The sequence below is a fragment of the Streptomyces sp. NPDC015346 genome (assembly GCF_043078785.1).
Classification (GTDB): domain Bacteria; phylum Actinomycetota; class Actinomycetes; order Streptomycetales; family Streptomycetaceae; genus Streptomyces.
This window is the reverse complement of the sequence record NZ_JBIBTW010000001.1, coordinates 794225-907505: the sequence shown is the minus strand read 5'-3', so window position 1 is coordinate 907505 and position 113281 is coordinate 794225. Positions and strand designations below refer to the sequence as shown.

Genomic DNA, 113281 nt, shown 5'->3' with positions numbered 1-113281 from the left:
TGCGGCCCGTGCCGACCTGGAAGTCCACGGCGGCAGAGCCGACGCCGACCAGGGACGGGCCGTCAGAGGTGCCCTGACCGCCGGTTCCGTGGCAGCTGGCGCAGCCGACGGAGTACAGCTTCTGGCCCTCCTCGATGGCGAGGGACTGGGCGGTTTCATCGGCCTTCGCCGTGCCCGCGGGCGCGAACGCGGCGTACAGCCCCCCAGTGGCCGCCAGCGCGAGAAGGAGGACGACGACCGCCGCCAGCGGATGGCGTCGTCGTGCGGAGAGCTTTTTCACGGATTACCCCGGTGTCAGGATCTTCTGCGTCGATGCTTGCTGGATGTCTCAGTTCGCCAGGATGGCGCCCCGATTACTTGATCATGTAGATCGTGGCGAAGAGGCCGATCCAGACGACATCGACGAAGTGCCAGTAGTAGGACACGACGATGGCGGCGGTTGCCTGCTCGTGAGTGAATCTCTTGGCGGCGTACGTCCGGCCCAGGACCAGCAGGAAGGCGATGAGACCGCCCGTCACGTGCAGGCCGTGGAAGCCGGTGGTCAGGTAGAACACAGAGCCGTACGGGTCCGACGAGAGCGAGAGGCCCTCGTGCTTGACCAGCTCGGTGTACTCGAAGACCTGGCCGCCGATGAAGATCGCACCCATCACGAACGTGATGATGAACCACGTCCGGAGCTTCTTCACATCGCCCCGCTCCGCGGCGAAGACGCCGAGCTGGCAGGTGAGGGAGGAGAGCACCAGGATCGTGGTGTTGGTCGCCGAGAACGGGAAGTTCAAGGCCGAGGCCTTTTCCGTCCAGAACTCGGCACCCGTCACCGATCGCAGGGTGAAGTACATCGCGAAGAGGGCCGCGAAGAACATCAGCTCGGAACTCAACCAGATGATGGTTCCGACGCTGGTGAGGTTCGGTCGATTGACCGACGGGTGCGCGTGCCCTGTTTCTACTGTCGTTACTGTCGCCACGACCGACATTATGTCGGTCGCTTATCCCGCCCTCACTCCGGGGGGTGCCGTTCGGAGTGTCCGGGGCCCGCGTCCAGCCCGAACGGCCCATCGAAACGGCCTCCCCGGCGGCGTACGACCGGTGTTGACGCGGGGTGGGACGGAGTAGCATCCGGCGCATCGGTTGATGACCTTCACGGAGGAACGATGCAGTCGAGCGCCACGGTCCTGGTCTACAGCGACGACGCGAAAACGCGGGAACAGGTGCGGCTGGCTGCGGGACGCAGGCCCGCGGCCGACGTTCCCCCGGTCGAGTTCGTCGAGTGCGCGACGCTCCCCGCGGTGCTGAAGCGCCTGGAGGAGGGCGGTGTCGACGTCTGCGTGCTGGACGGCGAGGCCGTGCCGGCCGGCGGGATGGGCGTCTGCCGCCAGATCAAGGACGAGGTCTTCCGCTGCCCGCCGGTGCTGCTCCTGATCGGCCGCCCGCAGGACGCCTGGCTGGCCACCTGGAGCCGCGCGGACGCCGCGGTGACCCTCCCGGTCGAACCGGTGGATTTCGCGGCGTCCCTGGCGTCCCTGCTGCGTACCCGCCTCTGCATCGACGTCTGAACGGCTGACGCCCGAACGGCTGATGTCTAGATCGACGGCCTCAGTCGGGTGGGGTCGGGCGGGTTGGCGGCGTTCTGGTTCGGTTCGACCAGGGCGCTGCCCTTGCGCCACTTGTCCCAGGGCAGGTTCCAGTCGCCGAAGCCGTTGCCGAAGGTGTCCATCGTGTCGCCGTAGCTGTTGATCGTCTTCACGATGTCGCCGGGCCGGACGGTCTCGTAGAACCAGGCCGCGTTCCCCGTCGACATGCCGACACAGCCGTGGCTGACGTTGGCGACTCCGTGCGAGCCGACGGACCAGGGCGCCGCGTGGACGTACTCGCCGCTCCAGGTGACCCGGGTCGCGTAGTAGACGGGCAGGTCGTACGACTCGGAGGTGCCCTCCGCGATGCCGACGCTGGTACCGCGCATCCGTACGAAGTACTCCTTGCCGAGCACCACCTTGATGCCGTTACGGGTGGAGAAGCCCGGCTTGCCGGTGGTCACCGGAATGGTGTTGATCACTTCTCCGTTGCGCCGCACGGTCATGTAGTGCGAGCCCGCGTCCGCGATCGCCTCGATCCGGTCGCCGATCGTGAGCTTCAGCGGCTTGGACTCGCCGCCGTAGAGCTTGTCGCCCACCTTGACGCCGGCCAGGTTGGCGGTGGCGGTGATCACCGCGCCCGTGGGCCAGTACTCCTTGGGACGGTAGTGCAGCTTCTCGTCGTCCACCCAGTGCCAGGAGCCCTCCACCGAGGGCGTGGAGCGCACCTTCAGGGCCCGTTCCACGACCGCCCGGGACTTCCTGTCCTTGACGGGGAGGCTGAGGTCGGCCGTGATGGGCTGCCCGACGCCGTATTTGCCCGCCTCCGGGCCGAACTCCACCGTGAGGGACCGCTTCGCCGGGGCCGTCTCGAAGGTGAACGTACGGGTGCCGGGAGCGCCCTCCTGGTCCTCCGTGGAGACCTTGACGGTGTAGCGGGCTCCGGCCGTCAGTGAGCCGGTGGAGCGCCAGAGCTGCCCGTCTGCGGTGAGCTCGCCCGCGAGGTGGTGGCCGGTGGCGTCGACGGCCGTCACATCGGTGATGCGGCCTTCGCCGCCCTTGGCGGTGATCTCCAGCGCCTTGTCGGGGTCGGCCTTCTTGCCGTCCGCCGGGGCGTTGAAGGAGACGTGCCGCGCCGCGTCGTACGGACGGGTCGACAGCGGGTGGCCCTCGGAGCCCGCGCAGGCGGTGGCGCCGGCGGTGACGGTGACAGCCAGGAAGGTGCAGCTCACAACAGTCCGAATGCGCGGCGTGTCGTTCATGAGATCACCGTAAGAACATTCCCGCGAGCCAGCGCGCCGGGTGCTCCGAAAGAGGGGCCCGGCCACTTCGGTGACGAAGTGGCCGGGCCCCTCGGGGTGCTGCGGGTGCTGCGGGTGGCGCTACTGGTTCTGGTTCTCGCCGCGGTAGAACTCGAACACCCAGCCGAACAGGCCGACCAGGATCAGCGGAGCCGAGAAGTACAGCAGCCACCAGCCCATCGCGATGCCGAGGAAGGCGAGCGCGCCGCCGATGCCGAGCGAGAGCGGCTGCCAGCTGTGCGGGGCGAAGAAGCCCACTTCACCGGCCTCGTCCGCGACGTCGGCCTCCTTGTCGTCCTGCGCCATCGCGTCGACCCGCCGGGCCGTGAAGGCCAGGTAGTAGCCGATCATGATGGCCAGGCCGAAGGCCAGGAAGAGCGCCGTGGTGCCGACCGGCTCCTTCGACCACACGCCGTAGATGACGGCCATGGCGAGGATGAAGACGCTCAGCCAGATGAACATCTTGCCCTGGATCTTCACTTGCCGGCCTCCTTGCCGCCAGTGAGAGCCGCGGCCTCGTGCGGCTTGTTCTCGAGCTGGTCGATCGCCGCGATCTCAGGGTGGTGCAGGTCGAACGCCGGGGATTCGGAACGGATCCGCGGCAGGGTGAGGAAGTTGTGCCGCGGGGGCGGGCAGGAGGTGGCCCACTCCAGCGAACGGCCGTAGCCCCACGGGTCGTCGACCTCGATCTTCTTGCCGTACTTGGCGGTCTTCCACACGTTGTAGAAGAACGGCAGGATCGACAGACCGAGCAGGAACGAGGAGATCGTCGAGATCGTGTTCAGCGCGGTGAAGCCGTCGGCGTCGAGGTAGTCCGCGTAACGACGCGGCATGCCCTCGGCGCCCAGCCAGTGCTGCACCAGGAACGTGCCGTGGAAGCCGATGAACAGCGTCCAGAACGTCATCTTGCCGAGCCGCTCGTCCAGCATCTTGCCGGTGAACTTCGGCCACCAGAAGTGGAAGCCGGCGAACATCGCGAAGACCACGGTGCCGAAGACGACGTAGTGGAAGTGCGCGACGACGAAGTACGAGTCGGAGACGTGGAAGTCCATCGGCGGCGAGGCCAGGATGACGCCGGTCAGACCACCGAAGGTGAAGGTGACCAGGAAGCCGATCGTCCAGAGCATCGGTGTCTCGAAGGACAACGAGCCCTTCCACATCGTTCCGATCCAGTTGAAGAACTTCACGCCGGTCGGTACGGCGATGAGGAACGTCATGAAGGAGAAGAACGGCAGCAGCACACCACCGGTGACGTACATGTGGTGGGCCCACACGGTCACCGAGAGACCGGCGATCGCGATGGTCGCGGCCACCAGACCGATGTAGCCGAACATCGGCTTGCGGCTGAAGACCGGGATCACTTCGGAGACGATGCCGAAGAACGGCAGGGCGATGATGTACACCTCGGGGTGTCCGAAGAACCAGAAGAGGTGCTGCCACAGCAGCGAGCCGCCGTTGGCGGCGTCGAAGATGTGGGCCCCGAACTTGCGGTCCGCCTCCAGGGCGAACAGCGCGGCCGCGAGGACCGGGAAGGCGAGCAGGACCAGCACACCGGTCAGCAGCACGTTCCAGGTGAAGATCGGCATCCGGAACATCGTCATGCCCGGAGCGCGCATGCAGATGATCGTGGTGATGAAGTTGACCGAGCCGAGGATCGTGCCGAAGCCGGAGAAGGCCAGACCCATGATCCACATGTCGGCGCCGACACCCGGCGAGCGGACGGCGTCCGACAGCGGGGCGTAGGCGAACCAGCCGAAGTCGGCCGCGCCCTGCGGGGTGAGGAAGCCGGCCACCGCGATGAGCGAGCCGAAGAGGTACAGCCAGTACGCGAACATGTTCAGCCGCGGGAACGCCACGTCGGGCGCGCCGATCTGCAGCGGCATGATCCAGTTCGCGAATCCGGCGAACAGCGGCGTCGCGAACATCAGCAGCATGATCGTGCCGTGCATCGTGAACGCCTGGTTGAACTGCTCGTTCGACATGATCTGCGTGCCCGGACGGGCCAGCTCGGCGCGCATGAAGAGCGCCATGAGTCCGCCGACGCAGAAGAAGATGAACGACGTGACCAGGTAGAGGGTGCCGATCGTCTTGTGGTCGGTGGTGGTGAGCCACTTGACCACGACATTGCCGGGCTGCTTGCGGCGTACCGGGACCTCGTTCTCGTACGAGTCCTCAGCCGCGGCCGCACCCTGGGGTTCGTTGAGGATGCTCACAGTTGCTTCTTCTCCGCGTTCCTGGCCGGGTCCGTCTGCTCGATGCCCGACGGGATGTAGCCGGTCTGCCCCTTCTCCGCCAGCTCCTTCAGGTGCTGCTGGTAACGCTCCGGGGAGACCACCTTGACGTTGAAGAGCATCCGGGAGTGGTCGACACCGCAGAGCTCGGCACACTTGCCCATGAAGGTGCCCTCACGCGTCGGGGTCACCTCGAAGGCGTTGGGGTGGCCGGGGATGACGTCCTGCTTCATCAGGAAGGGGACCACCCAGAAGGAGTGGATGACGTCACGGGAGGTCAGGACGAACCGGACCTTCTCGCCCTTGGGCAGCCACAGGGTCGGGCCCGGGTTGCCGTTCTGCGGGTTCCGGTCCCCCGGGATGCCGGCGTCGTAGACGCCGCCGGCGTTGGCCGGGAACTGGTTCTTGTACCTGTCGGGCACGCCCGCCAGGTTCTTGTCCGTCTTGGCGTCGCCGGTGACACCCGGCACGTTCTCGATGTAGTTGAAGCCCCAGCTCCACTGGTAGCCGACCACGTTGATGGTGTGGGTGGGCTTCGGGCTGAGCTGGAGGAGCTTCGACTCGTCGCGCGCCGTGAAGTAGAAGAGCACGGAGACGATGATGAGCGGGGTGACCGTGTACAGCGCCTCGATGGGCATGTTGTACCGCGTCTGCGGAGGTACCTCGACCTTGGTGCGGCTGCGCCGGTGGAAGATGACCGACCACAGGATCAGACCCCAGACAAGGACGCCCGTGGCGAGCGCAGCCGCCCACGAGCCCTGCCAGAGGGAGAGGATCCGCGGCGCCTCTTCCGTTACCGGGGTGGGCATACCAAGGCGGGGGAAGTCTTCCCAGTTGTACGAGCAGCCGGTGGCTGTCGCCAGGATCAGGCCCGCAGTCAGCACCTGCGGCAGCTTCCGCCGCATCGGGCGCCGAGACGTGGGGGTACCACCCGCGCCTTGGCTGCGGGGGAGGTCGGAGCCGTTGGGACTCACGTAGCGCCTTCCCGAGAGTCTCGGCCCGCGCTGGTCGGCTACGGCCGTCTTCCGGGTCGGTCGCCGCCCCGGCCGCGGGCAGGGGTTTGGATGTTTATGCGGACCAAACCCTACTGGACGCTATTTGGGGTCGCGCGGGGAGGGTGCCCAACGCGCCGCCCGACACCCCGAAGGGGTGGACGTGATCATTCCGCGGGCGGGTCCGCGGCCGCCGCCGGGGGGTCGGCCGAAGGCCGGCGCGTGGAGCGATGGGCGGCGCGGACCGGGCATATGACGGGGGCTTACGGAGCGGGGAGGCGGGAGGGCCTACCGTGTTTATGTGCCCTACTTCGACGCCGCTTCCTCCGCCCCGCTGCACCCCGTGGCCCGCCAGGCGCTGCTCGCCTCCCTGGACGAGGGGTGGGCCGACCCGGCCCGGCTCTACCGCGAGGGGCGGCGGGCGCGCCTGCTCCTGGACGCGGCGCGGGAGGCCGCGGCGGAGGCGGTGGGCTGCCGCCCCGACGAGCTGGTGTTCACCCCTTCGGGGACGCGCGCGGTTCACTCGGGAATTTCCGGGGCGCTCGCGGGCCGTCGGCGTGTCGGGACCCGGCTCGTGGTGTCGGCGGTCGAACACTCCTCCGTGCTGCACGCGGCCGAGGCGCACGCGGCGGCGGGCGGCTCGCTGACCGAGGTGCCGGTGGGCCGGTCGGGCGCGGTGGAGACGGCGGCCTTCGCGGCGGCGCTGGACGAGGGGACGGCGCTGGCCTGCCTGCAGTCCGCCAACCACGAGGTGGGGACGGTGCAGCCGGTGGCGGAGGTCGCGGAGGCGTGCCGGGCGGCGGGGGTCCCGCTCCTGGTGGACGCGGCGCAGTCGCTGGGCTGGGGGCCGGTCGAGGGCGGCTGGTCGCTGCTCGCGGCGAGCGCGCACAAGTGGGGCGGCCCGGCGGGGGTCGGGCTGCTCGCCGTACGGAAGGGGGTGCGGTTCGCGCCCCAAGGTCCCGCGGACGAGCGGGAGTCGGGGCGGGCGGCGGGGTTCGAGAACCTGCCGGCGATCGTCGCCGCGGCGGCGTCGCTGCGGGCGGTGCGCGCGGAGGCGGAGGCCGAGGGGGCGCGGCTGCGGGGTCTGGTGGACCGGATCAGGGGCCGGGTTCCGGAGCTGGTGCCGGATGTGGAGGTGGTGGGCGATCCGGTGCGCCGGCTGCCCCATCTCGTGACGTTCTCCTGTCTCTATGTCGACGGGGAGACGCTGTTGCACGAGCTGGACCGGGAGGGTTTCTCCGTTTCGTCCGGTTCGTCGTGTACGAGTTCGACGTTGACGCCCAGCCATGTGCTGCGGGCGATGGGGGTGCTGAGCGAGGGGAACGTCCGGGTGTCCCTGCCGGCGGGGACGCCCGAGGAGGACGTCGAACGCTTCCTCGACGTGCTGCCCGGGGTGGTGGCGGGGGTACGGGAGCGGCTCGGCGCACCGGAGCCGGCGACCGGGGCGGCGGCGGCCGACTCGGGTTCGCTCGTGGTGGACGCCCTCGGCAGGCGCTGCCCGATCCCGGTCATCGAACTGGCGAAGGTGATCGGCGAGGTCCCGCTGGGCGGCACGGTCACCGTCCTGGCCGACGACGAGGCGGCCCGCCTGGACATCCCGGCCTGGTGCGAGATGCGCGGCCAGCAGTACGTGGGCGAGGAGCCCTCCCCGAAGGGCGGCACGGCCTACGTGGTCCGCCGGATGGCGTAGACACCGGGGCCTCGCCCGCACCACCAGCGCGGCGCACGCGTGGTGGTGCGGGCCGGGGCCCCCGCGGTCAGGGCAGGTAGGTCTGGACCTCGCTCGCGGCGTCGTCGCCGTACGCCTTGGTGAAGCGCTCCATGAAGTGGGCGCGGGCCAGGGTGTACTCCTGGGTGCCCAGGGTCTCGATCACCAGCGTCGCGAGCATGCAGCCGACCTGCGCCGCGCGCTCCAGGCCGACGCCCCAGGAAAGACCCGTGAGGAAGCCGGCGCGGAAGGCGTCGCCCACGCCGGTCGGGTCGACCTTCGCCTCCTCCTCCGGGCAGCCGACCTCGATCGCCGGCTCGCCCGCGCACTCGATGCGGACGCCGCGCGAGCCGAGGGTGGTGACCCGGTGGCCGACCCTGGCGAGGATCTCCTCGTCGGTCCAGCCCGTCTTGGACTCGATGAGCCCCTTCTCGTACTCGTTGGAGAAAAGGTAGGTCGCGCCGTCCAGGAGGGTGCGGATCTCCTCGCCGTCCATCCGCGCGATCTGCTGCGAGAAGTCGGCGGCGAAGGGGATCCCCCGCGTCTTGCACTCCTCGGTGTGGCGCAGCATCGCCTCGGGGTCGTCGGCGCCGATCAGCACCAGGTCGAGACCGCCCACGCGGTCGGCGACCGACTTGAGCTCGATCTGCCGGGCCTCGCTCATCGCGCCCGTGTAGAAGGAGCCGATCTGGTTGTGGTCCTTGTCCGTGGTGCAGACGAAGCGGGCGGTGTGCAGGACCTCGGAGATCCGGACGGAACCGGTGTCGACGCCGTGGCGGTCGAGCCAGGCGCGGTACTCGTCGAAGTCGTAGCCGGCCGCTCCGACGAGGATCGGGTTGCCGCCGAGCTGGCCCATGCCGAAGCAGATGTTCGGGCCGACGCCTCCCCGCCGGATGTCGAGGTTGTCGACGAGGAAGGAGAGGGAGACCGTGTGGAGCTGGTCCGCGACGAGCTGGTCCGCGAACCGGCCGGGGAAGGTCATGAGGTGGTCGGTGGCGATGGAGCCGGTGACTGCGATACGCACGGCTGGGCGCTCCTGCGGGTACGGAAAGGGGTTGACAGTTCACGCTACCGGGTGGGGAACGCCCTGCCGACCAGTGGAAACTACCCCAGAGTAGGCCTTTTCCCCGATGCGGTGCCGTGCGTACGGTGCGCCTATGTCCATGTACCCCGCTCCTCGCGAGCACCAGGAGCCCGAGCTCAGCCTGGCCCAGCTGCGCGGCGACAGCGCGCGGATGGCCCCGCACTGGGTGGTCCCCGCGACCGCCGCGGCCGCTCCGGTCTCCCCCGCCCTGATCCACGGCGTCGTCGTCCCGCCCGCCTCGGCGCGGCTGATCGACGCCACCTCCGAATACGGCGCCTGAGGACGGAAAGGGGAACCGCCCGCTCACCTTTTCCGTCCCATCGGTGACTTCCCGCTGGGGGATCTCCCCCACGTCTGAAGGAGCGATGCGGTGAGCGGTTCGGAGAGCCGGCGACACAGGCGCGGTCCGGTGCTGGTCGCATCGGTGGCCGCGGGCGTCCTGCTGGCCGGCGGCGGCGGTGTGTACCTGGCGACCACGGCGGACGGCGGTGGGACGAGCGGCGGCGCCGCGGCGCCACCCCCACCCCTGCGCCTGGACGCGAAGGCCGGCGACGACGGCGGACCCGGCATCGCCCCGGGAGAGCCCGACCCGGGCGGTGGCGCCGTCTACAAGGCGAAGGGCCCCCTCCCCGAGGGGCCCTCCTCGGCCCCGGTCCACCGGCCCGAGGGCCGGGTCACCTCGGCCGAGGTGAGCCGGCTGGCGAAGGCCCTCGGCATCGCGGGCGCGCCGAGGCTGGAGGGCGAGGTCTGGAAGATCGCCCCGGAGAAGGACGGCTCGGGTCTGCGGCTCGACGTGTCGGCCGAGGCGCCGGGCAGCTGGACGTTCTCGCGGTACGACGGAGGGCCGGCCGGTGACACCTGCCTCAAGGGCAGGGCGTGCCCGCCCCCGGGCGAGCCGAAGCCTCCACGCGGCGGGCCGGTGGGCGAGGCGGCGGCGCGGGCCGCGGCGGCGCCCGTGCTGAAGGCGATCGGCCAGGACGACGCGAAGCTGGACGCGAGCCAGGTGATGGGCGGCACCGTACGGGTGGTCAACGCCGACCCGGTCGTGGGCGGGCTGCCGACGTACGGCTGGTCGACCGGGATCCATGTCGGGCCGGGCGGTGAGCTGGTCGCGGGCAGCGGGCAGCTGAAGGACCCGGCGAAGGGTGCCGAGTATCCGGTGATCGGGGCCGAGAAGGCTCTCGAGGAGCTGAACAAGGCGGCGAGCGGGCCGGGCACGATCGGCATCGGGGGCTGCGCCACCGATCCGCCGGCGGCGGAGGCCCCCGCGCCGCCCGGGTCCCCCGTGCCTCCGGCGGCGACGTGCAAGCCTGACGTACCGCCGAAGGAGCTGGCGGTCACGGGCGCGGTCTTCGGTCTCGCCGCGCAGTTCGTGGACGGCGAGCGGGCGCTCGTACCGTCGTGGCTGTTCACGGTGGAGGGGGAGGCGGGCGCGCGGCCGTCCACGGTCGTCCGGACGGCGGTGGCCCCGGAGCATCTGGCGCCCCCGGCGAAGCCGAGCCCGAGCCCGACCCCCACGCCGGGGACGGAGGAGGGCGCCGAGCCCGTGCGGCGCGTCGAGTCGTACCGGATCGACGGCACCGGCACGAAGCTGTCCGTCACCTTCTGGGGAGGGGTGTGCAGCGAGTACACGGCGACGGCGGAGGAGGGCCCCGGCAAGGTCACCGTGCGGGTGACGGAGCGGCCGACCGACCCCGGCCGCGCGTGCATCGCCATCGCGGTGGAGGTGACGCGGACGGTGGACCTCAAGCAGCCGCTGGCCGCCCGGACCGTGCTGGACGCGGCGAGCGGGGAGCCCGTACCGCGCGGGTGAGCACGGCACGACGAAGGCGGCGGCCCGGGATTTCCCGGGCCGCCGCCTTCGTCGTGCCGTTCGGCCGAAGTGCTTAGCTGAACGAGTCGCCGCAGGCGCAGGAGCCCGTGGCGTTCGGGTTGTCGATCGTGAAGCCCTGCTTCTCGATGGTGTCGACGAAGTCGATGGAGGCACCGCCGAGGTACGGGGCGCTCATGCGGTCGGTGACGACCTTGACGCCGTCGAAGTCCTTGACGACGTCGCCGTCGAGCGAACGCTCGTCGAAGAAGAGCTGGTAACGCAGGCCGGAGCAGCCACCGGGCTGAACGGCGACGCGCAGCGCGAGGTCGTCGCGGCCTTCCTGGTCGAGCAGGGCCTTGACCTTGGCCGCGGCGGCGTCAGACAGGAGGATGCCGTCGCTGACAGTGGTCTTCTCGTCCGATACGGACATCTGCTTCTCTCCCGGGTTGTACGGAGACTGCTTGCCGACGGTTGCAACCGGCGGGGCCCGGGTTTCATTCCGGGCGGAGGCCGCGTCTTCACGTCTTGTCCCTTTCATGCTCGCACACCCGCTCGCGAGCAAGCACCGCCGCGTGGTGCCCGAATTCGTCACATCGACACTATGGACATCGTCAAACTGACACGAAGCGGTTATGATAGATAGCGTCATTTCGACGAAAAGCCTGACGAAGAAGCCTCCGGTGCAAACACCGGCTCCGCTGGAGCGGCTCTGCCGCACTGAATTGGAAAAGAAAGGGTGCGTGACGTGACCACCGCCCAGCCCCTGGACGTTCAGCCGACGCCGCTCGCCCTGCTGCTGCTCGGCCGCGAGGCCGACCCGAAGAGCGAGCGCGGCGTGGAGTGCCCCGGCGACCTGCCGTCGCCCTCCGACCCGGACCTGGTGGAGCGCGCCAGGGCGGCCAAGGAGAAGCTCGGGGACAAGGTCTTCGTCCTCGGCCACCACTACCAGCGCGACGAGGTCATCCAGTTCGCCGACGTGACCGGTGACTCCTTCAAGCTCGCCCGCGACGCCGCGGCGCGCCCGGAGGCCGAGTACATCGTCTTCTGCGGCGTGCACTTCATGGCCGAGTCGGCCGACATCCTCACCACCGACGACCAGAAGGTCGTCCTGCCGGACCTGGCGGCCGGCTGCTCGATGGCCGACATGGCCACCGCCGAGCAGGTCGCCGAGTGCTGGGACGTGCTGACCGAGGCCGGCATCGCCGAGCAGGTCGTACCCGTCTCGTACATGAACTCCTCGGCCGACATCAAGGCCTTCACCGGCAAGCACGGGGGCACGATCTGCACCTCGTCGAACGCCAAGCGCGCCCTGGACTGGGCCTTCGAGCAGGGCGAGAAGGTGCTCTTCCTGCCCGACCAGCACCTGGGCCGGAACACCGCGGTGCGCGAGATGGGGATGACGCTGGAGGACTGCGTCCTCTACAACCCGCACAAGCCGAACGGCGGCCTGACCGTCGAGGAGCTGCGGGCCGCGAAGATGATCCTGTGGCGGGGTCACTGCTCGGTGCACGGCCGGTTCTCGCTGGACTCGGTCAACGACGTGCGGGAGCGGATCCCGGGCGTGAACGTGCTCGTGCACCCGGAGTGCAAGCACGAGGTCGTGGCGGCGGCGGACTACGTCGGCTCGACCGAGTACATCATCAAGACGCTGGAGGCGGCCCCGGCCGGCTCGAAGTGGGCGATCGGCACGGAGCTGAACCTGGTCCGGCGCGTGGCCGACGCGCACCCGGACAAGGAGGTCGTCTTCCTCGACAAGACGGTCTGCTTCTGCTCGACGATGAACCGGATCGACCTGCCGCACCTGGTGTGGGCGCTGGAGTCGCTGGCCGAGGGCAACCTGGTCAACCGGATCGAGGTCGACAAGGAGACGGAGAGCTTCGCGAAGCTGGCACTGGAGCGGATGCTCGCCCTGCCGTAACTCCGGCCGCACCGCGCGAAGGGCGCCCCGCATGGTCGCGGGGCGCCCTTCGGCGTGCGTGGCGTCAGATGTCCAGCGCGTCCAGCCTGTCCAGCAGGGTCGCGTCCGCGGGGGTCACGTCCGGCTGGTCGGGGTTGTCGAGGGAGCCGTCACGCTTCGCCTTCCTCGCCCCCTTCTTCGCCGCCTTCTTCTCGGCCCGGCGCTCCTTGCGCAGTTCGACCATCGCGTACAGCGTCGGGACGAGCAGCAGGGTCAGCAGCGTCGAGGTGATCAGGCCGCCGATCACCACCACCGCCAGCGGCTTGGCGATGAAACCGCCCTCGCCGGTGATGCCGAGCGCCATCGGCAGCAGCGCGAAGATCGTCGCCAGCGCCGTCATCAGGATCGGGCGCAAGCGGTGCCGGCCGCCCTCGACGACCGCCTCGACGACGCCCAGTCCCTGGGCCCGGTACTGGTTGATCAGGTCGATCAGGACGATCGCGTTGGTCACCACGATGCCGATCAGCATCAGCATGCCGATCATCGCCGGGACACCCATCGCCGTGCCGGTCAGGAGCAGCAGGCCGATCGCGCCGGTCGCCGCGAACGGGATCGAGACGAGCAGGATCAGCGGCTGGACCAGCGACCTGAAGGTCGCCACGAGCAGCATGAAGACGATCGCGATCGCCGCGAGCATCGCCAGACCCAGGTTGACGAACGCCTCGGACTGGTCCTCGGAGACACCGCCGATGGACGCGGTCGCGCCCTGCGGCAGCTCGAGTGCGTCGATCTTCGACTGGAGGGCGGCGCTGACCGCGCCGGTGTTGTCACCGGTCGGCTTGGCCGTGATCGTCGCCGCGCGCGAGCCGTCGATCCGGGTCATCGAGACCGGGCCGGGGACCAGCTTCACCTCGGCGATGTCGCCGAGCCTGACCGGCCCGAGCGGCAGCGCCTTCAGTTCGGCCATCGTCGTGGCCGGCTTCGCCGAGGTCAGGACGATGTTCCGCTCGGTGTCGTCGAGGAGCGCCTTGCCCGCGGGGGTGCCGCGCACCGCCTGGGCGACGGCCATGCCGAGGGTGGTGTCGTCGAAGCCGGCGTCCGCCGCCCTGGCGGTGGCCTTGACGGAGATCCGCGGCACCGACTGGGAGAGGTCGCTCTGGACGTCGGTGACGTCGTCGAGCTTCGCGACCTCGGCCTTGACCGCCTCGGACGCCTTCTTCAGGGTGTCCGCGTCGGCCGCCTTGACGACCACGCTCAGGTCCTGGCTGCCGAAGCCGTCGCCCGCCGCGATCGTGGTGTCGCCGATGCCGTCGAGCCTGGCGAGCGCCTCGTCGATGGCGTCGCGGGTGCTGTCGGCGGAGGCCGCGTCCTCCAGCGTCACTTGGTACGAGGCCTGGTTGGCGCCCGTGCCGCCGCCGAAGGCGGCCATGAAGCCCGAGGAGCCGACCGTGACCTGGTAGTCCTTCACGCCGTCGGTCGTGGCGAGGACCCGCTCGACCTTCTTCGCGGCCTCGTCGGAGGCGGCGAGGCTGGTGCCGGGGGCCAGCTCCTGCTTGATGGAGAGGACCTCCTGCTCGCCCTGGTCGAAGAAGTTGGTCTTCAGGAGCGGGGCCATGCCGAAGGTGCCGGCCAGGACGACGACCGCGATCGCCACGCTGGTGAGGCGGCGCCGGGTCGCGAAGCGCAGGACGGGGACGTACAGGCGCTGGAGCCGGCTCTTGTTCTCCTTCTCCTCGGCCACCCGGCGGGCCTCCTCCGGGTCCGGCGAGGTGCCCTTGGGGGCGCGCAGGAACCAGTACGAGAGAACCGGGACGACGGTGAGCGAGACGAGGAGGGAGGCGAGCAGGGCGGCCGTGACCGTCAGGCTGAACGAGCCGAACAGCTCGCCCACCATGCCGCCGACGAGCCCGATCGGCAGGAAGACGGCGACCGTCGTGAGGGTGGAGGAGGTGACGGCGCCCGCCACTTCCCGTACGGCCGTGAGGATCGCCGCCTGGCGCTCCTCGCCGTAGCCGAGGTGCCGCTTGATGTTCTCCAGGACCACGATCGAGTCGTCGACGACCCGGCCGATGGCGATGGTGAGGGCACCGAGCGTCAGCATGTTGAGCGAGAGGTCGCGGGTCCAGAGCACGATCAGGGCCAGGACCACCGAGAGCGGGATGGAGACCGCGGTGACCAGGGTCGAGCGGATCGAGGCCAGGAAGACCAGGATCACCAGGACGGCCATGACGAGGCCGAGCGCGCCCTCGGTGGTGAGACCGGAGATCGACTTGGAGACGGCCGGTCCCTGGTCGGAGACGACGGTGAGCTCGGCGCCCGCGCCCAGGTCCTCGCGGAGGCCGGGCAGCTTCTCCTTGACCGCGTCGGAGATGGCGACGGCGCTGCCGTCGTTGTCCATGGTGGCCATGACGGCGAGGCTGGGCTTGCCGTTGGTACGGGTGAGGGAGACCCGGGAGGACTCCTCCTGCTTCACGGCCGCCACGTCGCCGAGGCGGACCGCCCTGCCCTTCGCCGACGGGATCCGCAGGTCCTGGATCTGCTGGAGCGAGGTGAAGCCGCCGCCGACCTGGACCGTACGGCTCTTGCCGGCCTCGGAGAAGGAGCCGGCCGGCATCGTGCCGCCGCCGGCCCGGATCGCCTCGGCGAGCTTCATGGTGCTGAGGCCGGCCGCGGCGAGCTTCCGGTCGTCGGGGGTCACGGAGACCTGGAGGTCCTGCACGCCGTCGACGGAGACCTGCCCGACGCCGTCGATGTCCTCCAGGGCCGGGACGACGGTCCGCTCCAACTGGTCGGCGAGGGCCTGCTGGTGCTTGTCGGAGGTGACGGCGAGGACGACGGTCGGGATGTCGTCGGTGGAGCCGGCGACGACCTGCGGGTCGACGTCGTCGGGGAGCGTGGCGCGCGCCCGGTTCACGGCCTGCTGGACATCGGCGACGAGCTGCTTGGTGCCCTCGTCGCCGTAGTCGAAGGTGGCCATGATGACGGCGCTGCCCTCGGAGGCGGTGGAGGTGACGCCCTTGATGCCGTCGACGGCCTTGAGGGTGCTCTCGAGCGGCTCGACGACCTGCTTCTCGACCACATCGGGGGACGCGCCCTGGTACTGCGCGAGCACCGACACCATCGGGAGCTCGATCGAGGGCAGCAACTGCTGCTTCAGCTGCGGTATCGCGATCGCCCCGAAGACGATGGCGACGATGGACATCAGCCCGATCAGGGCCCGTTGCGCGAGGCTGAATCTGGACAGCCAGGACATGGGGTCTCTCTTCTGTGGCGTGCTCGGCAGGCGGGCGCTGAGGAAGGCCCGTTCATACGATCAGCCATGCGAAGGGCCGTATCTTCGCCCCCCGGTCCCAATCCCTATGCCGCGCATACCGCGTCTGGAGTACGCCGGAGGCGCCCCTCACTCCACCCTTGGGCGTACCAGTCCCGACTCGTAGGCCGTGACGACCAGCTGGGCGCGGTCGCGGGCGCCGAGCTTGGCCATGGTCCGGTTGACGTGGGTCTTGACGGTGAGCGGGCTGACTTCGAGGCGTTCGGCGATCTCGTCGTTGGAGAGGCCGCCGCCGACGAGGACCAGCACCTCGCGTTCGCGGGTGGTGAGGGCGCCGAGCCGCTCGGAGTACGCCGGGGCGTCCTGGCCGTCCTCGGTGTCCGAACGCCCGCCCTGGGCGAGGAACTTGGCGATCAGGCCTTTCGTCGCCACGGGCGAGAGCAGCGCCTCCCCGGCAGCGGCGATCCGGATGGCGTTGAGCAGCTCCTCCGGTTCCGCGCCTTTTCCGAGAAAGCCGGAGGCACCGGCGCGGAGCGACCGCACGACGTACTCGTCCACCTCGAAGGTGGTCAGCATGACGATCCGTACGGCCGAGAGCTCCGGGTCCGCGGTGATCATGCGGGTGGCGGCGAGCCCGTCCGTACCGGGCATCCGGATGTCCATGAGGACGACGTCGGCGCGCTCGGAGCGGGCGAGGGCGACGGCCTCGGCACCGTCGGCGGCCTCCGCGACGACCTCCATGTCGGGTTCGGAGTTCACGAGCACCTTGAAGGCGCTGCGGAGCAGGGCCTGGTCGTCGGCGAGCAGCACCCGGATGGTCATGTGTCCTCCCCCGTACGGGCCGTTGCGGGCAGTATCGCCTGGACGCGGAAGCCGCCGCCGTAGCGGGGTGCCGCGGTGAGGCTGCCGCCGAGGGCGATGACGCGCTCGCGCATGCCGATCAGCCCGTGACCGCCGTGGCCGTCCCCGCCGCCGCCGTCGTCGTCGCCGCCGTCCTCGGTGGCGACGGCGGCACGGGGCGTGCCGTTGTCGAGGACGGTGATCTCGACCGTCCGGCCGACGCGGACGACGCTCACCTCCGCCTTGGCGTCCGGCCCCGCGTGCTTGCGCACGTTGGTGAGCGCCTCCTGGATGATCCGGTACGCGGCGAGGTCGACGGCCGCGGGCAGCCCGGCGTCGTCGGCGGCGCGGGCCAGCTCCACCGGGAGGCCCGCGTGGCGGAAGGTGGCGAGCAGCTCGTCGAGGACGGCGAGGCCGGGGGCCGGCTCGGTGGGCGCCTCGGGGTCGCCGGACTGGCGGAGCAGGCCGACGGTGGCCCGCAGTTCGTTGAGGGCGGAGCGGCTGGCCTCCCGGACGTGCGCGAGCGCCTCCTTGGCCTGGTCGGGCCGCTTGTCCATGACGTGGGCGGCGACCCCGGCCTGCACGTTGACCAGCGCGATGTGGTGGGCGACGACGTCGTGCAGGTCGCGGGCGATGCGGAGGCGTTCCTCGGCGACCCGGCGCCGGGCCTCCTCCTCCCGGGTCCGCTCGGCCCGCTCGGCCCGCTCCCGGATGGCGTCGACGAAGGCGCGGCGGCTGCGGACGGCGTCACCGGCGGCCGCGGCCATGCCGGTCCAGGCGAAGACGCCCAGGTTCTCCTGCGCGTACCAGGGCGTCGGCCCGAAGAGCATCGCGCCGGCGGTCAGGAGGGCCATGGTGGCGAGGCCGACGCGCCAGGTGGTGGGCCGGTCGGTGCGGGAGGCGACGGTGTAGAGCGCGACGACGGCGCTCATGGCGACGGGGGCGGGGGTCTCGTCGGCGATCAGCTCGGCGAGGGTGACCGCTCCGGTGAGGCCGAGGACGGCGAGGGGTTCGCGGCGGCGCAGGACGAGGGCGGCGGCGCCGAGGACCATGAGGAGCACGCTGGTGGCGTCGGGGGTGCGGTCGCCGAAGGTGGGGCCGGTGCGGCTGCCGTGCGGGTCGGCGAAGGACCCGGTGACCATGCAGGCCAGTACGGCGAGGGCGAGCCCGGCGTCGAAGGCGAGGGGGTGCGTCCGCAGCCAGCTCCGGCCCCGGCGACACCCGCTGTCGAGGGAGGTCACGTCCGGCAACGGTACGGGGTGGAACGCGCCGGTGCCCCGCCCACCGGGAAGGGAGCGGGGCACCGGCGGTGCCGTGTCGAGTCGGTGTGCGAGGTCAGCCCGGGATCAGGCCGTCGCCGGAGAGCATCTCGCGGACCTCTTCCAGGGTCGCCTCCGGGGCGGGGAGGATCAGCTCCGAAGGCTCCAGGGCGTCGTCCGGGAGGGGTTCGCCGAGGGTGCGGACCGCGTCCAGGAGGGCCGAGAGGGTGCGGCGGAAACCCGTGCCGTCACCCGACTCCATCTCGGCCAGCAGCTCGTCGTCGAGCTTGTTCAGCTCGGCGAAGTGACTGTCCGCCAGCTTCCACTGGCCCTCCCCCATGATCCGTACGATCATGACGCGCCGTCCTTACCGCTTGTCGGTGCCTGTCACTGCTTGTCGAACCTGGGCTGCGAGGACTGCTGGGGCTGGTCCTGCGGGGTACCCGTGCCGCCCTCGATCGCCTGCTTCGACGCCGAGGGGCCTCCCGCCAGCTCCGCCTTCATCCGCTGGAGCTCCAGCTCGACGTCCGTACCGCCGGACAGCCGGTCCAGCTCCGCCTGGATGTCGTCCTTCGCCAGACCCGACTGGTCGTCGAGCGCGCCCGAGGCGAGGAGCTCGTCGATCGCGCCGGCCCGGGCCTGCAGCTGGGCCGTCTTGTCCTCCGCGCGCTGGATCGCCACGCCGACGTCGCTCATCTCCTCCGAGATGCCCGAGAAGGACTCGGCGATGCGGGTCTGCGCCTGCGCCGCCGTGTACGTCGCCTTGATCGTCTCCTTCTTCGTGCGGAAGGCGTCGACCTTGGCCTGGAGCCGCTGCGAGGCCAGCGTGAGCTTCTCCTCCTCGCCCTGCAGCGTCTGGTGCTGCACCTCGAGGTCGCTCACCTGCTGCTGCAGCGCCGCCCGCCGGGAGAGCGCCTCGCGGGCCAGGTCCTCGCGGCCGAGCGCCAGCGCCTTGCGGCCCTGGTCCTCCAGCTTCGAGGACTGGCTCTGGAGCTGGTTCAGCTGCAGTTCGAGCCGCTTGCGCGAGGTCGCCACGTCTGCGACGCCCCGCCGGACCTTCTGCAGGAGCTCCAGCTGCTTCTGGTAGGAGTAATCGAGGGTCTCGCGCGGATCCTCGGCCCGGTCAAGGGCCTTGTTTGCCTTCGCGCGGAAGATCATCCCCATACGCTTCATGACACCGCTCATGGGCTTCGCGCGCCCCCTTCTGACGGACTCGGCTCAAGCACTCCAACAGGATCCACAGTACGGGCCCTGTCTCCATTACCGCACTGTTCGGAGCCGGATGTGCTCCTCCCCAAGGACGACTGCGGACGGCCCTCCTCAGGCCCAGGGAGTAGACGGATCCCGGGGAAGCCGTGCGTGTCGTCCGTGCGTACCTCCTTCAGGACGCCGTCCGTTAGCGGATCGTTCCCGGCCGGACTGGGGTCCATGCGCCCCACCACGTACCCTTGGGTTTTGTGTTCCGTAGCCGTTCGAATGAAGAGAAGGCCCCCACCGACAAGGTGACGGCGGACCTCTCCAAGCAGCCCCGCGACCCCGAGGCCCCCAAGGGCCGCCCGACCCCGAAGCGGAGTGAGGCCCAGACCCAGCGTCGCCGTGCCGCCACGGTTCCCGCCGACCGCAAGGAGGCCGCCAAGCGTCAGCGCGAGGCGCGCCGCGCGGACCTGGCCCGTCAGCGCGAGGCCCTGGCCAGCGGTGACGAGCGTTATCTGCCGGCCCGTGACAAGGGACCGGTCCGCCGCTTCGTGCGCGACTTCGTCGACTCGCGCTTCGCCATCGCGGAGTTCTTCCTGCCGATGGCCGTGCTGATCCTCGTGCTGTCGATGATCCGGGTTCCCGCGCTGCAGAACATCTCGCTGCTGCTCTGGCTCGGTGTGATCGTGATGATCGTCATCGACTCGATCGGCATCTGGCTCCGGCTGAAGAAGCAGCTGAACGAGCGCTTCCCGAACGAGCCGAAGCGGGGCGCCGTGGCCTACGGCCTGATGCGTACGCTCCAGATGCGCCGACTGCGGCTGCCGAAGCCCCAGGTCAAGCGCGGAGAGCGGCCCTGAGCGCGGACACCTCCGGCTCCGCCGCCCGCGGCGGTCCGCTGCTGCCCGCCGTCTCTCCGTGGCCGAGCGGGCACAGCGGTGTGCGCGAGACCGTCCGCCAGGAGCTGATCGCGCGCCAGCTGGACGAGCAGATAGCCGGCCGCTACCCGGTGGGGCAGCGGCTGCGGATCCTCGACGCCGGCATGGGCCAGGGCACCCAGGCGCTGCGGCTCGCGAGGGCCGGGCACACGGTGACCGGCCTGGAGGCCGATCCGGAGTTGCTCAAGGCCGCCCGTGAGTCGCTGGCGACCGAGCCGGCCGGGATCCGCGAGCGGGTCCGGCTCGTCGAGGGCGACGGCCGCGAGACGGGCGTCCACTTCCTGCCGGGCAGCTTCGACGTGGTGCTCTGCCACGGGGTGCTGATGTACGCGGACGAGCCGGACGCGCTGCTCGCGGGCCTGGCCCGGATGCTGGCGCCCGGCGGTCTGCTGTCCCTGGTCGTACGGAACGCCGAGGCGCTGGCCATGCGGCCGGGGCTCGCCGGGGACTGGACGGGGGCGCTGGCCGCCTTCGAGTCGGACACATACACGGACGCGGCCGGGTTCAAGGTGCGCGCGGACCGGCTGGACGCGCTGGCGTCCACGCTGGCGGGGATCGCGGCGCCGCTGCACGCCTGGTACGGCGTGCGGGTCTTCACCGACGGTCTGCCCGGCGACCTGGGGCTGCCGGCCGCCGAGGAGCTGGACCGCCTGCTCGCCGCCGAGGACCGCGCGGGCCGCACCGACCCGTACCGCCGGATCGCCGCGCTTCTCCACCTCTGCGGCGTCCGGGGCTGATCGCGGGCGGGCGCGGCCACCCCTGATCGGGGTTGACTCCCGCCGGGCGCGGCCACCTTCTTCGGGGCGACCCCCGCCGGGGCCACTCGTGCAGGGCTGACTCCCGCCGGGTCGCGGCCACTCATGCAGGGCTGACTCCCGCCGGGTCGCGGCCACCCTGTTCGGGTGTCTTCACCGGGCCGGGGGGTCACGGCGGGCCGATACTCCGGACATGGACGCATCTCGACGCCTTCTCCTGCCCCTGGCCGCCGGGGCCTGTGTCGTCATCGCCCTGGCCGGCGGCTGCACGCCCGGGGTGGCCGGGCAGGTGGAGCGTCCCACCCAGGCCGCGGCACCGCTCGCCGCCAACGAGCTCCAGGACGACTACCAGGCGGTGATCCGGGACGTCCTGCCGTCCGTCGTCCAGATCGAGGCGGGAGAGAGCCTCGGCTCCGGCGTGGTCTACGACGACCGGGGTCACATCGTCACCAACGCGCATGTGGTCGGCAGGCAGGAGGCCTTCAGGGTCACGACGGCCACGGGCCAGCAGGCGCTCGCGGCGAAGCTGGTGGCGGCCTACCCCGAGCAGGACCTCGCCGTGATCCGGCTCGACGCGCCGCCGGACGGGCTGAAGCCCGCCCGGTTCGGCGACTCCGCCAAGGTCGACATGGGCCAGATCGTCCTCGCGATGGGGTCGCCCCTCGGCCTGTCCGGCAGCGTCACCCAGGGCATCGTCTCGGCGACCGGCCGCACGGTCAGTGAGCCCCGCACCGGGGGTGGTACGGGCGCGACCCTCGGGAACATGGTCCAGACGTCGGCCCCGATCAACCCGGGCAACAGCGGGGGCGCGCTGGTCAACCTGGACAGCGAGGTCATCGGCATCCCCACGCTGGCGGCCACCAACCCGGAGCTGGGCGGCGGCTCCGCGCCGGGGATCGGCTTCGCGATCCCCGCGTCGATGGTGCGGACCGTCGCGGACCAGATCATCCGCCACGGCAGGGTCACCGACTCGGGCCGGGCGGCCCTGGACATCGTCGGCCGGACCGTCCTCGACGAGAACTACGAGCCGGCGGGGGTCGCGGTGGTCGAGGCGCAGCCGGACGGGGCCGCGGCGAGGGCGGGGCTCCGCCCGGGCGACGTGATCACCCGTCTCGCCGACACCCCCGTCACGACGATCACCTCCCTGGCGGAGGCCCTCGCCTCACGCGCCCCCGGGGACAGGGTGACGGTGGTGTACGAACGGGGCGGCCGGGAGGCCAGGACGGACGTGACCCTGGGCGAGATGTGAACGTGGCCGGGGGCGCGCCTCGGGCAGACGTGGCCCCGGGCCCCGGACCCGGGCGTGACCCCGTGGCGCGAGGTGCTCCCGGGCGCCCCCGGTGGCCGGGGCAGGCATTCCGCCGAGCGGGACGGGCCCTCCGGTGGGGCGTGTAACTGCCGTTCCGCCGAGGGGGACGCGCAGCGCCGGTGGGCGGGCAGGCGTTCCGCCGAACGGGACAGGCCCCCCTTGGGCTGGGGGGGCTGCCGTTCCGCCGTGCGGGACGGCAACCCCTGGCCAGGCCCGTGGGCCGGGCCTGGTCGGCGGGATCGCCGCGCTGGTGGGCCTACGCCTCCGCGTTCAAAGGCATCGGGCCGTAGATCTTCGTGCCGTCCTCCGACAGGACGACCTGGTCCGCGCCTCCCTCCAGGAGGTCCTTCCAGTACTCGCCGATCCAGGATTCGGCGTCACCCTGGGTCGGGAACTCCTCCGGCACCACCGCCGGCTGGACCTCCGTGCCGTCGGACTTCTCGAACCGCCACGTCCATGCCATGACCGCCTCCTGAGGGCTCACCGGATGATCGGTTTCCTGCCCGCAGCGTAGCCGGGCGCGCACCCCTCGCGGTGACGCGGGAGGATCGGTGCGTGGAACTGACTCTGCTCGGCACCGGCGCCCCCCTCGGGCTCCCCCGCCCCGACTGCCCCTGCGCCGTGTGCGCGACCGCCCGCGGCACCCGGGCACGGGCCGCCACCGCGCTGCTCGTGGACGGGGCGCTGCTGCTCGACCTGACCCCGGGCGCCGCGCTGGCCGCCGCCCGGTCGGGGCACTCGCTCGTGGGCGTACGGCAGGTGCTGCTCACCCACCCGCACGACGGGCCGGCCGTCGAGGTGCCGGCCGGGCTGCCGGCCGCGGGGCGGGTGCCGGACGGCCGGGAGTTGACGCTGATCAGCGGTCACCGGGTGCGGGCGGTGTCGATGGACTCCCCCGGTACGGGGTACGAGGTGACGTCCTTGGACGGTGAGCGTCTCCTCTATCTGCCGCCCGGCGGCGCCGTCGCCGGTCTGCCCGAGGAGCACCTCCGTCCGTACGACATGGTGGTCGCGGATGTGACGGCCCGCCCCGACGGGCTGGCCCGGCTGCGGGCGACCGGGGCGGTCGGGGCGACCACCGATGTGATCGCCGTCCATCTGGACCACGACGTGCCGAACGGGCGCGAGCTGGACCGGCGGCTCGCGGCCGCCGGGGCGCGCGCGGTGCCGGACGGCACGACCCTGTACGTCGGCGAGTACCACGAGGTGCCCGACGTGCCGCGCCGCACGCTGGTGACGGGCGGCGCCCGCTCGGGCAAGTCGGTGGAGGCCGAGCGGCGCCTGGAGGCCTTCCCCGAGGTGCTGTACGTGGCGACGGGCGGGAACCGGGAGGGCGATCGGGAGTGGTCGGACCGGGTGCGCCTGCACCGGGAGCGGCGGCCCGGCTCCTGGCGTACGGCCGAGACCTGCGATCTCGTACCCCTGCTCCGGCAGGACGGCCCCGCGCTGCTGATCGACTGTCTGTCGCTGTGGCTGACGGACGCGATGGACCGGGCCGGGGCCTGGGACGACGAGCGGTGGGCGAACGGCGGCCAGGAGGCGCTCCGCGAGCGGACCGCCGAGCTGGTGGCGGCGGTCCGGGCCACGCCCCGGACGGTCGTCGCCGTCACCAACGAGGTCGGCTCGGGGGTCGTGCCGGCGACCGCGTCCGGGCGGCGCTTCCGGGACGAGCTGGGGCGGCTGAACTCGGCGTTCGGGGACGAGTGCGAGCAGGTGCTGCTCGTGGTGGCCGGGCAGGCTCTGGTCCTTCGGTGAGCGGCGGGGGCGGGCGGTACTGTTCGAGACCACGTGGGTGACACGGCTCGCGCGGCCCGCGCGGTCCTCGTGCCCGCACCCGGACGACCACCGATGACGTCACGAGGCGGACCCTTGAACCTGGACGACTTCTCCGATCTGATCGAGCGCCCCGACGGCGGGGTACGGCGTGACGCCGAGGAACGCCGGGAGCGGCTGATCGTTCCGCCCGGCGCGCTGGGACGGCTCGACGAGCTGGGCGAGTGGCTGTCGGCCGCGCAGGGTTCGGTGAAGGTCCACGCGATCGAACAGCCGCGGGTGGTGCTCTTCGCCGGCGACCACGGGGTGGCCTCGCTCGGGGTGTCCGGCCGCCCGGCGGGAACCGCGTACGAGCTGGTCCGCGCGGTGCTCGACGGGGCGAGCCCGGTGGCGGTGCTCGCCCGCGCCGCGAACGTACCGGTGCGGGTGGTGGACGCGGGCCTGGACTGCGACCCGGAGCTGCTGCCCGCCGAGGTGGTCCGGCACCGGGTGCGGCGCGGCAGCGGCCGGATCGACCTCGAGAACGCCCTGAGCACCGAGGAGACCGAGGCGGCGATCCGGCTCGGTATGGCGATCGCCGACGAGGAGGCCGACTCGGGGACCGATCTGGTCGTCCTGGGCGATCTGAGCGTCGGCGGCACGACCCCGGCGTGCACGCTGATCGCCGCGCTGTGCGGGACGGACGCCTCGGTGGTGACCGGCCGCGGCGGGGCGGGGATCGACGATCTGGCGTGGATGCGCAAGTGCGCGGCGGTCCGGGACGCGCTGCGGCGTGCCCGGCCGGTCCTGGGCGACCAGGTGGAGCTGCTGGCGGCGGTCGGCGGGGCGGATCTGGCGGCGATGACCGGGTTCCTGCTGCAGAGCGCGGTGCGGCGGACGCCGGTGATCCTGGACGGTGTGGTGGGGGCGGCCTGCGCGCTCGTGGCGCAGCGGGCGGCGTTCCGGGCGCCGGACTGGTGGTTGGCGGGGCAGGTGAGCGGCGAGCCGGCGCAGGCGAAGGCGCTGGACCGGATGGCGCTCAACCCGCTGCTCGATCACGGCGTCACTGTGGGGGAGGGCACCGGGGCGTTGCTCGCGCTGCCCCTCGTCCAGGCCGCGGCCGCACTGGCCGCGGAGCTGCCGGAACGGCCGGAGCAGTCGGAACGGCCGGAACAGCCGGAGCCGGCTCAGCTGCCCGAGCAGCCGACCGTTTCGGAGAGCTCCCCGGACGAGGTGGGCTGAGAGGGATCACGGCGCCGGACGCGGCCTCCGTCACGCGCGGGTGGTCGTCTCCGGCGCTCCGCCGCGAGAAGCGATGCCTCATATGCCCCCATATGATCGCTTTTCATGGGAGAAGTCCGTTTGTCCACCGAAGGAGCGCCCGGGGGCACCGTCCGCTCGCGGCGCGGCGCGGCGTTCGCCGTCTGGTACCTGCGCGCCGTCACGTTCCTCAATTTCCTGGGCGCCGTCTGGGTCTCGTTCGGCCAGGACCTCCGCCGGCACAACACGGACGACTACTTCACTCCGTACCTGCTGACCGCCGGGTTCGCCTCGGGCGCCTTCACGCTCTTCCTGGCGATCACGATGCGCCGTCGCAAGCGGGCCGCGTGGATCCTCAACATGGTGCTGAGCGGGCTCTTCCTCCTGCTCCTCGCCTTCGCGATGGTCTTCCCGGAGATCCGCCGGCACGCCCAGAACTGGGTCTCCCTCGGCCTGACCGCCGCGTTCGTCCTCGCGCTGCTGCTCGGCCGCAGGGAGTTCTACGCGAAGGGCGACCGCTCCAACCCGCTGCTCGCCACCGTGGTCGCCGTCGGCGGACTCCTCGTCACCTCACTGCTCGCCGCCGGCCTGGTCACCGTCACCGACACCTCCCCCGGCACCTCCACCTTCCTGGAGCGCTGGAGGTACGGCGTGATGCGGCTGGTCACGCTGGCCTCCGACGGCTCCGGTTTCGACGGCATCGCGCCGCCCGGCTGGGTCGACGTCACCATCAACGTCCTGTCGACCCTCCTGCTGATCGCCGTGCTCTACGCCGCCTTCCGCTCCCGCCGGGCCGTCGACCCGCTGACCGAGGAGGACGAGGACAAGCTGCGGACGCTGCTCGACAAGTACGGCGACCGCGACTCGCTCGGCTACTTCGCGCTGCGCCGTGAGAAGAGCGTGGTGTGGTCCCCGAGCGGGAAGGCCGCCGTCGCCTACCGGGTCGTGGGCGGGGTCTCGCTCGCCTCCGGCGACCCGATCGGCGACCCGGAGGCCTGGCCCGGGGCGATCGAGCCGTGGCTGGCCGAGGCCCGCGAACACGGCTGGATCCCGGCCGTGATGGGCGCGAGCGAGGAGGCCGGCATGATCTACGCCCGGCACGGCCTGGACGCCCTGGAGCTGGGCGACGAGGCGATCGTGGAGACCGCCGACTTCTCGCTGGAGGGCCGCGCCATGCGCACGGTCCGGCAGGCGTACAACCGGGTCAGGCGGGCCGGGTACGAGGTGCGGATCCGGCGCCACGCGGACATCCCGGCCGAGGAGATGGACGAACTGCTCCGCAAGGCCGACGACTGGCGCGACGGGGCCACCGAGCGGGGCTTCTCGATGGCGCTCGGGCGGCTCGGCGACCCCCGCGACGGCCGCTGCGTGATGCTGGAGTGCAGGGACGGCGGCGACGGGGAAGGGACCGGGGAACTGCGGGCGCTGCTCTCCTTCGTCCCCTGGGGCCCGAAGGGGCTCTCGCTGGACCTGATGCGCCGTGACCGGGACGCCGAGAACGGCCTGACGGAGTTCATGGTCATCGAACTCCTCCAGCGCGCCGAGGAGATCGGCGTCACGCGGGTCTCACTGAACTTCGCGATGTTCCGCTCCGTCTTCGAGCGTGGCTCGAAGCTCGGGGCGGGACCGGTGCTGCGCATGTGGCGTTCACTGCTCGGCTTCTTCTCCCGCTGGTGGCAGATCGAGTCGCTGTACCGCGCCAACGCCAAGTACCGACCGATCTGGGAGCCCCGTTTCATGCTCTTCGAGAAGAGCGCCGATCTGTTGCGCATCGGCCTCGCCGCGGGCCGCGCCGAGGGCTTCCTGGAAGCCCCGGGGCTGCCGAAGTGGCTGCACCGCAAGCATCTGGAGGGCAGGCGGTGAGCTCCTCCGTCCGGGCGTTCGCCCGCCGCGAGTGGGGGTCGCTGTACGCCGCCGTACGGACGGCGCTCGCCGCCAGGGGGTGGCGGGCGGTCCCGATGACGCTGACCGCCGTCTGTCTCACCTCGCTCTTCCAGATCACGCAGAACCAGGACTGGGGCTATCAGCCCGTGCAGAACCTCGGCTCCGTACGGGCCGAGGACCCGCTGTGGCTCGCGCTGCTGCGGACCCCGCTCTCGCTCTTCGTACCGGCCCTCGATCTGCCGGTGTGGGGCGCGCTGGCGCAGATCCTGCTGGTGTTCGGGATCGCCGAGATCTGTCTGGGGCGGTGGCGGACGCTCGCCCTCGCCTATCTGGCGACGCTCGCGGGGACGCTGTACGCGCGCGTCGGCATCGCGCTCGGGCCGGACGGCCCGCTCGGGCTCCCGGCCTCGGACGCCCGGGTCGTCGACACCGGCCCCTCGGCGGCGGTGGTCGGTCTCGCGGTCTACGTCTGCTGGCGGCACCGGGCCTGGTGGACCGGGTCGCTCGTGGTCGTCGCGATGGTCGTGGAGGTGATGGTCAAGAACAACCTGGCCGGCAAGGAGCATCTGGCGGCGATCGCGGCCGTGCTGGTGCTCGTCGCGGCCGTCGCGTGGCGGGAGCGCCGTCAGGAAGGGTCGGAGCCGCGGCCCGGGACCCGCTCCTGGAAGCCGCCGATCAGATCCTGAATCCGGCGGCGGACCCGGTCCCAGCGGCGGTCGTGCCGGTAGGTCCGCAGCCGGGACCGGGCACGGGCCCTCGGGCGCCGGGCGTAGGCGTGGCGGGACCACCAGGATCCGGGGCGGGCCAGCCGCAGCGCGCCGACGATCGCCACGAAGGGCACGAGCGTGCCGATGACGGCCAGCCGGTACTTCCCCTTCACCAGCGTGACGAGGACGAAGAGGAAGTTGACCACGAGGGTGACGATGAAGGCGGCGCGGTCCTGGCGCTCCTCGTCGGTGACGTCGTCGACGCCGAGGGGCGAGAAGCCGCCGAGGACGAGCATCACCAGGGCGGCGGTCAGGACGACCACCTCGACGCTCTTGCGCCCCTGATCGCTCCAGTACACGTCGTCGAGGTGGAGGATCAGCGCGAACTCGTCGAGGACGAGCCCCGCCCCGATGCCGAAGAGCACCGCGAAGACCACGGCGGCGGCGCCGTACCGGCCGGCGGCGACGGCGCCGAAACCGCCGAGGACGGCCAGGACGACGCCGGGGACCACGTGGTGGATGTGGAGGCCCCCGGGGGAGACGTTGCCGAACGGCCCTTTACCGGCCCGGATCAGACGGGTGATCACCCGCGTGACCAGGAAGGTCACCACGAAGGAGGCGAGTGCGACGAGCAGCGGGAGCTTCCCGGGCTCGACGATGTTGCGGGCGAACCAGTGACCCATGCCACCTGCTTCCGATATGCGCGTTATGCGCGACAAGGGCAATTTACAAGAATGGGCTCTGCCTTACCCTGCCCGGATGGACGGCCTGCGTTTCGCCTTCGGCACCCTCACCGTGCTTCCCGCCCGCATCACCCGCTGGGACCGGGACGCGGCGCGCGCGGGCATGCTCTGGGCCCCGCTCGCGGGTCTCGTCGTGGGCCTCTTCTCGGCCGCGCTCGGCGGGGTCCTGCTGCTCCTCGGCTCGGGGCCGCTGCTCGCGGCGGTGGCCACGGCGGCGGTTCCGGCGCTGATGACCCGCGGCCTGCACCTGGACGGGCTCGCGGACACGGCGGACGGCCTCGGCAGCGCGAAGCCCGCGGCGGACGCGCTGCGGATCATGAAGCAGTCGGACATCGGCCCGTTCGGTGTCATCGTGCTGCTCTTCGTCCTGCTCGCGCAGGTCGCGGCCCTCCACCGGCTGTACGGGGAGGGCTGGGCGCACGGCGCGGTCGCCGCCGCCCTCGCCGCGACCGTCGCACGCCTCGCCCTGACCCACGCCTCCCGCCACGGCGTCCCGGCGGCCCGCCCGGAGGGTCTCGGCGCGATGGTCGCCTCGACGGTCCCGCCCCGCTCGGCGGCGCTGGTGACCGGGAGCGTCCTGCTCCTGTGCGCGGTCGCGGGCGCCCTCTTCTCCCCGTACGACGCGATCCGTCACGTCCTGGCGGCGGTGGCCGCCCTCGGCGTGGCGGCGCTGCTGCTGCGGCGCTGCGTGCGGAGGTTCGGCGGGGTGACGGGGGACGTCTTCGGGGCGGTGGAGGAAGTGGCGGGAACGGTGGCGCTGGTGGCCCTGACCCTGGGCTGACCCCTCAGCAGGGCACGCGCCAGGCGTCCAGTTCGTACTTCTTCCGCATCGAACTGAGGCCCAGCTTCCGCGCCCGCGGGCAGAACTCCCGTACGTCCAGCTCGTACTCGACGTGGAAGACCGCCTTGTCCGCCCGCACGAACGGGGTCAGAAGCTCGCACTCGTCGTACTGGGCGCACTGCTCGTTGACCGCGAAGTCGAAGTCGTCGACGAGCTGCGGGATTTGGTCCAGGTTGTTCTTCAGGCCGACCGCGAGGCCGCGGTCGTGGGCCAGGGTCGCGATCAGGCGGTTGTAGCGGAGCTGGTCGGCGGCGGTGAGGGGGAAGCCGGTGCGGTTGCGGTAGCCGTCCATGTTGTCGGGTTCGACGGCGTCGAAGCCCTTGGCGCGGCACATGTCGAGGCGGGCCGCCATCAGGGGGCCGAGGACGTCGGTGCGGCGGATGTCGAGCCAGCGTTCGCCCTCCCAGCCGTTGCCCTCGCCGAGCAGGGCGCGGGGGAACTCGGCCGCGTCGGGGCGGAAGTCCTCCCAGGCGCCGGTGGAGAGGTAGCAGATCACCTTGCGGCCGCGCGCGTGCAGGGCCTCCACGGTGGAGGCCGGGTGGTCGAAGCCGTCGATGTCGTAGACGGGGACGTCAAGGGAGGGGTCGAGGCGCCCGCTGAGCTGCCACTGCCAGGTGAGGCCGGGCTTCGGCTGCCAGCGGGCGGCCGAGCGGTCGTCGCGCGGCGGCGCGGTCGTGCACCCCGCGAGCAGCAGCAGGAACAGGAGCAGGGTCAGGGGGGCGAGGGGGGCGAGGGGGCGTCTCATCGGGCGGGCTCCAGGGTGTGCGGGAGCGTGCCCCACGGGTGGGCACCGGTGCCGGGGACGGCGCAGTGGACGCGGGTGGCCGGGCGGGCGTCGGGCGGGGCGGCGTAGACGAGGTGGCAGTAGTGGTCGGCGACGGGCAGGTCGAGGGTGCGGTAGGAGTCCCAGGGGCCCTCGAAGGTGACCAGCAGGTCGGCGAGCGGGGCGTAGCCGGGGTCGGGGTGGGCGCCGTGGTTGAGGACCACCGTACGGGCCCCGGCGGCGCGGGCGGCGACGCCGATACGGCGATAGTGGGCGAGGGCGTCGGGCGCGGTCGCCACCTGGTCGAGGAAGGCCCCGTCGGCCCCGTACCAGTCGCGGTGGCGGAGCAGGTCGGCGACGACCTCCGCCTGCGGGCGGCGGCCGTAGGCGGTGTCGGTGTAGCCGAGGACGCGCACGCCCGCGGCCCTGAGCCGCTCGGCGACGGCGGCGAAGGCGGGATCGGGGCGCTCCCCGGCGCCGTTGGCGGGGTTGAGCACGACTCCGTAGAGGGAGGGCGCGGCCCCGATGACCGCCGCCCAGTCCTCGGGCCGGTCGGCCGGGTGCTCGTAGAAGGGGACCAGCAGGCAGGGGTTCACGGTTCCGGTCCTCAGGCTCTGTGGGCGGTCGGTCGTACGAGAAGGGCGCAGGTGAGGACGGCGAGGACGGCCGCCGCTCCCCCGGCGGCGGCGGAGCCCGCCGTCGGGGCCAGGATCTGGGCCGCGGCGGCGAGCACGCACACCGGGGCGGCGACGCGGACCGCGCCGAAGGCCTGGAGGAGCAGGCCGAGCCAGAGCACGACGCCGACGAGGAGGAGGGACACGAGCCGTTCGCCGCTCGGCCGGGGGGCTTCCGGCCACAGCAGGGTGCCGGTCGTGGCCAGCGCGAGCAGGATCGCGAGGTAGCCGCCGAGGCAGAGGGCGAGGGTCCAGGCGGTCGCGCGGGCGAACGCGCGGGACGTGGTCAGGGTGCGCAGTCCGGCCAGGCTCTCGCTCCGGAAGCAGTGGAGCAGCCACTCGGCCGGTCCCATGGAGAGGGTCAGCGCGACCACGGACCCGGCGCCGGTGGCCAGGACGTCGCCCCCGCCCGCGTACAGCACGAGCAGTCCGGTGCCGAGGCCGAACAGGCCGTACGGGAGTGAGGAGACGAGCCGTGGTCCCGACCGGCCCCGGGCGGACCGGGGCCGGGGCGCGAGTCCCGGCCGCAGGACGACCGCCGCGAAGGCGACGCTCGCGGTGAGCGAGGTGAGCAGCAGCGTGACGCGCAGCGCGTCGGGCAGGTCGTACCGGAAGGCGGGTACGGCGCCGGCCAGCGGGAGCAGCGCGCCGAGCAGGGCCCGTTCGCGGCCGAGGACGAGCAGGACGGTCGCGGCGGCGAGGTAGAGCGACTGCCCGGCGGCGAAGGCGGCGGCCGTCCGCTGGCCGGGGGTGACGGCGACGCAGGCGACGGCGGCGACCGTCGCGCCTGCCAGGGCGCCCGCCGGTGCTCCGACGAGCAGCGCGCGGGCGGCGGCGCGCCGGTCGCCGAGGCCGAGCCAGGAGTACGCGCGGTGGGCGAGGGCCTGGTTCCACACCCAGCCGGTGACGGCGCCGGCGAGCAGCGGGACCGTTCCGGCGGGCAGCCCGTGCGGGCCGGGCGGGCCGGACAGGAGCGGTGCCCCGAGCACGTAGGCGAACCCGGGCAGGGCGAAGACGAGGCCGCGCAGCAGACAGCCGGCGAGGCCGGTGTGCCAGGGCCCGGCGGGCGGGGCCTGCGGCGCGGGGTGGCGGCGCTCCACGCGCGCGTAGAGGTCTTCGGCGAGGGCGAAGGAGTCGTCGCGCCCGTAGGTGAGGCGGATGTGGTCGTCGGTCATGCCGTCGGACTCGAGTATCGCGGCTATCTCGTCGGGGTGGACGGCGACGGCCGCCAACGCGTCGAGCCGGTCGGCGAGTTCGTCGAGCGGGTCGGCGGCGAGGCGGTCGGTGGGGAGCGGGTCGGCGGCAGGCGGTCCAGAAGCGAGCGGGTCGGCGGCGAGGCGGTCCGTGGCGGACGATCCGGAGGCGGACGGTCCGGCGGGGAGTGGTCCGGAGGTGGGGAGGCCGCTCTCCCGTGGCGGGCTTCCGTCACCCGCCCGGCCGCCGTCCCTCGGGCGCGGGACAGCCGGGAGTGTGTCCCGCAGGGTGGAGCCGGCGGGGGCGTTCTTCAGCCAGAGGGAGCCGCTCACGACAGGGAACCCCCTCCGACGAGTTCCTGGCGCCAGGGGTCGGTGAGGCGGACGGTCCAGTCCTCCGGTTCCGGGGCCGGAGCGACCGGCCGGCCGGCCAGTTCGCGGTAGATCCGCCGGAAGCCGTCCACCGAGCGGTGGAGGGTGAACCGGTCGACGACCCGCTGCCGGGCCCTGCGGCCCAGCTCCGCCCGCCGTTCCCCGTCGCGGAGCAGTTCGGTCACGGCCGCCGCCATCACGGCGGGTTCGCGGGGCGGGACGACCAGGCCGGTGTCGCCGACGGCCTCCCGTACCCCGCCCACGTCGGTGGACACGGTCGCCCGGCCGCAGGACATGGCTTCGATCAGGGAGAAGGGGAACCCCTCGCTGATCGAGGAGAGGACCACGACGTTCCCCGCCGCGTACGCGCGGGAGACGTCGGAGACCCGGCCCTCGAAGGTGACGCCGTCGGTGACGCCCAGTTCGGCCGCGAGCTTCTCCAATCGCGTGCGGTAGTCCTCGTTGCCGGCCGGGACCGGCCCGAACAGCCGCAGCCGCAGCTCGGGGAGTTCGGCGCGGGAGACGGCGTACGCGCGGATCAGGGTCTCCAGGTCCTTGATGGGGTCGATCCGACCGGCCCAGCTGAGGGTGGGGACGTCGGGTTCGGCCTCGGTGTAGGGGAAGGCGCGCGGGTCGACGCCGTTGTAGACGGTGCGGATGCGGTCGACCGGTGCGCCGCCGCGCTCCTCCCAGCGCCGGTTGTACTGGTTGCAGGGCGTGATCAGGTCGGCCTTGCGGTAGCCGAGCGAGTTGAGTTCGCGGTAGAAGCCGAGCATCAGGGCCTTGACCGGCCAGCGTTGGGCCTCCGTGCGGTAGCCGAGGTAGCGCTCCCGCAGGTAGATGCCGTGTTCGGTGAGCAGGAAGGGCGCCCCTTCGAAGTGCTGGGCGGCGAGGGCCGGCAGGGTGGCGAGTCCGCTGGAGACGGCGTGCGCGACGCTGTCCTCGGCGATCCGGGCCGCGAGCGGGCGCAGGGCGTGTTCCAGCAGGTCGGTGGCGGTCAGCGCGTCGTGGACGGTGGGCCGGGCCGCCGCCGTCGGCAGGTGGGGCATGGTCCATATCCACATCAGGGAGCGCAGCGCGCGCTCGGAGCGCAGGGCGGCGGTGAGCCGTCCGCGGCGGGCGAGTTCGGCCAGCGCGTAGAGCCCCTCGCCGAAGTCTTGGCCCGCCTCGGGGTCGAGTATCGCGAGCAGGAAACGCTCGTACGTGTCGAGGAAGCGGCGCCGCTCACGGCCCCGCGCGGGCCGGCGGGCGGCCGGTCCGCGCGGGGCGCCCCAGAGCGGGAACGAGGTGTGGCGGTAGACGTTGGGCGGCAGCTCCCAGGTGACCGGTTCGCGCCCGCTGCCGGTGAGCGCGAGGACGGCGAAGTCGACCTCCGGCATCCCGCGGACGAGCTGGTCGCACCAGGTGCTCACGCCCCCGTGGACGTGTGGATAGGTGCCCTCGGTGAGCATGGTGACGTGACGGCCACCGCTCCCCCTGCTGGTCGGCATGTGCGTTCCCCCGTGGACGTACGGTCAGGTGGTCGGGGCGGTCGGGAGCGTGAGCGTGACGCTGGTCTGGAGTGCCTCCGGCGCGGTCCAGGCGGAGCGTGCGCCCGCGTACGGCGTCCCGAAGGCCGCCGTCCCGAGGAGGAGTCGCTTGCGGGTGCCCTCGGGGGCGGTGATGGGCACGGTCACGCCGGAGGGGGCGGTGACGGTGACGGTGGTGCCGACGCGGTAGGCGGTGACCCGGCCGGCCGCGAGGGCCTGGTCCCAGGCGGTACGGCGGTTCAGCTCCGTGCCGACATCGCGCTGGCGCGGGTTGACCAGCGGCGTGTTGTCGGCGAAGAGGGCGCGGTAGTCGGCGAGGACCTGGTCGAGGACGGGATAGAGCAGCCGCTCCTCGGCGAGGTTGGACTGGTGGACGTAGTGCGGACGCGGGTCGTTGGCCACGACGTGGGAGAGGGCCGTGCGGGCCTCACGCGGCGCGATGTGGGAGGCGTAGCCGGTGGCGGGGTCGAGGGGGGCGGGCAGGCAGGTGGAGGTGGGGTCGGTCTCGCAGATCCCGCTGCCGCCGTCGGCACGCGAGGTGTAGATCCAGTTGTACTCGTCGGTCATCTCGGCCGCCGTGCCGACGTTGTAGTACACGTTCATGGGGTGGCGCGGGACGGTCCTCGCGGCGCCGACGGAACGTTGCTGCGGCTCGCGGGAGTTGTCGCTCGCCACCCATGTCACTCCGTTGTCGGAGAGCGCGCCGGCGAGGTTCGGGTTGTCGGTGGGCTGCTGCGGCAGGGTCTTCAGGCCGGAGTGCTCACCGGTGACGAGTTCGGTCCGGTCGACGGAGAGGCCCTTGCCGACGGCCCAGTTGTGGTTGTTCCTGATCTGCGCGGAGATCTCGCTCCGGCTCATCCACAGGGTGGTCCCGGCGGCGTTCTTCGCGCACCGCCAGGGGACGGTGGTGGTGTCCTGGACGCAGCCGAGGAAGGGGTGGGTGTAGGTGTGGTTCACCCAGCGGTACTGCGCGCGGTCGGCGATCAGCTGGGCGGCGAGCGGGTCGGTGCCGCCGTGTTCGGTCTTCCACTGCTCGCCCTGGCCGCCGTTGTAGACCATGTCGAGGGTGAAGCCGGCGGCCTTCTGCCAGGCGGCGGCGTACCTGGCGTCGGCGGCGGTCATCCGGATCGGGTTGTCCCCCTCGCCGTTGCCCCCCTCGCCGTCGCCACCCGCGCAGTCGAAGTCGCCGGGGGTGCAGTTGCGCACGGTGTCCCAGCGGGCGTCCGGCGCGAAGACGTCGTCGACGTGCACGGAGAGATAGTTGCGGCTCCGGCCGAGGTGGACGCCCTGGGTGAGCCATTCGACGATGCCGCGGGCCAGTACCCGGAACTGCCGCTGGTACTGGTTGTAGGCGAAGGTGACGACCAGTTCGCGGCGCCCGTCGTGGGCGTACTCGCCGATCAGGCTGGCCCGTCCGCCGTCCGCGGCGGGCACGTCGAGGTAGCTGGTGAAGCCTTCCCGTGGGCGCCCCGCGTAGCCGTAACTCTCCGAGATCGCCGGGTCGTTGTCCTCGAAGGTCACCGGCCCGTCGAGGTGGCGGAAGGGGCCCGCCCGGCCGGCGGCGGTGACGGAGGCGGCGGCTCCGTCGAGGGGGCCCGCGTAGCCGCCGTCACGGGTGTGGTCGAGGCCGACGCCGGGGTGGGCCCAGGTGTACGCGTCGACCTGCGGGATCCCGAAGGCCTTCTCGTACGCGACGAGCGCGGCCTGTTCGGCCGAGTCGGGGCCGAAGGCGCTCTCGTGGGGCAGCACGACGCCCTGGTACTTGGCCCGGGGGCGGCCGGTCGCGCTGTCGGAGGAGTCGGCGAGGAAGGCGGCGTCGATGACCGGGCGCCGGGAGTCGTTCAGGTCGACGCGGCGGTACGGCACACCCGTGGAGCGCAGTTCGGAGGTGATCGCCTCGACCGCGCTGCCGCCGTCGTCGAGGACGAGGACGGTCAGATCGATCCGCGGGACGGGCTCGGCGCCGCTCGCCACGGCCGACGGGACCACCGTGGCCAGGAGCGCGGCGGCGGCGAGGGCCGCGGTGCGGGCGGCCGCGGGCATGCGGGATCCGGCAGAGTCCATCGAGTGGTGTCCCCCTCGGCAGGCCGCCCCGGACAGGGACGACCGGTGGAGATGATGCGACGGCACGAGTGCCTCGCCTGCGTGAATGAGGCGAGTGTGGACGAGCACCGCCAGCCTGCGCGGTAAACATGAAAAAGACACCACGGATGAGTGAATCACCGTCGCCGTGAGCGAGCGGGAAGAGCGAGCGTAGGCTCGTTCTCGGCGCACTCCGGGCCGAAATACGATGCGGCGGGCATGGTCGGCCCATCCCTCGACCGCCACAGAACTCAACGGAAGCGAGATTTCACCACCGTGACTGCTCTCACTCTCAGCACCGCCGGCGCCGCGACGCTGCGCGCCGACGCCCTCGTCGTCGGCGTCGCGAAGTCCGGCAAGGGCATCGTCGTCGCTCCGGGCGCCGAGGCCGTGGACACGGCGTTCGACGGGAAGCTCGCCGCCGTCCTGGAGACCCTGGGCGCCTCGGGTGCCGAGGGTGAGGCGACGAAGCTGCCCGCCCCCGCCGGCCTGAAGGCGCCCCTCGTCCTCGCCGTCGGCCTGGGCGCCGCCCCCGAGGACGGCGAGGAGTACGGCACCGAGGCGCTGCGCCGTGCCGCCGGTACCGCCGCCCGCGCCCTGCACGGCACGAAGAAGGCCGGGTTCGCCCTGCCGGTCGCCGCCGTCGAGGACGCCGAGGCGATCGCGGAGGGCGCGCTGCTCGGCGCGTACGCCTTCACCGCGTACCAGGAAAGCAAGAACGGCAAGGACGCGAAGAAGCCGCTGGCCGAGGTGGCCCTGCTCGGCGCCAAGCCGCGCGACAAGGCGTACAAGGCCGGCGCCGAGCGCGCCCAGGCGCTCGCCGAGGAGATCAACCGCGCCCGCGACCTGATCAACATGCCGCCGAACGACCTCACCCCGGCCGCCTTCGCCGCCGAGACGCAGGCGGCGGCCAAGGCGCACGGCCTCAAGGTGCAGGTCCTCGACGAGAAGGCGCTGGCCAAGGGCGGCTACGGCGGCATCCTCGGCGTCGGCGCCGGTTCCGAGAACCCGCCGCGCCTGGTCCGTATCGCGTACACCCACCCCAAGGCGGAGAAGACGCTCGCCCTGGTCGGCAAGGGCATCACCTACGACTCGGGCGGCATCTCCCTGAAGCCGGCCGGCCACAACGAGACGATGAAGTGCGACATGAGCGGCGCCGCCGCCGTGTTCGCGGCCGTCGTCGCCGCCGCCCGGACCGGGGTCGCCGTCAACGTCACCGGCTGGCTGGCGCTCGCCGAGAACATGCCGTCCGGCTCCGCCGTCCGCCCGGGCGACGTGCTGCGGATGTACAGCGGCAAGACCGTCGAGGTCCTGAACACCGACGCCGAGGGCCGGCTCGTCCTCGCCGACGCGCTGACCCGGGCCTCGGAGGAGCACCCGGACGCGATCGTCGACGTGGCGACGCTGACCGGCGCGATGGTCCTGGCGCTCGGCAACCGGACCTTCGGGATCATGGCCAACGACGACGCCTTCCGGACCGCGATCCACGAGATCGCCGAGGAGGTCGGCGAGCAGTCCTGGCCGATGCCGCTCCCGCCGGAGCTGCGCAAGGGCATGGAGTCGCCGACCGCCGACATGGCCAACATGGGCGAGCGCATGGGCGGCGGCCTGGTCGCCGGCCTGTTCCTGAAGGAGTTCGTCGGCGAGGGCATCACCTGGGCCCACCTGGACATCGCGGGCCCGGCCTTCAACGAGGGCGGCCCGTTCGGCTACACCCCCAAGGGCGGCACGGGCTCCTCGATCCGCACCCTCCTGAAGCTGGCGGAGCGCACCGCCGACGGCGAGCTGTGACCCTTTCCTAGGGCTCGCGTACGTACCGGCCCCGGGTCCTCGGACCCGGGGCCGTTGCGCCCTCAACGAAATCCGTACGTTCGTACGGGCTGGTCACCTGTCCGTACGGGCGATCAGCTGGTCTCACTGACCGGCCCCGCGTCCCGCCTTCCGGCAACAAGTGCGAAGATGGGTTCTCGGCAGGACAGGGCCCCCACCACAGGGCCGAAATAAAAGCGGCCGAACACCAGCCGCCGCCCGGTCATGGACCGGCGACCGGCGCACATGCATGGAGGACGTGACGTGGCGAACGACGCCAGCACCGTTTTCGACCTAGTGATCCTCGGCGGCGGTAGCGGCGGTTACGCCGCGGCCCTGCGCGGAGCGCAGCTGGGCCTGGACGTCGCACTGATCGAGAAGAACAAGCTCGGCGGCACCTGCCTGCACAACGGCTGCATCCCCACCAAGGCCCTGCTCCACGCCGGCGAGGTCGCCGACCAGGCCCGCGAGGCGGAGCAGTTCGGTGTCAAGGCCTCCTTCGAGGGCATCGACATCAAGGCCGTCCACAAGTACAAGGACGATGTGATCTCGGGCCTCTACAAGGGCCTGCAGGGTCTGGTCGCCTCCCGCAAGGTGACGTACATCGAGGGCCACGGCCACCTCTCCTCCCCGACCTCCGTCGACGTGGACGGCCGTCGCGTCGAGGGTCGTCACGTCCTCCTCGCCACCGGTTCGGTGCCGAAGTCGCTGCCGGGCCTGGAGATCGACGGCAACCGGATCATCTCCTCGGACCACGCGCTGACCCTGGACCGCGTCCCGGAGTCGGCGATCATCCTCGGCGGCGGTGTCATCGGCGTCGAGTTCGCCTCCGCGTGGAAGTCCTTCGGTACGGACGTCACCGTCGTCGAGGGCCTGAAGCACCTGGTCCCGGCCGAGGACGAGAACAGCTCCAAGCTTCTTGAGCGCGCCTTCCGCAAGCGCGGCATCAAGTTCAACCTGGGCACCTTCTTCCAGTCGGCCGAGTACACCGAGAACGGCGTCAAGGTCACGCTGGCCGACGGCAAGACCTTCGAGGCCGAGGTGCTGCTCGTCGCCATCGGCCGCGGCCCGGTCTCGGCCGGTCTCGGCTACGAGGAGCAGGGCGTCGCGATGGACCGCGGCTACGTCCTCGTCGACGAGTACATGCGCACCAACGTTCCGACGATCTCCGCGGTCGGCGACCTCGTCCCGACCCTGCAGCTCGCGCACGTCGGCTTCGCCGAGGGCATCCTGGTGGCGGAGCGGCTGGCCGGTCTGAAGACCGTTCCGATCGACTACGACGGCGTGCCCCGGGTGACGTACTGCCACCCCGAGGTCGCCTCCGTCGGCATCTCCGAGGCGAAGGCCAAGGAGATCTACGGCGCGGACAAGGTCGTCGCCCTGAAGTACAACCTCGCGGGCAACGGCAAGAGCAAGATCCTCAAGACCGCGGGCGAGATCAAGCTCGTCCAGGTCAAGGACGGTGCCGTGGTCGGCGTCCACATGGTCGGTGACCGCATGGGCGAGCAGGTCGGCGAAGCGCAGCTGATCTACAACTGGGAGGCGCTGCCGGCCGAGGTCGCGCAGCTCATCCACGCCCACCCGACGCAGAACGAGGCGCTCGGCGAGGCTCACCTGGCTCTGGCCGGCAAGCCCCTCCACTCCCACGACTGACGCTCACGTCATCAACGGGCGCGACGACCACTTTCCGCAATTCGTTAGGAGCAACTGAAACCATGTCGGTTTCCGTAACCCTGCCGGCGCTCGGCGAGAGCGTCACCGAGGGCACCGTCACCCGCTGGCTCAAGGCCGAGGGCGAGCGCGTCGAGGCCGACGAGCCGCTGCTCGAGGTCTCGACCGACAAGGTCGACACCGAGATCCCCGCCCCCGCCTCGGGCGTCCTGTCGTCCATCAAGGTCGCCGAGGACGAGACCGTCGAGGTCGGCGCCGAGCTGGCGGTCATCGACGACGGCAGCGGCGCCCCCGCGGCCGCTCCGGCCCCGGCCGCCGCCGAGGCTCAGGCCCCGGCCGCCGAGGCCCCCCAGCAGGAGGCCCCGCAGCAGGAGGCCCCGGCCCCCGCGCCGCAGGCCGCCCCCTCCGCCGAGGCCGAGGCCCCGGCTCCCGCCCCGACGGCCGAGGCCGCCGCGGGCGGCGGTTCCGCCGAGGGCACCGACGTCGTCCTGCCGGCGCTCGGGGAGTCCGTCACCGAGGGCACCGTCACCCGCTGGCTGAAGTCGGTCGGCGAGAGCGTCGAGGCCGACGAGCCGCTGCTCGAGGTCTCCACGGACAAGGTCGACACCGAGATCCCGGCCCCGGCTTCGGGCGTCCTGCTCGAGATCGTCGTCGGCGAGGACGAGACCGCCGAGGTCGGCGCCAAGCTGGCCGTCATCGGCGCCGCGGGTGCCGCTCCGGCCGCCGCGCCCGCCCCGGCGGCTCCGGCTCCGGCCGCCGCCCCGGCTCCCGCCCCCGCTGCCCCGGCCGCTCCGGCTGCGGCTCCGGCGCCCGCCCCGGCGGCCCCGGCTCCGGCTCCGGCCGCGCCCGCCGCCCAGGCGCCCGCAGCGCCCGCCCCGGCCGCTCCGGCTCCGGTCACCCCGGCGCCGGCCGCGCCCGCCCCCGCCGCCGCACAGCCGGCGGACGACGGCGCCTACGTGACCCCGCTGGTCCGCAAGCTCGCCTCGGAGAACGGCATCGACCTGGCGTCCGTCAAGGGCACCGGCGTCGGCGGCCGTATCCGCAAGCAGGACGTGCTGGCGGCCGCCGAGGCCAAGAAGGCCGCCCCGGCTCCGGCCGCCGCTGCCGCCCCGGCTCCCGCCGCGAAGGCCCCGGCCCTGGAGGTCTCCCCCCTCCGCGGCCAGACGGTCAAGATGACCCGCATGCGCAAGGTCATCGGCGACAACATGATGAAGGCGCTGCACACGCAGGCCCAGCTGACCTCGGTCGTCGAGGTCGACATCACCAAGCTGATGAGGCTGCGCGCCGCCGCGAAGGACTCCTTCGCGGCCCGTGAGGGCGTCAAGCTGTCCCCGATGCCGTTCTTCGTGAAGGCGGCGGCCCAGGCGCTGAAGGCCCACCCGGTCATCAACGCCCGGATCAACGAGGCCGAGGGCACCATCACCTACTTCGACACCGAGAACATCGGTATCGCGGTGGACTCCGAGAAGGGTCTGATGACCCCGGTCATCAAGGGTGCGGGCGACCTGAACATCGCCGGTATCGCCAAGAAGACCGCGGAGCTCGCGGGCGCCGTGCGCGCCAGCAAGATCACGCCGGACGACCTCGCCGGTGCGACCTTCACGATCTCCAACACCGGCTCGCGCGGTGCGCTGTTCGACACGATCATCGTGCCGCCGAACCAGGTCGCCATCCTGGGCATCGGTGCCACGGTCCGCCGTCCGGTCGTCGTCAACCACCCGGACCTGGGTGAGACGATCGCGATCCGCGACATGACGTACGTCGCGCTCTCCTACGACCACCGTCTGGTGGACGGCGCGGACGCCGCCCGCTACCTGACGGCCGTCAAGGCGATCCTCGAGGCCGGCGAGTTCGAGGTGGAGCTCGGCCTGTAAGGCAAGCTACCGAGCTGTAACAAGCCTCACCAGCGGCGCCCCTGCCTGGGAGTACTCCAGGCAGGGGCGCCGCCGTATTGTCTTGAGTGTCAACGCGTCCCTAAGGAGCGGCTTCATGAGCGTGCCCGTCGTCCACTCGCTGCGCGAACAGATCCGCGAGCACATCGTGGAGGGCATCGTCAGCGGCCGCTGGAAGCCGGGCGAGCGGATCGTGGAGCGTCGGATCGCCACCGAGCTGGAGGTCAGCCAGACGCCGGTGCGCGAGGCGCTGCGCGAACTGGAGTCGCTGCGGCTGATCGAGTCGTCCCCGAACAAGGGCGTACGGGTACGGAACCTCACCGCGGCCGACCTGGAGGAGAGTTACCCCGTCCGGGCCGGTCTGGAGCAGATCGCGGCCGAGCTGGCGGCGAGCCGTCTCGCGGCCGACTGCTCGACCCTGGAGCCGCATGTGACGGCCCTTTACGAGGCGGACCGGACGGCCGACGGCACGGCGCAGGTGCGGCACACGGTGGCCTTCCACCGGGAGCTGGTGAAGGCGGCCGGGAACAGCGTGCTGCTGCACACCTGGGAGGGCCTGGGCATCGAGGTCTTCACGGCGCTGTCGATCCGCTGGCTCGGCACGGTCCAGAAGTCGTACGCGGAGGAGCACCAGGAGCTCGTGGAGGCCTTCCGCAGGGCGGACCCGAACATCGGCTCCCTCGTGAAGGCCCACGTGCTGGGCTGCGCGCCGAGAGCCTGACACCTCCCCCGCTTTCCCTCGCGAGACCTGATGAGCGGACCGCCTCGGCGGTCCGCTCATTCGTGCGACCGCCCTCTCAAACGGCTCCCTCTCACCTCCCCCACCTGCGAAAACAAGGCACCGGGTGCCCACTTTCACGGCACCCTGTGCCGACTTTCTCGATTCGAAGAGGTTTTCCCCTTCAACCCTTTGATCGATCATCGATCGGCGGCTTACAGTCTTCGGCGGGCCGCACCCCGGCCCTCGCCCTGTCCTGCCAGACACGGCACCCCTTCTCCACCCCCATCCTGTCCGGAAGGCGGCGATCATGACCGATCCCGTAGGCAAGATTCCGAGCGAGCTCGACCAGCTCCCGGACCGTGACACCGAGGAGACCGCCGAGTGGGCGGCCTCCCTCGACGCCGTCACCAAGGCCGCCGGCCCCCATCGGGCCGCCTACCTGATGCGCCGCACCCTCCAGCACGCCGAGGGCGCGGGCCTGGCCCTGCCCAAGCTGCTGGAGACGGACTACGTCAACACCATCCCCACCTCCGCGGAGCCCGTCGTCGACGGCGACGAGGAGCTGGAGCGGAAGATCACCGCCTGGAACCGCTGGAACGCGGCCGCGATGGTCACCCGCGGCGCCAAGCACGGCGTCGGCGGCCACATCGCCACCTTCGCCTCGGCGGCCTGGCTGTACGAGACCGGCTTCAACCACTTCTTCAAGGGCAAGGAGGGGGACGGCTCCGGCGACCAGCTCTACATCCAGGGCCACGCCTCCCCCGGCATCTACGCCCGCGCCTTCCTCGACGGCCGCCTGAACGAGACACACCTCGACAACTTCCGGCAGGAGTCGGCGGGCCAGGGCCTGCCCTCCTACCCGCACCCGCGCCGGCTGCCCTGGCTGTGGGAGTTCCCGACCGTCTCCATGGGTCTGGGCCCGCTCTCCGCCATCTACCAGGCGCGCTTCAACCGCTACCTCACCAACCGCTCCATCAAGGACGTCTCCGCGTCCCACGTGTGGGCGTTCCTCGGTGACGGCGAGATGGACGAGCCCGAGTCGACCGCGGCCCTGGCGCTCGCCGCCCGCGAGGGTCTGGACAACCTGACCTTCGTCATCAACTGCAACCTGCAGCGCCTCGACGGCCCGGTCCGCGCCAACTTCAAGATCGTGCAGGAGCTGGAGGCCCAGTTCCGCGGTGCCGGCTGGAACGTCGTGAAGTCGCTGTGGGGCGGTGCCTGGGACGAGCTGTTCGCGCTCGACACCACCGGCGCCCTCGTCCGCCGCCTCCGTGAGGTCCCGGACGCGCAGGTCCAGACGTACCAGACCCGCGACGCGGCCTACATCCGCCAGGACTTCTTCGGCTCCGACCCGGCGCTCGTCGAGATGGCGAAGCTGCTGAGCGACGACAAGATCCTGGAGTGCTTCCACCTCTCGCGCGGTGGCCACGAGCCGCGCAAGGTGTACGCCGCGTACAAGGCCGCCCTGGAGTTCAAGGGCGCGCCGACGGTGATCCTGGCGCAGACCGTGAAGGGCTTCACGCTGGGCGAGGGCTTCGCCTCGAAGAACGCGAACCACCAGATGAAGAAGCTCTCGGTGGACGAGTTCAAGAACATGCGCGACCTGCTGGAGCTGCCGATCTCGGACGCGCAGTTCGTCGACGGTGTGGTGCCCTACGGCCACCCCGGCGCCGACTCCCCCGAGGTCCGCTACCTCCAGGAGCGCCGCGCGGCCCTCGGCGGCCCGGCCCCGGCCCGCCGCACCCACGCGCTCGCCCCGCTGCCGGCCCCGGCCGAGAAGACCTTCGCCGCCTTCGACAAGGGCTCCGGCTCCCAGTCGGTGGCGACCACGATGGCGTTCGTCCGCCTGGTGAAGGACCTGGTCCGCGACAAGGAGACCGGCAAGCGCTGGGTTCCGATCGTCCCGGACGAGGCCCGTACCTTCGGTATGGAGTCGCTGTTCCCGTCGCTCGGCATCTACTCGCCGAAGGGCCAGACGTACGAGCCGGTCGACCGCGACCAGCTGATGTACTACAAGGAGGCCGTCAACGGCCAGATCCTCAACGAGGGGATCACCGAGGCCGGTTCGATGGCCGACTTCATCGCCGCCGCGTCGTCGTACTCGACGCACGGCGAGGCGATGATCCCGTTCTACATCTTCTACTCGATGTTCGGCTGGCAGCGCACCGCCGACCAGATGTGGCAGCTCGGCGACCAGCTCGGCCGCGGCTTCCTCGTCGGCGCGACGGCGGGCCGTACGACGCTGACCGGTGAGGGCCTCCAGCACGCGGACGGCCACTCCCCGATGATCGCGGCGACCAACCCGGCGGCGCTGACCTACGACCCGGCCTTCGCCTACGAGGTCGCGGCCATCGTCAAGGAGGGTCTGCGCCGGATGTACGGCGAGGCCGCCGAGGGCGAGGACCGGGACGTCTTCTACTACCTCACCGTCTACAACGAGCCGATGCCGCAGCCGGCCAAGCCGTCCGGTGTCGACGAGGGCATCATCAAGGGCCTGTACCGCTTCAACACGGCGGAGTCCGCCGGCCTGGAGCTGCCCGCGAACGCGCCCCGTATCCAGCTGCTCAGCTCGGGCACGGCGATCCACTGGGCCCTTCAGGCCCAGAAGCTGCTCGCCGAGGAGTGGGGTGTGGGCGCCGACGTGTGGTCCGCGACCTCCTGGACGGAGCTGCGGCGCGACGCGCTGGAGGCCGACGCGGCGCTGCTGCGCGGCGAGGAGCGGATCCCGTACGTCCGCAAGGCGCTGGAGGGTGTCGACTCCCCGGTCCTCGCGGTGACGGACTACATGCGTCAGGTCCCGGACCAGATCGCCCAGTGGGTCGAGCAGGACTGGTCCTCGCTCGGTGCGGACGGCTTCGGCCTCTCCGACACCCGCGAGGCGGCCCGCCGCCACTTCGGGGTCGACGCGCAGTCGATCGTGGTCGCGTCCCTGGCCCAGCTGGCCCGTCGCGGCGAGGTCCGCGCGACGTCCGTGAAGGAGGCGCGCGAGCGCTACGGCCTGTAGGTAGGAGGGCCCGTCACCACCGGCCGGGGGCCGCGGCACCGCTGCGGCCCCCGGCCGCGTTGAGGCCCTCGAACCGAGCCTCAAGAATGGCTCCATGCGTGCTGCCCGGCTCATCAAGATGGTGCTTCTGCTCCAGTCCCGTCCCTCCATGACCGCGGCCGAACTGGCCGAGGAGCTGGAGGTGTCCGAGCGCACCGTCACCCGGGACGCCCTCGCACTCTCCGAGGCGGGGGTACCGGTGTACGCGGACCGGGGGCGGGCCGGCGGGTACCGGCTCGTCGGGGGCTACCGCACCCGGCTGACGGGGCTCGCCCGGGGCGAGGCCGAGGCGCTCTTCCTGTCCGGACTGCCGGGCGCGCTGCGGGACATGGGCCTGGCGGACGCGGCCTCGGCGGCGCGCCTGAAGGTGTCGGCGGCGCTGCTGCCCTCGCTGAGCGACGCCCCCGAGTCGGCGGCGCAGCGCTTCCATCTGGACGCGCCCGGCTGGTACCAGGAGCCGGAGACGCCGGAGTGGCTCGCGGCGGTCGCGGAGGCCGTGTGGGACGACCGCGTCCTCTCGGCGCGCTACCGACGCGGGGACGCGGAGGTGGAGCGCCGCCTGGAACCGTACGGCCTGGTCCTGAAGGCGGGCGTCTGGTACGTCTGCGCGCGGGCCGGCGAATCGTTCCGTACGTACCGGGTGGACCGCTTCACCGCTGCCTCGGTGGGGGAGGAACGTTTCGTACGGGACGAGGAGTTCGACCTGCCGGCCTTCTGGGCGGAGCGGTCGATGGAGTTCGCGCGCTCCCTGCTCCGTACGGAGGTGGTGCTGCGCCTTTCGGAGGCGGGGGCGCGGCGGCTTCCGTACGTCACGGACCGGGCGGCGGCCGAGGAGGCGCTGGCCTCGGGCGCGGGCGACGGGCGGGGCCGGGTGACGGTGACGCTCCCGGTGGAGAACGAGGAGGTCGCCTTCGGGCAGCTGCTCTCGCTGGGTCCGGAGGTGGAGGTGCTCGCGCCGGAGAGCCTGCGGGCCCGGTTCGCGGAGGCGGCCCGGGGGCTCGCGGCGCTGTACGGGGAGCGGTGAGGCGTTCAGGCGAGCAGCAGCATCGCCAGCGCGCCCGAGGCGTCGACCACGCAGCACCACTCCGACCAGGCCCGGGGGACGACCTTCCCGGTGCGGTGGTGGACGAAGTCCCAGGCGGCGTGCGCCAGCCAGCCGACGGCCAGGAGGCGGTAGCCGAGGGTCGCGTCGACGGCGAGGGCGGTCAGGGCGACGGCCGCGAAGCCGAGGAGTCCGGCGAGCTGGAGGAGGAGGACGCGGGGTCGGCCGAGTTCGCGGCGGAAGGCCCCGAAGAGCAGGTAGCACACCGGCATGACGACGAGGAGTCCGGCGAGCAGGGGCGCGGGCGGGAGGCCGTCGACGAAGGTGGCGAGGGCCAGGGCGAGCGCGAGGAGCGTGGGCCAGCGGTGTCCGAGGGCACGCGGGAGGCGGGCCACGACCGAGCGGCGAGGCGTCACGTCCTCGCCGCGCGTCGTGCCGGTGCCGGTGCCGGTGCCGGAGGCGAGGGTCATGGGGTCTCCCGAGGGGCTCGTCGGTGTCTGTCGTCCAGGGGCCTGTGTCAGTGTGTGTCCCGGCCGGTAGGGGCCGCGCCCGAGCGGCGGATCGATGTCCGGGGCCTTGGGGTACCGGTCCTTCCGGCATAGGGTCGCCGCATGGCGGAGCGGCTCATGGTGGTGGTGGGTTACGAATCGGCCGAGTTGCTGGACATCGCGTGTGTGACGACGAGCCTGGCCATGGCCAACGGGCTCGGTGAGCCGGACGTGCCGTACCGGGTGAGCGTGGTCGGCCCGGGCGGCGGCCCGATCGTGTGCGGTTCGGGGCTGGCGCTGCAGAGCCAGGAGTCGCTCGAACGGCTGGTCGGCCCCCTCGACACGCTGATCGTGTCGGGCGGTGTCGGCTTCGAGCGGGCGGCGGAGGACACCCGGCTCGTGGGGCACGTCCGCAGGCTGGCCCGGGAGAGCCGGCGGGTGGCCTCGGTGTGCACGGGGGCGGGTGTGCTGGCCGCCGCCGGGCTGTTGGAGGGCCGCCGCGCCACCACGCACTGGAGGTTCGCGCCGTGGCTCGCCGCTCGCCACCCGGAGATCACGGTGGACCCCGCGCCCCTCTACATCCGCGACGGGAACGTCTACACGGCCGCCGGCATCACCAGTGCGCTCGATCTCACGCTGGCCTTCATCGAGGAGGACCACGGCCCCGAGCTGGCCCGCCAGGTGGCCCGCGACCTCGTCACGTATCTGCAACGGCCGGGCAGCCAGGCCCAGATGAGCCTGTTCACGGCCGCCCCGCCGCCCCGCAACGACCTGGTGCGCGGACTCGTCGAGCACATCGTCGCCCACCCGGACCAGGACCTCGGCACGGCGACGCTCGCGGCCCGCGCGGGCGTGACGCCGCGTCACCTCACCCGGCTGTTCACGGAGCACCTCGGGCAGGCGCCGGGCCGGTTCGTCCGGCAGGCCCGCACCGAGGCGGCCGCGCATCTCCTCGTGTCGACCGCGCTGCCCATGGGGGGCGTGGCGGCCCGCTGCGGCTTCGGCACGGCCGAGTCGCTGCGTCAGGCGTTCACCCGCCGGTACGGCATCTCTCCCGCCCGCTTCCGGGCCACCCAGTCGCGGCGGCCGGGCCCGGAGGAGGCCGCCTAGCGGTAGTCCGCCACGTCCGGTTTCCCGGTCTCGCCCGCGATGATGAAGCCCCAGGCGTCCGGGCGCGAGCCGTCGGCGTCCGTGAAGCCGTACTCCTTGGCGAGCTGCCCGCTGGAGAGCGACTGTCCGTTCCAGCGCGCCCGGTCCGGGTCGGCCGCCAGGGCGGCGACCGCCCGCCCGATGTAGACAGGGGACTCGGAGACGGCGAAGTCGGGGAGCTTCTCGGTCGCGTCGCGCCAGTTCGCCTCGGTCACGCCGAAGTGGTCCAGCATCTGTTCGGAGCGCAGCCATCCGGGGGTGACCGCCACCGCCGTGCCGCCCATGTCCTTCAGGTCGTGCGCGAGGGCGTACGCCATCCGGATCGGCGCGTTCTTGGCGAGGTCGTAGAAGAAGTTCTCCCGGAAACGGGTGTTGTACTCGGCGGTTCCGTCCGTCACCTCCACGACCAGGCCGCCGGGGTGACGGACCAGCAGCGGCAGCGCCACCGCGCTGGTGATGACATGGGTCTTCACCCCCAGCTCCAGCATCCGCAGCCCGCTGTCGAGGTCGGTCTCCCAGATCTTCTTCCCGAAGGCGGGGACCAGGAGGTGTTCGCCGCCCCAGACGTCGTTGACCAGGATGTCGAGCCGGCCCCGCTCCCGGTCGATCCGGTCGACCAGGGCCCGGACCCGGTCGATCTCCAGGTGGTCGGTGGGCACGGCGACGCCCTCGCCGCCGGCCGCCGTCACCAGCTCGGCGGTCTCCTCGATGGTCTCCGTCGTCCGGCCGACCTCGCTGACCTTCGTACGGGTGGTGCGCCCGGTGACGTACACGGTGGCGCCGGCCGTGCCGAGCTGGACGGCGATGGCGCGGCCCGCGCCCCGCGTGGCGCCCGCGACCAGTGCGATCCTGCCGCCGAGCGGCTTCGATTCAGTCGTCATGGAACGACAGTGACAGGAAAATACGACATCCTCTGTCGGGTATGAATTCGGCCGTTTCGGAGTGCGTCGGCCTCTCGCAAGGTCGATGCTTGATCCCGTGATGGACGAGACGGAGTTCTGGGAGATCATCGACTCCACCCGCGAGGCCGCCGACGGCGACCCCGAGGAACACGCCGACCTGCTCGTCGAGCGGCTGCTGCGGCTCGACCCCGACTCCGTGGTCGACTTCGCCCGGCACTTCGAGGCCCGCTACAACCGCGCGTACCGCTGGGATCTGTGGGGCGCGGCGGCGGTGCTGCTCGACGGGGCGAGCGACGACGTCTTCGACTACTTCCGCTGCTGGCTGATCGGGCAGGGCAGGGAGGTCTTCGAGGGCGCGGTGCACGATCCCGACGCGCTCGCGGAGCTCCTCGACGACTTCGACGAGGAGATCGACGGGGACGGCGAGGAGCTCGGTTTCGCGGCGGACGAGGCGTACGAACAGCTGACCGGCGCCGAGACGCCGGATCTCGGGATCCCGCCCCAGCCGTCGGAGCCGGAGGGCACCGCGTTCGACCTGGAGGACGACGAGGTGCTCGCGGCGCGCTTCCCGATGCTGTGGGAGCGCTTCCGTTCGTGACCCCGTCGGCCCGTGGTCCCGTCAGCCCGGCGTCCCGTCAGCCCGGCGGGATGGGCGCGGGGTCCGCCTGGGTGAGGATCGTCTTCGTGCGCGCCGGGAGCGCTTCCCGGAGAGTCTCGGGCTGCGGGATCACCCAGTACCTCCCCTCCGCGACCATCGTGAAGACACGCTCGGCGTGCTCCTCGGGCGTCAGCCCGTGCTCGTCGCTGAGCGTCTGCAGCCGGTCCGCGAAGCCGACGACCTCGGGCGGGGCGTCCTCGCCGGGCCGGGCGGCGCGGAATATCTCGCTCCTGACGGCGCCGGGGGTCACCACGGAGACCTGGATCGGGGCGCCCTTCATCCGCAGCTCGTGGTGGAGCGACTCGGTCAGGGCGAGGACGGCGAACTTGGTGGCGCTGTACGGGGCCATCAGAGGGCTGGGCAGCAGGCCGCCGATCGAGGACACGTTCACCACCCAGGCCTGTTCGCCCTGATCCAGCATGCGCGGGACGAAGGCGCGGATGCCGTTGGCGCAGCCGCCGACGTTGACGCGGAGCATGGCGTCCCAGCGCTCGGCCGGTATCTCCCAGGAGTAGCCCATGGCCATGATTCCGGCGTTGTTGACCAGGAGGTCGACGGCGCCGAAGCGGGTGTACGCGCGGTCGGCGAGCGCTTCCACGGAGGCCGGGTCGGCCACGTCGGTGACGACGGCCTCGACCTCGGCGCCGGTCGCGCGCAGGTCGTCGGCGAAGGCGGCGAGCCGTTCGGCGGCGATGTCGGCCAGGACCAGCTTCATGCCGAGTGCGGCGGCGTGGCGGGCGAGGCCGGCGCCGATGCCGGAGGAGGCGCCGGTGACGACGGCGGTCCGGCCGCCGAAGACCCGTGCGGCGAGACTCGAGTCGCGGGGGGACATCAGAAGTGGGTCCCGCCGTCGATGCGGATCTCGGTGCCGGTGATGAAGGCCCCGTCCTCGCTCGCGAGCATCGCGACGACACCGGCGACGGTCTCCGGTCCCGCGAAGCCCTGGCCGAGGGCGGGGGCGAGCTTCATGAAGAGCGTCATGTCGGCGTCCTCGGGCAGGCCGGGGCCGACGCTCTGCCGGCTGGCGCCGGTGCCGTCGGTCATGCCGGAGGAGATGGAGCCGGGCTGGACGGCGGTGAAGCGGATGCCCCGCCGCGCGTACTCGGCGGCGAGCGCGTGGGTCATGGACTGGATGCCGCCCTTGCTGGCCGCGTAGGCCGCCATGTAGGGGTGGGCGAACGCCGCCGAGGTGGAGGAGAAGTTGACGACGGCGGAGCCGTTGCCCTCCAGGAGGGCGGGTATCGCCTCGCGGATCACGAGGAAGGTGCCGGTCAGGTTGATCCGCAGGACCTGCTCGAAGGAGTCGAGGCTGGTCTCGTGGGTGTGCGAGGAGCGCAGGATCCCGGCCGCGTTGACCAGGACGTCCAGGCCGCCCAGCGCCTCGACGGCGGCGGCCACGCCCGCGCGGACCGAGGCCTCGTCGCCGATGTCCACCACGAGGGTCGTCAGGCGCCCGGCGTCCGCGCCCGCCTTGGCGAGGGTGTCCTTGAGGCCGGCCTCGCTGATGTCGGCGGCGACGACGCTGCCGCCCTCGGCGAGCATGCGCAGCGCGGTGGCCTGCCCGATGCCGGAGCCGCCGCCGGTGACCAGGGCGCGGCGTCCTTCGTAGCGGTTCATGTCTGTCCGACCTCTCGGTGTGGCGGCGCGATCGAGATTCTCGACGCACTGCCACCGTACGCCTTCATGGCACGTTTTGCCATAGCTGCACGGTGTGCAGAATTGTCCGGGCCGGGCGTACGCTTCGTACGGTGAGCACCAAGCCCCCTTCCCTGACCGAGCGCCGCAAGGCGGCCACGCAGCTCGACATCGCCCGGGCCGCCGCCGAGCTCTTCACCGAGCACGGCCCGGACGGCACGACGGCCGAGGACATCGCCCTGCGGGCCGGGGTCGCCCTGCGCACCTTCTACCGCTACTTCCGCTCCAAGCAGGACGCCGTCGCCCCGCTGCTGGCCGGCGGCGCGGACCGCTGGCGGGAGTCGCTCGCGGCGGCCGAGCCGGGCTCCGCCGTCCCCACCGCCCTGGAGCGATCGATCGCGGAGGCGCTCTCGGCCCACGACGAGGAGGCCGCCGAGGGGCTGCGGTGGACCCGGGGGCTGCTGCGGGCCGCCGCCGAGGACCCCGCGCTGCGCGCGGTCTGGTACCGGGTCAACCAGGAGTCCGAGGAGAGGCTGCGCGCCGTGGTGGCCGGCCTCGCCGGCCCCGGAGCCGACCCCCTGGAGGTACGGCTCACGGCCGCCGCGGCCACGGACGCGATCAGGGTCGCCCTGGAGGCGTGGGCGGAGTCGGACGCGCCGGTACGGGGCGAGGGGGCGCCCGCCGAGCTCGCGGTGCGCTGCCTGCGGGAACTGATGGGCGGGATGCGACTGTTGGGACCGGACGCCGGGGAGTGAGAAGCCGCCCTTTCAGGGGCTCGAAGCCCAGGGCTTGAGGCCGCCTCAGGCCTTGAGGCCGCCTCAGGGAGTCAGCGACCGCCCCATGAGGATGTCGTCGACGTACGCCCCGTGCAGGAAGAACTCGCCGGGCAGCACCCCCTCGACCACGAACCCCTCGGAGGCGTAGAGCGCGCGGGCCGGCGCGTTGTGGCCGAGGACGCGCAGGGTGATGCGGTTGCCGCCCTGGCGCAGGGTCTCCGCCATGGCGGCGCGCAGCAGCGCGCGGGCCACACCGCGGCCCCGGGCGCTCTCGGCGACGGCGAGGCCCTGGATCTGGCGGACGTGCGCGTTGCAGGCGAGCGGGGTGGGCGGCGCGAGACGGAGGTAGCCGAGGAGGGCTCCGTCGGGAGCCTCGGCGACCAGGTGTTCCTCGGGCGGGTGCCGGTCGTCGAAGAAGGGGGCGTACGGCGGCTCCGGCGCCGGCAGTACGGCGTGCAGCGGCGACCAGGTGGAACGGTCGAGCTCGCCGAGGGCCTGCTCGTCGCTGGGCAGGGCCCGGCGTATCCGCGTCTCCGGCACGTTCATGTCCGCCACTGTGCCACGGGTCCGCCGGGGAGGGCAGGATGGCCCCATGCAACGCTCCCGTATCGCGGTCACCGGCGCCTCCGGACTCATCGGCTCGGCCCTGGTGCGCTCCCTGCGCGCCGACGGCCACCACGTCTCCCGCCTGGTGCGGCGGCCGGCACGGACGGCGGACGAGGTGGAGTGGGATCCCGCGCGGCTGTACGTCGACTCGGCCGGGCTCGTGGGCGTGGACGCGGTCGTGCACCTGGCGGGCGCCGGCGTCGGCGAGCGCCGCTGGAACGAGGCGTACAAGAAGGAGATCCGCGACAGCCGGGTGCTCGGTACGGCGGCGATCGCCCAGGCCCTCGCCTCGCTCGCCGAGCCGCCGAAGGTCCTGGTGTGCGGCACGGCCCTGGGCTACTACGGGGACACCGGCACGCGCGCGGTGGACGAGAGCGCGCCAGCGGGCGAGGGTTTCCTGCCCTCCGTCTGCGTGGAGTGGGAGGCCGCGGCGGCACCCGCGGAGGAGGCCGGCATCCGGGTCGCCTACGCCCGCACCGGTCTGGTGGTGGCCCGCGAGGGCGGCGCGTGGGGGCGTCTCTTCCCGGTCTTCCGCGCCGGGGTCGGTGGCCGGATGGGCGACGGCAGGCAGTACTGGAGCTTCATCTCGCTGCACGACGAGGTGGCCGCGCTGCGCCATCTGATCGACACCGACTCCCTGTCGGGGCCGGTGAACCTGACCGCGCCCGAGCCGGTCACCAACCGGGAGGTGACGGCGGCGATGGGGCGCGTCCTGCGCCGTCCGACGCTCTTCACCGTCCCCGCACCGGCACTGAGGCTGGCCCTCGGGGACTTCGCCCAGGATGTGCTGGGCAGTCAGCGGGTGCTTCCGGGGCGACTGTTGGAGTCCGGTTTCGCCTTCGCGTTCCCGACCATCGACGAGTCGATCCGCGCCGCCGCCTGACCGGCGGCCGGAGCACACCGGCGGGCAGAGCGGGCCCGCCGGCCGGTGTGCGACCCCGTGCTGCGCGCACCCCCGCCGCGCGCGGCTGGCAGCCGTGGGCGCGGTGCCTAGGCTTGCAGGCCCTGAATGCGAACCGGGGCATTCCAGGGGCCGGTTGGGGGCATAGGCCTCCCACAAGGCGCGCCGACCTGGGGAGGGGCACGTGCTCAGTACCGCACGCCAGAGGGACACCGTCACGGACGTCGTCATCGTCGGAGCCGGGACGGCGGGGCTCTCGGCCGCGCACCGGCTGACCAGGGCGGGAGTCACGGTCACCGTCCTGGAAGCCGCACCGCGGGTCGGCGGCCGGATGGCCACCGACGAGGTGGACGGCTTCCGGCTCGACCGGGTGGGGCCGCTGCTCACCACCTCCTACCCGGAACTGCGCCGTACGCCGGGCCTGGACGGTGTCGTCCTGCGGCCGTTCGCACCGGGGGCGCTGGTGCACAGCGACGGACGGTACGTCAGAACGGGAGAGGCGGGGGGCGGACGGTGGGGGTCCTCCCCCGCCGCCCGGGGCGTGGGGGGCGCTTTCACGGTGGCGCGCGCCCTTGCGAGCGCCCCCCGTAATCCGGCCGCCTCGCTGGACCAGGCCCGCCTCGCCGCGACCCTCGCCCGGCTCGCCGCCACCCCCGCGCAGCGGCTGCTGACCCGGCCGGAACGGACCGCCCGCGAGGCGCTGACCGCCCGGCTGCCCGCCCGTACCGTCCAGGGGCAGTTGCGTCCGCTGCTCGCGGCGCTGCTCGCCGACCCCGATCTCACCACCTCCAGCCGGTGCGCCGACCTCGCGCTGCGCGCCTTCGCACGGGGGCGGCTGTCCGCGCCGGAGGGAGGGTCGGCCGCCCTGCCGGAGCGGCTGGCGGCGGCGCTGCCGGCCGGCACGGTCCGTACCGGCGTACGGGTCACCGAGGTCTCGATCGACAAGGTGGCGACCGCCGAACACGGCGAGTTCGGCTGTCGTTCGGTGATCCTGGCGACCGGCGCCCGTACCGCCGCCGAGCTTCTGCCGGGGCTGCGGACGCCGGCCTTCCACGCCGTGACCGTGCTGCACCACACGGCCCCCTTCGCGCCGACATCCGATCCGGTGCTGCTTCTGGAGGCCGATCCGGGGGGTCCGGTCGCGCACACGGCGGTGATGAGCGCCGTCGACCCGACGCGCGCGCCGGGCGGCCGGGTCCTGGTCACCTCGACGGTGCTCGGCACCCCGCCGGACGACCCCGAGCGCCGGGTCCGCAAGCACCTGGCGACCCTGTACGGCACGTCGACGGACGAGTGGGAGCTCCTCGCCTTCCACCACACCCCGGACGCCGTCCCGGCCATGTCGCCTCCCCACGATCCGCGCCGCCCGGTGCGGCTGCTCGCGGGGCTCTACGTCTGCGGCGACCACCGCGACACCGGCATGGTCGACGGCGCCCTGCGCTCCGGCCGCCGCGCGGCCCAGGCGCTCCTGAAGGACCTCGGCATCCGCACGGACACGGACAACACGGACATGGAGACGCGTCGCCGTCGGGGCCGGGGCACGGCGGCGGCGGGGGCGGTGGGCGCGGTGGCCTAGGGAGGGCGCACCCTTACGGGCCGGTGGGGGCGTACGGGTGGTGTGCGCCCCCGCGCCCGGGTCAGCCGATCGCGGCCACCCGGTCGCGGTAGGTCCGCACGGCCGCCGCGTCCCGGTACGGCTCCAGGCGCCGCTCGAAGTCCCGTACGTACTCCAGGGCGCGGGCGGAGCGCATCTCGGAGGCCTGCTGGGCGGCCTCCGCGCCCAGCGCGCACGCCTGCTCCAGCTCACCGAGGCCGAGCCGGGCCGAGGCGAGCACCACCCGGCAGAAGAGGCGGCTGCGCGCGAAGCCCGGCGCGCGCAGCTGGAGCGAGCGCTCGGCGTGCTGCGCCGCCGACCGGTACTGCTGGAGGTCCCGGTGGCAGTGGCCGAACTCGTCGGCGAGCTGCGCCTCGTCGAACGGTCGCGCCCAGTACGGCACCTCGTCGCCGGGCCGGGCCGCCTCCAGCGCCCGCTCGGCCCGCGCGAGCGAGGCGCTGCACGCCCGCGCCTCGCCGAGCACCCCGTGGCCGCGCGCCTCCACCGAGTGCAGCAGCGCCTGCACGACGGGCGGGGCGGCGGAGCCGACGCCCTGCTGGGCGACGCGCGCCAGCTGCACGGCCTCGCGCCCGTGGCCGAGGTAGACGGCCTGGCGGCTCATGGTGATCAGTACGTACGAGCCGTAGGCGCGGTCCCCGGCGGCCTGGGCGAGCCGCAGCGCCTGGACGAAGTATCGCTGGGCGAGGCCGTGGGCGGCGATGTCGTACGAGGTCCAGCCGGCCAGCCTGGTCAGGTCGGCGGCCGCGGCGAACAGGCGGCGGCCGACGGACTCGCCGTACGTGCCGCGCAGCATCGGTTCGGCCTCGTGCTCCAGATAGCGGACGAGGGCCTGGCGGGCGTGGCCGCCGCCGTAGGCGTGGTCCAGAGTGCGGAAGAGCTCGCCCACCGAGCGCAGGGCGGCGATGTCGCCGCTGGAGACGCGCTGCCCCGGCCCTCGGTCGGTGCCGCGCTGGCGGGGGACGGCGATGCGGCCCTGCGGGGGGACCCGGGGATCCTGGCCGGGGTGGTTGCGCGTGTCGGCGGCGAGCCGGCCGCCGCCGTCAGGACCCGGACGGGTCTCGGTCCCGAGCCGGCCGCCGTCCATGCCGTGTCGGCCGTCGGGGCCGGAGCGGGCGGCCGAGGCGAGCCGGCCGTCGGGGCCGAGGCGGCCGTTGGGCGCCGGTGTCTCTCCTCGGGCCACCCGCTCGTCGGCCCGGCCGATCAGCCAGTCCCGGCTGGGGACGACGAGACCCGCAGGCGTGAAGGCGATCTTGCGGAGCTCGGCGTGGCTGCCGGAGTCCTTGCGCCACAGCCCGCTGACGATGTCGACGGCCTCCTCGGGCGTCGCCGCGAACTCAAGACCCGCGTAGACGGGCGCGCAGGCGTCCAGACCGAGGTCCTGCGCGGAGAGCCGGCGGCCCAGCCGGCGGGTGAAGACCTCGGCGATGAGGGCGGGGGTGGTGCCGCGCGGCTGCTGCCCGCGCAGCCAGCGGGTCACGGAGGTCTTGTCGTACCGCAGGTCGAGTCCGTGCTCCAGGCCGAGCTGGTCCACCCTCCTGGCCAGGCCCGCGTTGGAGAACCCGGCCTCGGCGATGAGCGCGGCGAGCTGGCGGTTCGGGATGCGCTGTGGGGGTCGTTCCGTCATCAGCTGTGCGGTCTCCTGCCTTCCGGGCCCGGGTGGCAGCCCTCATGGAACGGCGCGAATTTAGCGGCCCACAGCGCCCATACCGCCTCCTTCGCCCCACATTCATCCGATCGTGTGAGGATTGCGGCCTCCGCTGACGTAGGTCCGGCGTAGGTGGGCGGCGTCCGCCCGTTCGCACCTGCCGGACCGGTGTCCGCGGCGCCGCCGTACAGTGGCATGGGCGCGAATGACGCATGGTGCCGAGCCGGCCCCGGGACGATCCCCGGAACCCGGCCCCGGCACCCAGGAGGAGGCATTGCCGTGAGTGAGCTGCGATTCGTCCGTCTGGGGTTCGGCGAGGAAGCCGTCGAGTACCAGGTGGCCTGGGACAAGCAGCGCGAGGTGCACGCGGCCCGGTTCGCCGACGAGATCCGCGACACCTGTCTGCTCCTGGAGCACCCGCCCGTGTACACCGCCGGGCGGCGCACCGAGGAGAGCGAGCGCCCCCTGGACGGGACGCCGGTCGTGGACGTGGACCGCGGCGGCAAGATCACCTGGCACGGCCCCGGCCAGCTCGTCGGCTATCCGATCATGAAGCTGCCCCGCCCCGTCGACGTCGTGGCGCACGTCCGCCGGCTGGAGGAGGCGCTGATCCGCACGGCCGCCGAGTTCGGCCTGGAGACCACCCGGGTCGAGGGCCGCAGCGGCGTGTGGGTCCTGGGGGACCCGGTGGAGCGGCGGCCGTCGTTCGGCGGGCTCTCGCTGGACTTCGACCCGCGGCTGAACGACGAGGAGTTCGACCCGCGTCTCAACGGCCCGGAGTACGCCCCGTCCAACGCCGGCCAGCGCCGCGAGGACCGCAAGCTGGCGGCGATCGGCATCCGCGTCGCCAAGGGCGTCACGATGCACGGCTTCGCGCTGAACGTGAACCCGGACAACGTCTGGTTCGACCGGATCATCCCGTGCGGCATCCGGGACGCCGGCGTCACCTCGCTCGCCAACGAGCTGGGCCGGGACATCACGGTCGAGGAGGTCCTGCCGGTCGCGGAGAAGCACCTGCGGGCGGTCCTGGAGGGCGCGGAGCTGAAGCCGCGCGAGGTCGAGCGGGACTCCGTGGCGGCCTCCGCCCAGGGACACCCCTAGGGAATGCAGGGCTCTGGCCACAGGTTGGCCAGACGTAAAACCGTACGTAAATCCGTACGAACGACGGGCGTACCCTGGTGTGCGCCGAAGAATCGAAGCTACAGGGAGCCGGTCGTGTCCGCAGTCGCACCCGACGGACGCAAGATGCTGCGCCTGGAGGTCCGTAACGCCCAGACCCCCATCGAGCGCAAGCCCGAGTGGATCAAGACCCGGGCGAAGATGGGTCCCGAGTACACGAAGATGCAGGGTCTCGTGAAGAGCGAGGGTCTGCACACGGTCTGCCAGGAGGCGGGCTGTCCCAACATCTTCGAATGCTGGGAGGACCGCGAGGCCACCTTCCTCATCGGCGGTGACCAGTGCACGCGGCGCTGCGACTTCTGCCAGATCGACACGGGCAAGCCGGAGGCGCTGGACCGTGACGAGCCGCGCCGGGTGGGCGAGTCGGTCGTCACCATGGACCTGAACTACGCCACCATCACCGGCGTCGCGCGCGACGACCTGGAGGACGGCGGCGCCTGGCTGTACGCGGAGACCGTGCGCCAGATCCACGAGCAGACCGCGAACCGCGCCGACGGCCGGACGAAGGTGGAGCTGCTCGCCCCCGACTTCAACGCGGTGCCGGAGCTCCTCGCGGAGGTCTTCGCCTCCCGCCCCGAGGTCTTCGCGCACAACGTGGAGACGGTGCCGCGGATCTTCAAGCGGATCCGTCCCGGCTTCCGGTACGAGCGCTCCCTCGACGTCATCACCCAGGCCCGTGACTACGGTCTGGTCACGAAGTCGAACCTGATCCTCGGCATGGGCGAGACCCGCGAGGAGGTCAGCGAGGCGCTGCGGCAGCTGCACGACGCCGGCTGCGAGCTGATCACGATCACGCAGTACCTGCGTCCGTCGGTCCGGCACCACCCCGTGGAGCGCTGGGTGAAGCCGCAGGAGTTCGTGGAGCTGAAGGAGGAGGCCGACGAGATCGGTTTCTCCGGCGTGATGTCGGGCCCGCTGGTGCGGTCCTCGTACCGCGCGGGACGCCTTTACCAGCAGGCGATCGAGAAGCGTGGCGCGGTCTCCAACGCCACCCAGGCTGTGTGAATCGGCGCACAAGATATTACCGGCCGGTAGTGGCCGAAAAGCTCGCGGTCCGTACGCCCCCGCAGGTCGGGGCGGGTGTACGGGCCGCGAGGCCGTTTCCGGAGCCGTACGGCCAGGTGCATCAACGTTTCATCAGTGTTTGACCGCCGGGTCATGCCCTGGTAACACCAATCTGTGAGCCTCGTGTCACTCACCGCCACACACGATGCCGTACCCCCCACCTCATCTCATCCATGCTTGAGGGAGGACCCCGAGATGCAGGCCGCGACCCATGTCCGCGCCACCGCGATCCCGTCCGTCACCGATGCCCTGAAGGCCGTCGAGTCGCTGCTGCTCGCCGGCGGCCAGCGGACCGCCCGCCGCAACGCCTGGACCTCCGTCCTGGAGGACCGCCGTCGCGCCAGGGACCGGGTCGAGGCCCAGCATGTGATGGAGGCCGTGGCGGGCCGCGCCTCGCGGGCCACGTAAACTTCAGGACATGGCGAGGAAGGCAAACACGGGCAGCGGAGACGCTGCGAACCAGGGGCGACTGAAGCAGATCGCCCTCACGTACAAGATGACCCGAAAGGCCGACCCGAAGGTCGGGCTTGTCGTCGCGGGCGTGGGCATCGTCGTACTCGGTGTCCTCCTCGCGATCGGCTTCCTGATCGGGCACCCGGTCTACCTGGGGATCCTGGGCTTCATCCTGGCGCTGCTGGCGATGGCGATCATCTTCGGACGGCGCGCGGAGCGGGCGGCCTTCGGCCAGATGGAGGGACAGCCGGGCGCGGCGGCGGCGGTGCTCCAGAACGTCGGACGCGGCTGGACCACCACCCCGGCGGTGGCGATGAACAAGAACCAGGACGTCGTGCACCGCGCGGTCGGCCGGGCGGGCATCGTGCTGGTGGCCGAGGGCAACCCGAACCGGGTCAGGACGCTGCTGGCGGCCGAGAAGAAGAGGATGGCCCGGATCGTCATGGACGTACCGGTGCACGACATCATCGTCGGCAACGGCGAGGGTCAGGTGCCGCTGAAGAAGGTCCGTACGACCATGCTGAAGCTGCCGCGGGTGCTCTCCGGCCCGCAGGTGACGGCCGCCAACGACCGGCTGCGCGCCTTGGGCGACCTGATGAGCAACATGCCGCTGCCGAAGGGCCCGATGCCGAAGGGCATGCGGATGCCGCGCGGCGGAAAGATGCGCTGAGGTCCTGATCAAGAGTCCTTGATCAAGAGGTCCTGACAGACAAGGGCGCCCCGGGAACCGATCGGTTCCCGGGGCGCCCTTGCCTGTCAGATACGGACCTGGACGGCGCCGGAGAGGCGGTCGTGCAGTCCGCGGCCGTCGCGGTCCCAGATCAGGGCCGGGATGGCGAGGCAGACGAGCACGCTCCGGAGGAGGACACGGGGGACGCCGAGCCGGCCGCCGCCCACCGAGGCGACGCGCAGGCCGAAGAGCCGCTTGCCGGGGGTGGAGCCGACGGTGCCGACCGTCAGGACGCTCAGGACGAGCAGGATGACGAGGGCCCAGTTGCCGGTCGCCTGGCTGTAGCCGTCGGTGATCAGGCCGTATGCGATCAGCATGCACAGCGCCCAGTCGACGGCGAGGGCGCCGAGCCGGCGGCCCGGGCGGGCGATCGAACCAGGCCCCTCCTCGGGGAGCCCGAGCTGCTGACCGCGGTAGCCGAAGTCGACGCCTGCGTCCTCGGCCGCCGCGCGGGGGCCGGACAGCCATGATCCGAGTGCTTGCCTGTTGTCCACGCGTCCACGGTACTGCGCCCGTTTTTGATCACTTCGGCCCGGGTCCGCATCGGCGCTCCGCGATGCCGACCACACCCGCCCCGGTTAACTTGGTCGAAACAAATGGGTCATGCTTGAGAAATCCCGTCTGCCTATGGTCGGGACCAGAGTGTGCCACCGCACTGGCCGCACGACCGAGCTGCAACCCCGCCCCTCCCCGGGCCGGGAGTAGGAGGAGTTGGATGTTCCAGAACGCCGACGAGGCCAAGAAGTTCATCAAGGACAATGACGTCAAGATGGTCGACGTCCGTTTCTGTGACCTTCCGGGAGTGATGCAGCACTTCACGATCCCGGCGACGGCGTTCGACCCGTCCGAGGAGCTCGCCTTCGACGGTTCGTCGATCCGCGGGTTCCAGGCCATCCACGAGTCGGACATGGCCCTGCGCGCCGACCTGTCGACGGCCCGCCTGGACCCGTTCCGCCGTGACAAGACGCTGAACATCAACTTCTTCATCCACGACCCGATCACGGGCGAGCAGTACAGCCGTGACCCGCGCAACATCGCGAAGAAGGCCGAGGCCTACCTGGCCTCCACCGGCATCGCCGACACCGCCTTCTTCGGCCCCGAGGCCGAGTTCTACGTCTTCGACTCGGTGCGCTTCGAGACCTCGGCGAACCAGGGCTTCTACCACATCGACTCCGAGGCCGGCGCCTGGAACACCGGCAAGGTCGAGGACAACCGTGGTTACAAGGTCCGCTACAAGGGCGGTTACTTCCCGGCCCCGCCGGTGGACCACTTCGCCGACCTGCGCGCGGAGATCTCCCTGGAGCTGGAGAACGTCGGCCTGCAGGTCGAGCGCCAGCACCACGAGGTCGGCACCGCCGGCCAGGCCGAGATCAACTACAAGTTCAACACGCTGCTCGCCGCGGCCGACGACCTGATGCTCTTCAAGTACATCGTGAAGAACGTCGCCTGGCGCAACGGCAAGACCGCGACCTTCATGCCGAAGCCGATCTTCGGTGACAACGGCTCGGGCATGCACGTCCACCAGTCGCTGTGGCAGAACGGCGACCCGCTGTTCTACGACGAGCAGGGCTACGCGGGCCTGTCGGACACCGCCCGCTACTACATCGGCGGCATCCTGAAGCACGCCCCGTCGCTGCTGGCCTTCACCAACCCGACGGTGAACTCGTACCACCGCCTGGTCCCCGGCTTCGAGGCCCCGGTCAACCTGGTCTACTCGCAGCGCAACCGCTCCGCGGCCATGCGCATCCCGATCACGGGCTCGAACCCGAAGGCCAAGCGCGTCGAGTTCCGCGCGCCGGACCCGTCCTCGAACCCGTACCTCGCCTTCTCGGCGCTGCTCCTCGCGGGCCTCGACGGCATCAAGAACAAGATCGAGCCGGCGGAGCCGATCGACAAGGACCTCTACGAGCTGGCCCCGGAGGAGCACGCGGGCGTCGCCCAGGTGCCGACCTCCCTCCCGGCGGTGCTCGACGCCCTCGAGGCGGACAACGAGTACCTCCAGGCCGGCGGTGTCTTCACCTCCGACCTGATCGAGACCTGGATCGACTACAAGCGCACGAACGAGATCGCTCCGATCCAGCTGCGCCCGCACCCGCACGAGTTCGAGCTGTACTTCGACCTCTAAGCCGTAGTCGGCCGCGGACTGCCGCAGACGTGTTGAGGGCCGCCGCCCCCGGATCACTCCGGGGGCGGCGGCCCTCGTCGTCATTCCTCCGCGCCGGTCAGAGGCCGTCGCGGAGGAGGGCGCGGACCATGCGGCAGGTGGTGTCGGAGGGCGGGTGGATGCCGATGCGCTCGGCCGTGGTGCGTATCCGTGCGTTCCGGGCCTTCGCCGGGTCGTGGACGCCCGAGTCGAGCAGGGCGATGGCGAGGCGCATGGCCTTCAGGCGGCGGTTGTGGCTCACGTACCACTCGCGGGGGCGGCCCGCCGGGAGCGGCTTCTTCTTGAGGGGCTTCCAGGGTTCGAGGGACAGCGTCCGGGTCATGGTGACGGCCATGGGCGACCTCCTGGCGAACGGTGGGCGAGGGCCCTCCCCGGGACCCTCGCCTTCACCCCCTATTTTAGGTGCCCCCACTGACAATCGCCCCTGGCCAGACGGGGTTTGAGCGGTGGTGCGGAAGGGCCCGGGGGGTACCGTGGGACGCATGGAGATCTGGATCAATCCCGCCTGTTCCAAGTGCCGCGGCGCCGTCCGTCTGCTCGACGAGGAGGGCGCCGACTACACCGTGCGCCGCTATCTGGAGGACGTGCCGAGCCCGGACGAGATCCGGGCCGTCCTGGAGCGGCTCGGGCTCGAGCCCTGGGACATCACGCGCACCCAGGAGGCCGACGCCAAGGAGCTGGGGCTGAAGGAGTGGCCTCGGGACGAGGCGAACAGGGACCGGTGGGTGGAGGCGCTCGCCGCTCACCCGAAGCTGATCCAGCGGCCGATCATCACGGCGGACGACGGGACGGCCGTGGTCGCGCGGACCGAGGACGCCGTACGGGACGCCCTGTCACGCTGAGCGGCCGGTCGCCAGGAAGCCCGCGACACGCTCGTACGTACCCGGTGGGACCGCCACCGGCAGTGTGTGGTGGGTGGCCCCGGGCAGCGTCGCCGTCTCCAGACCGGGGACGGCCGCCCGTGCCCGGGCCGCCACCCGGGCGACGTCGTGGGCGCGGCTCCGTTCGGCGAGGAGGAGGAGCGTCGGCGGCTTCAGCCCGCTCAGCTCCGGGGCCGAGGGGCGGGGCCCGGTGACCGGGCGGACGGTGGGGAAGTCGGCGGCGAGTGCGTTCAGTCGGCGCCAGTCGGGGTCGAGGGGCGCGCCGCCGGTCTCCCACTTCAGGAACGAGGCGTGCCGGGCGGGGGTCGGGCGCAGCAGCATCGGCAGGGCGCGCAGCAGGTAGCGCGGGCTGAAGCCGGTGAAACAGTTCGTCGGGTCGAGCAGGACGAGGCGGTCGACCCGGCCGGGCGCCCGCAGCGCGTAGTGGAGGGCTATCCAGGCTCCGTAGGAGTGGCCGGCCAGGGCGGTGGAGGGCAGGGCCAGCGCGTCCAGGAGGGCGTCGAGCCAGCCGACGAGGTCCTCGACCGTACGGAGGGGGCGGGCGGCGTCCGGGACGCTGCGGCCCGGGTCGCCGACCAGGTCCACGGCGTGGACGCCGTGGGCCCCGCCGAGCGCTGCCGCCGCGCCGTACCAGCCGGTGGAGGTGGCGCCGCCGCCGGGCAGGAGGAGGAGCGGCGGGGCGGTCCGGGGGCCGTGGCTGATGACGTGGGTCGTGCCGTGGGCCGTCACGACCTCCGAAGTGGTCGTCCCTGCGGGCCACTTGGCGAGGACGGCGTCGTAGGCGGCGAGGAAGCTCTCGGACATGGCGCAGACCTCTCGCTCGGCGATAATCTTGCTGAGCGAGATGATAGAGGGAAGGGGAAGCGTCATGGCAGAGGATGTGGAGGGTTCGGAGGCTGCGGAGGCTGCGGAGTTCAGGGATGCCGCGAAGTCCGGGGATGCTGCGGAGTCCGGGGACTCGGCCGAGATGCAAATCTTTCATCTGCTGCGCGGGGTCACCGTCGCCTACAGCCTGCGGCAGGGCGAGTTCGCCGCCCGCAACGGCATGCACGCCACCGACGTCCGCGCCCTGATCTGCCTGCTCGACGCCGAGCGTGCCGGAGCGGACGCCACGGCCGGGCGGCTCGGTGCCTGGCTCGGCCTCAACTCGGCCGGTACGACGGCCGTCATCGACCGGCTCGAGCGGCTCGGTCTGCTCGCCCGAGTACGGGACGAGCGCGACCGGCGGCGGGTGCTGCTGCGGGTCGAGGACCGGGCGAAGGAGCTGGGCCGGGCGTCCTTCGGGCCGCTGATCGACAGCACGGTGGCGCTGCTGCGGGACTTCGACGAGGGCGAGCGCGACGCGGTGCGGCGCTTTCTACTGGGCGTACGGGACGCTCTGGGCGACCCAGCATGACGCGGCCAGAGGCGGCCGAGGCCATGGAGGCGGCCGGGTTCGGCGAGGTTGGCGAGGGCCTGGGGGCGGCCGAGGGCATGGGGGCGTCCGAGGACGGCGTGGCTGCCGAGGGCCTGGGGGCCGCCGAGGCGCTCGGGGCCGATCTGCATCTGGACCTCACGGGGCCGGGGAGTCGGCGGGCGGTGCTCATCGGGGCGTTGCGGGAGGCGGTACGGAGTGGGCGGCTGGCGCCCGGGACGCCGCTGCCGCCCTACCGGTCGCTCGCCGCCGATCTGGGGCTCGCCCGCAACACCGTCGCCGACGCGTACGGGGAGCTGGTCGCCGAGGGCTGGCTGACGTCCCGGCAGGGGTCGGGGACGCGGGTGGCGTCGCGCCCGACGGCCATGGACGCGGAGACGGGGGTGGATGCGGAGGCGGACGGCGCCGGTGCGGCGGGGCCAGTGGCCCTTCCGTACGACCTGGTCCAGGGGAAGCCGGACCCCGCCGCCTTCCCCCGTACGGCCTGGCTGGCCTCTGCGCGGCGGGCGTTGACGGCGGCGCCGCACGAGGTGTTCGGGATCGGCGACCCCCGAGGGAGGGTCGAACTGCGGCGGGAGCTCGCCGCCTACCTGGCGCGGGTGCGCGGGGTGCGGACGCGCCCGGACCGGATCGTCGTCTGCTCCGGCGCGGCCCATGCCCTGCGGCTCCTCGCCCGGGTCGTGCCCGGCCCCTGGGCGGTGGAGGCGTACGGACTCCCCTTCCACCGCGCGCTGCTGGGCGAGGCCGGGATCCGTACGGTGCCGGTGGCCGTCGACGAGGACGGCGCCCGGGTCGACCGGCTCCCCGGCGCGGCGAGGGCGGTCCTGCTGACGCCCGCGCACCAGTTCCCGACCGGTGGGCCGCTGCACCCAGAGCGGCGCGCGTCCGTCGCCGCGTGGGCGGCGGCGACGGACGGCTTCGTCCTGGAGGACGACTACGACGGGGAGTTCCGCTACGACCGCCGGCCCGTGGGCGCGCTCCAGGGCCTCGACCCCGACCGTACGGTCCTGATCGGCTCGGTCAGCAAGAGCCTCTCCCCCGCTCTCCGGATCGGCTGGATGGTGCTGCCGGCCGCCCTGGTGGAGGGTGTCGTGGCGGCGAAGGGCGAGCGCGAGCCGCACTCCTCCGCCACCGAGCAGCTCACGCTCGCGGACCTCCTCGCCTCGGGCGCGTACGACCGGCACGTCCGGCGGATGCGGCAGCGCCATCGCCGGCGCCGTGACCGGCTGGTGACGATGCTCGCCGCACGTGTGCCGGAGGTCGGGGTGACGGGGATCGCGGCCGGGCTCCACGCCGTCGTGGACCTGCCCGCCGGGACGGAGGGCGCGGCGGTCGCGGCGGCGGCGCGGCACGGGGTCGCGGTGGAGGGGCTGAGCGGGTACCGGCACCCGGACGACGGCTCGATCGGGGAGGTACGGAGGGACGGGCTGGTCGTCGGGTACGCGACGCCGCCCGAGAGGCTGTACGAGGGCGCCCTCGACGCGCTGTGCTCGGCCCTGCGTTCTGCCCTGGGTTCTCCCTGCGTTGAGACGAACGAGCGCGCCGCTCGTATCTGACGCCACAGGAACCGACAGGAAACGAACGGAGCCTCACGTGTCACGCAGGAGAACGCTCAGCCGGAAGAAGAAGATCGCGCTGCTGGCCGGTGCCCTCGTGCTCGCCGGCGGAACGGCGGCGGTGCTGACCGGTACGAGCCAGGCGTCCGTGGCGTGCGACGGCCTCGCCACCGCGCTCGCGAACAACGAACGCTTCATCGCGGACCAGCGCGCCGATCCGGACGCGCTGTCGCAGGCGCGGATCGCCAACCGGGAGGCGGTGATCGCCGAGATCCGGCGCAAGCAGACGGCTTCGGGCTGCGGAGGCGAGGATGGGGCGGACTCCGTGGTCGGCACCGAGGCCGGGGGCGAAGCCGGTGAGGTGACGGTGGCGCCGGCGCCATCGGCACCACCGGCACCGCCGACCGCCGGCGGGCAGGGCGGCGACGTCGTGTGTGCCGGTTCGACCGTCACCCTCTCCGGCGAGGGCGGCGCCCCGGCGGCCTCCAGCAACCAGTTCCCGCTCGGCACTCTCCTGAAGGTGACCAACCTGGACAACGCCAAGTCGACCACCGTAGAGGTCACGTCCGTCTCCGGCAGTTGCGCGCTGCTCAACGACGCGGCCTTCGAGGAGGTCCGTGAACCCGGGAAGTTCCTGATCCGGAACGCCCGGATCGAGCGGGTCGGCTGAGGCGGGCGGTCCGCCGTCAGGCGGCGGGTCCGGAAGGTCCCGTGGGACCCGCCGCCCCCTCGGCCACAGCTTGAGACTCGGCCTCCGTGAGGATCTCCGTCAGCCGCGCCCCGAACCGGGCGTCGCACCCGTGCGGCACGCCCGTCCGCGCCGCATCCAAGAGCGCGTCCACCGCCGCCGCGAACGCCCCCACGGCACCGTCCCACGCCGGCATCGCCGCCCGCCCCCGCGTGCCGAACAGGGTGAGTGCCGCCCCCGCAGCCTCGGGCGGGGCGCTGAGCGTCAGCGTCGCCGTGCTGCTCGCCCCGGAGGCGTGCCGCAGGACCAGGTGGCGGGTGTCCCCCGACCCGTCCACGGACGCCACCTCCGTGACGTCGCCGAGGATCGGCAGATAGACCGAGAGCACATGCGGGCCGACGTCCCATAGGCCGCCCTTGTCGCGCCGCCACGGCGAGGCCGCGTACGCGCTCGTCGAGCCGGGTGCGAAGAGCGAGCCCAGCCAGTGCGCCTCGCCCAGGAACCAGCCACCGGCCGCCGCCTGTTCCTCGATCCAGCGCGCGGTCGGCTCCGCGAAGCGCAGCGTGCAGAAGACGACGGAGGCGACCCCGGCCAGCTCGGCCGCGTCGGCCACCTCCCGGGCCGCCGCGACGGCCGTGGCCACCGGCTTGTCCAGGAGCAGGTGACAGCCCGCGGCCGCCGCCCGGACCGCGAGGGGTGCCTGGACGTCCGGCGGCAGCGCGAAGGCGACGGCGTCGCACGCCTCGAAGAGCGCGTCCACGTCGTCGTACGCGATCGTGCCGCAGACGGCGGCGATGTCGGCCGCCGCCTCGGGGCGTCTGCCCCACACCCCGGCGAACTCGACGCCGTCGTGCGCGGCGAGGGCGGGCGCGTGGGTGCGCGCGGCCCAAGGGCCGGTGCCGAGGAGTCCTATGCGCGGCTTCGCGCCCGAGAGCTTCGTCATGCCCCCAGTCTGCCGGGGCCCACCGACAGACCTCCCCCGGTATACGACGCGGACGATTGAGAGGAAAGCTGAGTAACACGGGGTTCACAAACGGGCAACGGACGGGAAATCCCTTGTTGCGAAGCTGCCCGCAGACATAGAGCACGACACCGCAGCTCTCGCAGCGTCGCGAGCCGCCGCTCGTACACCGCAGCAGCACGCCAAAGGATGAGGCCCGTGACCTTCAAGGCTGAGTACATCTGGATCGACGGCACCGAGCCGACCGCGAAGCTTCGCTCGAAGACGAAGATTCTGCCGGGTTCGGGCGCCACCCTCGCCGAGCTGCCGATCTGGGGCTTCGACGGATCCAGCACGAACCAGGCCAAGGGCCACGCCTCGGACCGTGTCCTCAAGCCGGTCTTCGTCTGTCCCGACCCGATCCGGGGCGGCGACGACATCCTGGTGATGTGCGAGGTCCTGAACACGGACATGACGCCGCACGAGTCGAACACCCGCGCCGCGCTGGCCGAGGTCTACGCGAAGTACGCCGCGCAGGAGCCGATCTTCGGCATCGAGCAGGAGTACACCTTCTTCGACGGCGAGCGTCCGCTCGGCTTCCCGGTCGGCGGCTTCCCGGCCCCGCAGGGCGGCTACTACTGCGGTGTCGGCGCCGACGAGATCTTCGGCCGTGACGTCGTCGAGGCGCACCTGGAGAACTGCCTGAAGGCGGGTCTGGGCATCTCCGGCATCAACGCCGAGGTCATGCCGGGCCAGTGGGAGTTCCAGGTCGGCCCGCTGGCGCCGCTGGAGGTCGCGGACCAGCTGTGGGTGGCGCGCTGGCTGCTCTACCGCACGGCGGAGGACTTCAAGGTCTCGGCGACGCTGGACCCGAAGCCGGTGAAGGGCGACTGGAACGGCGCGGGCGCGCACACCAACTTCTCTACGAAGGCGATGCGCGAGGGCTACGACGCGATCATCACCGCGTGCGAGTCCCTGGGCGAGGGCTCGAAGCCGCTCGACCACGTGAAGAACTACGGCGCCGGCATCGACGACCGCCTGACCGGTCTGCACGAGACCGCCCCGTGGGACGAGTACTCCTACGGCGTCTCGGACCGCGGCGCCTCGGTCCGTATCCCGTGGCAGGTCGAGCAGGACCAGAAGGGCTACATCGAGGACCGTCGTCCGAACGCGAACGTGGACCCGTACGTGGTGACGCGTCTGCTGGTCGACACCTGCTGCGAGGCCCTGGAGAAGGCCGGCCAGGTCTGATCCGCACCCGCGCACGACGCCTGACGCGAGGGGCGTCCACCGTCACGGTGGACGCCCCTTCGGCGTGTCCGGGACGGTCAGGCAGGAGCCGAATGGCGAACACTTCTTCGATGGTTCGCACATTCTGCTGATCGTCGGGAAACTCGCGCCCGACCGACGGGACAGCGGGTTAGCGTCGGAGCCGTGAAGCTGGTGGTGCGGGTGAAGCTACTGCCGACGCCCGTACAGGCATCGGCACTTGAGGCGACACTGCGTGTCTGCAACGAGGCGGTGAACTGGCTGTCGGCTCGAGCCCTCGAGTCGGAGAGGGCGTCTCGAGCAGCGCTCCAGGCCCTCGCGTATGCGGACCTGAAGGCGCAGGGCCTGTCGGCGCAGCCCGCGCTGCACGTGCTGCCGTAAGGTTGCCGACGCCTACGCCGCTCTGGGCCGCATGCGATCGAAGCGGCACCGCAGGGCCACCACTAAGCCGATCTCCTTTCGGCCCGATGCGTCCCAGCCGTTCGATGACCGGTGTCTGTCCTGGCAGATGGACGAGCGCACGGTGTCGATTTGGACCATCGCCGGTCGGATGAAGCACCTCGCCTTCACCGGGCAGGACGAGCAACTGGCGGTTCTCGCCGCTTGCCGCAAGGGTGAGTCGGAGCTGCTTTTCCAGGGCGGTCAGTGGTTCCTGGCTGCTACCTGTGAGGTCCCTGAGGTGGCGGTGAACACCTCACCGGACGGGTTCGTCGGGGTGGACCTGGGGATCGTGAACATCGCCACCACCTCCACGGGTTCCCGGTACAGCGGTCGCTACCTCAACCGGCGCCGCGAGGCCGACCGAAAGCTGCGCTCCAAGCTCCAGAAGAAGGGCACGAAGTCAGCCAAGCGACGGGCGAAGCGTCGCGCGGGCAAGGAAGCGCGCCGGGCCCGGGACATCTCCCGGTGTCACCACATCGAACGGCGCAACCGGCCCTCTCAGGCCGTGTTCGCGTGCAGTCCTGCGGATTCGTTGAGCACGCGGACCTGAACTCGTCCCACAACATCGCCGCACGCGGCTGGTGGACGTGGGTCCGCGGGGCCGAGTCAACGGCCCCTGCTCTCACGCTTGTCGCGTGAAGGCTGGACGCAGCCGGGCCGCGTCGAAGCCATCGACGACCCGAGCAGCAAACCCGGGACCGATCACATTCCCGAGTAGTAGACTAGGGATTATGGCCAGCATGCAGAACGACATCGCGACGGGTCGTCATGACCTCGAGCCGTTCTGGCCTTCCCGTCAGCACCACGACTTCGACCGGTGCTGTCGGCGCGTGAGGAACGCGTCGACCCTCTAACGCCCGACCGGACACCGCCGTCCGGTTCCGTGGCCTTCGGCCGACGCGCACGACGTACGACACCTGTCCGTCCGTTTCCCGCGCGAAAGAGCTGATCCTCCATGGTCCACACCCAGATCCAGCCCCAGACCCAGCCCCAGGCCCAGAGCGCCGTCCGGCCCGGCCGTCCCCGGCTCCGTGCCGTCGAGCCGAACGAGGTCGCCGACTTCGCACGCGTCGCGGAGTTCCTGCCGCCCGGCGCCACCCTGCTGCCCGCACCTCCGCACACCCTGCCCACGCTGCCCGGCCGGCCGCCGATGGTCGGATATCTCGTCCTCGTCCCGGCCGACCAGCAGGCGCCCGTGGCGGCGCCCGCGTCCGGGGAGGGGCCGGTGGCCGTCGACAGCGCGCGGCGGATCGCGCTGGTGGACGGGCGGCCGCTGGAGCTGACGTACCTTGAGTTCGAGCTGCTCGCCCATCTCATCGCCCACCCGCACCGCGTCCACACCCGCGACCAGTTGGTCACGACGGTGTGGGGGTACGGGCATGTGGGCGACGGCCGGACCGTGGACGTCCATGTGGCCCGGCTCCGCCGCAAGCTGGGCGCCGAACACCGCCACACGATCCAGACCGTGCGGCGGGTCGGCTACAAGTACGCCCCCTGATCAGGCGTTGCGGGACCTCACCTTCGACACGAGACCGGTGGTGAGGTCGACCGCCAGGAAGGCCAGCAGGCTCAGGCCCAGCATCGGCACGAACCAGCCCACCAGCGCCGTCACGGCCAGCAACGGGAGCAGCATCGTCGGCGGAACCTTTCGCCAGGCCCCGCGTGCGACCGGGCGGCCGGGGCGGCGCAGCCACCACATGCGGTAGCCCCAGACGATCAGCAGGATGAGGCAGAGCGCGAGGGCGGCGAGCGCCAGCTGGTTGAACAGGCCGAGGAAGACGCCCATGTGGGCGTCGATGCCGAAGCGGGTCAGCTGGGCGAGCAACGGGTAGTCGGCGAACCGCAGTTCGTCCATGACGGTGCCGTCGGCCGGGTTCACCGCCACCGAGTCCAGGTGCACCGGGAACTGGGTGTCGGTCTCCTTGACGACATAGCCCTTGCCTTCGGTGGGCAGGGTGACGGCCGTGCGGCCCTCGACGCCGGCCGCGCGCGCCGCCTCGACCACCTTGTCGATGCCGACGTCCGGGCCGCCGACGGCCGGGGTCTGGTGGCCGCCGCCGTGGCCGGCACCGTGCCCTGTGCCGTGGTTCTCGTGGCCGGTGGAGCCGCCGGCCGCCGCGCCGTCGAGCGTGGCGGAGACGGTCGGGGTGGCACCGCCGAGCTGGCCGCGGACCAGGTCGATGTTCTCACCGGCGTACCGCGACCAGGTCAGGCCGGTCGCCGAGAGCAGGACGAGTCCGGTCACCGCCCACAGGCCGACGGCGCCGTGCCAGGACAGCGTGCGGCGGCGGGACTTCGGTCCGCGCTCCGGTACGAAGAGCTCCCGGCGGTTCTTCCTGCGGCGGCCGAGCCACAGCAGCAGGCCGCCGAGCGCGACCACCCACAGCCAGCTGGCGGCGAGTTCGCTGTAGTTGCGGCCGAGGTCGCCGAGGTGGAGGTCGCGGTGGAGTTCGTCGAGCCAGGTGCGCAGCGGCAGCGCGCCCGAACTGCCGTAGCTGGGCAGCTGCCCCCGTATCTCGGCGGTGTACGGGTCGACGAAGACGGCGAGCGAGGTGCCCTCGGGGACGTCCGGGTCGGTCATCAGGACGCGGGTGGTGGCGCCCGGCTCGGCTGAGGGCCAGACGGCTTTGACGGTGCCGTCGGGGTTCGCCTTCGTGGCCGCGTGGACCTGCTGCGAGAGCGGGAGGACCTTGTCCCCGACGGGGGCCTCGAGCTCGTGCGCGTACAGGACCTTCTCCGCCTGGAAGGAGAGCGCGTAGAGCAGCCCGCTGGTGGCGGCGATCAAGAGGAAGGGGGCGATGAGAACGCCCGCGTAGAAGTGGAGTCGCAGGACGAGGGGGCGCAGGGCGCTCCAGGTGCTGCCCGTGCCCGCGGGCGCGGCGGCCGGTGCTGAGGCGGCGGTTTCGGTGGCGGGCGGCTCGGCCGTTTCCGGGCGCGCGGGATCGTCGATGGTCATGACTGTCCTCGGAGTCGGTGTCGACAGGGGGAATCGGCCCCCGGGTCAGACGTGTGCTCCGAGGGCCGTGGCGCGGGGTGTGGACAGCCGGGGCGGGCCGCGCCGGGAGAGGGTGTGCGCGAGGACGACGCCGAGCAGCCGGCGGGTGTGCGGCCGCGGGCGTACGGGGTGTGGGAGTTCGGGCACGCGGACGCGGAGGCGGGCGACGGCGAGCAGCAGACGCAGGGGGGTGAGGGCGAGGGCGCCGCCGACCGCGCGGGCGAGGCCGAAGAGCGCGGCCTCGCCGCGGGCCAGCCAGAGGCCGCATACCAGGGCGGCGAGGAGGTGGGCGGCGAGCATGCCGACGGAGGTGTGGCCAGTAACCATCCGCATCACCGGCTCGGTGGCCGCATGCCCCATGGCGGAGCCGGCCATGTTCGGCGCCTCCATGGTCGCGGCCCCCATGGCGGAGCCCGCCATGTCGCCGTGCGACATGGCTCCGTGGGCCATGGTCCCGCCCGTGCCGGTGTCGTGCGCTCCGCCCGTGGAGAAGATCAGGTGCAGGGCCGCCTGGACGGCGACGAGCCCGCCGCCGATCGCGTACACGCCCCGACGTCTGCCGCCCGCCAGCCAGGCGAGGCCTCCCGTGACGGCGAAGGCGAGGGAGAGCGACGACCGGGGAATGTCATGCGCAGACATGGACGAATGCCCCACAGCGGCCAGAGTCACGCACACCGCCGCGAAAAGTGCGGCTCGTAGGGCGCGTATCGGCGACCGGGCATCCGTCATCGTGCCGACATGGTGACATCCCGCCATCCGGCGCGGGAGACCCCCTCCCGTTGTCCTGGTTCCGCCGTTCCTCCCGCAGCGGAAACCCTGGGCTTCGCGCCGGACGGGGGTGCACAGTCGTGGCATGAGACTTCTGATCTTGGGCGGGACGGAATTCGTGGGGCGCGCCGTGGCCGAGGCGGCGCTGGGCAGGGGGTGGGAGGTGACGGTCTTCCACCGCGGCCGCCATGCGCCGCCGGCCGGCGCGGGCTCGCTGATCGGGGACCGTACGACCCCGGACGGGCTCGCCGCCCTCGCCGACTCCGGTGACACCTGGGACGCCGTCGTCGACACCTGGTCGGCGGCGCCCTCGGCGGTGCGGGACGCGGCGCGGCTGCTCGCGGACCGGGTGAAGCGGTACGTGTACGTGTCGAGCCGGTCGGTGTACGCCTGGCCGCCCGCGCCCGGTCTCGACGAGAACGGTCCGCTGGTCGAGGGTGACCCGAACGCCGGTGAGGTGCCGTACGCCGAGGCGAAGCGGGGCGGCGAGCTGGCCGCCGTCGGGGCGTTCGGCCCGGAGCGCACGCTGTTCGTCCGCGCGGGCCTGATCATCGGCCCGTACGAGAACGTGGGCCGTCTGCCCTGGTGGCTGGGCCGGATATCCAGGGGCGGTCCGGTCCTGGCGCCCGGGCCCCGGGCGCTGCCACTGCAGTACATCGACGCCCGCGACCTGGCCGAGTGGACGCTCGACGCGACCGAGGCCGGGCTCCACGGCCCGTACAACCTGGTCTCGCCGCCCGGGCACACGACCACGGAGGAACTCCTCGAGGCCTGCGTGCGCGTGACCGGTTCGGACGCCGAGCTGCGCTGGACGGCGCCGGAGACGATCCTCGCGGCCGGCGTCGAGCCGTGGTCGGACCTGCCGATCTGGATTCCGCCGGGCGAGCTGTACGACGCCATGCACACCGCGGACGTCTCCAAGGCGCTCGGCGCGGGCCTGCGCTGCCGGCCTGTGGCGGAGACGGTCGCGGACACCTGGGCCTGGCTGGAATCGATCGGCGGGGGCGCGCCGCAGCGCCCCGACCGGCCGCAGCTCGGCCTCTCCCCCGAGCGGGAGGCCGCGCTGCTCTCCGCGGAGTGAGCACCGGCTGAACGTCCCGGGCGTCCCTTCCGTATAGAGCCCCATGGGACGCACACGAAAACGTTCGACGCGCACGAAGCGCGTGGTGGCCGCCTCCGTCGCGCTCGTTCTCGGCGGGGGCGGGCTCATCGCCGTCAATGTCCACGCCTCGGCCGGCGAAGGCCGGGGCGGCAGCCCGGAGTCCGGCGAACGGACCTCCTACTCCACCATCGACTGCCCCGACGCCGCCGAGGAGCTGCGCGAGGTGCCGGACGGCGCCCGGGGGGCGGTGGACCGTGAACTCGCCACGCTGGACAGTCAGATCACCGTCGCCTACCAGCGGTTCGCCGAGAACAGGGAGCGCATCGAGGGGGATCCCGGCTTCGCCGAGCAGCAGATCCTCACCCCGCTGAGGAACGAGCGGCTCAACGTCCTCCAGCGGATCGCGCTCCTGACGGACCAGCGGTCCTTGGAGGAGCTGGCCCCCTGCACCCTGCGCGCGGATGACGACGCCCCGGCCGAGGACGAGGGTGGCGACGACGGCGAGGGCGACGGTGAGGAGGACGGCCAGGGGGAGGACGGCCAGGAGGGTGGCGAGAACGACGCCGACGCGGCCGGGAACGGGCCCGAGGCCTCCGACTTCGTCGACATCCGCTCCGTACAGCCCAATGTGCAGACGCCCCGGCAGCGCTCGGGCGCCTCCCGCGGCACCTTCTCCACCGACTGCGGGCGCAACGAGAACGGCAAGTTCAACCCGGACAACGTGATCGTCGCGCCGGGCGTGCGCAACGGCGCCCACCACATGCACGACTACGTCGGCAACCAGGCCAACGACGCCTTCGCCGGCGACGACGACCTCGCCCGGGGCCGTACCACCTGCCGCAACCAGGGCGACCGGTCCACCTACTACTGGCCCGTCCTGCGCCTCCAGAACGGGCAGGACGAGGACGACGCCCAGGCCGACGGCGGCGGGAAGGACCAGAACGTGGGCGAGATCCAGACACCCGCGCAGGTCACGCTGAACTTCGTCGGCAGTCCGGTCTCCAAGGTCACCGCGATGCCGCGCTTCCTGCGGATCATCACGGGCGACGCCAAGGCGTTCACCAACGGCGACGCCAACGCCAACGCGTCCTGGTCGTGCACCGGTTTCGAGGACCGTCAGCTGAAGGACAAGTACCCGATCTGCCCGGAGGGCAGCAAGGTGGTGCGGACGTTCCGCTTCCAGAGCTGCTGGGACGGGCGGAACACCGACAGCGCCAACCACCGCACCCATGTGGCCTTCGCGGACCCGGCCAGTGGCCGCTGCGGCGACGGCTTCCGCGCCATCCCGCAGCTGGTGCAGCGGATCGTCTACGACGTGCCGCCCGGCCCGGGGTTCGCCGTCGACTCCTTCCCCGAGCAGCTGCACAAGCCGGTCACCGACCACGGCGACTTCATCAACGTCTTCGACCAGCGGCTGATGAAGCGGCTGGTGAGCTGCATCAACGAGGGGCGCCGCTGCACCTGATCCTCAGTGGTGGCCCGCGGTGTGCGAAGCGTGCGGCTCGGCGGTCTCGATGCGACCGCCGAGCCGTTCGCGTACGCGCGCCACCGTCCGGGCGTCGCCCGCGACGGTCCACTTCCTGCCGACGAGGTACGAACCGCCGTAGTCCTTGGCCTCGTTGATCCATTCCCGCTGGCCCCGGTCGGTGGCGAAGGTGACCAGGACGTACGAGCCGTCCGGGGTCGCGCACTTCGCCCGGCGCAGCTCCTCCGCGTCCGTCTGGACGTCCGGCTCGCACGCCGCCTTCCCGGCGATCTGCTCCAGGGTGCCCGTGGTCTCCTCAGGCACCTCCGGCTCCCCGTCCCCGCCACAGCCGGTCACCAGCACCGTCGCGGCCAGGAGGGCCGCCGCGGCCACCGCCGTCGCCGTTCGCCGCGTACGCATCACCATGCGAGCATCCTGCCCTCCCGGCCCCGCGCTCGGTGGCCGAACGCCAGGAGTGGTGGAATCCGATCGATTACGGTTTGGTACGAAAAGGACCGATCCGGAGGAGTCGACGCCATGCCCGCCATTCCCGCCGTCACCGTCGCCAACCTCCGGGACCTGGGCGGCCTGCCCCTGGGCGAGGGCCGGAGTGTCCGCCCGGGCCGGGTCTTCCGCTCGGGGCAGCTGGACCGGTTCGATCCCTCCGACGCGGTGGTGGCCGGCCTGGGCATCCGTACGGTCGTCGACTTCCGGACCGAGGGCGAGCGGGCCGAGCGGCCCGACCACCTGCCGGACGGCGGGCGGCTGATCGTCGCCGACGTGCTCGCCGACCAGCTGGCCACGAGCGGCCTGCCGCCCGCCGCCCGGCTGAAGACGCTGCTCACCAACCCGGTCCTCGCCGAACAGGTGCTCGGCGGTGGCCGGGCGCAGGAGGCCTTCGCCCGGACGTACCGGGCCTTCGTCTCCACGGACTCGGCCCGTGCCGCCTACCGGGCCTTCCTCACCGAGCTGGGCGATCCGCACGCCGGCCCGCTGCTCTTCCACTGCACGGCGGGCAAGGACCGCACCGGCTGGGCGGCGACGATCCTGCTCTCGCTGCTCGGCGCGGACGACGACACGGTGATGACGGAGTACCTGTCGGTCAACACGGCCGTACGGCAGGCCTTCGCGCCGATGATCGAGGGGTTCACGGCGCAGGGCGGGGACCCGGAGCTGGCGCTGGCGCTGATCGGGGTCGTACCGGAGTATCTGGCGGCGGCGCTGGACGAGGTGGCGGTGCGGCACGGCTCGATGGAGAAGTACGTACGGGAGGGGCTCGGGGTCCCGGACGAGGTGACGGACGTGATCCGTGAGCGGCTGACGGTGTACGCGGCCTGAGCCGCGCGGACCGCCGAGCGCGGGCTCCCGGTCCGGGGTGACCATCGGATCATTCGCTCGTTCTGCTGAATGTGAGCACCCAGGATCTCGCCCCCTCCCCCGCCGGTCCCGGCCACGGCCAGGGCTCCGACCCCGGCCACGGCTCCGGCCCCGGCCACGGCTCCGGCCCCGGCCACGGCTCCGGCCCCGGTCCCGTCGACGTCGAGCAGGCCGAGGCCGCGCTCGTCGAGCACTATCCGCGGCTGGTCCGGATCGCGTATCTCGTGCTGCCACCCTCGCTGGGCCGCAACCGGAGGGTGCTGACCGCGCACGCGCTCGTGCAGCGGTCGCTGCCGCGCCGCCGGACGTCCGGGGCGGCCGCCGCGGCTTCGGCCGGCGCGGAGGACGCCGTCGACCCCGGCTACGCGTACGTACGGGGCGAGGTGCTGCGGCAGGCGCTGATCGCCGGTCTGCCGCTGCGGCGGCGGGCGCTGCCGCAGCGGGCGCAGTTTCCGCCGCTGCTGCCGCAGGTGTGGGGGCTGCGGCTGTTCCCACGCGCGGGCGGTGCCGACGAACTGGCCCTGGACCAGCGGCTTTCGGCGCTCTCCGGGCCCGCGCGGGCGGTGTACGTGCTGCGCGGTCTGGAGCGGCAGGGGGACCCGGAGGTGCTGCGGGTCCTCACGGCGGCCGGGGTGGAGGACGCCGCGGCGGCCCTGGCGGAGGCCGACGGTGTGGAGGCGGCAGGGGGAACGAGCACGGCCGGGCTGCTCGACTCGCCCGAGTTCGACCCCTGCTCGCTCCAGGCGCGACCGACGGATCTGATGCGCCGCCGTCAGCACGGCAAGGCCGCGCTGGCCGCCGCGGCGGCGGTGGTCGTGTGCGGGACGCTGCTCGGGCTGCCGGGGGACGGCTGGGGAAGAAACGGTGCTGCGGCCCCTTCGTACGCCCGGAATCCGGCGGCGGAGGCGGCCCTCGACCCGGAGAGGCTGAAGCGGGTCGCCCCGGCTGTGTGGCCGCACTCCACACGTACGGACTTCTCGGTGTGGCCGGAGCGCGGCGGCCTGGTCGGCGACCGGGCGCTGCTGCGGCGGGCGCTCGCGGTGTGGGCGCGCCCGGGCGCTTCGGTGCGGACGTCGGCGACGCCCGGGACGCCGGTGGGGCCGCCGATGGGCTCGCCGCAGCTGCTGTACGCGGGCGAGGTCGACGGGTCCCGGGTGGTGCTGTTCCACGACGGGCTGCGGGCGGTGCGGTACGCGGAGCCGGCCGGGGAGACGAGTGGGGCGGCGCTGGACTTCGCGCGGACGGACGGGGCGGACGCGGTCGGTTCCTCGGCGCTCGTCGTGTCGCGCACCTCGGCGAACGTGCGCTATCTGACGGCTCCCTGGGTACGGGAGACGGCGGTACGGGACCTGCTGGCGCCGGCGAAGGAGCCGTGGGCGCTGGAGCGGGACGCGGACGGGCTGACCGGTGCGATGCCCAGCCCGGTGGGGGCGCGGGGGTGCGCGTCCTGGCCCGCTCTGCAGGTGCGGGACGAGGCGGGGACGCGGCTGCTGACGGACCTGGGCGAGCTGGCACCGGCCCGGCTGACCTCCGGGCCGCCGGCGGCGCCGGTGGACGCGACGGGGGCGGAGGCGCGGGCGGGCTGGGCGCGGACGGCGTGCCAGCTGGCGGCGGTCCGTTCGCACGGGGTGCGGTCGGTGAACCTCTGGCGGTTCGCCGAGCAGCGGCTGCCGGAGGGCGGGGGCCGGGCGGCCTGGCTGTGCACGCGGGCGGAGACCTGGCGGGGGACGGGGAGCAGGGTCCTGGCGCAGTTCCAGGTCCCGGCGCCGGACGTGGCGGCGGCGCTCGCGGCGAAGGCGGACGGGTCGCCGGCGTGCGGGGTGCGGGAGCCGCGGGTGCTGGCGGGCGTGCTGTGGCAGGCGAAGAGCGGCCAGTGGTACGTCCTGGCCGCGGGCAGCCGGGACGTCGCCTCCCTGCGCACCTCGGGCGGCGTCACCGGCCAGGCGGAGGGCCACCTCCTGGCCCTGAGGACGAAGCCGGGCACCCGCGCGGACCTCTCGGCCACCCTGACCGACGGCTCCCGCCTGGACGCCCTCCGCTAGCCCGGGGATCCCGGGCGTCCCGGGGTCCCGGGGGTCCCGAGGTCCCGGGGGTCCCGAGGTCCCCGCGGCGGCTCCCCGGCCGAAAAACTCCGTGCACGACCCTGTCGCCGGACCTTACCCCTCAGTACATTGACGGCATGTCTAATACGCGGCCTGCACCGGTGGCGTCGGAGCACATCGAGCTCAAGGCACGGAAGGTCTCCTTCGACTGGGAGGAGACCCCGCTCCACTGGGTTCCCGGCGACCCGTTCACCACCCACACCATCAACGTGCTGCACCTGCTGCTTCCGGCCGGCGAACGCTGGTTCGTGCATGTCTACAAGCAGGTGCTCCCGTACATCACCGACGACCGGCTGCGCGCGGACGTCATCGGCTTCATCGGGCAGGAGGCCGTCCACTCCCAGGCCCACGACGACGTCCTGCCCCATCTCAAGAAGCTCGGCCTCGACCCCACGCCCTACACCGCCCAGGTCGACTGGTTCTTCGAGAAGCTGCTCGGCGACCGGACCCTGCCGCCCGGCAGGCCGCGCCGGTGGTGGCTGATGGAGCGGGTCGCCCTCATCGCCGCCATCGAGCACTACACCGCCTTCCTCGGCAACTGGGTCCTCAACGCCGAGGAACTCGACCGGCGGGGCGCCGACCCCACCATGCTCGACCTGCTGCGCTGGCACGGCGCGGAAGAGGTCGAGCACCGCTCCGTCGCGTTCGAACTCTTCATGCACCTCGACGGCGGCTACCGCCGCCGCGCCCGCACCTGGGCCACCGCCTTCACCGCCATGGTCTTCCTCTGGCAGCGCGGCACCCGCTTCTTCATGGCGAACGACCCCACCCTCATCGACGGCAAGGCGTCCGTCGGGCAGCTCGTCCGCAAGGGCAGGGAAGGCGTGCTGCCCTCCACGCCCGACCTGCTGCGCGCGATCCCCCGCTATCTCAGCCGCTCCTACCACCCCTCCCAGGAGGGCGACACCGCCCAGGCGGTGGCCTACCTCGCCTCCTCCCCCGGCGCCAACGGAGGCCGCTGATGCCCCGACCGGTCACCCTCGTCCTGGTCGCCGGGGCCGCGCTCCTCGCCAAGCGGGCCGTGCGCCGCCGGATCGACGCCGCCCCGCTGTGGCCGATGCCCGCCCTCGACGAGCCGACATCGGGCCGCGGCCGCCTCGCCACCGTCACCCGGAAGGTCCTCGTCACCGGGCGCACCGAGCCCGCCGAGGGCGTCGTCCAGCTCCGCCTCGAAGGCACCGGACTGCCCGCCTGGCAGCCCGGCGCCCACGTCGACCTGGTGCTGCCCTCCGGCCTGGTCCGCCAGTACTCGCTCTGCGGCGACCCGGCCGACATCGACACGTACACCGTGGCGACCCGGCTCGTGGAGGGCGGCCGGGGCGGCTCCCGCGAGGTCCACGAACAGCTCCACGAGGGCACGGAGATCGAGGTCCGCGGCCCCCGCAACCGCTTCCCGCTCGTCGACGCCCCCTCCTACGTCTTCGTCGCCGGCGGCATCGGCATCACACCCGTCCTGCCCATGCTGCGCGCGGCCGACCGGGCCGGCGCCGACTGGCGGCTGCTCTACTGCGGGCGCGGCCGCGCCACCATGCCGTACCTCGAAGAGATCGAGAAGCTGGGCGGATCCCGGGTCACGGTGGTCGCCGAGGACGAGTCCGGGCTTCCGGAGCTCGGCTTCCTCGCCGACACCCCGCCCGAGACGGTCGTCTACTGCTGCGGTCCTGACGGGCTGATGGACGCCGTGGCCGCCGCGCTGCCCGAGGGCGTGACCCCGCGCCTGGAGCGCTTCTCCCCCGCCGCCACGGCCGGCGGCGGCCCCTTCGAGGTCGAACTGCGGCGCACCGGGCGTACGTTGACGGTGGCGGCGGACCGGTCGGTCCTCGCCGCGGTACGGGAGGCGGTGCCGGGTGTCTCGTACTCCTGCGAGCAGGGCTTCTGCGGCACCTGCCAACAGCGGGTCCTGGAAGGGGAGATCGACCACCGAGACGAGCTGCTCACCGACGCGGAGCGGAGCGACTCGATGCTGATCTGCGTCTCGCGCTGCGCCGGCGAACGGCTCGTTCTCGACCTCTGATCAGGGAAGGATCAGCCAGTCGAAGGCGAGCGCGGCGGCGAGGCCGGCCACGAGCAGCCAGGTGCCCAGACGCGTACGGCCGTTGCGGGAGAGTTCGATCACCACACCGCAGAGGATCATGGCCAGTCCGTACACCCCGACGACCAGCACGGACGTGCGGCTGGCCAGTCTGACCACCAGGACGGCCGCCATCGCGACCAGCAGAACGGACGCGGCCGCCATCCGCAGCCGGCGTGCCTGCCTGGGCGTCATGCCCGTCGCCTCGGCCTCGGGGGCCGCCGCGGGGGTGTCCTGATCAGAAGCGCTCATGTGGTGGGAGCGTAACGGACGCCCGTTAGGCTGTTCGCATGACGACCGGGGTGCGCCGCAGGATGGGCGTCGAGGAGCGCAAGCAGCAGCTGATCGGGGTGGCCCTCGAGCTGTTCAGCCACCGCTCTCCCGACGAGGTCTCCATCGACGAGATCGCCGCGGCCGCGGGCATCTCGCGGCCGCTGGTCTACCACTACTTCCCCGGCAAGCAGAGCCTGTACGAGGCGGCGCTGCGGCGGGCGGCCGACGAGCTGGCCGCGCGGTTCCTGGAGCCGCCGCAGGGGCCGCTGGGGGCGCGGCTGCTGCGGGTGATGGGCCGGTTCTTCGACTTCGTGGAGGAGCACGGGCCGGGTTTCTCGGCGCTGATGCGCGGCGGTCCCGCCGTGGGCTCGTCCACCACCAACGCGATGATCGACGAGGTCCGGCAGGCCGCCTACGAGCAGATCCTGGCCCATCTGGAGGTGTCGCACCCCTCCGCGCGGCTGGAACTGGTCGTCCGCTCCTGGGTGTCGCTGGCCGAGTCGACGGCGCTGCTCTGGCTGGACGGGCGGCGGGTGCCGCGCGCCGAGCTGGAGTTGCAGCTGGTGCACGACTTCGCGGCGCTGGCCGCGGTGAGCGCCGCGTACGACGAGGAGATGGCGGACGTCCTGATCCGGATCCTCGGCGACGAGCCGGCCGACGGGCCGTTCGGTGACCTGGTCGGCCGGCTGCTGGCGCTGGCGCCGCGGGTGCCGGCTCAGCCCTTGCGGTAGGAGGCGTCGAGGTCGCGTACCTCGGCGGAGATCCGTACGCCCTCGGTCTGCTTGAGGTGGGCGGGCAGCAGCGCGACGACGGCCTCGGCCAGGCGGGCCTTGGTCTCGTCGGTACGGCCGGGCAGGAGCGCGATGTCGACGTGGACGACGACGTCGTCGGTCGAGCCGTCGCCGCAGACGGTCTCCTCGATCTCGCGGAAGCGGGTCTTGCAGGCGTCGATCCGGGTGTCGACGGTCTCCACGACGAGCGGGTGGAGGGCGAGCGCGAAGCCCCGCCGGTCGAGCGGTGCGGAGTAGTCCACGGTGATCTGCGGCATGGGGGCTCCCGGTCGAAGGATGTCTGGCCATAGCTTTGCGGTGATCGCCATGACGACACAAGTGGCCTTCCGGCAGGCGGACGACCGGGATCTCGACGCGCTGGTGGGGCTGTCCGGCGGGGCCGGCCGGTCTCCCGGGCCGGCCCCGCGCGTGCGGTCGGGGCGCGGTCAGCGTGCGGTGAAGACCGCCACCGTGCGGGCCGGGACCGTGAAGGTGCCCGACTCCGTCTCGTAGGAGGCGGACTTGACGGTGGTGTCGGCGCCGGTGGCCTGGACCGGGTGGAGGGTGTAGCCCTTTCCGGCCAGGGCGGTGACCTTCTGGGTCTGCCGGTCGGGGGTGGCGTTGAAGACCACGACCAGGTCGCCGAGGCGCATGGTGATCACGCCCGGGGTCTCGCCGGTCCCGGAGAGCGGGAAGGACAGGGCGCCCTGGACCTGTCCGGCGGTGGCGAGGGAGAAGACCGGCTCGGTGGTACGGATCTTCTGCAGGTCCCGGTAGGCGGCCGAGGCGCCGTCGATCTGCTCGCAGCCGACCGTGGGAGCCGACGAGGCCAGCAGGGGCTTGGCGTAGGACCACTTGGACCTGTTGTCTGCCGCCGGCGGCAGGCCGCGGCCGAAGCCGTTGCCGTCCCGGCAGTCCCAGTGGATGGCGTTGAACCAGTCGCCGCTGTCGTACGAGTTGCGGTCCAGGGACTTGGAGCGCAGCAGGTCCGAGCCGGCCTGGGAGAGCGCGGGGCCCTGCGAGAGGGTGGCCGTCGCCATGGCGAGGACCTGCATGCGCGCCCGGTCGGCGGCCGGGGTGGTCGCCGGCAGCTTGAAGGCGAGCGCGTCGTAGAGGGTCTCGTTGTCGTGGGCGTCGGCGTAGGCGAGGGCGTCGCCGGGGGCGGCGGCGTAGCCGGCCGGGGCGCCGTTGTAGTCGACCTGGGAGCCCTTGACCGTACGGCCCGAGGTGTCGGTGAAGGAGTAGTCGGCGAGGTTGCCGCTCAGCCCCACCTTGATCAGGTCCTGGTAGTGGAGCAGGCGGGCCTTCTGCTGCGCGGGGGTGCCGTTGGCGGTCGAGGAGTTGGGGTCGGTGAACAGTCCGGAGGCGAAGCCCTGGACGCCGGGGTCGTCGTCGAAGGGGCCGCCGCCGCGGACGGCGTCGCGGGCCCGGTCGGAGAAGGTGGCGATGCCGGTTCCGGCCATGTTCTTCTGGGTGGCCTGGACGAAGCGGGCGTCGTCGGCGATCTCGCCGAAGTTCCAGCCCTCGCCGTAGAGGACGATCGCCTTTCCGTCGACGCCGTCCTTCTCGACGGTCAGGGCGTCCAGGGCCTTGCGGACGGCGAGGATGTTGTCCTTCGGGTGGTGGCCCATGAGGTCGAAGCGGAAGCCGTCGACCTTGTACTGCCTGGCCCAGGTGACGACCGAGTCGACGACGAGCTTGCCCATCATGGCGTTCTCGGGCGCGGTGTTGGCACAGCAGGTGGAGGTGGCGACGGAGCCGTCGGCCTGGAGCCGCTGGTAGTAGCCGGGGACGATCCGGTCGAGGACCGACTTCTCCGACTGTCCGGCGGCCACCGTGTGGTTGTAGACGACGTCCATGACGGTGCGCAGTCCCGCACCGTTGAGGGAGGCGACCATCTGCCGGAACTCGACGGTGCGGCGGGTGCCTTCGGGGTCGGTGGCGTAGGAGCCCTCGGGGACGGTGTAGTGCAGTGGGTCGTAGCCCCAGTTGTAGGCGTCCTTGGCCGCGGCGGCGGCCACGCAGGCCTGCTGCTCCTCGGAGTCGGGGGCGTAGACCTTGAGGTCGCAGGCGGGGGTGGTCTGCTCGGACTTCTTCTCGGGGATGGTGCCGATGTCGAAGGCGGGCAGGAGGTGGACGTAGGAGGTGCCGGAGTCGGCCAGCGCCTTCAGGTGGCGCGAGCCCTTGCTGCCGGTGTCCGTGAAGGCGAGGTAGGTGCCCTTGTGGTCGGCCTTGGCCGTCGGGTCGGCGATCGAGAAGTCGCGGATGTGCAACTCCTGGATCTGGGCGTCGCGCAGCGGCACGGCGGCCGGCTTCTTCAGCCCGGTCCAGCCCTGGGGGGCGAGCTTCGGGTCGGCGAGGTCGACGACGAGGCTGTGGGTGGAGTCGGTGGTCAGGGCGGTGGCGTAGGGGTCGGTGACCTTGTTGGTGACGACCTGCCGGACGCTGGGGGCCCAGACCTTCACCACGTACCGGTACGGCTTTCCGGTCCACGCGCGCGTGCCGGTGACCGACCAGACGCCGGAGGCGGCGTCACGGCGCATGGGGACGGCCCTGCCGTCGAGTTCGAGGTGGACGGACTGGGCGGTGGGGGCCCACAGGGAGAGGGTCGGGCGGCCGTCGCGGAAGACCGGGCCGAGGGCGGCCGTGGTGGCCTTCGGCGCGTAGAGGTCGTCGAGGACGCCGGCGAGCTGGACTCCGGTGGCGGTGAGGACCGCGCCGTTCGCCGCGTACTGGGCGGCGACGAGCTGGCCTCTGAGGGCTTCGCGGACGCGGTCGCGGTCGCGCGGGTCGACGGTGAAGGCGCCGTAGGACTTCAGGTGGGGGAAGGCGGCCTTCTGGGCGTCGGTCAGCTCGGTCCGGTTCAGGCGGAGCACCTGGCGGTCGCCGGTGAGGGTGCCGTCCTGGACGGTGAGGGAGCCGTCGCGTGAGGTGAGGAGCGCGTGGGAGGCGGCGGTGTCGTCGCCGTTCCAGGCGAGGGTGGTCTCGTCGATCCAGACGGCCTGGGACTTGGTCAGGTCGAGCGCCGCGCCGCTGCCCTTGGGCTGCGGCAGGAGGTACTTCTCCTGGCCGCCGAGCATCCAGACCTCGTGGCCGTTCGCCTTGAGGTCGAGGGACTGGTCGGTGGGCAGGTCCTTCTCGTCGCCCTTGTGGAGGATGTAGCTGAGGGAGGTCGCGCCGGGTGCGAGCGGGACTTCGTAGACCGCTCCGTAGGCGTCGGTACGGACCGGCTCCAGCGGCTTGGACCAGTCGGTCGGGTTCGCGGCGCCGGTCCAGGTGTGCAGGCCCCAGCCCGCGTAGTTCCCGTCGGCCCGCTTGTAGTGGAGGACGGCCTTCGTCGTGTCCTGGGGCGGGTAGGCGCCTGCGGGCGCCGCGTTCAGGACGGTCGGGCTGCCCTGCTCGATCCAGACCTCGCCGGTCTTGGAGAGGTCGATGGCGCGGTCGGCGTCGGTGTCCTTGACGCCGTCCTTGTTCACGGCGATGAAGCCGACCGAGGACGCGCCGGGCTTGAGCTTGACGTAGGCGAAGGCGCCGTAGGCGTCACGGCCGGTGAAGGGCTTGCCCGCGGGCCAGGTGGTGGATTCGCCGTCGGCGATGTCGCCCCAGGTGTAGAGGCCCCAGTCGTCGTAGTTCCCGTCCGCGCGCTTGTAGTGGACGATCGCGTAGTCGCGCTGGGTGGCGGTCGGGGGCTGTTCGACGGCGGGGGCGCCGCTGGTGGTCGCGGCGGTGGCGCTCGCCGTGCGGCCGGTGCTGTCGACGACGACGGCCTTGTAGCGCAGGGCGGTGCCGGCGGGTGCGGTGACCTTCTGGGTGACCTTGTAGGGGGCGTGGTCGGCGGTGCCGAGGACCTGCCACTTCCCGCTGCCGGTCTGGGCGGCGAAGACGACCCGGTTGAGCGCGCCGCCGTCGACGCCGGCGGAGATCTCGACGGTGCCGGTGGCACCGGCGGCCGGAGCCTTCAGCGTGATCGTCGGCGCCGTGGCGGGCGGGGCGAGCGGCTCGGCGGCCTTGAGGACGAGGGAGCCGAGGGCGGGGACGGTGACCTTGATCTTCGTGTCGGCGCCGCTGGAGACGCGGGCGGCGCCGCCGTGGATCGCGGTGAACTCCGTGTGCGCGGCGGAGCCGGTCGGGATCTCGACGGTCTTCGGCTCGGTGGAGCTGTTCACGGCGACGACGTACTCGACGGGCCGGGTCTTCGTACGGGCGTCGGTACGGGAGAAGGCGTAGACCGAGCCCTCGGCGTACCGCTGCTCCTGGACGCCGTCGCGCAGCGCCGGGTTCTTCCGGGTGAGTTCGGCGAGGGCCGCGATCTGCCGGTAGAGGGGGTGCGCGGTGTCGTACGCGTCGTCCGCGTGGGTGCGGTCGGTGCCGAGCTGGTCGTCGTCCAGGTAGTCGGCGGTCTGCGAGCCGAACAGCGTCTGGCGGGCGTCCTTGTCGCCGCCCGGTCCGGTGAAGCCCTGCTCGTCGCCGTAGTAGACGACGGGGTTGCCGCGGCTGAGGAACATCAGCTCGTTGGCGAGCCGGTAGCGCCTCAGCAGCTCGGCGTCGTCGGCCTTCGGGTTGTCCTGCTTGAGGAAGGCGCCGAAGCGGCCCATGTCGTGGTTGCCGAGGAAGGGCACCGACTCATAGGCGTTGGCCTTGTCGGTGGTGTAGCGGTAGTCCTGGGCGAAGAGGTGGGCCAGCTTGTCGGCGGAGCCGTTCTGGGAGGCGAAGGAGCGGGCCGCGTCCTGGAAGGGGAAGTCGAGGGTGGCGTCCAGGCGGCCCTCGGTCACGTACGGCGCGGTGATCGCGGGGTCGGCGGAGTAGACCTCGCCGAACATGAAGAAGTCGTCGCGGCCGCGGCGTGCGGCGTACTCGTCGAGGGCCGTGGCCCACTGGGTCCAGAACTCGGTGTTGACGTGCTTGACGGTGTCGATGCGGAAGCCGTCGATGTCGAAGTCGCGCACCCAGCGCTGGTAGATCTTCTCCATGCCCTCGACGACCTCGGGACGCTCGGTCCACAGGTCGTCCAGGCCGACGAAGTCGCCGTTCGTGGAGGACTCGCCGGCGAAGGTGGAGTCGCCCCGGTTGTGGTACATCGTGGGGTCGTTGAGCCAGGAGGGAACCTTGAGGTTCCTCTTGTCGGGGGCCACCACGGGCGTCCGGGGGAAGGAGTCCTTGTCGACGCGCGGGAAGCGCTGGGACCCGTCGGCATAGTCGGCGTCGTCGAACGGGACGCCGTCCTTCGTGAGGTAGGGGAAGGCGCCCTTGGAGAGATAGCCGTAGGACTTCTCCTCGTAGTCGACGACGTCGGCGGTGTGGTTGGTGATGACGTCGAAGAAGACCTTCATGCCCTTGGCGTGGGCCTGGTCGATCAGCTTCTCCAGGTCGGCGTTGGTGCCGAAGTGCGGGTCGACCTGGGTGAAGTCGGTGATCCAGTAGCCGTGGTAGCCGGCGCTCGCGTCCTTGCCGGCGCCCTGCACGGGCTGGTTCTTGAAGATCGGCGCCATCCAGAGGGCGGTGGTGCCGAGGCCCTTGATGTAGTCGAGCTTCTTCGTCAGGCCCTTGAGGTCGCCGCCCTGGTAGAAGCCCTTGTCGGTGGGGTCGAAGCCGGTCTCCAGGCGGGTGCCGGTGAGGCCGCCGCGGTCGTTGCGGGTGTCTCCGTTGGCGAACCGGTCGGGCAGGACGAAGTAGAACTGCTCCCGTGTGAGGTCGTGCCGCGCGGGCTGCGCGGCGAGCGCCCTGTCGGAGGGCGGGGGCGGCGGCGGGGGCGCGGCGGCCGCGGGCAGGGCCGGCACGAGGGCCGCGCACAGGGCGGTGGCCACGGCGGCCGCCGTTCTCTTGCGTATCACGAGGGTTCTCCCTGGAGGTACGGGAAGGAGGGCCGCCCCCGGCGGGGCGGCCCTGGTGAGAAGGGGTGTCAGGTGCGGAAGGTGTCGTTCAGGACGATCTGGCCGGAGGCGGGGACCGTGGCTGTGCGGTTGGCGCCCGATTCCCAGGTGACGTTTCCGGCCGCGTCCTTGCGGAGGTACTTGTACTCGAAGGTCGTGCCGGCGGGCAGGGACACGTCCAGCTTCCAGACGGGGTAGGCCGCCGGGTCGAGCTTGGGCGCGGAGGCCGGGTTCCAGTTGCCGAGGGCCGCCTGGTTGCCGGTGACGTAGATGTTCTGGCCGGTGACGGTGGTGGCCTGGACGTTGAAGGAGGCGCCGGTGCTCGCGGGCGGCGTGGGAGTCGTACCGCCGCCGCAGGTCTTGGCGTTGACGTGCAGGGCGACGGCCGTGTTCGAGGCGAGCGTCGCCGTGAACTGGCCGGCCGAGTTCACCGTGACGCCGGTGTTGCGCTGTACGTCGCAGTAGGTGCCGGCGGGCAGCCCCGTCTGGAAGGTGCGGGTCAGCGCGGTGCCTTCGTGGTTGATCGCCACGTACGCCTTGGCGCCCCGGCCGAACGCGATCGCGTTGTTGCCGTTGTCCCACCAGTTGGTGACGGAGGTGCCCCGGGCCGCGTTGCGGAAGCCGACCATCGAGGCGATCTCACGCCAGGCGTGCTGGCACTTCCAGCCGTCGCTGTAGCAGGCGTTGACCTGTCCGCCGTTCGGCGCGCCCGCGTCCTTGTCGGTCCACTCGTAGCCGGAGTGGACGTCCGGGGAGCCGTAGGGCCAGGCCAGCATGAAGACGGAGGCGAGCGTGTAGGTGGCGCCCGACTTGTAGCTCAGGGTGTCGCCGCCGCGCTCGGTGTCGTGGTTGTCGACGAAGACGCCGGACTTGCCGGAGGACATATACCCCCAGGACTCGCCGAAGTTGCTCAGGTACGCGAGCTTCTCCGAGCCGAAGATCCGCTTGAGGTCCCGTGCGTAGCGGAACTCCTGCACGTCCCCGTTGCCGAGGTACTCGTCGGGAGAGACGGCCTCGCCCGCGCCGAATATCGCCTCCTGCTTCCAGTAGACGCCCGGGTTGGTCAGCCGTGACTTGATGTTCGCGAGGTCGGCGGCCGGGATGTGCTTCGCCGCGTCGACGCGGAAGCCGTCGACGCCGAGCGTGAGCAGGTCGTTCAGGTAGGCGGCGATCCGGCCGCGCACCCAGTTCTCGCCGGTGTCGAGGTCCGGCAGGCCGACGAGCTCGCAGTTCTGGACGTTGGCCCGGTCCTGGTAGTTCGAGATCGTGGCGCGGCAGTCGTCCATGTCGGCGCCCGAATAGAGGCCGGGGTAGTCGTACTTGGAGAAGGAGGTGCCGCCGGTGCCCGTACCGGAGGCGTTCGCCATGTGGTTGATGACGGCGTCGGCGACGACCTTCACACCGGCCGCGTGGCAGGTGTCGACCATGGACTTGAAGGCGGTGCGGTCGCCGAGGGGGCCGGCGATCTTGTAGCTGACGGGCTGGTAGGCGGTCCACCACGTGCTGCCCTGGATGCGCTCCTGGGGCGGTGAGACCTGGACGTAGCCGTAACCGGCCGGGCCGAGCTGCTCGGTGCAGGCCTTCGCCACAGAGGCGAACTTCCACTCGAACATCACCGCGGTGACGTCTTTCTCACCGGGCGGGGCGGCCTGCGCGGGGGCGGGTGCCGTGACGGCCACAGCGGCTCCCGCCACGACGGCGAGTGCAGCGGCCACGGTCTTTCTGGCCATGTTTCCTCCTGGGGAAGGGAGGTGCGGGGGGGGCGAAGCAGGTTCGGCGGGTTCGCAATCTCTTGCTGCAAGAAAGCAGCAAGTGTTTTCGGACGTGACCGTACGAGCACCCCCGGCGCCCGGTCAACCCTTTGGACGCACTCCCGTTACCCGCCGGAAATCAGCGGGTGCGCGGCTGCGCCGTGGAGCCCCGTACCACCAGCTCCGGCTGGAAGACGAACTCCGTGCGCTGCACCGGGTTCCCCTCGATCTCCTCCAGGAGCGCCCCGACCGCCGCCGTCGCCATGGCCTGAACCGGCTGGCGTACGGTCGTCAACGGCGGGTCCGTGAAGGCGATCAGCGGCGAGTCGTCGAAGCCGACCACCGACACGTCGTCGGGCACGTCGAGACCGCGGGCGCGCACCGCGCGGATCGCGCCCAGCGCCATGAGGTCGGAGCCGCAGACGATCCCGGTGCACCCCTGGTCGAGGAGGATGTCGGCCGCCGCGTGCCCGCCCTCGACGCCGAACAATGTGGGCCGCACATACCGTTCGGCCTCCGCCCGCTCCACACCCAGCAGGTCGTGGAGTTCGGCGGCGAAGCCCTCGGCCTTGCGCCGGGAGGGGACGTACCGCGTGGGCCCGATCGCGAGCCCGATCCGCTCGTGGCCCAGCTCGACCAGGTGCCGTACGGCCATCCGCGCCGCCGCCCGGTCGTCGGGCGAGACGAAGTTGGCGTCGACGCGTTCGTTGAAGCCGTTGATGAGGACGAACGGGACGCCCCGCGCGGCCAGCCGGACGTAGCGGCCCGGGTCGGCGGAGGCGTCCGCGTGCAGCCCGGAGAGGAAGACGATGCCGGTGACCCCGCGCTCCTCCAGCTGCTCGACCAGCTCGTCCTCGGTGGCGCCGCCCGGCATCTGGGTGCAGAGCACCGGGGTGTAGCCGTGTCCGGCGAGGACCTGCTCGATGACCTGGGCGAAGGCCGGGAAGATGGGGTTGGTCAACTCGGGCACGACCAGGCCGACCAGGCCCGCGCTGCGGCGTTTGAGCCGTACGGGACGTTCGTAGCCGAGCACGTCGAGCGCGGCGAGGACCTTGTGCCGGGTCCCGCCGGCCACCCCCGCCTTGCCGTTGAGGACACGGCTGACCGTGGCCTCGCTCACCCCCGACTGGGCGGCGATGTCCGCGAGCCGCGGGGCGCCGTTCCCGGCGCCCCGCGGCAGGGGGATCGTCACACCGCCCACCAGACGGTGGTGTCGGCGGGCAGCTCCACGACGCCCTCCCCGTGGGAGACGGGCTCGTTGGAGAGGAGGAACCGGCCGGGCAGCGGGACGGAGATGGCCCGGCCGGTGGTGTTGGCGGTGCAGACGAAGCCGTCGCGGCGGAAGGCGAGGACGCCCTCGGGCGCCTCCATCCACTCGACGTCTTCGCCGGCACCGAGTTCGGGACGCTCGCGCCGTACGGCGAGCGCGCTGCGGTACAGCTCCAGGGTGGAGCCGGGGTCCCCGGCCTGGGCCTCGACACTGAGCTCGCCCCAGCCGGCGGGCTGCGGCAGCCAGCTGCCGCCGTCGCCGAAGCCGTACGAACCGCCCTCGACGGTCCACGGGATGGGGACCCGGCAGCCGTCGCGGAAGCCGTCCTGGCCGGTGGCGCGGAAGAACGACGGGTCCTGGCGGACCTCGTCGGGCAGGTCGGTGACGTCCGGCAGGCCGAGCTCCTCGCCCTGGTAGACGTAGGCCGAGCCGGGCAGCGCCAGCATCAGCAGGGTCGCGGCCCGGGCCCGGCGCAGACCCAGCTCACGGTCACCGGGGGTGCGCAGCTGGGTGCCGAGACCCGCCGGGTTGGCGAAGCGGGTGGCGTGCCGGGTGACGTCGTGGTTCGAGAGCACCCACGTCGTCGGGGCGCCGACCGGGCGCATCGCGGCCAGCGAGGCGTCGATGACCCGGCGCAGCTCCGCCGCGTCCCAATGGGTGCCGAGGTACTGGAAGTTGAACGCCTGGTGCATTTCGTCGGGGCGCACGTAGTTCGCGGTGCGCTCGACGGTGGGGGTCCACGCCTCGGCGACGAGGACGCGCTCGCCGTCGTACTCGCTCAGCACCTGGCGCCAGGAGCGGTATATCTCGTGGACGCCGTCCTGGTCGAAGAAGGGCATGACGTCGTTGCCGAGCAGCTTGAGCTGGTCGTGGGCGCCGATGTCGGGCAGGCCCTCGGCCTTGACCAGACCGTGGGCGACGTCGACCCGGAAGCCGTCGACGCCCATGTCGAGCCAGAAGCGCAGGATGGAGCGGAACTCGTCGCGTACGGCCGGGTGGTCCCAGTTGAAGTCGGGCTGCTCGGGCGCGAAGAGGTGGAGGTACCACTCACCGGGGGTGCCGTCCGGCTCCGTGACGCGGGTCCAGGCGGGGCCGCCGAAGATGGACTCCCAGTCGTTCGGGGGCAGTTCGCCGTCCGCGCCCTTTCCCGTACGGAAGTGGTAGCGCTCGCGCAGCGGCGAGCCGGGGCCCTCGCGCAGCGCGCGCTGGAACCACTCGTGCTGGTCGGAGGAGTGGTTGGGGACCAGGTCGACGATGATCCGCAGGCCCAGCTCGTGCGCCTCGCGGATCAGCGCGTCGGCGTCGAGGAGGGAGCCGAACATCGGGTCGATGGCCCGGTAGTCGGCGACGTCGTAACCGGCGTCGGCCTGCGGGGAGGCGTAGAAGGGGGAGAGCCAGACGGCGTCGACGCCCAGCTCCTTCAGGTACGGCAGCCGGCCGCGGATGCCCTCCAGGTCGCCCATGCCGTCGCCGTTTCCGTCGGCGAAGCTGCGCGGGTAGACCTGGTAGATCACCGCGTCTCTCCACCAGCCCGTGTGCGTGCCGGTGGTCGGGGCGGCGGCGGGGGCAGCGAGGTGCTGGGTCATGACTTCCCTGGGAGGTAAGGGGTGGGAGCGGCGCGGCTCCGCCGTCCGACACGGGGACGGAGCCGGGCGCCGTTCTTCGTATGGGTGCGAGTGGTGCTCAGCCCTTGACGGCGCCGGCGGACATGCCGGTCACCAGGTGCCGCTGGGCGAAGAGGAAGACCAGGGCGGCCGGGATGGCGATGAGCACGGAGGCCGCGGACATCGGGCCCCACTGGGCGCCGTACTGGTTGACGAACTTCTGCAGACCGCCCGCGAGCGTGAGGTTCTCGTCGCCGACCATGAAGGCGGAGGCGTAGGCGACCTCGCCCCAGGCGGTGATGAAGGAGTAGAACGCGGTCACCGCGATGCCGGGCTTGGCGAGCGGAAGGATCAGCCGCCAGAAGGTGCCGAACGGGTTGAGGCCGTCGACGTAACCCGACTCGTCGATCTCGCGCGGGATGGTGTCGAAGAAGCCCTTCATCATCCAGGCGCAGAACGGGACGGCGATGGTCAGGTACGTGATGACCAGGCCGGCCGACTTATTGAGCAGCCCCAGCGACGACATGATGTTGTAGATCGGCACGATCAGGACGGCGACCGGGAACATCTGGGTGATCAGCAGCGTCCACATCAGTCCGCGCTTGCCGGGGAAGCGGAAGCGGCTGACGGCGTAGCCGGTGGTGGAGGCGATGAAGACGCCGAGGAGCGTGGTGAGGCCCGCGACGAGCAGCGAGTTGCCGAACCAGGTGAGGAACTCGGTGTTCTCCAGCAGGTCGACGTAGTTCGCGAGCGTCGTCTCCTTGAAGAAGTCGGTGGTGGTCGCGTACGCGGCCGGCTTCAGCGAGGTGAGCAGGACCCACAGCACCGGGAAGACGGCGATCACGGAGGCCGTGATCAGGGTGAGGTGCAGCCCGACCGAGGCGAGCGGCGAACGACGGCCGCGGGTCGGGGTGTTCGTGGCGGTGGTCTGTGCGGTGGTCACCAGACTTCTCCCTGCTTGCGGAGGACTCGCCGGTAGATCGCGGCGAAGACCATCAGGAGGACCAGGATCAGCACGCCCCAGGTGGACGACTGGGCGAAGTCACGGGGGCTGATCTCGAAGGAGAACTTGTACGCCTGGGTGACCAGGATCTGGGTGGCCTCACCGGGTCCGCCCCGGGTGAGCAGGAAGATCACCGGGAACATGTTGAAGGTCCAGATGGTGCTCAGCAGGATCACGGTGGTGGACACCGACCGGAGCCCGGGCAGGGTGATGTTCCGGAAGCGCTGCCAGGCGTTCGCGCCGTCCATCTCGGCGGCCTCGTACAGCTCGCCGGGGATGGACTGCAGTCCGCCGAGGAGGGCGACCATCATGAACGGGATGCCGAGCCAGACGTTGACGGCGATGACCGAGAACTTGGCCCACGTGGGGTCGTTGAGCCACGGCACGGCGTCGATGCCGCCGCCGGCGAGGATCTGGTTGAGCAGCCCGTTGTCCTGGTTGTAGAGGAAGCGCCAGGCGAAGACGGAGACGAAGCCGGGCACCGCCCAGGGCAGGATCAGCAGCATCCGGTAGAAGGAGCGGCCGGCGATCCTGCGGTTGAGGATGTTGGCGAGGGCCAGGCCGAGGCCGAAGGTCACCGAGACACAGGACACCGTCCACACCAGCGTCCAGCCGAGCGTGCCGAGGAACTGGCTTCCGGTGAGCGCGTCGACGTAGTTGTCCAGGCCCACGAACTCGTACGTCGCGGGGATCTGGTTGACCCCGATGCTCCGCTCGACGTTCCGCTCGTTCGCGTCGGTGAGCGAGAGGTAGATCCCGCGCACCAGCGGGTAGCCGATGATCACGCCGATCACGACCACCACCGGAGCGACCATCGCCCAGGCGTACCAGTGTGTGGAGAGGGAACGGCGCGCGCGTCCCCCGGAGGTGCCAGTACCGCGGCGCCGGCCGCGGGCGACGCTGTCGCCCGCGGCCTTCGCCACCGACTGGCTGCTGGTGTCCACAGCCATCAGCCGGCCTGCCTTCCTTGTTACTTCCAGTCCTTCAGGAGCTTGCGGTAGGCGTCACCCGTGGCCTTGGCTCCCTTGTCCGGGGTGGTCTGACCGGTGAGGACCTTGGTGTACTCGGTGACCAGCGGGGCGAAGAGGCTGCCGGTCTCCGGGATCCAGGGGCGCTCGACGGCCTTGTCGACGACCGGCTTGAAGAAGCCGATCATCTCGTTGCTCGCCACCTCGGGCTTGATGTAGACGGACTCACGCGTCGGGAGCAGGCTCAGCTCGGCGGCGACCTTGGCCTGCGTCTCGGCGGAGGTCATGTACTCGGCGAAGGCGTACGAGGCGTTCAGGTTCTTGGAGCCCGCGTAGACGGCGAGGTTGTGACCGCCCTGCGGGGCGCCCTGACCGGCGGAGCCGGCCGGCACCGGGGCGATGCCGAGGTTCGCCTTGTCGGTGAACTCCTTGCCCGCGTAGGTGTCGGAGACGGCCCACGGGCCGTTGATCATCATGGCGACCTTGCCTTCCTTGAAGGCGGTCTGCATGTTGTTCCAGCCGTCGGTGGCGTCGGTCTTCGCGGCGCCGGAGTCGACCAGGTCCTTGACGGTGGTCAGGGCCTTCACACCGGCGGCGTTGTCGACGGTGACGGTCTTGCTGTCCGCGTCGACCAGGTCGCCGCCCTCGCCGTAGAGGAAGGAGAGGAACCAGTAGGCGTCGTCGCCGCGGAGGTAGAGACCGGTCTTGCCGGTCTTCTCCTTGATCTTGGCGGAGACGGTCTTCAGCTCACCGACGGTCTTGGGGACCTCGACACCGGCCTCCTTGAAGATCTTCTTGTTGTAGAAGATGCCCATGGAGTCGATGACCTGCGGCACGGCGTAGGTCTTGCCCTGGTACTTCGTGGAGGCGGCGGCCTGCTTGAGGAAGTCGCCCTCGTTCTTCAGCGCCGCGGTGCCGTCCAGCGGGGCGAGGTAGCCCAGGTCGGCGAACTCGGGGGTCCAGGCGACCTCGGAACGGATGACGTCGGGGGCGCCGGAGCCGGACTGCGCGGCGTTCTTGAACTTGTTCTGCGCCTCACCGAACGGCACGTTCACGTACTTGACGGTGACCTTGGGGTGCTTCTTGGTGAAGTCCTCGGCGATCTTCTTGAAGACCTTGTCCTCGGAACCGACGGTGGACGTGTCCCACCACGTCACGGTGCCGGAGAGCTCGCCCGAGCTCGTCGAGCCGCCGTTGTCGCCGCCGTCACTCCCGCACGCCGCCAGGGTCACGCCCAGGGCCGCGACCAGCGCGGTGGCCGCTATGCCACGCCGCATGTGAACTCCTTCAAAGATCCCGGATGAACGAGGGGCGAAGACCTTCCTCATGCGACCGCTCCCTCGCGGCGCGCCGGGTTGCCAGGAACGTAACAGGGATGAAAACGAGCCGAAAGAGCTTGCGAGAAATTTCTGCAAGGTCCGGTGATCGTTACATCCGCGTGTCCCGAAGGTTGCCGACGAGTCGCTTGACAGTGCGGCGGGAGGCGCTCTTGCGGGGCTCGGGAGAGGCTGCAAGCCTTTGCGTCATCGCTTGCAGGACCGTTTCATGACCGGCCTGACCTCGTTGTCAGTACGACGACCAGCACTCGGAACATGCGAGAGGGACACCGCACATGGCCCACGAGCTCACCTCCACGCCGCCGACCGCCGCCCTTGCAAGTCCTTGCGACAGCTTCGCCGGCTCCGTGGGGGGCTGGTGGCGGGACGCCGTCATCTACCAGGTGTACGTCCGCTCCTTCGCGGACAGCGACGGCGACGGGATCGGGGACCTGCGAGGCGCCCGGGAGCGGCTCGCACATGTGGCCGGGCTCGGCGCGGACGCGGTGTGGCTGACGCCGTTCTACGCCTCCCCGCAGGCGGACGGCGGCTACGACGTGGCGGACTACCGGGCCGTCGATCCGGTCTTCGGGGACCTGGCGGACGCCGACGACCTCGTCCGGGCGGCGCACGCGCTCGGCCTGCGGGTGATCGTGGACATCGTCCCCAACCACACCTCGGCCCGGCACCCCTGGTTCGAGGCGGCCCTGGCCGGGGTGGGCCGGGACCGCTACGTCTTCCGCCCCGGGCGCGGCCCCGGCGGCGCCGAACCCCCCAACGACTGGGAGTCCGTCTTCGGCGGACCCGCCTGGACCCGGGTCGGGGACGGCACCTGGTACCTCCACCTCTTCGCGCCCGAGCAGCCGGACCTGAACTGGAAGAACCCGCAGGTGCGGGCCGAGTTCGACTCCGTCCTCCGGTTCTGGCTGGACCTGGGCGTGGACGGGTTCCGAATCGACGTCGCCCACGGCATGGTCAAAGCCGAAGGGCTGCCCGACATCGGGCACGGGCAGCAGGCGAAGCTGATCGGGACCCAGCGGCTGCCCTTCTTCGACCAGGACGGGGTGCACGAGATCCACCGCCACTGGCGGCGCCTCCTGGAGTCGTACGGCCCCGACCGCATCGGGGTCGCGGAGGCCTGGGCGCCGACGCCGGAGCGTCTCGCCCTCTACGTACGGCCGGACGAGCTGCACCAGGCGTTCAACTTCCAGTTCCTGAACTGCGCCTGGGACGCGACGGCGCTGCGGACGGTCGTCGAGGAGTCGCTGCGGGCGACGGCGTCGGTGGGCGCGCCGACGACCTGGGTGCTCTCCAACCACGACGTGGTCCGGCACACCACGCGGTACGGGGCGGGCGACCCGGTCACCGGCCTGCGGCGGGCCCGGGCGGCGGCGCTCCTCATGCTGGCGCTGCCCGGCTCGGCCTACGTCTACCAGGGCGAGGAGCTCGGCCTGCCGGAGGTCACCGACCTGCCGGACGAGCTGCGCCAGGATCCGGCGTTCCTGCGCGGCGACGGCCAGGACGGGCTACGCGACGGCTGCCGGGTCCCGCTGCCGTGGTCCGCCGAGGGCCCTTCGTACGGCTTCGGCCCGGCAGGCGCCTGGCTGCCGCAGCCCCCGGAGTGGGCGGGCCTGAGCGTGGCGGCCCAGACCGGTGACCCCGCCTCCACGCTGGAGCTGTACCGCGCGGCCCTCCGTATCCGCCGTGAGCATCCGGCCCTGGGCGCGGGCGAGGCGGTCGAGTGGCTGGACACCCCGGACGGCGTCCTCGCCTTCCGCCGCCGCACGGAGGCGGGCGGCGTGCTGGTCGCCCTGAACACGACGGGCGCGGACGTGAGCGTGGAGCTGCCGGTCACGGGCGAGCCCCTGCTGAGCAGCGAGCCGGTCGCGGGCGCGGCGGCGACGCACGGACACCACGACAGCGCGGCGGCCGCCGGGGCCGTACTGCCCTCTCCCGCCGGGGAGTTCGACCCCGAGGCTCCTGGAGACGCCGCCAAGTCCGGGGTCCTGCTTCCGGCCGAGTCCTGCGTTTGGTGGGCAATCTGACGTGCGAGCGGTACAGTCCAATCCCATGACCGCGCGGCTTGCCGACATCGCAGCCCAGGCGGGGGTCAGTGAAGCCACAGTCAGCCGCGTGCTCAACGGCAAGCCCGGTGTGGCCGCGGCCACCCGTGAGTCCGTGCTTGCCGCACTCGACGTCCTCGGATACGAGCGGCCCGTACGGCTGCGTCAGCGCAGCGCCGGGCTCGTCGGGCTGATAACCCCCGAACTGGACAACCCGATCTTCCCCGCCCTCGCGCAGGTCATCGGGCAGGCCCTGACCCGTCAGGGCTACACCCCCGTCCTCGCCACCCAGACCCCGGGCGGTTCGACCGAGGACGAGCTGACCGAGATGCTCGTCGACCGGGGGGTCGCCGGGATCATCTTCGTCTCCGGGCTCCACGCCGACACCACCGCCGACATGACGCGCTACGACCGGCTGCGCGGCAAGGGTGTCCCGTACGTCCTCATCAACGGCTTCTCCCCCAAGGTCCAGGCGCCCTTCGTCTCGCCCGACGACCGGGCCGCGATGCAGCTGGCCGTGACGCACCTGGCCGCGCTCGGGCACACCCGGATCGGGCTCGCGGTGGGGCCCAAGCGGTTCGTGCCGGTGCTCCGCAAGATCGAGGGGTTCCAGCGGGGCATGCAGGAGCGGCTCGGGCTCTCCCCGGAGGAGTCGGAGAAGCTGATCCAGCACTCCCTCTACACCCTGGAGGGCGGGCAGGCCGCCGCGGGCGCCCTGATCTCCGCCGGCTGCACCGCCGTCGTCTGCGCCAGCGACATGATGGCGCTCGGTGCCATCCGCGCCGCCCGGCAGCAGGGGCTGCACGTCCCGAAGGACGTCTCGGTGGTCGGATTCGACGACTCCCCCCTCATAGCGTTCACCGATCCGCCGCTCACCACCATCCGCCAGCCCGTGCAGGCGATGGGGCAGGCGGCGGTCCGCGCGCTGCTCGAAGAGGTCGGGGGGACGCCGGCCCCGCACAGCGAGTTCGTGTTCATGCCCGAGCTGGTCGTTCGCGGTTCAACCGCTTCCGGGCCGGGCCAGGGCAACCCCTGACGAAGCCCCTGACCAAGCCCCTGACCAAGCCCTGGCAGGGCCCCTCACCGGGACCCTGACCCTCCGCCCTCCGGCCTCGTCCTCAGGGCGGATCACGTGCGGGCCGAACCCGACCGGGGGATGATCGGACGTGGGGCGTGGATCTGGCAGACTCTCCTCCTATGGGTGAAGCGACCGTGAAGAGTTTGGAAGGCCGGACGGCGGCCACCCCGTCACCCATGCAGGACGGTGGCGGAGTGCGGGCCCGCCTGCGAGCGCCGCGCCGTCCAAGGATCTGGTTCGAGATCCTCCTCATCGGCGTCAGCTACTGGACGTACTCGCTCATCCGCAACGCGGTACCGGAGCAGAAGGCCCAGGCGCTACGGAACGCCGACTGGATCTGGCAGGCCGAGGAAAGCCTCGGCCTCGCCTTCGAGCAGTCCGTCAACCACGCGGTCAACTCCGTGACCTGGCTCATCGTGTCGATGAACTACTACTACGCCACCCTGCACTTCATCGTGACGATCGGTGTGCTCGTGTGGCTGTACCGATGGCAGCCGGGCCGTTACGCCGCCTCCCGTACGGTCCTGTTCGCCACCACCGGTGTGGCCCTGGTCGGTTACTACCTGTACCCGCTCGCGCCGCCCCGGCTGATGAACGGCCAGAACTTCGTCGACACGGTCCTGGTGCACCACACCTGGGGCTCGATGGCGTCGGGCAACCTCAAGAACATGTCGAACCAGTACGCGGCGATGCCGTCGATGCACATCGGCTGGTCGCTCTGGTCCGGTCTCATCATCTTCGCCCTGGCCACGGCGCCCTGGGCGCGCATCCTGGGGCTGCTCTACCCGGCCGCGACCCTCGTCGTGATCGTGGCCACCGCCAACCACTTCTGGCTGGACGCGGTGGGCGGCATGATCTGCCTGGCCTTCGGCTTCACGGTCTCCTACTTCTGGTACGGGTCCCTCCCCCAGGGCCTTCCCGCGCTGGTCGGGCCCACCCTGCCGCTCGCGCGGCGCGGTGCGGACAAGGCCGGTCCGCCCCCGTCGGAGTCCGAGGCGGAGGCGGAGACGGAGACGGACCGGGATCCGGCGGCGCCGGCCGAGAAGGTCAGCTCCGGTACGTGATCCGGCCGCCGGCCATGGTGAGCCGGATCGGTGCTGCCTCCGTCTCGTCGGCCGGGGCGGCCACCGGGTCGACCGTGAAGGCGGTGAGGTCGGCGCGCAGGCCGGGGGTGATACGCCCGGCGATCCGCTCCTCTCCCGCCGCGACCGCCGCGTGCGTGGTCATGCCCTCCAGCGCCATCAGGCCGGTCAGGCCGTGCCGGGCCGAGGCGGCGCCGCGCGGCGCCCGGGCGGTGGCGAGGACCTGACGGGCGTCGTGGTGCGCGATGGGCCAGTCCGAGCCGAGCGCCAGATACGCCCCGGCCTCCCGCAGGTCCCGGCAGCGCCAGGCCCGCTCCGCCCGTTCCTCGCCGAGCCGCTTCGACCACTCGTCGGTGTGGTCGGCGCGGGTGTACGCGGTGTGCGGGGGCTGCATCGAGGCGACGACGCCGAGCGCGGCGAACCGGCCGAGCTGACCGTCCGGGACGGTCTCGATGTGCTCGATCCGGTGCCGGGGACCGCCACCCCCGCCGAGGGACTCCACCGTGTCCAGGACGTGGCGGACAGCCGCGTCGCCGATGGCGTGCGTGGCCGTGCCGACCCCGGCCTCGTGGAAGTGGCGTACGGCGGCGGTGTAGGCGGCCGGGTCGGGCCAGAAGGCGTCGGTGCCCTGCCCGTGGCAGTCGGCGTGCTCCAGCCAGGCGGTGCCGCCCTCGACGGTGCCGTCCATGAAGAACTTCACGCCGCCGACCCGCCACAGCCGCCCGGAGCGCTTCTGGAGCCGTACCAGCTCCTCCAGCTCCTCGCGGTCGGCGCCGGGCATGCACCAGGGGGCCAGGCGCAGCCGGAGCGGCAGGTCGCCCTCGGCCTCCAGGGCGGTGAGCAGGCCGGGGACGTCGTGACCGCCGAGGTCCATGACATGCGCGCCGGTGAGCCCGGTGGCCGCCATCGAGGTGAGCAGGTCGACGAGCCGGGCGCTGCGCTCGGCGGGCGGCAGGGCGGGCAGGACCGGGGTCATGAGGTCCATGGCGGCGTGCTCGATCAGGTGCCCGGTGGGGCGGCCCCCGGCGTCGCAGACGATCTCGGAGCGCTGGGCGAAGGCCCGGGGCCCGTCGATGCCCGCCGCGCGCAGGGCCGCGGCGCTGACGAGGACGGAGTGTCCGTCGTAGAGCCGCAGGTGGGCGGGGGCGCCGCCGAGCACGTCCTCGACGAGGTCGTGATGGACGGGCCGGCCGCCGAAGACGTTGTGGTCGAGGCCGAAGCCGATGATCCAGCCGTCCCGGCGCTCGGCGCGGGCGAGGGCCGCGCGCAGTTCGCCGAGGTCGCGCACCGCGGAGAGATCGGTGCCCGTGAACATCTCCAGGCCCCAGACCGGGTGGCTGTGGGCGTCGGTGAGTCCGGGGGTGAGGGTGGCGCCGCCGAGGTCGACCGTCTCCGTGCCGGGGCCGCGCCAGGCGCGGGCGTCCGTGTCGTCGCCGACGGCCGCGATCAGTCCGTCGCGGACGGCGACAGCGGTGTGGCCGGTGAGTTCGGGTGCGCGGACGCGGGCGTTGACGAGGACGACGTCGGGTGCGGACACGACGGCTCTTCTCCTTCGGGGGACTCGGTGGATTCGGCGGGGCCGGTGGATTCGGGTTCGGATTCGGGCTCGGGTTCAGGTTCAGCGGCGAAGTTCGCGTAGACCTCGGGGCGCGTGCGGCGCAGCCGGTACGCGAGGAGAAGCCCGATGAGGAAGACGCCGGGGACGAGGGCGACGAGGACGGTGTTGACGGTGCTGGACGCGCCGGTGAAGACATCGATCTTGGAGACGACCAGGACGATGGCACCGGCCAGGAGCACGGCGGCCGCGATCGGCGCGACGACGGTGCGCAGGACGCCCTCGTCGTGCCGGAAGCGGCGGAAGTAGCACGGGATGGCGAGCGCGGCGAGCAGTTGCAGGGCCATGAGGCCGATGCCACCGGGGGTGTTCACCCAGAGCAGCAGCTGGGTGTACGGGTCGGCTTCGGCGACGGCGAAGCCGAGGACGACGACGAGGCCGAGGACGGTCTGGGCGGCGCCCGCGACGTACGGGGAGCGGTGGCGGTGGTGGACCTTGCCGAAGACCGGGGGCAGGACGCCCTCCTCCGCCAGGGCGAGGCCGTAGCGGTTGATCGCGTTGTGGAAGGCGAGGAGGGAGGCGAGGACGCTGGTGACGATGAAGATGTGCATCAGGTCGGCCGCCCAGGCGCCGACGTAGGTGGTGATGGCGGCGAAGAAGAGTCCGCCGGTGTCGCCGGCGGCGGCCTCGACGACCTTGTCGTCGCCGAAGGCCTGGATGACGGTCCAGACGACGAAGGCGTAGAAGAGGCCGAGGAAGCAGACGGCTATGTAGGTGGCGCGCGGGATGGTGCGGGCGGGGTTTCGGGCCTCGCGCCGGTAGATGACCGTGGACTCGAAGCCGGTGAAGGCGGTGAACGCGAAGGCGAGGACGGCGGCGCTGCCGGGGACCAGGACGTTGCCGGGCGTGAAGGAGGCCAGGGAGAGGCCGTCCGCGCCGCCCTCGATCAGCACGCCGCCGGCGAGCAGGACGAGGATGCCGGTCTCGGCGACGAGCAGGACGCCGAGGACCTTGGCGCCGAAGTCGATGGAGCGGAAGCCGCCGTACCAGATGAGCAGGAGGCCGGCGAGGGAGACGGGGAGCCAGGGGATGTCGACGCCCCACAGGGCGTGTGTGGTGTCGGCGGTCGCGGTGCCCAGCAGGCCGTAGACACCGATCTCCATGCCGTTGTAGCCGAGCATGGCGAGGAGGGCGGCGGCGATGCCGACGGGCTTGCCGAGGCCGCGGGTGATGTACGCGTAGAACGCGCCGCCGCTCTTGACGTGGCGGCTCATGGTGGTGAATCCGACGGCGAAGATCGCCAGCGTGATGCCGGCGAGGAGGTAGCCGGCCGGGGCGCCGATGCCGCCGAGGACGATGGCGATCGGGGCGACGCCGGCCATCACGGTGAGCGGGGCGGCGGCGGAGACGACGAAGAAGGAGATGTCGGCGGTGGAGAGTGTGCCGGTTCTCAGCCCCTTGGGCGCGTCGGAGGCAGGTGAGGACATGGGTGGGGAAGCCCTTCCACGGCAGGAAACCTAAAGGCTTTCGGTTGCGGCAATGTAGCCTCCGACACGGCGTACGGGAAGACCTCACAGAGAGAGCGGAGACATGGGACGGCCGCGGATCCCCTTGCTGGACCGGCAGCGCATCACCACGACGGCGCTCGAAATCGTCGACGAGCAGGGGGAGTTCAGCGTCCCGCAGATCGCCAGGCGGCTCGGCGTGCAGACCGGCTCGCTGTATCACCACGTGGACGGCCGGGGCGGTGTCGTCGAGCTGATGCGCGAGCGGGTCTGCGACGCGATCGACGGCGACACCCTGGACCTGGAGCCCTGGGACGCGGCGATGGCGGCGTGGGCGCGCTCCTACCGCTCGGCCTTCGCCGCGCACCCCCGGGTGATCCCGATGCTGATGACCTCGCCGGTACGGGCTCCGAAGGTGCTCGCCCAGTACGAGCGGGCCGTCCTGCGGCTCCTCGCGGCCGGGTTCGGGAACGCCGAGGTCATGACCGTGCTCGTGGCCCTGGAGAACCTCGTCCTCGGCTCGGCGCTCGACCTGGCGGCGCCGGAGCCGATGTGGGAGCTGCCGGACGAGACGACGACCCCGCGCCTGGCCGAGGCGCTGGCGGCGGTCGGCCCCACGCGGGCGGACGCCGCGTTCGACCTGGCGCTCGAGGCGTTCCTCGCGTACTGCCGGGGGCTGCTGGACGACTGAGGGCTCTCCGGGACCCGGCTTTCCAGCAGGAGGTCTCAGGAGCCGTAGAAGAGGTCGTCCACGACCGCTCGGGCCCGGCGGGTGATCCGGCGGTAGTCGTCGACCATCTCGCCGACGCGGCCGGGCCCGTACCCGAGATAGCGCCCGACGGCGGCCAGCTCGCGGCCGTCGGAGGGGAAGGTGTCCCCGGGCCGGCCCCGTACCAGCATCACCGCGTTGCGGACGCGGGTCGCCAGGACCCAGGCGTCGTCCAGAGTCTGGGCCTCGTCCGTGGCGATCAGCCCGGCCGCGTGGGCGGCGGCCAGGGCCTCGCGGGTCCTGGTCGTGCGCAGGCCCGGCTCGGCCCAGCCGTGGCGCATCTGGAGCAGCTGGACCGTCCACTCCACGTCGCTCAGTCCGCCCCGGCCCAGCTTGGTGTGGAGGGTCGGGTCGGCGCCGCGCGGCAGGCGCTCGGTCTCCATCCGGGCCTTCAGGCGGCGGATCTCGCGGACCGCCTCCTCGCCGAGGCCCTCGGCCGGGTAACGCAGCGGGGCGACGAGTTCGATGAACCGCCGACCCAGATCGGCGTCCCCCGCCATGTGTTCGGCGCGCAGCAGCGCCTGGCTCTCCCAGACCAGGGACCAGCGGCGGTAGTAGGCCTCGTACGACCCCAGCGTACGGACCAGGGGGCCGCTCTTGCCCTCCGGGCGCAGATCGGCGTCGATCATCAACGGCGGGTCGGCCGTGGGCACTTGGAGCAGTCGCCGCATCTCGGCGACGACGCGGTTCGCGGCCCGGGCCGCCTCCTGCTCGTCGACGCCCTCGCGCGGCTCGTGCACGAACAGGACGTCCGCGTCGGAGCCGTACCCCAGCTCGTGCCCGCCGAAGCGGCCCATGCCGATGACCGCGAACCGGGTCGGCAGCGTGTCGCCCCAGTCTGCGCGCACGGCGGCGCGCAACGCGCCCGCGATCGTGGCCGCGTTGAGGGCCGTGAGGGCCCGGCCCACCCGGTCGACCAGCGCGCCCGGGTCGAGCTCGCGGGGGCTGTCCTCCGTACCGTACGAGCCGATGATGTCGGCCGCCGCCGTACGGAACAGCTCACGGCGCCGGACGCCGCGGGCCGCCGCGACCGCCTGCTCGGCGCCGTCTGCGCGGCCCACCGCCGCGAGGATCTCCTGCTCCAGATGGTCGCGGCCGCGCGGTTCGAGACCCTCCGGGGCGCCGAGGATGGCGACCGCCTCGGGGGCGCGCAGCAGCAGGTCGGGGGCGAGGCGGCCGGCGGAGAGGACGCGGGCGAGGTTCTCCGCCGCCGCGCCCTCGTCGCGCAGCAGCCGCAAATACCAGGGGGTCTTGCCGAGCGCGTCGGACACCTTGCGGAAGCCGAGCAGCCCGGCGTCCGGGTCGGCGGAGTCGGCGAACCAGCCGAGCAGCACCGGCAGCAGCGTCCGCTGGATCGCGGCCTTCCGGGTGACCCCGGAGGCGAGCGCCTCCAGGTGGCGCAGGGCGGCGACGGGATCGGCGTAACCGAGCGCTTCGAGCCGCTGCCCGGCGGCCTTGGGGCTGAGCCGGGTCTCGCCGGGGGTGAGCTGCGCGACGGCGTCGAGCAGCGGCCGGTAGAAGATCTTCTCGTGCAGTCGGCGGACGACGGAGGCGTGCCGCTTCCACTCCCTGTTGAGCTCGGCGACCGGATCGGTGCGCAGGCCGAGCGAGCGGCCGAGGCGGCGCAGATCGCTCTCGTCCTCGGGGACGAGGTGGGTGCGGCGCAGCCGGTAGAGCTGGATGCGGTGCTCCATGGCGCGCAGGAAGCGGTACGCCTCGTCGAGCTGGGCGGCGTCGACGCGGCCGACGTAGCCACCGGCGGCGAGCGACCTGAGGGCGTCGAGGGTGGTGCCGCTGTGCAGGGTGGCATCGCTCCTGCCGTGCACCAACTGCAGGAGCTGTACGGCGAATTCGACGTCGCGCAGCCCGCCGGGGCCGAGCTTGAGCTCCCGCTCGACCTGGGCGGCCGGGATGTTGTCGACGACCCGGCGGCGCATCTTCTGGACGTCGGGGACGAAGTTCTCGCGCTCGGCGGCCTGCCAGACCAGCGGGGAGACGGCGTCGATGTAGTCGGCGCCCAGCTGCGGATCCCCGGCCACGGCCCGTGCCTTGAGCAGGGCCTGGAACTCCCAGGTCTTGGCCCAGCGCTGGTAGTAGGCGAGATGGGAGGAGAGCGTGCGCACCAACGGCCCGTTGCGGCCCTCCGGGCGGAGGTTTGCGTCGACGGGCCAGATCGTGCCCTCGACGGTGGTCTCCGAGCAAATCCGCATGAGGTGGGAGGCGAGGCGGGTCGCGGCCTGGAGCGCCTTGCCCTCGTCCCCGTCCCGGCCGACGGCCTCTTCGGCCGGCTCGGCGACGAAGATGACGTCCACGTCGGAGACGTAGTTGAGCTCGTGGCCGCCGCACTTGCCCATGGCGATGACGGCGAGCCGGCACTGCGCGGCGTCGTCGGGGGCCGCGCGGCGGGCGATGGCGAGGGCGGCGCGCAGGGTGGCGGTGGCGAGGTCGGCGAGTTCGGCGGCGGCCTGGGCGACATCGGTGGTGCCGCAGACGTCCCTGGCGGCTATGGCGAGGAGGCAGCGGCGGTAGGCGACCCGCAGCGAGATCGGGTCGGTGGCGTCCGCGAGGCCGCGCTCGAACTCGGCGACCCCGGGGTGCAGGTCGGCCGCCTCGTACGTGACGAGGGCCTGCCAGTCCTTGGGGTGCCGGGCCAGGTGGTCGGCGAGCGCCTCGGAGGCGCCGAGGACCCCGAGGAGCCGGTCGCGGAAGGGCTTGGCGGCGAGGAGCGTGCCGGTGAGGGCCTGGCGCTCGGCCTCGGGCTGGGCCTCGACCAGCCGGACCAGGCCGCGCAGGGCGAGGTCGGGGTCGGCCGTGGCGCCGAGCGCGTCGAGGAGCATGGAGTCGCCGCGCAGCGCGGTCAGCTCGGGGACGGCGAGCAGCCGCTCGGCGGCGGACGGATCGGTGAACCCGTGCCGCAGCAGCCGCGAGAAGGTACTGCTCCTGCGCCCGGGCCCCGTCATTCCGCCGCTCCCTCCACCGTTCCCTCCGCCGTCCACGTTCCGCGATCGAGCCTATCCGGAGCGGCTGACAGGGTCGCCTCGGGGAGCCGCGGGCCGTCGGTCCCGGCGCGCCGGGACCGATGAGTCCCGGCCCCGGGCGGAGTCTGTCCTGATATCGACACCTCCCGCCTCGAGTGTCGACACCTGACGAGAGGAGCCGTCATGCCCACCGAGACCGCGCTGGATCCCCGCTACAGCGATCCGGAGGCCGCTGCCGCCAACTGGTCGGAGGCCGTCGCCCGGCTCGCCGCGGCCGAGGTCTTCTGGCTGACCACCGTCCGCCCGGACGGCCGCCCGCACGTCACGCCCCTGGTCGCGATCTGGTCGGACGGCGCGCTGCACTTCTGCACCGGGCCTGACGAGCGCAAGGCGCGCAACCTGGCGGCGAACCGGCGGGTGGCGCTCACCACGGGCACGAACCGGCTCTCCGAGGGCTTCGACCTGGTCGTCGAGGGCGAGGCCGTTCAGGTGACCGACGAGGAGCGGCTGCGGGCGCTGGCGGACGCCTACGTGGAGAAGTACGGAGAGGTTTGGCGTTTCGAGGTGCGCGACGGCGCGTTCGTGGGCGACGGTGGGACCGCCCTGGTGTTCGCGGTGGCACCCCGTACGGCGTTCGGGTTCGCCAAAGGCGAGCGCTTCGGCCAGACCCGCTGGCGTTTCTGAGGAGACCTTCCCTATGAACTGGACACTCGAAGTCGTCCCCGTCCCCGTCACCGACATGGACCGGGCGAAGGAGTTCTACGGCGACAAGTGCGGCTTCAAGATCGACCTGGACGACGAGGTCGCGCCCGGGACGCGCATCATCCAGGCGACGCCGCCCGGCTCGCGCTGTTCGATCGCGATGCTCAGCGGCATGCCGACGATGCCGGGGACGAAGGAGATGGCGCCGGGGTCCCTGCACGGCCTCCAGCTCTGCGTCACGGACATCGAGGCGGCCCGCCGCGAGCTGCTGGACCGGGGCGTGGACGTCACCCCGATCCGCCACGTGGGCGAGAACGGCTGGGAGGACGGCAAGGGCGAGACCTGGAACTCCTTCATGTCCTTCGAGGACCCGGACGGCAACGGCTGGGTCGTCCAGGAGGCCCCGTCGGAGCTGTCCGAGCGCTGAGCCCAGGCCCCGGAGGGGGCGGGTCGGTCAGGTCGCCGGGGCGAACTCCACCCGGTAACACCGGACCCGCTCGTCCTCCCCCGCGTACCGCATCCCGGCCGCCTCCATCACATGCTGCGACGCCACGTTCCCCAGGTCGGCGTCGCCCTTGGCCCCGGCGATCCCCTGCTCTCGCGCGTACGCGAGGAGCGCGCGCAGCGCCTCTGTGGCGTACCCCCGCCCGCGTGCGCCGGGGACGAGCCCGTACCCGACCGTGACGTACCACTCCTCGTCCGGCGGCCCGTGAAACCCGATCCCGCCGACGGCGACCCCGTCCGCCCGCCGCCGTATCTCGTACGCCCCGAACACCCCGGGACCCCCCTGCGCGGCGACCCGGTCGAGCACCCGCCCCGCCACGGCCACATCCGCGTCCCCGGGATACCCCTCGGCCCACCGGTCCCCCGCCCCGGGCTCTCTGGCGGCGATCCGCCCGGCCTCGACGGCGCCGAGCGGATGCAACAGCAGCCGCTCGGTCGTCACCGGGGCGAGGGTCTCGGGATTGCGTACAGTCTCCATCGGCGCAGTCTCCGTGGGCCCCGACGGACCGTCAACGGAGTTTCCCAGGCGGGCGTCAGAGCACAGGAAGGTTCTTGCGCAGCTCGAAGGCCGTCACCTCGGAGCGGTACTCCTCCCACTCCTGCTTCTTGTTGCGGAGGAAGTGAAGCGCCGCCAGGGCCACTTGGAACGATCCCGAGAGCTGCACGTGAGAACGCTGCCCGACCGGTGGCCAGTGGTGGGCATCGGCGGCTTACGGCGGCCCTCGGACGGCCCACAGACGGCCCCGCACTTGCCATCCTCCCGCCCGACCGTCGTCGGTCTCCTGCGACCTCCGCTGCGCGCCAGCACTGACCGCTGCCCAGGTCCGCCGGCCGCCTGCACCGGCCTCCCCTCTTCTTCGCAGGAGGGCCCTTGCGTCGTTTCGCCGTATACCGGAGGGGCGCTGAGGCATCCTGTCTCTCTACCAAGCCGAACTGACGCACCCACAAGCGAGGCCCAGTGATTCGCACGCTTGCCGACCTTCTTTCGAGCATCATCCGAGAAGAGCTACCTAAACTCGACAATGCCCCCGTAAAGCATGCTCCGACGATTGGAGACATGTACGAGGGATTGTCTTCCGACATACTAAATCGCGCCCTTCCGGATGGATTGGGGCTGCGAGTGGTATCCGGATTTGCTCGCGATGGCCGCGGACACCTTTCCGGCCAACTTGATTGTATGGTGGTGCGGGGCGAGGGAGAGAAGATTCCATATACCGATTCATACGTATGGCACATCAAAGACATCATTGCCGTCGTCGAAGTTAAGAAGAATCTTCACTCAACCGAGCTTCGCGATGCGTTCACTCAGCTCAATACAGTCAGCGAGATTGAGAACGCCTACTATCAAGGCGCAGACGAGGAGCCGGACGGCCCTGACCAAAACATGACTCCGTCGGTTAGAACGTTTGCAGAGATGACCGGGAGAATAGCTTGGGATGGGGAGAGGCCTGTCAAACTCTCCTACGAAGATGACGCCCTGCTTCAAACGCTCCTCCTAGAGCAAGTTTCTGCGATTCGGGTCATTCTCGGGATTCACGGATTCAAGAGCGAGCGGGCGTTCCGATTGTCAATGGTGGACTACCTTGAGCGAAATGTTGGGATTACTGGATTCGGTCCGGCCAATTTCCCTCAATTGATCGTGTCGGGTGGATACTCTCTCGTCAAGGCCAACGGGCGACCCTTCATGACACCCCTGGTTGACGGGTGGTGGCCATTCTACTTTTCTACACCAGAAAACCCGCTGAGATTGCTTCTAGAGTTTATTTGGACACGCCTGGATGAGATGTACGGACTTGGCGGTGAAGCATGGGGGGAGGATCTTGAAACTGAGGTCGGCAGAACTCTCCTGAGCTTTCGCGCTGTCCGCGTCGACGGAAGAAGCGGCTGGGCAGTTCAAACGCATGATGCGGATAACGAGACCCTCGACGCGACCCCCACAATGAAACAATGGAGTCCGGAGTTCATTGGGTACGAGGAATTTGTTTTGCTCACACGGCTGCACCAAGGGAAGGACGTCCGTAGCGATGACCCTGAGATCATGTCATGGCTAGAGTCGCGCGGCGTGGCATTCAATGATGTTCGCGACCGCCTGCTGAAAACCCGCCTTGTCGCCTCATCTTTGCAGAGCCTGAAGCTCATCGCGAAGGAATGCCAGTTGGCAATTCTACCGACGGGCGAATACATCGCCGCGGAAAATAGCACTGGCCGATTGGATCGCTGGATCTCTCGCCGGATGGAGAATTGACGCGCCCGGTAAAGCACGAAGTTGGGGCCATGATCTTAGAGGCTCGCCCCAAAGTGGCTCCCTGAAGCCGTCGAGCCGACCGTCCCAGCCACAGAGGGGTTCGCAAACATCACCCGAGCCGTCAGGCGTGCGGCCGGCGGTCGGGCCGGAACGCGGCGGAGACAGGAGCGGCGGCCCGGACGACGGGCCTCACGCGCCGCGCCGTGCGCAGCGGGTTCCTGGGTGAGGTAGAGAAACTTTCACTTCGCCTGGGACAGCACAACCCGTCATTGCTGCCGACGGGTTGTGCCTGCTTCGTCATACTGACCGTTCGCACAGGCCGTCACGTGCCCAACCCACGGCGTCCAGGACACGTAGCGGGAGCCGTTACGCGTAAGTTCGATCGGTCCTCGCGCCGGGTGGGATGCCGAGGGCTTCACCCCTAGGTGTTATGCCGGAGCGTCCGTGGGCGGCGGAGTGGATTCCAGCCTCTCGACGTCACCAATTAGTTCGCGCACGCTCCCATAGCGATGGGCGACGTCATGCGCCGCACATTTCCGCACGATCTGACTCGGCGCATCATCTTGGGACATCAGAGCCTCTCTCCCAGTGAAGATATAGGAAAGCACCCAACCGATCGAGTAGATTTCATTGCGTACGCCATAGTCCTTGAAGTTCGCAAGGAGGGGGTCCCGATAGGTTCCTCGCATCTCTGTCTTTGTTCGCGTGAACTCGGAATTCTTATCCTTGGTGAGGCCGAAGTCCGACAGCTTTACAAGGACAGCCCCGCCATTGAAGGTCTTCACCAGAACGTTTTGGAGGCTGACATCGCGGTGAAGTAGGCCTTCGCTGTGGATGTAATTTACGCCGTACAGGAATTGCAGCGCAATTCTCTTCCGCGACGAAAATGGCAATGTACTGTTGCGCTTCTTGATGTACTTGCGGAGCGTAGACTCGCAAAACTCCATTAGGTATTCATTGCGAGTCGCGTCGTACTGGAATACCTCAACTATGTACGGGAACCTAAGGCGCTTGAGAATCTCGAACTCTTGCTGGAATCGATGAAGATCCCGTTCGCTCATGTCCTTGTTGGCGCGCTTTACAGCGAATTTGATTCCGTAGTCAGGGTCGACGAACGAGAACACCTTGGCGTACGAGCCTTCACCTATCAGCTGTAGCTGGGTGCGCTGGCTGGATTTTTTCAGTTTGATCTCGGTTTCTGAATGAGAGAAAATTGGCTCGTATTTGATGATTGCAATTTGCTTGAAGTCGTCCGGGATTGCACTGCCCCCGCTGCGCACCAGCCAAGACTGGCAGCTCCTTACAGCACCAGCATAGGACTCTGCGAGGTGCACCTGCATTCCGGCATGCTTGAGAGAATCAAGAAAGTTGGTGACTTCCTTGATGAGCGCGAGCATTTCCCTGCTTTGCTCGGCCCAGTAGTGGCGGGTCGTCTCCGCCCTGTCGTTGATGGATTCGAAATGCTCGTTTAGCCGTTCGTGAAGGCTGGCACAGGCGCGACCGAATTGAGGATCACTCACATATAGACGGAGGAAGGCATTCGAAACTTTCGTGTCTTCATAAGAATTCGAGAGGTCGGCCAGCATCAACTCGGTGGGGTCGGCCATTCCGTTATCCTCCTGAAGGGTGCTTTTTGCTCGCCTTCCTCTTCTGGCGCCTAGCCAGGTTAAGGTTCGTTGGGGGCTCGCGGGGCAAGAACCCCGGAAAAGAGCGAGGCGGGGCGACCCGCTCACGACTCGTCCCAGCTCCCATCCCGTCTGCCGTCGACCCACACGTACGTAAAGCGGGCGCGGTGCCAGGCGTCCAGGTCGTTCGTCCAGTGGGGCGCTCCACCTGGACGCCCGGTGCCGTGTCTGCTGGGCTTGTCCTGGGCCGACGGCAGACCGGATGGGAGTTCCTCGCCTCAACCATCCGCGGCCGGCACCCGCGCACGGAGCCCCCTCCCTCCCGGAGCCGCTCGCGCCACCGCCGGAGGCATTTCGCTGACCCGCGCCTTGCCTACTCGGCCGGGCCACATTGTGGTTCACCACCCATCAACCCGAGCTGTCAGGCGTGCGGCCGGCGGTCGGGCCTGAGCGGGGCGGAGACAGAAGCGGCGGCCCGGGCGACGGGCCGCACGCGCCGCGCCGTGCGCGGCGAGTGCCTTGATGAAGTAGAGAAACTAAGACCGCGCGTCACGAAGGATCACGGTTGCTCTAGGGGCGCAGGAAGACCGCAGTCGCGTCGTCATGTGGCTTGCTGCGTGGCCAGCGGGTTGTGGAGATGTCACTCAGCTCTAGTTCACGCACCCGGCTGATCAACGGCTCCGGCCCTTGGTGTTCGAGGAGGTCGAGGCACTCCGCCCAATCTGCCGCGGCGAAAGTGGTTGTCAGCCGTGCCGCACCATCCGTCAGGAGCGCGGCACGGGCCACGTCGCCTCTCGGGTAGGAACCGTGCAGGGCGGCGCTGGCGGCTTGTGGATCTGCCGCCGCTACCCAGTAGCCCCCTGGGTGGTTCCGGAGCGCTCGCTCCGTCTCCACTAGATGGGCGTGGAGCTGCCGGCGCTCAGCGGTATCCGGCAGCGCGGCCTTCATGGCAGACCGCTCCTCCCGAGCCACCGCTGCCAATCGGTTATCTGAGATCCCTTCCACCGAACGCCCGTCGTCGAGCAAGAGGGTGCAGTCCCCCAACACCAGCCATTCCACGACGTCTCCGCGTACTCGAAGCATCGCGAGCGTTGCCGAGGGAGACAGCGGATCGTCGACGGCGCACGTGTCGCGGTGCAGTTCTGCCGTGTGCACGATCGCCGAGGCGAGGGCC

99 protein-coding genes and 1 pseudogene (2 of these 100 cut by a window edge) are annotated in these 113281 nt (G+C 71.6%); 51 read left to right on the top strand and 49 right to left on the bottom strand.

The window, feature by feature from the left end:
- Together ACF06X_RS04120 and ACF06X_RS04115 are read right to left on the bottom strand one after the other, a co-directional pair.
- Positions 1 to 280, bottom strand: the 5' end (the start) of a protein-coding gene (locus ACF06X_RS04120; RefSeq protein ID WP_392285597.1) for a c-type cytochrome. It extends 530 nt beyond the left edge of the window; only the first 280 of its 810 coding nucleotides appear in the window; the start codon lies at positions 278 to 280; its stop codon lies beyond the left edge, outside the window.
- 73 nt (positions 281 to 353) lie between these two features.
- Positions 354 to 974, bottom strand: a complete 621-nt coding sequence (locus tag ACF06X_RS04115) for a heme-copper oxidase subunit III (RefSeq protein WP_158986607.1) — start codon at positions 972 to 974, stop codon at positions 354 to 356.
- Between the two features lie 177 nt (positions 975 to 1151).
- Here ACF06X_RS04115 and ACF06X_RS04110 point away from each other — a divergent pair, with 177 nt between their 5' ends.
- On the top strand, positions 1152 to 1553 hold the full coding sequence (locus tag ACF06X_RS04110) for a hypothetical protein (protein WP_392285596.1): 402 nt from the start codon (positions 1152 to 1154) through the stop codon (positions 1551 to 1553).
- Between the two features lie 26 nt (positions 1554 to 1579).
- Here ACF06X_RS04110 and ACF06X_RS04105 read toward each other — a convergent pair whose 3' ends face one another.
- The 4 genes from ACF06X_RS04105 to coxB form a co-directional block, all read right to left on the bottom strand.
- Positions 1580 to 2833, bottom strand: a complete 1254-nt coding sequence (locus tag ACF06X_RS04105; protein WP_392285595.1) for an Ig-like domain-containing protein — start codon at positions 2831 to 2833, stop codon at positions 1580 to 1582.
- A gap of 120 nt (positions 2834 to 2953) precedes the next feature.
- Complete coding sequence (locus ACF06X_RS04100; RefSeq protein ID WP_392285594.1) at positions 2954 to 3352, bottom strand: cytochrome c oxidase subunit 4; 399 nt, start codon at positions 3350 to 3352, stop codon at positions 2954 to 2956.
- Entirely contained in the window at positions 3349 to 5085 is a 1737-nt protein-coding gene (gene ctaD / locus ACF06X_RS04095; RefSeq protein WP_158986615.1) for a cytochrome c oxidase subunit I, read from the bottom strand. The genes ACF06X_RS04100 and ctaD overlap by 4 nt, the downstream gene beginning before the upstream one ends.
- Positions 5082 to 6077 carry a cytochrome c oxidase subunit II gene (gene coxB, locus ACF06X_RS04090; RefSeq protein ID WP_392285593.1) on the bottom strand — a complete coding sequence of 332 codons (996 nt, stop codon included), beginning with the start codon at positions 6075 to 6077 and terminating at the stop codon, positions 5082 to 5084. Before coxB ends, ctaD begins: the two co-directional genes overlap by 4 nt.
- A 319-nt stretch (positions 6078 to 6396) precedes the next feature.
- Here coxB and ACF06X_RS04085 point away from each other — a divergent pair, with 319 nt between their 5' ends.
- On the top strand, positions 6397 to 7785 hold the full coding sequence (locus tag ACF06X_RS04085; RefSeq protein ID WP_392285592.1) for a cysteine desulfurase/sulfurtransferase TusA family protein: 1389 nt from the start codon (positions 6397 to 6399) through the stop codon (positions 7783 to 7785).
- Positions 7786 to 7852: 67 nt separating this feature from the next.
- Here ACF06X_RS04085 and ACF06X_RS04080 read toward each other — a convergent pair whose 3' ends face one another.
- Positions 7853 to 8827, bottom strand: coding sequence for a carbohydrate kinase family protein (locus ACF06X_RS04080; RefSeq protein WP_392285591.1), 975 nt, complete (start codon positions 8825 to 8827; stop codon positions 7853 to 7855).
- Positions 8828 to 8960: 133 nt separating this feature from the next.
- Between ACF06X_RS04080 and ACF06X_RS04075 the strand changes: the two genes are divergently transcribed.
- On the top strand, positions 8961 to 9167 hold the full coding sequence (locus ACF06X_RS04075; protein ID WP_392285590.1) for a hypothetical protein: 207 nt from the start codon (positions 8961 to 8963) through the stop codon (positions 9165 to 9167).
- 129 nt (positions 9168 to 9296) lie between these two features.
- Entirely contained in the window at positions 9297 to 10700 is a 1404-nt protein-coding gene (locus ACF06X_RS04070; RefSeq protein WP_392285589.1) for a hypothetical protein, read from the top strand.
- Positions 10701 to 10773: 73 nt separating this feature from the next.
- On the opposite strand, the gene ACF06X_RS04065 is transcribed toward ACF06X_RS04070, so the two are convergent.
- Positions 10774 to 11130 (bottom strand): iron-sulfur cluster assembly accessory protein, encoded by a 357-nt coding sequence (locus ACF06X_RS04065; RefSeq protein ID WP_018848827.1) that lies wholly within the window; start codon positions 11128 to 11130, stop codon positions 10774 to 10776.
- Between the two features lie 306 nt (positions 11131 to 11436).
- Between ACF06X_RS04065 and nadA the strand changes: the two genes are divergently transcribed.
- Positions 11437 to 12618, top strand: a complete 1182-nt coding sequence (gene nadA, locus ACF06X_RS04060) for a quinolinate synthase NadA (RefSeq protein WP_392285588.1) — start codon at positions 11437 to 11439, stop codon at positions 12616 to 12618.
- 64 nt (positions 12619 to 12682) lie between these two features.
- Here the strand turns inward: nadA and ACF06X_RS04055 are convergent, their stop codons facing one another.
- From ACF06X_RS04055 to ACF06X_RS04035, 5 genes are all read right to left on the bottom strand, one after another.
- On the bottom strand, positions 12683 to 15850 hold the full coding sequence (locus ACF06X_RS04055) for an efflux RND transporter permease subunit (protein ID WP_392285587.1): 3168 nt from the start codon (positions 15848 to 15850) through the stop codon (positions 12683 to 12685).
- Between the two features lie 147 nt (positions 15851 to 15997).
- Positions 15998 to 16690 carry a response regulator gene (locus ACF06X_RS04050; RefSeq protein ID WP_392285586.1) on the bottom strand — a complete coding sequence of 231 codons (693 nt, stop codon included), beginning with the start codon at positions 16688 to 16690 and terminating at the stop codon, positions 15998 to 16000.
- Positions 16687 to 17958, bottom strand: a complete 1272-nt coding sequence (locus ACF06X_RS04045; protein ID WP_392285585.1) for a sensor histidine kinase — start codon at positions 17956 to 17958, stop codon at positions 16687 to 16689. Before ACF06X_RS04045 ends, ACF06X_RS04050 begins: the two co-directional genes overlap by 4 nt.
- An 85-nt stretch (positions 17959 to 18043) precedes the next feature.
- On the bottom strand, positions 18044 to 18322 hold the full coding sequence (locus ACF06X_RS04040) for a hypothetical protein (RefSeq protein ID WP_392285584.1): 279 nt from the start codon (positions 18320 to 18322) through the stop codon (positions 18044 to 18046).
- Between the two features lie 32 nt (positions 18323 to 18354).
- Positions 18355 to 19152 carry a PspA/IM30 family protein gene (locus ACF06X_RS04035; RefSeq protein WP_392285583.1) on the bottom strand — a complete coding sequence of 266 codons (798 nt, stop codon included), beginning with the start codon at positions 19150 to 19152 and terminating at the stop codon, positions 18355 to 18357.
- A 272-nt stretch (positions 19153 to 19424) separates the two neighbouring features.
- Here ACF06X_RS04035 and ACF06X_RS04030 point away from each other — a divergent pair, with 272 nt between their 5' ends.
- From ACF06X_RS04030 to ACF06X_RS04020, 3 genes are all read left to right on the top strand, one after another.
- On the top strand, positions 19425 to 20021 hold the full coding sequence (locus ACF06X_RS04030; RefSeq protein ID WP_392285582.1) for a DUF3043 domain-containing protein: 597 nt from the start codon (positions 19425 to 19427) through the stop codon (positions 20019 to 20021).
- A gap of 80 nt (positions 20022 to 20101) precedes the next feature.
- Positions 20102 to 20836: a class I SAM-dependent methyltransferase gene (locus ACF06X_RS04025; protein ID WP_392285581.1), complete on the top strand. Its 735-nt coding sequence runs from the start codon at positions 20102 to 20104 to the stop codon at positions 20834 to 20836.
- 211 nt (positions 20837 to 21047) lie between these two features.
- On the top strand, positions 21048 to 22103 hold the full coding sequence (locus tag ACF06X_RS04020; RefSeq protein WP_392285580.1) for a S1C family serine protease: 1056 nt from the start codon (positions 21048 to 21050) through the stop codon (positions 22101 to 22103).
- A 316-nt stretch (positions 22104 to 22419) separates the two neighbouring features.
- Here ACF06X_RS04020 and ACF06X_RS04015 read toward each other — a convergent pair whose 3' ends face one another.
- The gene (locus ACF06X_RS04015) at positions 22420 to 22626 is read right to left on the bottom strand and encodes a hypothetical protein (RefSeq protein WP_158986642.1); all 207 of its coding nucleotides are present in this window, start codon (positions 22624 to 22626) and stop codon (positions 22420 to 22422) included.
- A gap of 92 nt (positions 22627 to 22718) precedes the next feature.
- Here ACF06X_RS04015 and ACF06X_RS04010 point away from each other — a divergent pair, with 92 nt between their 5' ends.
- The 4 genes from ACF06X_RS04010 (at position 22719) to ACF06X_RS03995 (ending at position 27745) form a co-directional block, all read left to right on the top strand.
- Entirely contained in the window at positions 22719 to 23918 is a 1200-nt protein-coding gene (locus ACF06X_RS04010) for a bifunctional adenosylcobinamide kinase/adenosylcobinamide-phosphate guanylyltransferase (protein ID WP_392285579.1), read from the top strand.
- Between the two features lie 114 nt (positions 23919 to 24032).
- Positions 24033 to 25157: a nicotinate-nucleotide--dimethylbenzimidazole phosphoribosyltransferase gene (gene cobT, locus ACF06X_RS04005; protein ID WP_392285578.1), complete on the top strand. Its 1125-nt coding sequence runs from the start codon at positions 24033 to 24035 to the stop codon at positions 25155 to 25157.
- 105 nt (positions 25158 to 25262) lie between these two features.
- Positions 25263 to 27038, top strand: coding sequence for a phosphatidylglycerol lysyltransferase domain-containing protein (locus ACF06X_RS04000; RefSeq protein ID WP_392285577.1), 1776 nt, complete (start codon positions 25263 to 25265; stop codon positions 27036 to 27038).
- On the top strand, positions 27035 to 27745 hold the full coding sequence (locus tag ACF06X_RS03995) for a hypothetical protein (RefSeq protein WP_392285576.1): 711 nt from the start codon (positions 27035 to 27037) through the stop codon (positions 27743 to 27745). Before ACF06X_RS04000 ends, ACF06X_RS03995 begins: the two co-directional genes overlap by 4 nt.
- Here the strand turns inward: ACF06X_RS03995 and ACF06X_RS03990 are convergent.
- A complete protein-coding gene (locus ACF06X_RS03990) occupies positions 27685 to 28449 on the bottom strand; it encodes a hypothetical protein (RefSeq protein ID WP_392285575.1) in 765 nt (254 codons plus the stop codon). The genes ACF06X_RS03995 and ACF06X_RS03990 overlap by 61 nt on opposite strands.
- Before the next feature lie 76 nt (positions 28450 to 28525).
- Between ACF06X_RS03990 and cobS the strand changes: the two genes are divergently transcribed.
- Complete coding sequence (cobS, locus tag ACF06X_RS03985; protein WP_392285574.1) at positions 28526 to 29290, top strand: adenosylcobinamide-GDP ribazoletransferase; 765 nt, start codon at positions 28526 to 28528, stop codon at positions 29288 to 29290.
- 4 nt (positions 29291 to 29294) lie between these two features.
- Here the strand turns inward: cobS and ACF06X_RS03980 are convergent, their stop codons facing one another.
- The 5 genes from ACF06X_RS03980 to ACF06X_RS03960 are packed head-to-tail and all read right to left on the bottom strand — an operon-like array spanning position 29295 to position 35945.
- Positions 29295 to 30095: an endo alpha-1,4 polygalactosaminidase gene (locus ACF06X_RS03980; RefSeq protein ID WP_392285573.1), complete on the bottom strand. Its 801-nt coding sequence runs from the start codon at positions 30093 to 30095 to the stop codon at positions 29295 to 29297.
- Entirely contained in the window at positions 30092 to 30709 is a 618-nt protein-coding gene (locus tag ACF06X_RS03975) for a spherulation-specific family 4 protein (protein ID WP_392285572.1), read from the bottom strand. Before ACF06X_RS03975 ends, ACF06X_RS03980 begins: the two co-directional genes overlap by 4 nt.
- Before the next feature lie 11 nt (positions 30710 to 30720).
- Positions 30721 to 32313 (bottom strand): hypothetical protein, encoded by a 1593-nt coding sequence (locus tag ACF06X_RS03970; protein ID WP_392285571.1) that lies wholly within the window; start codon positions 32311 to 32313, stop codon positions 30721 to 30723.
- Entirely contained in the window at positions 32310 to 33842 is a 1533-nt protein-coding gene (gene pelF, locus ACF06X_RS03965; protein WP_392285570.1) for a GT4 family glycosyltransferase PelF, read from the bottom strand. The genes ACF06X_RS03970 and pelF overlap by 4 nt, the downstream gene beginning before the upstream one ends.
- Before the next feature lie 24 nt (positions 33843 to 33866).
- Positions 33867 to 35945: a hypothetical protein gene (locus tag ACF06X_RS03960; protein ID WP_392285569.1), complete on the bottom strand. Its 2079-nt coding sequence runs from the start codon at positions 35943 to 35945 to the stop codon at positions 33867 to 33869.
- A gap of 294 nt (positions 35946 to 36239) precedes the next feature.
- Between ACF06X_RS03960 and ACF06X_RS03955 the strand changes: the two genes are divergently transcribed.
- The 6 genes from ACF06X_RS03955 to ACF06X_RS03930 all read left to right on the top strand — a co-directional run bounded on the left by ACF06X_RS03955 (position 36240) and on the right by ACF06X_RS03930 (position 46123).
- Positions 36240 to 37754 carry a leucyl aminopeptidase gene (locus tag ACF06X_RS03955; protein ID WP_392285568.1) on the top strand — a complete coding sequence of 505 codons (1515 nt, stop codon included), beginning with the start codon at positions 36240 to 36242 and terminating at the stop codon, positions 37752 to 37754.
- A gap of 282 nt (positions 37755 to 38036) precedes the next feature.
- A complete protein-coding gene (gene lpdA, locus ACF06X_RS03950; protein WP_392285567.1) occupies positions 38037 to 39425 on the top strand; it encodes a dihydrolipoyl dehydrogenase in 1389 nt (462 codons plus the stop codon).
- A 62-nt stretch (positions 39426 to 39487) separates the two neighbouring features.
- The gene (gene sucB, locus ACF06X_RS03945; RefSeq protein WP_392285566.1) at positions 39488 to 41317 is read left to right on the top strand and encodes a 2-oxoglutarate dehydrogenase, E2 component, dihydrolipoamide succinyltransferase; all 1830 of its coding nucleotides are present in this window, start codon (positions 39488 to 39490) and stop codon (positions 41315 to 41317) included.
- Positions 41318 to 41432: 115 nt separating this feature from the next.
- A complete protein-coding gene (locus ACF06X_RS03940; protein ID WP_158986658.1) occupies positions 41433 to 42056 on the top strand; it encodes a GntR family transcriptional regulator in 624 nt (207 codons plus the stop codon).
- 307 nt (positions 42057 to 42363) lie between these two features.
- Entirely contained in the window at positions 42364 to 45060 is a 2697-nt protein-coding gene (aceE, locus tag ACF06X_RS03935) for a pyruvate dehydrogenase (acetyl-transferring), homodimeric type (RefSeq protein WP_392285565.1), read from the top strand.
- 94 nt (positions 45061 to 45154) lie between these two features.
- Positions 45155 to 46123 (top strand): helix-turn-helix transcriptional regulator, encoded by a 969-nt coding sequence (locus ACF06X_RS03930; RefSeq protein ID WP_392285564.1) that lies wholly within the window; start codon positions 45155 to 45157, stop codon positions 46121 to 46123.
- A 5-nt stretch (positions 46124 to 46128) separates the two neighbouring features.
- Here the strand turns inward: ACF06X_RS03930 and ACF06X_RS03925 are convergent, their stop codons facing one another.
- The gene (locus ACF06X_RS03925) at positions 46129 to 46611 is read right to left on the bottom strand and encodes a DUF6010 family protein (RefSeq protein WP_392285563.1); all 483 of its coding nucleotides are present in this window, start codon (positions 46609 to 46611) and stop codon (positions 46129 to 46131) included.
- 141 nt (positions 46612 to 46752) lie between these two features.
- Between ACF06X_RS03925 and ACF06X_RS03920 the strand changes: the two genes are divergently transcribed.
- On the top strand, positions 46753 to 47739 hold the full coding sequence (locus ACF06X_RS03920) for a GlxA family transcriptional regulator (RefSeq protein ID WP_392285562.1): 987 nt from the start codon (positions 46753 to 46755) through the stop codon (positions 47737 to 47739).
- Here ACF06X_RS03920 and ACF06X_RS03915 read toward each other — a convergent pair.
- Complete coding sequence (locus tag ACF06X_RS03915; protein ID WP_392285561.1) at positions 47736 to 48659, bottom strand: SDR family oxidoreductase; 924 nt, start codon at positions 48657 to 48659, stop codon at positions 47736 to 47738. The genes ACF06X_RS03920 and ACF06X_RS03915 overlap by 4 nt on opposite strands.
- A gap of 100 nt (positions 48660 to 48759) precedes the next feature.
- Between ACF06X_RS03915 and ACF06X_RS03910 the strand changes: the two genes are divergently transcribed.
- Positions 48760 to 49278 carry a DUF4240 domain-containing protein gene (locus ACF06X_RS03910; protein ID WP_392285967.1) on the top strand — a complete coding sequence of 173 codons (519 nt, stop codon included), beginning with the start codon at positions 48760 to 48762 and terminating at the stop codon, positions 49276 to 49278.
- 37 nt (positions 49279 to 49315) lie between these two features.
- Here ACF06X_RS03910 and ACF06X_RS03905 read toward each other — a convergent pair whose 3' ends face one another.
- Positions 49316 to 50170, bottom strand: coding sequence for an SDR family NAD(P)-dependent oxidoreductase (locus tag ACF06X_RS03905; RefSeq protein ID WP_392285560.1), 855 nt, complete (start codon positions 50168 to 50170; stop codon positions 49316 to 49318).
- Positions 50170 to 50955 carry an SDR family NAD(P)-dependent oxidoreductase gene (locus ACF06X_RS03900; RefSeq protein ID WP_392285559.1) on the bottom strand — a complete coding sequence of 262 codons (786 nt, stop codon included), beginning with the start codon at positions 50953 to 50955 and terminating at the stop codon, positions 50170 to 50172. The genes ACF06X_RS03905 and ACF06X_RS03900 overlap by 1 nt, the downstream gene beginning before the upstream one ends.
- Positions 50956 to 51086: 131 nt before the next feature.
- Between ACF06X_RS03900 and ACF06X_RS03895 the strand changes: the two genes are divergently transcribed.
- Positions 51087 to 51728 (top strand): TetR family transcriptional regulator, encoded by a 642-nt coding sequence (locus ACF06X_RS03895; protein WP_392285558.1) that lies wholly within the window; start codon positions 51087 to 51089, stop codon positions 51726 to 51728.
- A gap of 63 nt (positions 51729 to 51791) precedes the next feature.
- On the opposite strand, the gene ACF06X_RS03890 is transcribed toward ACF06X_RS03895, so the two are convergent.
- Positions 51792 to 52295, bottom strand: coding sequence for a GNAT family N-acetyltransferase (locus ACF06X_RS03890; RefSeq protein WP_392285557.1), 504 nt, complete (start codon positions 52293 to 52295; stop codon positions 51792 to 51794).
- Between the two features lie 46 nt (positions 52296 to 52341).
- On the opposite strand from ACF06X_RS03890, the gene ACF06X_RS03885 reads away from it, so the two are divergent.
- Positions 52342 to 53238: a TIGR01777 family oxidoreductase gene (locus tag ACF06X_RS03885; RefSeq protein WP_392285556.1), complete on the top strand. Its 897-nt coding sequence runs from the start codon at positions 52342 to 52344 to the stop codon at positions 53236 to 53238.
- A gap of 202 nt (positions 53239 to 53440) precedes the next feature.
- Complete coding sequence (locus ACF06X_RS03880) at positions 53441 to 54832, top strand: NAD(P)/FAD-dependent oxidoreductase (protein ID WP_392285555.1); 1392 nt, start codon at positions 53441 to 53443, stop codon at positions 54830 to 54832.
- Between the two features lie 61 nt (positions 54833 to 54893).
- On the opposite strand, the gene ACF06X_RS03875 is transcribed toward ACF06X_RS03880, so the two are convergent.
- Positions 54894 to 56495: a regulator gene (locus tag ACF06X_RS03875; RefSeq protein WP_392285554.1), complete on the bottom strand. Its 1602-nt coding sequence runs from the start codon at positions 56493 to 56495 to the stop codon at positions 54894 to 54896.
- A 300-nt stretch (positions 56496 to 56795) separates the two neighbouring features.
- Between ACF06X_RS03875 and lipB the strand changes: the two genes are divergently transcribed.
- The 4 genes from lipB to ACF06X_RS03855 all read left to right on the top strand — a co-directional run bounded on the left by lipB (position 56796) and on the right by ACF06X_RS03855 (position 59883).
- Complete coding sequence (lipB, locus tag ACF06X_RS03870) at positions 56796 to 57617, top strand: lipoyl(octanoyl) transferase LipB (protein ID WP_392285553.1); 822 nt, start codon at positions 56796 to 56798, stop codon at positions 57615 to 57617.
- A gap of 114 nt (positions 57618 to 57731) precedes the next feature.
- On the top strand, positions 57732 to 58700 hold the full coding sequence (lipA, locus tag ACF06X_RS03865) for a lipoyl synthase (RefSeq protein ID WP_392285552.1): 969 nt from the start codon (positions 57732 to 57734) through the stop codon (positions 58698 to 58700).
- A 255-nt stretch (positions 58701 to 58955) separates the two neighbouring features.
- Positions 58956 to 59168, top strand: a complete 213-nt coding sequence (locus ACF06X_RS03860) for a hypothetical protein (RefSeq protein ID WP_392285966.1) — start codon at positions 58956 to 58958, stop codon at positions 59166 to 59168.
- Positions 59169 to 59178: 10 nt separating this feature from the next.
- Positions 59179 to 59883, top strand: coding sequence for a DUF4191 domain-containing protein (locus ACF06X_RS03855; protein ID WP_392285551.1), 705 nt, complete (start codon positions 59179 to 59181; stop codon positions 59881 to 59883).
- Positions 59884 to 59969: 86 nt separating this feature from the next.
- On the opposite strand, the gene ACF06X_RS03850 is transcribed toward ACF06X_RS03855, so the two are convergent.
- The gene (locus ACF06X_RS03850) at positions 59970 to 60437 is read right to left on the bottom strand and encodes an RDD family protein (RefSeq protein ID WP_392285550.1); all 468 of its coding nucleotides are present in this window, start codon (positions 60435 to 60437) and stop codon (positions 59970 to 59972) included.
- A gap of 221 nt (positions 60438 to 60658) precedes the next feature.
- On the opposite strand from ACF06X_RS03850, the gene glnA reads away from it, so the two are divergent.
- Complete coding sequence (gene glnA, locus ACF06X_RS03845; protein WP_158986691.1) at positions 60659 to 62068, top strand: type I glutamate--ammonia ligase; 1410 nt, start codon at positions 60659 to 60661, stop codon at positions 62066 to 62068.
- Positions 62069 to 62165: 97 nt separating this feature from the next.
- Here glnA and ACF06X_RS03840 read toward each other — a convergent pair whose 3' ends face one another.
- The gene (locus ACF06X_RS03840) at positions 62166 to 62441 is read right to left on the bottom strand and encodes a hypothetical protein (RefSeq protein WP_158986693.1); all 276 of its coding nucleotides are present in this window, start codon (positions 62439 to 62441) and stop codon (positions 62166 to 62168) included.
- 148 nt (positions 62442 to 62589) lie between these two features.
- On the opposite strand from ACF06X_RS03840, the gene ACF06X_RS03835 reads away from it, so the two are divergent.
- On the top strand, positions 62590 to 62949 hold the full coding sequence (locus ACF06X_RS03835; protein WP_392285549.1) for an arsenate reductase family protein: 360 nt from the start codon (positions 62590 to 62592) through the stop codon (positions 62947 to 62949).
- Here the strand turns inward: ACF06X_RS03835 and ACF06X_RS03830 are convergent.
- The gene (locus tag ACF06X_RS03830) at positions 62941 to 63792 is read right to left on the bottom strand and encodes an alpha/beta fold hydrolase (RefSeq protein WP_392285548.1); all 852 of its coding nucleotides are present in this window, start codon (positions 63790 to 63792) and stop codon (positions 62941 to 62943) included. The two genes, ACF06X_RS03835 and ACF06X_RS03830, sit on opposite strands and share 9 nt — an antisense overlap.
- A gap of 163 nt (positions 63793 to 63955) precedes the next feature.
- Between ACF06X_RS03830 and ACF06X_RS03825 the strand changes: the two genes are divergently transcribed.
- The 3 genes from ACF06X_RS03825 to ACF06X_RS03815 all read left to right on the top strand — a co-directional run bounded on the left by ACF06X_RS03825 (position 63956) and on the right by ACF06X_RS03815 (position 66628).
- Positions 63956 to 64384 carry a MarR family transcriptional regulator gene (locus tag ACF06X_RS03825; protein WP_392285547.1) on the top strand — a complete coding sequence of 143 codons (429 nt, stop codon included), beginning with the start codon at positions 63956 to 63958 and terminating at the stop codon, positions 64382 to 64384.
- A 77-nt stretch (positions 64385 to 64461) separates the two neighbouring features.
- Positions 64462 to 65958, top strand: a complete 1497-nt coding sequence (locus ACF06X_RS03820; protein WP_392285965.1) for a PLP-dependent aminotransferase family protein — start codon at positions 64462 to 64464, stop codon at positions 65956 to 65958.
- Between the two features lie 37 nt (positions 65959 to 65995).
- The gene (locus tag ACF06X_RS03815; protein WP_392285546.1) at positions 65996 to 66628 is read left to right on the top strand and encodes a hypothetical protein; all 633 of its coding nucleotides are present in this window, start codon (positions 65996 to 65998) and stop codon (positions 66626 to 66628) included.
- Between the two features lie 16 nt (positions 66629 to 66644).
- On the opposite strand, the gene ACF06X_RS03810 is transcribed toward ACF06X_RS03815, so the two are convergent.
- On the bottom strand, positions 66645 to 67589 hold the full coding sequence (locus tag ACF06X_RS03810; RefSeq protein WP_392285545.1) for a Gfo/Idh/MocA family protein: 945 nt from the start codon (positions 67587 to 67589) through the stop codon (positions 66645 to 66647).
- A gap of 216 nt (positions 67590 to 67805) precedes the next feature.
- On the opposite strand from ACF06X_RS03810, the gene glnII reads away from it, so the two are divergent.
- The 4 genes from glnII (at position 67806) to ACF06X_RS03790 (ending at position 70794) form a co-directional block, all read left to right on the top strand.
- A complete protein-coding gene (glnII, locus tag ACF06X_RS03805; RefSeq protein WP_392285544.1) occupies positions 67806 to 68837 on the top strand; it encodes a glutamine synthetase in 1032 nt (343 codons plus the stop codon).
- A 183-nt stretch (positions 68838 to 69020) separates the two neighbouring features.
- The gene (locus tag ACF06X_RS03800) at positions 69021 to 69236 is read left to right on the top strand and encodes a hypothetical protein (RefSeq protein ID WP_392285543.1); all 216 of its coding nucleotides are present in this window, start codon (positions 69021 to 69023) and stop codon (positions 69234 to 69236) included.
- Positions 69237 to 69363: 127 nt separating this feature from the next.
- On the top strand, positions 69364 to 69846 hold the full coding sequence (locus ACF06X_RS03795) for a transposase (protein WP_392285542.1): 483 nt from the start codon (positions 69364 to 69366) through the stop codon (positions 69844 to 69846).
- Positions 69847 to 70251: 405 nt separating this feature from the next.
- A complete protein-coding gene (locus ACF06X_RS03790) occupies positions 70252 to 70794 on the top strand; it encodes a winged helix-turn-helix domain-containing protein (RefSeq protein WP_392285541.1) in 543 nt (180 codons plus the stop codon).
- Here the strand turns inward: ACF06X_RS03790 and ACF06X_RS03785 are convergent, their stop codons facing one another.
- Complete coding sequence (locus ACF06X_RS03785; protein WP_392285540.1) at positions 70795 to 72252, bottom strand: PepSY-associated TM helix domain-containing protein; 1458 nt, start codon at positions 72250 to 72252, stop codon at positions 70795 to 70797.
- A 45-nt stretch (positions 72253 to 72297) separates the two neighbouring features.
- The gene (locus ACF06X_RS03780) at positions 72298 to 72930 is read right to left on the bottom strand and encodes a hypothetical protein (protein WP_392285539.1); all 633 of its coding nucleotides are present in this window, start codon (positions 72928 to 72930) and stop codon (positions 72298 to 72300) included.
- A gap of 214 nt (positions 72931 to 73144) precedes the next feature.
- Here ACF06X_RS03780 and ACF06X_RS03775 point away from each other — a divergent pair, with 214 nt between their 5' ends.
- Together ACF06X_RS03775 and ACF06X_RS03770 are read left to right on the top strand one after the other, a co-directional pair.
- Positions 73145 to 74140, top strand: coding sequence for an NAD-dependent epimerase/dehydratase family protein (locus ACF06X_RS03775; protein ID WP_392285538.1), 996 nt, complete (start codon positions 73145 to 73147; stop codon positions 74138 to 74140).
- 43 nt (positions 74141 to 74183) lie between these two features.
- Positions 74184 to 75626 (top strand): DUF1996 domain-containing protein, encoded by a 1443-nt coding sequence (locus tag ACF06X_RS03770; protein WP_392285537.1) that lies wholly within the window; start codon positions 74184 to 74186, stop codon positions 75624 to 75626.
- Positions 75627 to 75629: 3 nt separating this feature from the next.
- On the opposite strand, the gene ACF06X_RS03765 is transcribed toward ACF06X_RS03770, so the two are convergent.
- Positions 75630 to 76046: a hypothetical protein gene (locus tag ACF06X_RS03765; protein WP_392285964.1), complete on the bottom strand. Its 417-nt coding sequence runs from the start codon at positions 76044 to 76046 to the stop codon at positions 75630 to 75632.
- Positions 76047 to 76163: 117 nt separating this feature from the next.
- Between ACF06X_RS03765 and ACF06X_RS03760 the strand changes: the two genes are divergently transcribed.
- The 4 genes from ACF06X_RS03760 to ACF06X_RS03745 all read left to right on the top strand — a co-directional run bounded on the left by ACF06X_RS03760 (position 76164) and on the right by ACF06X_RS03745 (position 81119).
- Entirely contained in the window at positions 76164 to 76964 is an 801-nt protein-coding gene (locus tag ACF06X_RS03760; protein WP_392285536.1) for a tyrosine-protein phosphatase, read from the top strand.
- Positions 76965 to 77035: 71 nt separating this feature from the next.
- On the top strand, positions 77036 to 79045 hold the full coding sequence (locus ACF06X_RS03755; RefSeq protein WP_392285535.1) for a hypothetical protein: 2010 nt from the start codon (positions 77036 to 77038) through the stop codon (positions 79043 to 79045).
- Between the two features lie 137 nt (positions 79046 to 79182).
- Positions 79183 to 80067: a metal-dependent hydrolase gene (locus ACF06X_RS03750; RefSeq protein ID WP_392285534.1), complete on the top strand. Its 885-nt coding sequence runs from the start codon at positions 79183 to 79185 to the stop codon at positions 80065 to 80067.
- Positions 80067 to 81119, top strand: a complete 1053-nt coding sequence (locus tag ACF06X_RS03745; protein ID WP_392285533.1) for a PDR/VanB family oxidoreductase — start codon at positions 80067 to 80069, stop codon at positions 81117 to 81119. Before ACF06X_RS03750 ends, ACF06X_RS03745 begins: the two co-directional genes overlap by 1 nt.
- Here the strand turns inward: ACF06X_RS03745 and ACF06X_RS03740 are convergent, their stop codons facing one another.
- A complete protein-coding gene (locus ACF06X_RS03740; RefSeq protein WP_392285532.1) occupies positions 81120 to 81428 on the bottom strand; it encodes a hypothetical protein in 309 nt (102 codons plus the stop codon).
- A 38-nt stretch (positions 81429 to 81466) separates the two neighbouring features.
- On the opposite strand from ACF06X_RS03740, the gene ACF06X_RS03735 reads away from it, so the two are divergent.
- Positions 81467 to 82180 (top strand): TetR/AcrR family transcriptional regulator, encoded by a 714-nt coding sequence (locus tag ACF06X_RS03735; protein ID WP_392285531.1) that lies wholly within the window; start codon positions 81467 to 81469, stop codon positions 82178 to 82180.
- Here the strand turns inward: ACF06X_RS03735 and ACF06X_RS03730 are convergent.
- The 8 genes from ACF06X_RS03730 to ACF06X_RS03695 form a co-directional block, all read right to left on the bottom strand.
- Positions 82165 to 82497 (bottom strand): 5-carboxymethyl-2-hydroxymuconate Delta-isomerase, encoded by a 333-nt coding sequence (locus ACF06X_RS03730; protein ID WP_158986730.1) that lies wholly within the window; start codon positions 82495 to 82497, stop codon positions 82165 to 82167. The genes ACF06X_RS03735 and ACF06X_RS03730 overlap by 16 nt on opposite strands.
- 168 nt (positions 82498 to 82665) lie before the next feature.
- Positions 82666 to 88050, bottom strand: a complete 5385-nt coding sequence (gene pulA, locus ACF06X_RS03725) for a pullulanase-type alpha-1,6-glucosidase (RefSeq protein ID WP_392285530.1) — start codon at positions 88048 to 88050, stop codon at positions 82666 to 82668.
- A gap of 68 nt (positions 88051 to 88118) precedes the next feature.
- Complete coding sequence (locus ACF06X_RS03720; RefSeq protein ID WP_392285529.1) at positions 88119 to 89819, bottom strand: carbohydrate-binding module family 20 domain-containing protein; 1701 nt, start codon at positions 89817 to 89819, stop codon at positions 88119 to 88121.
- Between the two features lie 160 nt (positions 89820 to 89979).
- Positions 89980 to 91041 (bottom strand): LacI family DNA-binding transcriptional regulator, encoded by a 1062-nt coding sequence (locus ACF06X_RS03715; protein WP_392285528.1) that lies wholly within the window; start codon positions 91039 to 91041, stop codon positions 89980 to 89982.
- Positions 91029 to 92696 carry a glycoside hydrolase family 13 protein gene (locus tag ACF06X_RS03710; RefSeq protein WP_392285527.1) on the bottom strand — a complete coding sequence of 556 codons (1668 nt, stop codon included), beginning with the start codon at positions 92694 to 92696 and terminating at the stop codon, positions 91029 to 91031. The genes ACF06X_RS03715 and ACF06X_RS03710 overlap by 13 nt, the downstream gene beginning before the upstream one ends.
- A gap of 97 nt (positions 92697 to 92793) precedes the next feature.
- The gene (locus ACF06X_RS03705) at positions 92794 to 93660 is read right to left on the bottom strand and encodes a sugar ABC transporter permease (RefSeq protein WP_392285963.1); all 867 of its coding nucleotides are present in this window, start codon (positions 93658 to 93660) and stop codon (positions 92794 to 92796) included.
- On the bottom strand, positions 93654 to 94667 hold the full coding sequence (locus tag ACF06X_RS03700) for a carbohydrate ABC transporter permease (RefSeq protein ID WP_392285526.1): 1014 nt from the start codon (positions 94665 to 94667) through the stop codon (positions 93654 to 93656). The genes ACF06X_RS03705 and ACF06X_RS03700 overlap by 7 nt, the downstream gene beginning before the upstream one ends.
- Positions 94668 to 94687: 20 nt before the next feature.
- The gene (locus ACF06X_RS03695; RefSeq protein ID WP_392285525.1) at positions 94688 to 95962 is read right to left on the bottom strand and encodes an extracellular solute-binding protein; all 1275 of its coding nucleotides are present in this window, start codon (positions 95960 to 95962) and stop codon (positions 94688 to 94690) included.
- 335 nt (positions 95963 to 96297) lie between these two features.
- Between ACF06X_RS03695 and ACF06X_RS03690 the strand changes: the two genes are divergently transcribed.
- The 3 genes from ACF06X_RS03690 to ACF06X_RS03680 all read left to right on the top strand — a co-directional run bounded on the left by ACF06X_RS03690 (position 96298) and on the right by ACF06X_RS03680 (position 100206).
- Positions 96298 to 98046, top strand: coding sequence for a glycoside hydrolase family 13 protein (locus ACF06X_RS03690; RefSeq protein WP_392285524.1), 1749 nt, complete (start codon positions 96298 to 96300; stop codon positions 98044 to 98046).
- Positions 98047 to 98071: 25 nt separating this feature from the next.
- Entirely contained in the window at positions 98072 to 99100 is a 1029-nt protein-coding gene (locus tag ACF06X_RS03685) for a LacI family DNA-binding transcriptional regulator (protein WP_392285523.1), read from the top strand.
- 161 nt (positions 99101 to 99261) lie between these two features.
- On the top strand, positions 99262 to 100206 hold the full coding sequence (locus ACF06X_RS03680; protein WP_392285522.1) for a phosphatase PAP2 family protein: 945 nt from the start codon (positions 99262 to 99264) through the stop codon (positions 100204 to 100206).
- Here the strand turns inward: ACF06X_RS03680 and ACF06X_RS03675 are convergent.
- Complete coding sequence (locus tag ACF06X_RS03675) at positions 100190 to 101761, bottom strand: amidohydrolase (RefSeq protein WP_392285521.1); 1572 nt, start codon at positions 101759 to 101761, stop codon at positions 100190 to 100192. The genes ACF06X_RS03680 and ACF06X_RS03675 overlap by 17 nt on opposite strands.
- Entirely contained in the window at positions 101671 to 103266 is a 1596-nt protein-coding gene (locus ACF06X_RS03670) for an APC family permease (protein WP_392285520.1), read from the bottom strand. Before ACF06X_RS03670 ends, ACF06X_RS03675 begins: the two co-directional genes overlap by 91 nt.
- Before the next feature lie 103 nt (positions 103267 to 103369).
- Here ACF06X_RS03670 and ACF06X_RS03665 point away from each other — a divergent pair, with 103 nt between their 5' ends.
- Positions 103370 to 103975, top strand: a complete 606-nt coding sequence (locus tag ACF06X_RS03665; protein ID WP_392285519.1) for a TetR/AcrR family transcriptional regulator — start codon at positions 103370 to 103372, stop codon at positions 103973 to 103975.
- Between the two features lie 35 nt (positions 103976 to 104010).
- Here the strand turns inward: ACF06X_RS03665 and ACF06X_RS03660 are convergent, their stop codons facing one another.
- Positions 104011 to 107013 carry a bifunctional [glutamine synthetase] adenylyltransferase/[glutamine synthetase]-adenylyl-L-tyrosine phosphorylase gene (locus tag ACF06X_RS03660; protein ID WP_392285518.1) on the bottom strand — a complete coding sequence of 1001 codons (3003 nt, stop codon included), beginning with the start codon at positions 107011 to 107013 and terminating at the stop codon, positions 104011 to 104013.
- Between the two features lie 201 nt (positions 107014 to 107214).
- On the opposite strand from ACF06X_RS03660, the gene ACF06X_RS03655 reads away from it, so the two are divergent.
- Positions 107215 to 107715 carry a pyridoxamine 5'-phosphate oxidase family protein gene (locus ACF06X_RS03655; RefSeq protein WP_392285517.1) on the top strand — a complete coding sequence of 167 codons (501 nt, stop codon included), beginning with the start codon at positions 107215 to 107217 and terminating at the stop codon, positions 107713 to 107715.
- A 13-nt stretch (positions 107716 to 107728) separates the two neighbouring features.
- Positions 107729 to 108160 carry a VOC family protein gene (locus tag ACF06X_RS03650; protein ID WP_392285516.1) on the top strand — a complete coding sequence of 144 codons (432 nt, stop codon included), beginning with the start codon at positions 107729 to 107731 and terminating at the stop codon, positions 108158 to 108160.
- Between the two features lie 27 nt (positions 108161 to 108187).
- Here ACF06X_RS03650 and ACF06X_RS03645 read toward each other — a convergent pair whose 3' ends face one another.
- Together ACF06X_RS03645 and ACF06X_RS03640 are read right to left on the bottom strand one after the other, a co-directional pair.
- Positions 108188 to 108715 carry a GNAT family N-acetyltransferase gene (locus ACF06X_RS03645; protein WP_392285515.1) on the bottom strand — a complete coding sequence of 176 codons (528 nt, stop codon included), beginning with the start codon at positions 108713 to 108715 and terminating at the stop codon, positions 108188 to 108190.
- 55 nt (positions 108716 to 108770) lie between these two features.
- Positions 108771 to 108857 (bottom strand): annotated as a pseudogene (locus ACF06X_RS03640) (glutamine synthetase); the annotation flags it as partial.
- Between the two features lie 338 nt (positions 108858 to 109195).
- Between ACF06X_RS03640 and ACF06X_RS03635 the strand changes: the two are divergent.
- Positions 109196 to 110482: a DUF6602 domain-containing protein gene (locus ACF06X_RS03635; protein ID WP_392285514.1), complete on the top strand. Its 1287-nt coding sequence runs from the start codon at positions 109196 to 109198 to the stop codon at positions 110480 to 110482.
- Positions 110483 to 110910: 428 nt separating this feature from the next.
- On the opposite strand, the gene ACF06X_RS03630 is transcribed toward ACF06X_RS03635, so the two are convergent.
- Complete coding sequence (locus tag ACF06X_RS03630; RefSeq protein WP_392285513.1) at positions 110911 to 112089, bottom strand: protein kinase family protein; 1179 nt, start codon at positions 112087 to 112089, stop codon at positions 110911 to 110913.
- Positions 112090 to 112677: 588 nt separating this feature from the next.
- Positions 112678 to 113281: the 3' portion of a protein phosphatase 2C domain-containing protein gene (locus tag ACF06X_RS03625; protein WP_392285512.1), read on the bottom strand. The gene runs 206 nt beyond the window's last position; only the last 604 of its 810 coding nucleotides appear in the window; its start codon lies off the right edge, out of view; it ends in the stop codon at positions 112678 to 112680.

Bases quoted from the DNA above. Each gene is read 5' to 3' on its own strand.
- ACF06X_RS03700 (WP_392285526.1), bottom strand. From the start codon at position 94,667: ATGGCTGTGGACACCAGCAGCCAGTCGGTGGCGAAGGCCGCGGGCGAC.
- ACF06X_RS04075 (WP_392285590.1), top strand. From the start codon at position 8,961: ATGTCCATGTACCCCGCTCCTCGCGAGCACCAGGAGCCCGAGCTCAGC.
- ACF06X_RS03915 (WP_392285561.1), bottom strand. From the start codon at position 48,659: ATGACGACTGAATCGAAGCCGCTCGGCGGCAGGATCGCACTGGTCGCG.
- ACF06X_RS03695 (WP_392285525.1), bottom strand. From the start codon at position 95,962: ATGCGGCGTGGCATAGCGGCCACCGCGCTGGTCGCGGCCCTGGGCGTG.
- ACF06X_RS03795 (WP_392285542.1), top strand. From the start codon at position 69,364: ATGGACGAGCGCACGGTGTCGATTTGGACCATCGCCGGTCGGATGAAG.
- pelF (WP_392285570.1), bottom strand. From the start codon at position 33,842: ATGCCGACCAGCAGGGGGAGCGGTGGCCGTCACGTCACCATGCTCACC.
- ACF06X_RS03730 (WP_158986730.1), bottom strand. From the start codon at position 82,497: ATGCCGCAGATCACCGTGGACTACTCCGCACCGCTCGACCGGCGGGGC.
- ACF06X_RS03855 (WP_392285551.1), top strand. From the start codon at position 59,179: ATGGCGAGGAAGGCAAACACGGGCAGCGGAGACGCTGCGAACCAGGGG.
- ACF06X_RS03645 (WP_392285515.1), bottom strand. From the start codon at position 108,715: ATGGAGACTGTACGCAATCCCGAGACCCTCGCCCCGGTGACGACCGAG.
- ACF06X_RS03905 (WP_392285560.1), bottom strand. From the start codon at position 50,170: ATGTCCCCCCGCGACTCGAGTCTCGCCGCACGGGTCTTCGGCGGCCGG.
- ACF06X_RS03665 (WP_392285519.1), top strand. From the start codon at position 103,370: ATGGGACGGCCGCGGATCCCCTTGCTGGACCGGCAGCGCATCACCACG.
- ACF06X_RS03920 (WP_392285562.1), top strand. From the start codon at position 46,753: ATGGCGGAGCGGCTCATGGTGGTGGTGGGTTACGAATCGGCCGAGTTG.
- ACF06X_RS03820 (WP_392285965.1), top strand. From the start codon at position 64,462: ATGGGGGCGTCCGAGGACGGCGTGGCTGCCGAGGGCCTGGGGGCCGCC.
- ACF06X_RS04020 (WP_392285580.1), top strand. From the start codon at position 21,048: ATGGACGCATCTCGACGCCTTCTCCTGCCCCTGGCCGCCGGGGCCTGT.
- ACF06X_RS04000 (WP_392285577.1), top strand. From the start codon at position 25,263: ATGGGAGAAGTCCGTTTGTCCACCGAAGGAGCGCCCGGGGGCACCGTC.
- ACF06X_RS03810 (WP_392285545.1), bottom strand. From the start codon at position 67,589: ATGACGAAGCTCTCGGGCGCGAAGCCGCGCATAGGACTCCTCGGCACC.
- ACF06X_RS03990 (WP_392285575.1), bottom strand. From the start codon at position 28,449: ATGGGTCACTGGTTCGCCCGCAACATCGTCGAGCCCGGGAAGCTCCCG.
- ACF06X_RS03840 (WP_158986693.1), bottom strand. From the start codon at position 62,441: ATGGCCGTCACCATGACCCGGACGCTGTCCCTCGAACCCTGGAAGCCC.
- ACF06X_RS03750 (WP_392285534.1), top strand. From the start codon at position 79,183: ATGTCTAATACGCGGCCTGCACCGGTGGCGTCGGAGCACATCGAGCTC.
- ACF06X_RS03780 (WP_392285539.1), bottom strand. From the start codon at position 72,930: ATGTCTGCGCATGACATTCCCCGGTCGTCGCTCTCCCTCGCCTTCGCC.
- ACF06X_RS03765 (WP_392285964.1), bottom strand. From the start codon at position 76,046: ATGCGTACGCGGCGAACGGCGACGGCGGTGGCCGCGGCGGCCCTCCTG.
- ACF06X_RS04055 (WP_392285587.1), bottom strand. From the start codon at position 15,850: ATGTCCTGGCTGTCCAGATTCAGCCTCGCGCAACGGGCCCTGATCGGG.
- ACF06X_RS03745 (WP_392285533.1), top strand. From the start codon at position 80,067: ATGCCCCGACCGGTCACCCTCGTCCTGGTCGCCGGGGCCGCGCTCCTC.
- ACF06X_RS03670 (WP_392285520.1), bottom strand. From the start codon at position 103,266: ATGTCCTCACCTGCCTCCGACGCGCCCAAGGGGCTGAGAACCGGCACA.
- aceE (WP_392285565.1), top strand. From the start codon at position 42,364: ATGACCGATCCCGTAGGCAAGATTCCGAGCGAGCTCGACCAGCTCCCG.
- cobS (WP_392285574.1), top strand. From the start codon at position 28,526: ATGGACGGCCTGCGTTTCGCCTTCGGCACCCTCACCGTGCTTCCCGCC.
- ACF06X_RS03930 (WP_392285564.1), top strand. From the start codon at position 45,155: ATGCGTGCTGCCCGGCTCATCAAGATGGTGCTTCTGCTCCAGTCCCGT.
- ACF06X_RS03735 (WP_392285531.1), top strand. From the start codon at position 81,467: ATGACGACCGGGGTGCGCCGCAGGATGGGCGTCGAGGAGCGCAAGCAG.
- ACF06X_RS03660 (WP_392285518.1), bottom strand. From the start codon at position 107,013: ATGACGGGGCCCGGGCGCAGGAGCAGTACCTTCTCGCGGCTGCTGCGG.
- ACF06X_RS03835 (WP_392285549.1), top strand. From the start codon at position 62,590: ATGGAGATCTGGATCAATCCCGCCTGTTCCAAGTGCCGCGGCGCCGTC.
- ACF06X_RS03900 (WP_392285559.1), bottom strand. From the start codon at position 50,955: ATGAACCGCTACGAAGGACGCCGCGCCCTGGTCACCGGCGGCGGCTCC.
- ACF06X_RS03650 (WP_392285516.1), top strand. From the start codon at position 107,729: ATGAACTGGACACTCGAAGTCGTCCCCGTCCCCGTCACCGACATGGAC.
- sucB (WP_392285566.1), top strand. From the start codon at position 39,488: ATGTCGGTTTCCGTAACCCTGCCGGCGCTCGGCGAGAGCGTCACCGAG.
- ACF06X_RS03875 (WP_392285554.1), bottom strand. From the start codon at position 56,495: ATGACGGAACGACCCCCACAGCGCATCCCGAACCGCCAGCTCGCCGCG.
- ACF06X_RS03720 (WP_392285529.1), bottom strand. From the start codon at position 89,819: ATGGCCAGAAAGACCGTGGCCGCTGCACTCGCCGTCGTGGCGGGAGCC.
- ACF06X_RS04115 (WP_158986607.1), bottom strand. From the start codon at position 974: ATGTCGGTCGTGGCGACAGTAACGACAGTAGAAACAGGGCACGCGCAC.
- ACF06X_RS04040 (WP_392285584.1), bottom strand. From the start codon at position 18,322: ATGATCGTACGGATCATGGGGGAGGGCCAGTGGAAGCTGGCGGACAGT.
- ACF06X_RS04110 (WP_392285596.1), top strand. From the start codon at position 1,152: ATGCAGTCGAGCGCCACGGTCCTGGTCTACAGCGACGACGCGAAAACG.
- ACF06X_RS03960 (WP_392285569.1), bottom strand. From the start codon at position 35,945: ATGGACTCTGCCGGATCCCGCATGCCCGCGGCCGCCCGCACCGCGGCC.
- ACF06X_RS03940 (WP_158986658.1), top strand. From the start codon at position 41,433: ATGAGCGTGCCCGTCGTCCACTCGCTGCGCGAACAGATCCGCGAGCAC.
- ACF06X_RS03885 (WP_392285556.1), top strand. From the start codon at position 52,342: ATGCAACGCTCCCGTATCGCGGTCACCGGCGCCTCCGGACTCATCGGC.
- ACF06X_RS03785 (WP_392285540.1), bottom strand. From the start codon at position 72,252: ATGACCATCGACGATCCCGCGCGCCCGGAAACGGCCGAGCCGCCCGCC.
- ACF06X_RS03925 (WP_392285563.1), bottom strand. From the start codon at position 46,611: ATGACCCTCGCCTCCGGCACCGGCACCGGCACCGGCACGACGCGCGGC.
- ACF06X_RS03680 (WP_392285522.1), top strand. From the start codon at position 99,262: ATGGGTGAAGCGACCGTGAAGAGTTTGGAAGGCCGGACGGCGGCCACC.
- ACF06X_RS04050 (WP_392285586.1), bottom strand. From the start codon at position 16,690: ATGACCATCCGGGTGCTGCTCGCCGACGACCAGGCCCTGCTCCGCAGC.
- ACF06X_RS03770 (WP_392285537.1), top strand. From the start codon at position 74,184: ATGGGACGCACACGAAAACGTTCGACGCGCACGAAGCGCGTGGTGGCC.
- ACF06X_RS04065 (WP_018848827.1), bottom strand. From the start codon at position 11,130: ATGTCCGTATCGGACGAGAAGACCACTGTCAGCGACGGCATCCTCCTG.
- ACF06X_RS03910 (WP_392285967.1), top strand. From the start codon at position 48,760: ATGGACGAGACGGAGTTCTGGGAGATCATCGACTCCACCCGCGAGGCC.
- ACF06X_RS03830 (WP_392285548.1), bottom strand. From the start codon at position 63,792: ATGTCCGAGAGCTTCCTCGCCGCCTACGACGCCGTCCTCGCCAAGTGG.
- glnA (WP_158986691.1), top strand. From the start codon at position 60,659: ATGTTCCAGAACGCCGACGAGGCCAAGAAGTTCATCAAGGACAATGAC.
- ACF06X_RS03710 (WP_392285527.1), bottom strand. From the start codon at position 92,696: ATGACCCAGCACCTCGCTGCCCCCGCCGCCGCCCCGACCACCGGCACG.
- ACF06X_RS03690 (WP_392285524.1), top strand. From the start codon at position 96,298: ATGGCCCACGAGCTCACCTCCACGCCGCCGACCGCCGCCCTTGCAAGT.
- ACF06X_RS03790 (WP_392285541.1), top strand. From the start codon at position 70,252: ATGGTCCACACCCAGATCCAGCCCCAGACCCAGCCCCAGGCCCAGAGC.
- ACF06X_RS03980 (WP_392285573.1), bottom strand. From the start codon at position 30,095: ATGAGACGCCCCCTCGCCCCCCTCGCCCCCCTGACCCTGCTCCTGTTC.
- ACF06X_RS04015 (WP_158986642.1), bottom strand. From the start codon at position 22,626: ATGGCATGGACGTGGCGGTTCGAGAAGTCCGACGGCACGGAGGTCCAG.
- ACF06X_RS03630 (WP_392285513.1), bottom strand. From the start codon at position 112,089: ATGGCCGACCCCACCGAGTTGATGCTGGCCGACCTCTCGAATTCTTAT.
- ACF06X_RS03740 (WP_392285532.1), bottom strand. From the start codon at position 81,428: ATGAGCGCTTCTGATCAGGACACCCCCGCGGCGGCCCCCGAGGCCGAG.
- ACF06X_RS04035 (WP_392285583.1), bottom strand. From the start codon at position 19,152: ATGAGCGGTGTCATGAAGCGTATGGGGATGATCTTCCGCGCGAAGGCA.
- ACF06X_RS03825 (WP_392285547.1), top strand. From the start codon at position 63,956: ATGCAAATCTTTCATCTGCTGCGCGGGGTCACCGTCGCCTACAGCCTG.
- ACF06X_RS03860 (WP_392285966.1), top strand. From the start codon at position 58,956: ATGCAGGCCGCGACCCATGTCCGCGCCACCGCGATCCCGTCCGTCACC.
- ACF06X_RS03775 (WP_392285538.1), top strand. From the start codon at position 73,145: ATGAGACTTCTGATCTTGGGCGGGACGGAATTCGTGGGGCGCGCCGTG.
- ACF06X_RS04105 (WP_392285595.1), bottom strand. From the start codon at position 2,833: ATGAACGACACGCCGCGCATTCGGACTGTTGTGAGCTGCACCTTCCTG.
- ACF06X_RS03760 (WP_392285536.1), top strand. From the start codon at position 76,164: ATGCCCGCCATTCCCGCCGTCACCGTCGCCAACCTCCGGGACCTGGGC.
- ACF06X_RS03685 (WP_392285523.1), top strand. From the start codon at position 98,072: ATGACCGCGCGGCTTGCCGACATCGCAGCCCAGGCGGGGGTCAGTGAA.
- ACF06X_RS03655 (WP_392285517.1), top strand. From the start codon at position 107,215: ATGCCCACCGAGACCGCGCTGGATCCCCGCTACAGCGATCCGGAGGCC.
- ACF06X_RS03890 (WP_392285557.1), bottom strand. From the start codon at position 52,295: ATGAACGTGCCGGAGACGCGGATACGCCGGGCCCTGCCCAGCGACGAG.